This is a genomic window from Teichococcus wenyumeiae (genome assembly GCF_003696345.1).
Classification (GTDB): Bacteria; Pseudomonadota; Alphaproteobacteria; order Acetobacterales; family Acetobacteraceae; genus Pseudoroseomonas; species Pseudoroseomonas wenyumeiae.
Window position 1 is genome coordinate 386,440 of the sequence record NZ_RFLX01000002.1, and the last position, 110,052, is coordinate 496,491.

A 110,052-nucleotide genomic window follows, 5' to 3' on the forward strand; every position below is an offset into this window, starting at 1 on the left:
ACTTCCAGATGATGCGCATGTCGCTCATCTTCAGCATCCCCTTATCCACCATGGAGCGCAGGTTGCCGCGGCTATAGCCCTCGGCCTCGTCGCCCTGGCCGGAGGCCCAGGTGACGGCGCCGTCGTATTGCCCCTGCTGCACCGCCACCACCGCCTGCTCATGCCCGCCGGCGAAGCCGGTGCGGGAGAAGTAGTTGTTGATGTCGATGCCCGCGCCGCGCAGTTCGGAGCGCGGGATCAGGTAACCCGAGGTGGAATTCGGGTCGGCCCAGGCCAGGGACTTGCCGCGCATCTGATCCAGGCTGATGATGCCGCTGTCGCGGCGCACGATCAGCACGGAAACATAGGCGATGGAACCGTCCTGCTCCCGCGGCACCACCAGCGGCTCCACGCCGCCATCGGTGTCCAGCCAGGTGCCGGCATAGCCGGAGGCGCCCATGGAGGAAGCCTCGATCTGCTTCGCCGCGAAGGCCTGCATCACGCCGGCATAATCGGCGGCGGGGTAGAGGCGGGCCGGCACCTTGAAGGTGCTCTCGATCAGCTTGGCATAGTCGCCAAAGCGGCCGAGGCGGTCGGCCTCGTTCTCGCCGCCCAGCAGGCCGAGGCGGATCTGCGGCACATCCTTGACCCAGGGACGCTCGCCAGCGGCGGGCATGGCGACAGCGGCGGCATCCTGCGCGCGCAGGGAAGCAGGCAGCAGCAAGGAACCGGCCGCGAAGGCGGCCAGGGAACGGCGCGTGATCATCGGACACTCTCCAGGGTTTCGCGGCCCGCCGGCGGCGGGCGCGGCAATCAGGCCGGCAAGGCGGCTTCCCTCGCCGGGGTCAGGGCGGGCGCGGTCATCTCCGGCGCCGTGTCGAACTCGTCTTCCGAGACGCCGTAGATGTCCCGGATGCGGGCGGCGGTCAGCGCGGCAGGGGTGCCGTCGAACATCACGCGCCCCTTCTGCATCGCAACGATGCGGTCGCAGTAATGCCGCGCCGTCTCCAGGTGATGCAGGTTGCAGAGCACGGTGATGCCGTCGCGCCGGTTCACGTCGCGCAGCGCCTCCATCACCACCTGGGCGTTGCGCGGGTCCAGGCTGGCGATGGGCTCGTCGGCCAGGATCAGCTTGGGCTGCTGCATCAGCGCGCGGGCGATGGCCACCCGCTGCTGCTGCCCGCCCGAAAGGGTATCGGCGCGCTGCAAGGCCTGCTCCGCCAGATCGAAGCGCGCCAGGGCGGAGAGCGCCATGGCGCGCTCGGCGGCCGAGAAGCGCTTGAACAGCGTCCCCAGCGTGGCGCCGAAGCCACGCCGGTGGTTCAGCCGCCCCACCAGCACATTGGTCAGCACATCCAGCCGCTGCACCAGGTTGAACTGCTGGAAGATCATGGCGCAGTCGGTGCGCCAGTCCCGCAGCTCCTGGCCACGCAGCGCCGTAACCTCGGTGCCATCGTGGATGACGCGGCCGCTGCTGGGCTCGGTCAGGCGGTTGACCATGCGCAGCAGCGTCGACTTGCCGGCGCCGGAACGGCCGATGACGCCGACCATCTGCCCCGCCGGTACGGAAAGGCTGACCCCATCCACCGCGGTATTGGCGCCGAAGCGGCGCGTGAGACCCTCAAGCTGCAGCATCGAATGCCCTTTGCCTTGCCCGGCCGTATAGGCGCCGTGCGTGACATGCGGATGACCCGGCCGTGACATCCATGTGGAACCCGCTCCCGGCCGAAACCACCCCCGCCGCCCGCCGTTACCGCCGCCTCAGCGCCCCAGCAGCACCAGCACCACCCCCGCCACGATGCCAAGGGCGCCCAGCACCTCCTGCCGCTTCAGGCTTTCCTTCAGGTAGAAGCGGCTGAAGAGCAGCGTGAACAGGATCTCGGTCTGCCCCAGGGCGCGCACCATGGCCACGGGCGCCAGGGCGAAGCCGGTGAACCAGCAGGCCGAGCCGCAGGCCGAGAGCGCACCCACCGGGAAGCTGTCGCGCCAGGTGCGGAACACGGCGCGGAACTGCTCCGGCTCCTTCCAGGCCAGCCAGGCGCCCTGCATCACCGTCTGCATGGCATTGGCAACGCAGAGCGTGGTGATGGCGCGCAGCACCGCATCCGGATGGTCGAGCTGCAGGTTGGCGGCCTTGATGAAGATGGCCGTCACCGCGAAGCCCGTGCCGGCGCCGAAGCCGCAGAGCGCCGCCGGCTGCACCGTGGCCCGCAGCAGTTCCCGCCCTGTCATGTTCCGCCCCGCCAGCGAGAGGTAGAGCACCCCGCAGACCCCCACCACGATGCCGAAGGTAGACAGCAGCGAGATCCGCTCCCCCAGCAGCACCAGGGCCAGGATGGCGCCCTGCACCGCCTCGGTCTTGGAATAGGCGGTGCCCACCGCGAAGCCGCGTGGCCCGAAGGACATGATCAGCAGGTTGGTGCCGATGATCTGCGTCAGCCCGCCGATGGCGGCATAGAGCAGGAAGGTCCAGCCGAGGATGGCCGGCGGCGCCTCCCCCATCAGCAGGCAATAGGCGCCCAGCAGGATCAGCCCGAAGGGGATCCCATAAAGGTAGCGCACCACCCCCGCGCCATTGACCGAGAGCTGCCCCCGGAGCCGCTGCTGCAAGGCCGTCCGCCAGGTCTGGAACAGGGCGGCGGAGAGGGTGGCGGCGATCCAGAGCGGCATGGGGCAACAGTCCAGGCAAAGTCGGGTCGCGCAGGCTGGCCGGGATAGACCCCGCTGTCGAGAGCGGCAGCCATTCGCGGCAGGGGCTTTCCTTCCCGCCCGCCCGCGTGCAGCCTGGGGTTTCACCCACCGGGCCCATGCGCCCGGCCGTCACACAGGATCCGCCATGCTGCTGCTCATCCCCGGCCCCGTGCAAACCCGCCCCGAAGTCCGGGCGGCCATGGCCGTGGACATCGCCCCCTGGGACCGTGGCTTCATGCCGGAATATGCCGGCATCCGGGAGAAGGTGCGCGACCTCGCCGGTGGCATCGCCGGCCAGCACGCCTGCCTGCCGCTGCAGGGCGCCGGCCATTTCATCACGGAAGCCGCCATCCGCACCTTCGTGCCCGCCGGCGCCAAGCTGCTGCTGGTGATGAACGGCACCTATGCCGACCGCATGGCCCGCCTGGCGCGGGAAGCCGGCCGCGTGGTGGTGCCGCTGGCGGTGCCCGACCACCGCAGCGTCACCCCCGCCGAGGTGGCGGAAGTCCTGGCCGCCGACCCCGCCATCGGCCATGTCGGCATCGTCTATTCCGAGACCGGCAGCGGCATCGTCAACGACGTGCCCGGCGTCGGCGCCGCCGTGCGCACGGCGGGGCGGCGCATGATCGTCGATGCCGTCTCCGCCTTCGGCGCCCTGCCCTTCGACCTGAAGGCGCAGCCGGAAGTGGACGCGGTGGTCTTCACCTCCAACAAATGCATCGAGGGCCTGCCCGGCATCGGCTTCGCCGTCTGCCCGATCGACCGCGTCACCGCCTGCGCCGGCAATGCGGGCTCCTGGTCCTTCGACCTTGCCGACATCTATGCCACCGCCCTGCGCGCCGGCTGGGGCTCCTTCCGCTTCACGCCGCCGGTGCAGGCGCTGCATGCCTTCGGCAAGGCGCTGGAATTCTTCCAGGCCGAGGGCGGCCAGCCCGCCCGCCACGCCCGCTACCGCGAGAATGCCCGGCTGCTGCACGAAGGCGTCCGCGCCCTGGGCCTGAAGCCCTATCTCGATTGGGATCACCAGGGGCCGATCATCGTCACCGTCCACCAGCCCGCCGACCCGCGCTTCACGCTGATGGAATTCGTCGAGGCGCTGAAGACGCGCGGCGTGCTGATCAGCAACTTCTACAACACGCCGGTGCCGACCATGCGCATCGGCTGCATCGGCGACATCCACGCGGAGGATATCCGCTTCGCCCTGCGTGCGATCGCCGAGACGCTGGACGGGATGGGCATCCGGCAGCGGGACGCGGCGTAAGCGAAGAAAAGGCCGGGGAAGGAATTCCCCGGACCCCATCTTTTTTCTTCGGGTTTTCAGAAGGGCAGCGGCACGAGGTCGGGCTCCACCCAGCCGCGCCGTGCGGGCACGGAGAACAGCCGCTCCCGCGACCAATGCGCCAGCATCCAGCCCCGCCGGCCCAACGGGCTGTCCAGCAGCGCATTGCAGGCGGCATGCAGCGGCACCCCGTCCGGCAGGCCCGCGAGAAAGAAGGCGGCGGCGCGGAGCGAGGCCAGGGTGATGGTCTCGTGGTAGCCGCCGGTATCGGTGTTGGGCGTGCCGCTGGCTTCGTTATAGGCACGGATCAGGCCCGGCATGTCCCGCTCCGGCACTAGTTCCGGACAGCGGGCGATGATCCAGACAGCGGCGCCGACATGCGCGGCATGGGTCCATTCTGCCTTGGGCAAGCTGCGCGCCATCACGCCCTCGGCGATCCGGCGCAATTCCTCATCAAGGGTGAAGCTCACGATATCCTCCTGCGGTGGGAAAACACGGCGGGAGGCCGCTACCTGCCAGGAGCCCCGCCGGGAAAACGGCGGGTCTTGGCGCTCGGGGCGTGGGGCGGAAGGGCCTAGCCCTGCTCCGCCCCGGTCGCGCGCGCCATCGCCGCCGGAATGCGGCGGGTTTGCTGCGGCAGTGGATGCAAGGCAGCGCGGGACATGGGCGGCATCATGACCCTGCTGGCGGCGGGCTTGTCAATCTTCCCGCGCCTTGCCGCTGCCGGGCAGCCAGCGCTCCGCGATCCGCACCAGCGTCAGCACGCAAAGCCCCAGCCCCGTCGCGATGCAGGCCAGCGCCCATTGCCCCAGCCCGCCCGCGATGCCGATGGCCACCGCCAGGATGATGCTGCCGGCGCTGGTCAGGTTGTGCACGCCGCCCCGCCGCGTAAAGACCAGCCCGGCCCCGATGAAGCCCAGCGCCTGATACAGCCCCTGCACCGTCCGCAGCGGGTCGGCATCGCCGCCGGCAGCGCGCACCGCGTGGTGCAGCATCATGCCGGAGATCACCACCATGGCGGCGGCCAACGACAGCATGCCGTGGGTGCGGATGCCGGCGGAAAAGCCGCGCAGCTCCCGGTCCAGGCCCAATGCCATGCCCAGCAGCGTGGCGCCGCCGAGGCGGAGCAGCAGGTCCAGCGTCGAAAGCGTGTCGGGCAGCGCGGCCTGTTCCATCACAGGCGTAACGGCGCAGGCCGGTGGCGGGATGCGCCTCAGCCAGGGGCGCCGGGCCAGCGGCTTTCCGGCTCCCGCAGCAGGTCCATGAAGGCGCGCAGCGGCGCCGGCATGTGCCGCCGCCCGGCGTAATAGAGGCAGGGGCCAGGGAAGCTCTGCCACCATTCCGGCAGCAGCGGCACCAGCCGGCCATCGGCCAGCAGCGGCGCCAGCACTTCCTCGAAGCCATAGATCAGCCCCAGACCATCGGCGGCGGCGGCGATCTCCAGCTCGATGCTATTGGCCCGCAGCGCGCCTTCCGGGCTGACCCGCACCACCTGCCCCTCCCGCTCGAATTCCCAGGGCAGCATGGTGCCGCTGAGGAAGCGGTGGCGGATGCAGCGATGCGCCAGCACCTCCCGCGGGTGCCCCGGCGCGCCATGCGCCGCCAGATAGGCCGGCGCCGCCGCCAGCACGTAGCGCTGGCGGCGCGGCCCCAGCGGCACCGCGATCATGTCTTTCTCGATGCTCTCGTCGTAGCGGATGCCGGCATCGCAGCCGGCGGCGAGCACATCGACGAAGCTGTCCTCCACCGTCAGTTCCAGCACGATGCCGGGATAGCGGGCCAGGAAGCGCCCGGTGATGCGCGGCAGCACCACCCGCGCCACGATGCCCGGCACATTCAGCCGCAAGGTGCCGCTGGGGCTGCCGCGCAAGCCGTCCAGCGCCTCTAGCGCCGCCGAGACCTCCCCCAGCGCGGGGGCCAGGCGCTCCAGCAGCCGCTGCCCGGCCTCGGTGGGCGTCACGCTGCGGGTGGTGCGGTTCAGCAGCCGCAGGCCCAGCCGCGCCTCCAGCCGCCGCACCGCCTCGCTCAGCGAGGAGGGCGAGGCCCCCCGCCCCTGCGCCGCGCCACGGAAGGACCGCGCCCGCGCCACCGCCGCGAAGGCTTCGAGATCGGCCAGGGGTGGCTCACCCATTGTGCGGAATCCTGTACAGCCCGTGCGGCAATGGCCGGATTATCGGGCAAATTCCGGCGGCGCATAAGGGTGTTCCCATTCATCGGCAGCAGGAGCGACCCGATGCAACACCGCACCCTTGGCCAGTCCGGCCCCAGCGTTTCCGCCCTCGGCCTCGGCTGCATGGGCATGTCCGGCAACATGTACGGCCCCGCCGACCGGGCGGAGAGCATCGCCACCATCCACGCGGCGCGCGAGGCCGGCGTCACGCTGCTGGATACCGGCGACTTCTACACCATGGGCCATAACGAGATGCTGGTCGGCGAGGCGCTGCGCGGCATCCCGCGCGACAGCGTGCAGCTCAGCGTGAAGTTCGGCGCCCTGCGCGACCCCGCCGGCAACTGGATCGGCTACGACGCCCGCCCGGCGGCGGTGAAGAACTTCCTGGCCCATACGCTGCAACGGCTGGGCGTCGACTACATCGACATCTACCGCCCCGCCCGCCTCGACCCCGCCGTGCCGATCGAGGAAACGGTGGGCGCCATCGCCGAGATGGTGCGGGCCGGCTACGTCCGCCACATCGGCCTGTCCGAAGTCGGCGCCGAGACCATCCGCCGCGCCGCCGCCACGCATCCCATCTGCGACCTGCAGATCGAATATTCCCTGATCTCGCGCGGCATCGAGGAGAGCATCCTGCCCACCTGCCGCGAACTCGGCATCGGCGTCACCGCCTATGGCGTGCTGTCACGCGGGCTGATCAGCGGCCATTGGCAACCCGGCAGCGCCCAGGCCGATGATTTCCGCAGCCACAGCCCCCGCTTCCAGGCCGGCAATGTGGAACGCAACCTGCAACTGGTGGAAGCGCTGCGCCGCGTGGCGGAAGCCAAGGGCGCCAGCGTGGCGCAGATCGCCATCGCCTGGGTGGCGGCGCAGGGGCTGGATATCGTCCCCCTGGTCGGCGCCCGCCGCCGCGACCGGCTGGCCGAGGCGCTGGGCGCGCTGGATGTGACGCTGGAGCAAGCCGACCTCGCCGCCATCGAGGCCGCCGTGCCCAAGGGCGCCGCCGCCGGGGAGCGCTACGCGGCGGCCCAGATGGCGCATCTGGACAGCGAGCGGTAAGGCGGGTGCGGCGCCGGCTGCCCGGCGCCGCCTGCCTCAGCCCAGGCTCAGCCGCGGCTGCGTGCGGCGCATGTCGGTCCTGGCCGCCTTGCCCGGAACCTGCGCGCCGCGCAGCGACTGCCCGGCCGTCTCGGCCAGGAAGACCAGCGCCAGCATGCCAACCAGGCAGGCGCCCATCATGTAATAGGCCGGCATGATGGGGTCGCCCGTGCGGTCGATCAGCCAGGAATTCACCATCGGCGCCGTGCCGCCGAACAGCGAGGTGGAGACATTGTAGGCCACGGCGAAGCCGGCGAAGCGCACCGCCGTCGGGAACATCGCCGGGAAGGTGGCCGAGACGGTCGCCAGCTGCGGCACATAAAGCAGCCCCAGCGCCGCGAAGCCCAGGATGGCGCCGGCGAAGCTCGCCTCCATCAGGTGGTAGAGCGGGATCACCAGCACGAAGAGGCCCACCAGCGAGAACCACCACATTGGCTTGCGCCCCCAGCGGTCCGACAGCGCGCCCGCGAAGGGCAGCAGCACCATCATGAAGAGCATGCCGATGATCGGCACGAAGAGCGACTGCTGCGTCGTCAGCCCCAGACGGCCCTCCAGATAGGTCGGCATGTAGCTGAGCAGCGTGTAGTTCGCGACATTCATCGCGACGACCATCCCGCTCATCACCAGCAGCGGCTTCCAGTAATCGCGCAGCAGCGTGCCGAGCCCGGTGGGCGTGGCGCCTTCGGCACCCGCCGCCTCCATCTCCTGGAAGACCGGCGTGTCCTCCATCCTGGAGCGCAGATACATGCCGATCAGCCCCATCGGCCCCGCGACCAGGAACGGCAGGCGCCAGCCCCAGTCGTGCATCGCCTCGTCGCCCAGCACCAGGGAGAAGCCCAGCATCAACAGCGCGCCGAAGGATAAGCCGGCCAGCGTGCCGACTTCCAGAAAGCTGCCGTAGAATCCACGATGCTTGTCGGGCGCGTATTCCGCCATGAAGGTGGCGGCACCGCCATATTCGCCGCTCGTGGAAAAGCCCTGGATCATCCGCAGCAGGATCAGGATGCCGGGGGCCCAGAGCCCTATGCTGTCATAGGAGGGGATCAGCCCGACGCAGAAAGTCGCGCCCGCCATCATCAGGATGGTGATGGCCAGCACGGACTTGCGCCCGAGGCGGTCCCCCAGCGGCCCCCAGAAGAAGCCGCCCAGCGGCCGGAGCAGGAAGGAAATGGCGAAGGTGGACAGCGCGAAAAGCGTCGCCTCCGCCGCCTCTCCGGGGAAGAGCGCGCTGGAGATATAGACCACGCCATAGGCATAGATGCCGTAATCGAACCATTCCGTGGCATTGCCGACCGCCGAGGCGGCCATCGCCCGCCTCAGGACAGCCGGGCTGGGCTCCGCCGCCTGTCCATTCCTGGCGTGATCCTGCATCCGTTATCCTCCTGATCTGTTGAACATGCCCGGCAGGAACCGGGCCTCAAGGCTCACGTATTGTCTTCCGAGAGCGGGTCGAGCCCGGCCGACATCGGCGTGGTATGCGGCAGGGCCTGGTAGGACTGCTGCGCCTCGCTGGGCGGGGCCGGGCGCGCCGCCAGCCGCCACAGGCCGAAGGCCACCGTGGCCGCCGCGCAGCTGGCGATGAACAGGTAGAGGCCGGAGGTGCCGAAGGCCGCGATGCTGGCCGCGCCCGCCAGCGGCCCCACCGCCGCGCCCACGGAATAGACCAGCACCAGCCCCGCGCTGGCGCCGACGCGCTGCGCATTGGTCAGGCGGTCATTGGTATGCGCGACGCAGAGCGGATAGAGCGCGAAGCTCAGCCCGCCGAAGAGGCAGCCCAGCACCAGCAGCAGCACCCCCGGCTGCCCCAGCAGCATGATGGCCAGCGCCACCAGCGCGGCACCGGCGAAGGCGCCCAGGATCACCGTCCGCCGGTCGAAGCGGTCCGACAGCCAGCCCAGCGGCCATTGCAGCGTCACGCCGCCCAGGATCACCGCGCTCATGAAGGCGGCGGTGGCGGAGAGGTCGAGGCCGATGCGCTGCGCATGCACCGCGCCCAGGCCATAGAAGGCGCCCAGCATCAGCCCGGTGACCGCCGCCCCCACCATGCCCAGCGGCGAGGCCGCGTAGAGGCTGCGCATCGGCATGGCCTGGAAATCCCCCAGCACCGGGCTGGCGGATCGCGTCAGCGAGATCGGCAGCACCGCGATGGAGAGCAGGATGGAGGCCAGCAGGAAGGGCAGCAGCGGGTTGCTTTGCCCCAGGTTCAGCAGGAACTGCCCCAGCCCCTGCCCGGCATAAAGCGCGACCATGTAGGCGGCGAGCACCGAGCCGCGCTGCGATGGCTCCGCCCGATCGTTGAGCCAGCTTTCCAGGCAGACATAGACGCCGGCGATGCAGAAGCCGTCGATCAGCCGCAGCGCCGCCCAGAGCCCCACCGACTGATACAGCGCATAGGCCAGGGTACTGGCCGAGAGCAGCGACACGAAGCAGGCGAAGGCGCGGATATGCCCGACGCGGCGGATCACCCCCGCCGCCAGCAGCGAACCCAGCGTCAGCCCGAGGAAATAGGCGGAGCCCACCATGCCGATCAGCGGCGCGCCCGCCCCCGCGCCCTCCAGCCGCACGCTGACCAGCGTCGGCATGAAGCCCCCGCCGGCCATCAGGATGAAAATGGAAACAAGAAGGCTCTGAACCGGCCGCACCGCAGTGAACATGACGGGCCAACGGGTTGCAGCGCCTCAGGTTGCGCTTTTTTACATCACCGGCAGGAAACCAGGGCCATGCCCAACCGCGGCCATCTTTGCCGCGGGGCCCCGCCGGGCATCACCGCCGCACCGCGATGGCCGCCGCCCCCAGCATCAGCGCCGCGCCCAATGCCTGCCGGATGCCCAGGGGCTCGCCGAAGGCCAGCGCCCCCAGCAGCAGCGCCACCACGGGCGAGACAAAGGCGTAAAGCCCCGCCCGCGCCGAGCCCCAGTTCCGCATCAGCCGCAGATAGATCGTGTAGGCGACAAAGGTGCCGAAGATCACCATGAAGCCCAGGCAGGCCAGCACCCGCCCCTGTCCCAGCACCGCGAAACTGCCGAGCGAGACCGGCTCCAGCGCCAGGGTCAGCACCACCAGGCCGGCGCCGCCCGTCAGCGCCTGGGCGCCGGTGAGCTGGAAGGCACTGGCATGGTCCAGCAGCGGCCGCGACAGCACCGAGCCCAGGCAATAGCAGAGGCTGCCGAGAATGATGGCCAGCAGGCCCCAGAGCTCCAGCATGCCGCCCTGCAGGCCCATGCGGTCGAAGAACAGCGCGCCGAGCCCCGCCATGCCCAGCAGCAGCGCCAGGGCATGCCGCCAGGAGGGCTTCTCCTCCCCCCGCAGCATCGCCAGACCATAAAGCCCGACGGCGATCATGGTCAGGTTGACCAGCCCGGCGATGCCGGAAGCCACATGCTGCATGCCCCAGAGCAGCAGCGCATAGGTTCCGGTATTCACCAGCAGGCCGGTCAGCAGCACCCGCGCGCCCAGCGGCCCGCGCAGCAGCCCCAGCACCCCCGGCGTGACGGCCAGGAAGAGCGCCGCCACCAGCACGTAGCGCAGCGCCGCGAAGAAGATGGGCGGCATGGCGGTGATGCCGATCTTGGCCGCGACCCAGGTCATGCCCCAGACCAGCGACATCACCAGGAAGAGCGAGAGATCCAGCGCCATGCCATGGCCGCTGGCGGGGCTCGCGGCCAGGGCGGCCGGCGGGGCGGTGGTGTCTTTCACAACGGCATCCTTCAGCCTGCGGCATCCTTCCTAACGCCACCGCCGGCCCGGCGTAATTCCGAATAATATTGATGCCGCCTATCAGTTTTGCTGTTGCCCGCCTTCAGCGCGGCGCCGCCGCCCGCCGCAGCCGGTCGTTGATGGCCAGGCCCAGACCATGCTCCGGCACCGGCATGGCGGCGATGCCATTCAGGTTCAGCCGGTCGCCTTCCGCGTCCAGCCAGCGCAATCCGGCAAAAAGGCGGGAGGCCGCCTCCACCACATCGCCGCGCTCGCTGAGCTGCCAGACCGCGCCTGCCCCCGGCAGCGGCGGGCCGAAGGCCAGCAGCGCCTCATCCGCCGCCACCTCCCGCGCCTCCAGCCGCACCGGCAGGCCGGGCGCGTAGTGGGAGAGCAGCATGCCTGGCGAGGGCCGCGCCGCCTCGCCTTCCGTGGCGCCGGCCAGGGCCAGGGGGCCGATCTCGGCCTCCAGCGCCTCGCGCGGCACGCCGCCGGGGCGCAGCAGCGTGGCCACCGGCCCGCTGAGGTCCAGCACCGTGCTTTCCACCCCCACCGTGCAGGGTCCGCCATCCAGCACCGCCGCCAGCCGCCCTTCCAGCCCGGCCAGCACATGCGCCGCCGTGGTGGGCGAGACTTGGCCGGAACGGTTGGCCGAGGGCGCCGCCACCGGCACCCCGGCTTCCCGCAGCAGCGCCCGGGCCAGCGGATGCGCCGGTACCCGCACCGCCAGCGTCGAAAGCCCGGCGCCGGTCAGCGCATCGATGCGGCTGGAAGCGCGGCGCGGCAGCACCAGCGTCAGCGGCCCGGGCCAGAAGCGGGCGGCGAGGCGCCGCGCCCGCTCGTCATCCACCACTTCCGCGAAGGCGGCCTCGGCGCTGGGGAAATGCGAGATCAGCGGGTTGAAGCTGGGCCGGCCCTTGGCGGCGAAAACGGCCGCCACGGCGCGGGCGTTCCGCGCGTCGGCGCCCAGGCCATAGACCGTCTCGGTCGGGAAGGCGACCAGTTCCCCCGCCCGCAGCAGCGCCGCGGCGCGGGGCAGTTGCTCCGGGGTCAGAAGCTCGGTCATGGCCGGCCCTGGCACAGGAAGGGCGGGTTCTCCCAGCCCGGCTTGCCATAGGCCAGGGGCGTGACGCCATCCATGGCCGTGCAGCGGCCGCCGGCGGCCACCAGCACCGCCTCGGGCGCCACCGTGTCCCATTCCATGGTGCGGCCGAAGCGGGGATAGAGGTCGCCCAGCCCTTCCGCCAGCCGGCAGAACTTCACGGCCGAGCCGATTTCATAAACCTTCGCCACCCGGCGCCCCCGCAGGAACTCCGCCAGGCGCGGGTCGCCGGCATAGTGGCGGCTGGCGAAGACGGTGATGCCTTCCTCCGGCGCGCGGCGGGCGGCGATGGGGCGGTGGCCGGCGGCATCCTGCTTCCAGGCGCCCTGGCCGACGATGCCGGTGAAGACCTCGCCAAAGGCCGGCAGGGCCACGGCGCCGAGATGGGGGCGCCCATCCACCACCAGCCCGATATTGACGGTGAATTCCTCCCGCCCCGCCGCGAATTCCCGCGTGCCGTCCAGCGGGTCCACCGACCAGAAGCGCCCGCCCACCTGCGGGATCGCGCCGGCGGAGCATTCCTCCTCCGCCACCACGGGGATATCCGGCGTGGCGGCGCGCAGGCCTTCCAGGATGATGCCCTCGGCCAGCCGGTCGGCGGCGGTCACGGGGCTCATGTCGGTCTTCTGTTCCACCGCGAAGCCGGCCGCCCGCACCGAGAGGATGGCCTCGGCCGCGCTGCGCGCCAGCCGGGTGGCCAGGGCGAGAAGGTCTGCGTCTGTCATCCCGCAGCTTTAAAGCAATCCGGCCGCCGCCGGAACGGCATGGCATCAGGACGGGGCGTCAGGGATGGATGGCGATGCCCCGCCCGGCGAAGAAGCGGCCGAAGACTTCCGGCGGCAGCGCCACGTCCTGCCGCGCCGCCGCGTCATGGCCGGAGGGATTGTGGAAGACCACCGCCTCGGCCGAGGCCGCGTGCACCAGCACCAGATGCCCGCCCTGCCCCGGCGCCGGGCGCTCCGGCCAGCGGATGGCGGGGTGGACGGAGGCCATGAAGAACTCGGCCTGGCGCAGGATGCCGGGCAGGTCGCCGGCCTCGATGCCCACCACCACCTCGGCCTTCATGCCATAGCGCTCCGCCACGAAGCGGGTGAAGGGGGCATAGATCAGGCCCTTGATGCCGCCATCCGGCTGCGGGAGGTAGCCGCCGGCCTCGGTGCAGCCACGCGCCAGTTCCAGCGTGGGCGGGGCATGGCCGGTGCGGGCGGCCAGGATCATCTTGAGGCAGGCCATGCCGCAGACATGGTCGGCCCAGTGGACATATTCCGCGAGGTCGGCGGCGCCCGAGCCGCGCCAAAGCGGGTCCCGCGCCAGCGCCACCGCCGCGCCTTCCGCCACCACGGCGGCGGTCAGGTCAGGGGATTCCCACTGGCTGAAATAAGGGATCTTCCGTGTTGTCACGGACATGGCGCCGCCTCCGCTTCGCATGGCGGCAGGAAAGCGGGGCGGCGGGCGGCATGCAAGCCGCCCTGCCGCACGTCACCGGCGGGTGACGGGTTCCGCCTCCCCGGGCTTCGGGATGCTGCGGAAGGCCTTGCCGGTGGCATCCAGGAAGGCGGCATAGGAGACCTGCCGGGAGGAGCGGGAGAAGCTGCTGGCCAGGCGCCGGTAGACCTCGCTTTCCCGCGTGCGGAAGCGCGCCGTCTGGGCCAGCGCCTCCGACATGGCGGCACTGAGGAAGGCGGCGCTATGCGGCGGCGGATGGTTAAGATGGTCGTGCCCCGAGCCCCAGATCGCCTCCAGCGTGCAGGCCATGTGCCATGTCTGGCTCACCGCTCCCTTGCCGCAGGGCGCCATGGCGGCACGGGCGGCGGCAGCGGGATCACGCCCCTCATTGGGGTAAGCCAGGGCACGCCTGCTGTCCGGCTCCATCCGGGCCTGCGCCAGCGCGGGATTGGCGACGAGCAGAGCTATCAGCAACAGCCAACCGGCATGGCGGGGGCGGAAAACGACGCCTTGCTTCAAGTGAGCCTCCGGCACATTCGCATTGTGGCACTCCCCGGAAATCTCCCGGAATGACCGCAATCCCAATTTTTAAGCAATACACCACTACGACGTCGTTATGAACCAGGCTCTCCCGTTTTGCCAAGATAATGGTTAAAGGCTGAAGGCTTTTTCAACTCCGGCTTGCCATCCCGCGATCATCCGGCGGCCGCTCAGGCCAATTTTTCCTCGATCCGGTCCCGCAGCTTCTGGTCCGGCAGGCCCAGCACCAGCACCGTCGCCACCGTCATCACCACGCCGCTGAGCAGGAAGCAGCCTGTCAGCGCTGTCCGGTAGGCCCCGGCCACCGCCGCCTGCTGCACCGGGTCCAACTGCGCCAGGGCCTGGATGCCGTGCTCGGTGATGGCCCTCATATCCAGCCCCACCCCCGCCTCACGCGCGGCCGAGAGCAGCCGCTGCGCCATGATGGTGCCCGAGGTCGCCACCCCCACCGCGCCGCCGAGCGAGCGCGCGAAGGTCATGGCGCCGGTGGCCGCGCCCAGTTCCTTGTGCGCCACGGCATTCTGCACGGCGGTGGTCAGGTTGGGCATGCCCATGCCCATCCCCAGGCCCAGCAGGCCCATGGAGACCAGGAAGACCGCCGGCGGCGCCGCCACATAGGCAAACAGCGCCAGGCTGGCCAGGGCCACCGTCTCCAGCACCAGCGCCGCCACCAGGAAGGGCTTGTTGCGCCCGATGCGGGAGACGATGCGCCCCCCCACCACCGAGGTCAGCACCATGCCCACCACCTGCGGCAGCAGCATCATGCCCGCCCGCGCCGGCGACATGCCCAGCACCATCTGGAAATACAGCGGCAGGAAGACAGTGGAGCCCATCATGGCAAACACCATCATGCCGCCCACCGCCACGCCGCGCGCATAGGTGGAGTTGCGGAACAGGCTGAGGCGGATCAGCGGTTCCTCCGCCTTGGTCTCCCGCCACAGGAACAACACGAAGAGCAGCACGCAGAGCGCCGCCATGCCCGCCGTCTCGGCCGAGGCCCAGGGGAATTCCGTGCCGCCCCAGGCCAGCAGCAGCAGCAGGCTGGCGGTGGCACCGGCCAGCAGCACCGCGCCGGCATAGTCGATGCTGCGCACCGTGCGCTTGCCCTGCGGCTTCAGCCCCATGGCGATCAGCGCCAGCGCCACCGCGCCGATCGGCAGATTGACGTAGAAGACCCAGCGCCAGGAAAGCGCCTCGGTGATGAAGCCACCCAGCAGCGGCCCCGCCACGCTGGCGAGGGCGAAGGTGCCGGTGAAGAGCCCCTGGTAGCGCGGCCGCTGCCGGGGGGAGACGACATCGCCCACCGCTGCCTGCGCCAGCACCAGCAGCCCGCCCGCCCCCAGCCCCTGCAAGGCGCGGAAGGCAATGAGCTGCGCCATGCTCTGCGCCGCGCCGGAGGCGAAGGAGCCCGCCAGGAACAACAGGATCGCCACAAAGAACAGCCGCCGCCGGCCGTAGAGGTCCGACAGCTTGCCATAGAGCGGCGTGGTGACGGTGGAGCACAGCATGAAAGCCGTCACCACCCAGGAGATATGCGCCATGCCGCCCAGGTCGCCGACCATGCGCGGCAGGGCGGTGTTCACGATGTTCTGGTCCAGCGCCGCCAGGCACATGGTCAGCAGCGCGCCGGCCATAACGATGCGCAGCGGCCCGCGCGTCAGTCCGGGCGGAGGCTCGGCGGCGGCGCTGTTGATCGGGGTGGCGCCGGCCGCGGCCTGCCCCATCCCGCCCGGTACCGTGCGCAACCCCCGCTCGGTGGCCGAGGTGCCGGTCATCGGCGGCGGGGTGGCGGGGCGGGGTGCCGCCACGCCGCCTGTTTCCGCATCCGGCGTGGAGTCGCCTTCCGTCACCGGCATCAGGTCGTCATCGCTTGCCACGGGCGTGGCGGGGCCTTGGTGATCTCGCACCCGCCTTCCTCCCTCAATCTCAGGAACGTCTGCATTCAACGCTGCCGGCGGGTCCGGGTTCAGCGTTCCGGCCACCGCATGGGCGGCGCCAGGACCACTATCGCGCTATTTCCGGCGGCGCCAAGTCCATCTGGCCGGGTGCCATGGCGCATCTGCGGCACCATGGTATCCTCCGGGCGGACCCGATCCATCCTCCCCGTCCCGCCTCCCCCAAAGATGGAACCGCCAATGACCGACATCCTCTTCGTCAAGCCCGTCCTCCCCCGGGCCGGCGCCCTGGTGCTGCCGCTGGCCGAGGGATTCGTGCTCGATGGCTTGGCGAAGCAGGCGGACGAGGCCACCGGCGGCGCCATCGCGCGCGGGCTGGAAGCCGCCGGCTTCAAGGGCCGCAAGGGCCAGGCCGTCACGCTCTGGGCGCCCGGCGGGCATCTCTCCCGCGTCGTGGCGGTGGGCCTGGGCGCGGCCGGTGGCGGCACCCAGGCGGCGGAGGCCGCCGGCGGCGCCGCCCTGCCGCTGATCGCCTCCGAGGTCGAGGCCACGGTCGCCGCCGAGTCGCTGCCGGCCGAGCAGGCCGCCGCCCTGGCGCTCGCGCTGCGCCTGCGCGGCTACCGATTCGACCGCTACCGCACCAAGGAAAGCGCCGAGGACAAGCCGAAGCTGCTGCGCCTGACCATCGCGACGCCGGATGTCGCCGCCGCCCAGGCCGCCCATGCGCCGCTCTCTGCCATCGCCGACGGTGTCTTCCTGACCCGCGACCTGGTCAGCGAGCCGCCCAATATCCTCTACCCCGCCGCCATGGCCGACCGTTGCCGGGCGCTGGAGAAGTTGGGCGTCACGGTCGAGGTCCTGGGCCAGCAGGAGCTGGAGCAGCTCGGCTTCGGCGCCCTGCTCGGCGTTTCCCAGGGCTCGGCGCGGGAGCCCCGCATGGTGGTGATGCAATGGAAGGGCGGCGCCGAGGGCGAGGCCCCCGTCGCCTTCATCGGCAAGGGCGTCACCTTCGACACCGGCGGCATCTCCATCAAGCCCGCCGGCGGCATGGAGGATATGAAGTTCGACATGGCCGGCGCCGGCGCCGTGATCGGCGCCATGGCGGCCCTGGCCGGCCGCAAGGCGAAGGCGAACGTCGTCGGCCTCGTCGGGCTGGTGGAGAACATGCCCTCCCACAACGCCCAGCGCCCCGGCGACGTGGTGACCACCGCCTCCGGCCAGACGGTGGAGGTGATCAACACCGATGCCGAGGGCCGGCTCGTGCTGGCCGATGTCATCTGGTACGGCCAGCACCGCTTCAAGCCGCGCCTGATGGTGGATCTGGCCACGCTGACCGGCGCCATCATCGTGGCGCTGGGCCATGAGCAGGCCGGGCTCTACTGCAACGACGACACCCTCGCCGCGCAGCTCACCGCCGCCGGTGCCGCCACCGGCGAGAAGCTGTGGCGCATGCCGCTGGGCGAGGGCTACGACAAGATGCTGAAGTCCGAGATCGCGGACATGAAGAACGTGGGCGGCCGCCCCGGCGGTTCCTCCTCCGCCGCCTGCTTCATCCAGCGCTTCGTGGATGTGAAGGAAGGCCATGTCCCCTGGGCGCATCTGGATATCGCCGGCACCGCCTGGGCCACCAAGGACGGCCCCACCACGCCCAAGGGCGCCACCGCCTTCGGCGTGCGGCTGCTCGACCGCCTGGTGGCCGAGCATTACGAGACCCGCTAAGCCGCGGCCATGAGCGAGATCGGCTTCTACCACCTGACCCGCACGCCGATGGACCAGGCGCTGCCCAAGCTGCTGGGCCGCGTGCTGGCCCAGGGCGCCCGCGCCGTGGTGCGGGTGGGGGAGCCGGAGCGGCTGGCGGCGCTGGACAGCGCGCTCTGGCTCTGCGCCGACCCGGACTGGCTGCCGCATGGCACGCCGCAGACCGGCCAGGCCGAGCTGCAGCCCATCTGGTTGACCACGGAGGACGAGGCGCCCAACGGCGCCCGCTTCCTGTTTCTGGTGGATGGCGCCGAGAGCGCGCGGCTCGGTGAATTCGACCGCGTCTTCGACCTCTTCGACGGCCAGGACGACGCCGCCGTGGCCGCCGCCCGCCGCCGCTGGAGCGCCGCGAAGGCCGCCGGCCACACCCTCACCTACTGGCAGCAGGGCCCGCGCGGCTGGGAAAAGAAGGCCTGAACGGCGGGCGCGCGGCGCCAGCCGCTCAGTGCTGCCGCTCGATCCGGCAGGCTTTCTCGTCGTAATCCGCGGCCATGGACAGCAGGGCCTCCTGCTGGCCGGGCATGAGGTTCACGAAACAGCGGCACTTGGCGGCCCTCGCGCGCAGGCTCTGCGCCCGCCCCGGGCCGGAGACATCGAAAAGCAGGTTGATCGCGCCGAGGAGCTTTCCGTCCTGGCTCAGCAAAGGTGTCGGGTGGGGCTGGAACTCGACATAGGACCCGTCCGGCCGCTCCGCCACGACCCGGACGCCGCGGATCGCCCGCCTTTCGCGGATCGCGACCGCCATCGGACACTGGTCATGCGGCAGGTATTCGCCTTGCTCCGTGTAGAGCTTCCAGGCCACGCACCAGCTGTCCTGGCTCACCACCGGCCTGCGCCCGGCAAAGGAGATGCAGGCATCGTTGTAGTAAGTGACAAGGCCTTCCGCGTTGGTCATGTAGATGGCCGTCGGAAGCCGGTCCAGGACATGAAAGGAACCTTCGCCCCGGCTCACCGCCTCCAGGGCAAAACGCAGCACATCACCAGGCATGAGAGAGTCTACCCCGTTCTTTCCATAGTCAGTGCAATGTCATTACGACTTCAAACCGAAATTCGCAATGAGTTTCGGTTTGATTTCAGCCTGCTGGAGGCTGGCATCCTGTCATCCTGGCCTGGGCGTTTCTGGTAGCGTTCAGCCAGAGCCGATGGCATTGCCTCGGTTTGCGGAGCCGGGCAGCTCATATCCCGGAACGGGCCGGCGTTTCACCTGTCGCTATGCCCGTCCCCGGTCACAGGTGTGTGCGAGGGTGGGTCACTGGCCGGGAAGCTGTCCCGGCCTTCGGCATCGAGATAGGCCTCGCGTTCGGCATCCAGCCTGCAGGCCATCTTCCAATGCGCTTCCGCCCTGCCCTCCGGGCGGCCCTCCTGCAGCCACAGCTGATAGGCCTGCTCGCGAATGCGCTGTTCGACGTCCTTCCGGGTTTCCGGCATCACGGCCTCCTCGCGTTATGATGGTGCCGGAAGATGCGAGCTCCGGCCTGGGCATTTCCGATGGCGCCCCGCGCCGCCGAAGCGGTTGCGCCCGCCGTCAGGGCCCCGGAGTGGCGCGCCCGATCTGCAGATGGTCGCGTGCCAGTTCCAGGCTGCACCGCAGGGACATCAGGGTGCGCTTCGCTTCCTCGGCCGCCTTGTGGTGGCCGCGCCCGCCCAGCTCATCCAGCAGGGTGGCCAGACGGGCGACGCGGTCTTCGCCTTCCCGGATGTGACGCTCCGCCTGGTCGAGGTGAGTTTCGGCCATGGCCTGCCTCCTCCGCTCCCCGCCATCCTGCCACAACCGGGGCGCCATTGCTCGGGCTTCCGCAACCGGCCCGGCCTGTTCTCCGCCCGCGTCAGATGGCCAGGCCGCCGTTCACATGCAGCACCTGCCCCGTGACATATCCCGCCGCCGGGGAGGCCAGGAAGGCGATAGCCGCCGCCACATCCTCCGGCAGCCCGATCCGCCCCAGCGGGATGCGGGAGAGCATGGCCTGCCGCGCCGCCTCGTCCACCGCCGCATGCGCCTGGGCATCCTTGCGGATATAGCCTGGCGCCACGGCATTCACCGTCACCGCCGGCGCCCATTCCACCGCCAGCACTTTCACCAGTGCCTCCACCCCGGCCTTGGCGGCGGCGGTGGCGGGGAACAGGGTCGAATCCGTCCGGAAGCTATGCGCCACGAAGGAGGAGACGGCGACGAAGCGCGGCGCATGCCCCTTGGCCAGCAAAGGCCCCGCCGCCCGCGCCAGCCGCAGCATGGCCCAGAGTACGGTGTCCTGCGTCCGCGCGAAGCCTTCGTCGGTCAGCGCCGCCACCGGCGTACGGTCGGCGAAGCCGGCGTTGGAGACCACTACATCCAGCCCGCCCAGCGCTTCCGCCGCCCGCGCCACCAGCCCCTCGGCGGCGCCAGGCAGCGCGAGGTCCGCCAGCAGCACCACGGCCTCGGCGCCGCGCGCACGGGCGGCGGCGGCGGCGCGCTCGGCGCCCTCGCGGTTGTTGCGGGCATGGACGGCCAGCCGCACCCCCTGTTCCGCCAGCGCATGGCAGGTGGCGGCGCCGATGCCGCTCGATGCGCCCGTCACCAGGATTGCCCGCTCCGCCATCACCCACACCCTTGCTGTTGCCGCACCCAGGATAAGGCCGGGCGGCGAAGGCGCCAGGGGGCATTGCCGGAGGGAAATACAACCATGGCGGGTATCTTGCGTGCCTTCCCGGCCCCGCTCATGCTCCTCCGCCGGCCGGCGCGGGGCCTGACCCGGACGACTCGCGAGAGATGGAACAGGAGGACATGAACACGATGCTGACGGTGCTGGAACCGGAAGGTCTCTATCCCGACACAAGCGAGGAACAGCGCATCCTCGGCCCCAATGTCCGCCTGCTGCATGGCGGCGGCGAGGAATCCATCGCGCAGCTACCGGATGCCGTCTGCGCCGAGGTGGACGGGCTGTTCATCTTCCGCAACTGGCTCAGCGCCGCCGATATCGCCCGCTTCCCGAAGCTGAAGGTCGTGGTGCGCATGGGCGTCGGCTACGACCGGCTGGACCGCGCGGCCCTGGCGGCACGCGGCGTCACGGTCTGCAATGTGCCCGACTACGGCACCACGGAGGTCGCCGACCATGCCGTGGCGCTGATCCTGGCGCTGCGGCGCGGCATCACCCTGCACCATGACATGCAGCGCGCCGAGCCGCCCGCCCCCTGGGCCTATGTCACCAGCCCGTTGCTGCAACGCTTCAGCGAACAGACGGTGGGCCTGCTGGGCCTGGGGCGCATCGGTACCGCCGTGGCGCTGCGCATGAAGGCCTTCGGCTGCCGCGTGGTCTTCCACGACCCCTATCTGCCGAACGGGGTGGAGCGCGCCCTGGGCATCGCCCGCGCCCGCACCAGGGAGGAGCTGCTGGAGCAGGCGGACATCCTGTCCCTGCACGCGCCGCTGACCCGCACCACCGAAGGGCTGGTGGGGGAGCGGGAACTGCGCCGCCTGCCGGCCGGCGCCGTGGTGGTGAACACCGCCCGTGGCCCGATGCTGGATATCGACGCGCTTTACACCGTGCTGCGGGATGGCCATCTCGCCGGCGCCGGTCTGGATGTCATCCCGCAGGAGCCGCCGGTGGAGCCCATCCCCCGCCTGCTGGCCGCCTACCGGACGCGGGAGCCCTGGCTGGAAGGGCGGCTGATCATCACGCCGCACAGCGCCTTCTATACCCCGCACGCCTATGACGACATCCGCATCAAGAGCGCCGAGACCATGCGCGACGTGTTGCTGGATGGGCTGCGCAGCAATGTGGTGGACCCCGCCACGGATTGAGGCGGCTGCCTCAAAGGCTTCGCGCCGCTGCCGCAAACCTGCCTTAGAACAGGAGGACACTCTGTGAAGGGCGAACAGGCCAGCTTACCTGGCCTGTGAGCTCTTGTAACCGTGATGTAACAGGCCGTGTCTTCGAATGTAATTCGGGTCACAACCTCCGCGAGATGTGTTCGCAGTTGCAGCACAGTTTATGCGAGATGTTCAACCTCCGATGTCCATCGGATGGGTCTCCAAAAAGCTGAAAGGGCAGAAAGGGTGTCGATGCATGTGATCCTCGACGTGTCCCGGCTGCTGGTCTGCGGGCACCGGCCAACACCCTCGGGTATCGACCGTGTCGAACTTGCCTATGCCCGACGCTGGCTTCAGGTGACGCCCGGCTCCTGTTCCTTTGTAGCGCAGGACCTGCGCGGCGGCTTCGCAGTGCTTCCCCGGGAACTGGTGGCGGAACTGGTGGCGGCGCTGTCCACCGCCTGGGCGGGTGGCACGATGCATGAGGCCGCCAAGCAGCGGGCGCGCAGCCTCGGCACCCAGGCGCGCGGGCGGCTGCTGCTCGGCCTGGGGCGCCGGGACCTGGCGCGGCTGCTGAACAGCGGCCGCCGCATGGTCTTCCTGCTCGTCTCCCACCGCGCGCTGGAGCGCCGCAGGCCGATCGAGGCGATCCGCCGTGCCGGCGCCGCCTTTGTGCCGCTGATCCACGACATCATCCCCGTCACCCACCCGGAATATGCCCGCCCCGGCCAGGCCGAGACGCACCGGCGCCGCATGGCCAGCACCGGCGCCCTGGCGGATGGCATCATCGTGAACTCGGTCGCCACGGCCGAGGCGCTGCGCCCCTTCCTGGCGGAGCGGGCGGAGGAGCCGCCCACCATCGTGGCCCCGCTGGGCATCGAGGCGGCGCCTGCTCCCGGCGCGCTGCACGCGGCGGACGGGCGGCCTTATTTCGTCACCCTGGGCACCATCGAGCCGCGCAAGAACCATCTGCTGCTGCTGCATCTCTGGCGGGACATGGCGGCGCTGCTGGGCAGCGCGGCGCCGCGGCTGGTGATCGTCGGCAAGCGCGGCTGGGAGAACGAGAACGTCGTCGACATCCTGGAGCGCTGCACCGCGCTGGACGGGCTGGTCGAGGAAGCCGGGCAATTGCCCGACAGGGTGGTGGCGGACCTGGTGCGCGGCGCCCGCGCCCTGCTCTTCCCCTCCTTCGCCGAGGGCTATGGCCTGCCGCTGGCCGAGGCCCTGGCGCTGCGCGTGCCCACCATCTGCTCCGACCTGCCGGCCCTGCACGAGGTCGGTGGCGCCGTGCCCGACTATCTGGACCCGCTGGATGGCCGCGCCTGGCGCCACGCCGTGATGGATTACATGCGGGAGGACAGCCCCCTCCGCGCGGCGCAGATGGCTCGCATGAACGGCTGGCGGGCGCCGAGCTGGGAAGATCATTTTTCCCGCGTGGACCTGCTGCTGGAGCATCTGACCGACCCGCTGCGGCACCCCGTCGCGCTGCCCGGAATGGTCCGCCGCCGCGCTGCCCAGCGCGCCGGCGGGCTGCCCGGCCTTGTTGCAGTGCGGGATGCAGCTGTGTCATGACCTCTGACCTAAATCCTCTTCTTTCATGCGTGCCCGCCGGGGGCACTGAATAGTCGGAATGCAGGACGGAAAGCCCACTCGCGGTCGCCGCCCCAGGACCAGCCCCGCCCAATCACGGCCTGCCGCCGGCCCCGACCAGCCCCAGGCGCTGGCGCGGGAGCCCATCGCCATCGTCGGTGCCGCCTGCCGCCTGCCGGGCGCGCCGGATCTCGCGGGCCTGTGGCGGCTGGTTTCCTCCGGCACCGATGCCGTGGGCACCCTGCCGGCCGACCGCTTCAACCAGGCCGCCTTCTTCCACCCGCGCAAGACCGAGCCGGGCAAGTCCTATTCCTTCGCCGCCGGCCATCTGGGCGAGATCGCGGAATTCGACGCCCCCGCCTTCGGCCTGTCCCCGCGTGAGGCGATGGAGATGGACCCGCAGCAGCGCCTGCTGCTGGAAGTGGCGCATGAGGCGGTGGAGGATGCCGGCTGGCCGGCCTCCCGCCTCGCCGGGCGGCCCATCGCGGCCTTCGTGGGCGGTTCCTCGACCGATTACGCCGAGCTGCGGCTGAGCGACCATGCGGGCGCCGACCGCTACTTCATGACCGGCAACACGCTGTCGATCCTGTCCAACCGCCTGACCAATGTCTTTGACCTGCGCGGCGCCGGGCAGACGGTGGACACCGCCTGCTCCTCCTCGCTCGTCGCGCTGCATCTGGCGGTGCAGTCCCTGCGCGCCGGGCAGATCGAGGCGGCGCTGGTGGGCGGCGTGCAGCTGCTGCTCTCCCCCTATGCCTTCACCGGCTTCTCCCGCGCCGGCATGCTCTCCGTCCGTGGCCGCTGCCAGGCCTTCGACGCCGCTGCCGATGGCTATGTGCGCGGCGAGGGCGCGGGCGTGGTGGTGCTCAAGCCCCTGTCCGCCGCGCTGCGCGACGGGGACCGGGTGCGCGGCCTGATCCTCGGCACCGGCACCAATGCCGCCGGCCGCACCATCGGCCTTTCCCTGCCGAACCGTGAGGCCCAGGCGGCCCTGATCACCCAGGTGCTGGCCGAGACCGGCCGCAGCGCCGAGGACTTCGCCTATTTCGAGGCGCATGGCACCGGCACCCAGGCCGGCGACCCGGTGGAAACCTGGGCCATCGGCCAGGCCCTGGCACGCGGGCGCAGCAGGCCGCTGCCGATCGGCTCCATCAAGACCAATATCGGCCATCTGGAACCGGCTTCCGGCATCGCCGGCCTGCTGAAGGCCATGCTGGTGCTGGAGCACGGCGCCCTGCCGCCCAACCTGCATTTTTCCAGCCCCAACCCGAATATCGACTTCGCCGGGCTGAACCTTCGCGTCCCCACGGCGCTGGAACAGGTGGAAATCCCCCCCGGCGCCCTGGCCGGCATCAACAGCTTCGGCTTCGGCGGCACCAATGCCACGGCGCTGCTGGGCGCCGCCCCGCCCTTCGCGCCCATGCCGCGCGAAAAGGCCAAGACCCCGCTGCCGCCGCTGCTGCTGACCGCGCATTCCGCCGCCGCGCTGAAGGCCCTGGCCCGCCGCTGGCAGGACGTGCTGGCCTCCCCCGAAGCCACCCCCGCCCTGCTGCGCGGCGCCGCCTGCTTCCGCGACCTGCACCCCCACCGCCTGGCGCTGCGGGCCGCGAGCCTGCCCGCCCTCGCCACGCTGGCCGGCGAATGGGCCAATGGAGCCCAGCCCACCGGCGCCACCGCTGGCAGCGCCCGCGCCCTGGCCGAGGGGCCGGTGGCCTTCGTGTTTTCCGGCAATGGCGCCCAGTTCGCCGGCATGGCGCGGGAAGCCATGGCGCATAACGCCACCTTCCGCGCCGCCGTGGAGGAAGCCGATGCCGCCCTGGCGCCGCTCACCGGCTGGTCCGGCGCCGCGCTGCTGGCCGAAGGCGTTCCGGCCGAATTGCTGGATGGCACCGACTACGCCCAGCCGCTGCTCTTCCTGGTGCAGCTCGGCATCACCGCCGCCCTGGCGGAACAGGGGCTGCGGCCCGGCCTCTGCCTCGGCCATTCGGTGGGCGAGGTCGCGGCGGCCTGCGTCGCCGGCATCCTCACCGTGCAGCAGGCGGCGCGGCTGGTGGTCGCCCGCTCCCGCGCCCAGCACCTGACGCGCGGCCAGGGCCGCATGGCCGCCATCGGCGCCAGTGCCGAGGCCGCGGCGCCCCTGCTGGCCGAGGTCGGCCAGGACGCCGCCGGCTGGGCACCGGAAGTCGCCGCCTTCAACGCCCCCGATGCCATCACCGTCGCCGGCCCCGCCGCGCCGCTGGAAAAGCTGGTGGCCCTGGCCAAGAAGAAGCGCCTGCCCGCCGTGCTGCTGGGCCTGGACTACGCCTTCCATTCCGCCGCCATGGAGCCGGTGCGCGGCTCCCTGATGCGGGAGCTGGAAGGGCTGAAGCCCGCCCAGGGCCGCCTGCCCTTCCTCTCCTCGGTCAGCGGCATGCTGGTGCCGGGGCCGGACCTCGATGCCACCTACTGGTGGCGCAACCTGCGGGAGCCGGTGCGCTTCCAGGCCGCCGTGCAGGCGGCGGTGGATGCCGGGGCGCGGCTGTTCATCGAGATCGGCCCGCATCCGGTGCTGCAATCCTACCTGCGCGACAGCCTGCGCGCTGCCGAGGCCGAGGCCCCGGTGCTGGCCAGCCTCTCCAAGCGCGACGGCGCGGGCGACCCCTTCCCGGCCATGCTGGACCGCGCCTTCGTGCATGGCGCCGACCCGCGCGGCGCCGCCATCTGGGCCGGCCCCGCCACGCGCGACGGCCTGCCCGCCACGCCCTTCGACCGGCAGCGCCACTGGCATGCCGCGACCCCCGAATCCGCCCGGCTGCACGACCCGGCGCTGGACCACCCGCTGCTGGGCTTCCGCCATGGCGCCGAGCCCGCGCGCTGGAGCCGCGCGCTGGACAGCACGCTGGAACCCTGGCTGGCCGACCACGCCCTGGGCAGCGAGGCCGTGCTGCCCGCCGCCGGCATGGCCGAGATGGCCCTGGCCGCCGCCGCCCGCCTCTGGCCAGAGGCCCCGGCGCTGGAGCTGCGGGACCTGCAATTGCTGCGCACCCTGCCAGTGGCGCAGGACACGGCGCGCGAGGTCCGCTTCTCATTGGACCCGGAAAGCGGCCTCTTCCGCCTGGAAAGCCGCCCGCGCATGTCGGGCGAGGACTGGAGCCTGCATGCCCGCGGGCAGGTCGCCGCCGCCACCCTGGCCGCCCTGCCGGACACGCCCCTGGCGGCATCGCGCGGCGCCGAGGACCCCGCCGCCCTGGCGGTGAGCGGCGAGCAGCTTCAGGCCACCGCCCGCCGCTTCGGCCTGAATTACGGCCCCGCCTTCCGCCCGGTGCGGGAGGTGCGCCTGGCCCCCGGCGGCGAGACCGCCCTGGTGCGGCTGGCCCTGCCGGAGGAAGCCCCGGCGGACGAGCATTTCCTGCTGCACCCGGTGCGGCTGGACGGCGCGCTGCAAGGCCTGCTGGAACTGATGGCGCATGACCGGCCGGACGACGGCCGCGCCATGGTGCCGGTGCGCTTCGGCCGGCTGGTGCTGCGCCGTGGCGGCACGGTGGCGGTGCGGGCGGAACTGGCCGTGACGCATCGCGGCGAACGCTCCGGCCGCTGCGCCGTGGTGCTGCGCGATGGCGCCGGGCAGGTGGTGGCGCGGCTGGAGGATGCCTGGATGCAGGCCATCCGCCTTGGCCAGCGCGCCCCCGCCGCCGAAGCCGCCTTCCGCGTGGTGGAGCGCCCGGCGCTGGGCGCGCCCCCGGCCGAAGCCGCCCCCGTGCTGGCGGAAGCCCTGGAAGCGGCCCTGGCACGCGACGCCGCGCTGGAGCTGAACGAGGCCAGCCTGCTGCTGGAAGGCCATGTGATCGCCAGCGCCCATGCGGCGCTGCTGGCCAAGGCTGGCGCGGGCGCCGAACTGCCGGCGGCGGGGCTTTCCCCCTATGCCCGCGCCCTGCTGCATGCCCTGGCCGAGGATGGGCTGGCCGAGGCCACCCCCACCGGCTGGCGCCTGCTGCCCGGCGACGAGCTGCCTCCCGCCACCGAGATCTGGCGCGCCGTGCTGGCCGAATCCCCCGCCCTGGCGCATGAGCTGGCCTGGCTCGCCCTGGCCGCCGAGCGGCTGCCCGCCGCCCTGGACGGCCAGCCGCAGCCCGAATCCCGCCCGGCGCCCGAGGCCGCCGGCTTCGCCCGGCTGGCCGAGGTCATGGCCGCCGCCGTGGCGCGCCTCGCCGCCGCATGGCCGGAAGCGCAGCCGCTGCGCGTGCTGGAAGTCGGCGCCCAGGGCGGCCCGTTGACCCGCGCGCTGCTGGCGGCGCTGGAAGCCAGCGGCCGGCAGATCCGCTACACCGCCGTCTCCGCCGAAGCGCGCGCCGCCGCCGTGCCGCCGCATGGGGAACGGGTGGACTTCACCTTCACCACCTGGGACGGCGCCGCCGCCCTGCCCGGGCCGGTTGACCTCGTGGTGGGCATGGCCGCCGCCGCCCGGGCCCAGGCGGGCGAGGCGCTGTTGCCGGCGCTCGCCGCCGCCCTGGCCCCTGGCGGCACCCTGCTGCTGGCGGAGCCGCTGCCCGGCCGCGCCAGCCTCTTTGCCTTCGGCCAGGAAAGCGGCTTCTGGGACGGCCGTGGCCCAGGCGGCGCCGCGCTGCCGGATGCCGAAGGCTGGCAGGCCGCGCTGGCCGCCGCGCCCTGGAACGGCGCCGAAACCCGCGCGCTCTCCGCCGCCCCCTGGCCCGCGCTGCTGCTGGCCGCCCGGCGGGACACGCAGGCGCAGCCCGCCGCCGCCGAGGCCGCCAAGCCACTGGCCTTCCGCCTCTTCGCCGATGCCGCCACCGCGCCGCTGGCAGCCGCCCTGGCGGATGCGCTGAAGGCAGCCGGCCACACCACTTGGCAGGCGAACCTGTCGGAAGCCACCGCGCAGCCGCCGCGCGCCCTGTCCGGCGCCCGGCTGGTGGTGCTGGCCGCGCCCGATGCCGCTGGCCTGCCCGCCACCCTGGCCCAGGTCACCGCCCTGGCCGAGGCTGCGCGCGGCAGCGCCACCGGCTTCACCCTGGTGGCGCCAGGTGGCGAAACGGCGCCGGAAGCTGCGGCCATCCTCGGCCTCGGCCGCGTACTGGCCAATGAGATGCCGGAACTGAAGCCGTGCCGCATCGGCCTCGCCCCCGGCGTGGAAGCCGCGCGCCTTTTGCCGGAACTGCTGAACAGCGTCCCGGAACCCGAGCCCGAGCTGCACCTGACCCCCACCGCCCGGCTGGTGCCGCGCGTGGTGACGGGGCTGGCCCCCGCCACGGGTCCAGTGGGCCCGGCCCGGCTGGCCATCCGCCAGCCCGGCCAGCTCGGCAGCCTGGAATGGGAAGCCGCCCCGGCGCCCGAGCCTGGGCCGGAGGATGTGGTGGTGCGGGTGCGCGCCGCCGGCCTCAATTTCCGCGACCTGATGTGGGCCCAGGGCCTGCTGCCCGAGGAAGCGTTGATGGACGGCTTCGCCGGCCCGACACTGGGCATGGAAATGGCCGGCCTCGTGGAATCCGCGCCCGCCGGCAGCGGTTTTGCGCCGGGCGACCGGGTCTTCGGCTTCGCCCCGGCGGCCTTCGCCACCCAGGCGCGGACGCGGCCCGAGGCCATCGCGCCGATGCCGGCGGGGCTGGATTTCGCCGCCGCCGCCACGGTGCCGGTGGCCTTCCTGACCGCCGTCTACGCCCTCGAAACCTGCGCCAATATCCAGCCGGGCGAGACCGTGCTGGTGCATGGCGGTGCCGGTGCCCTGGGCCTCGCGGCCTTGCAGGTGGCGCTGGCGGCGGGGGCGCGCGTCGCCGCCACCGCCGGCAGCCCGGCCAAGCGCGCCTTCCTGCGCGCGGCGGGGGCCGAGCTGGTGCTGGATTCCCGCGACCCCGGCTTCGCCGACCAGCTTCGCGCCGTCTGGCCCGAGGGCGTGGACGTGGTGCTGAATTCGCTCGCCGGCGCGGCTATGGAACGCAGCCTTGAACTGACGAAGCCTTTCGGGCGCTTCGTGGAACTGGGCAAGCGCGACTTCTTCGAGAATACCCGCGTCGGCCTGCGCCCCTGGCGGCGCAACCTGACCTATTTCGGCGTGGACGTGGACCAGTTGCCCAAGGCGCGCCCGGACCTGGCGCGGCGGCTGCTGCAAGGCATCGCCCAGCGGCTGGCGGATGGCGCGCTGCACCCGCTGCCGCATGCCGTGCGCGGCCCGGCCGAGGTCGAGGCCGCCTTCCGCACGCTGCAGGCCAGTACGCAGATCGGCAAGCTGGTGCTGGTGCCGCCGCAGGGCGAGGCCGGCGCCACGCCCGCCGAATGGACGCCGCCCGAGGGCATCATCCTGGTGGTCGGCGGCACGCAGGGCTTCGGCTTCGAATGCGCCAAGTGGCTGGCGGCGCGGGGTGCCTCGCGGCTGGCGCTGCTGTCCCGCCGCGGCGGCACCGCGCCGGGGGCGGAGGCCGCCGTGCGGACCCTGGCCGCCCTGGGCGCCGCCGCCACCGTGCATGCCGCCGATGCCGCCGATGCCCGCGCCTTGCAGGCCGCGCTGGCGGAAATCCGCGCGGAAGGCCCGCCGCTGGTGGGCGTGGTGCAGGCCGCCGCCGTGTTCGACGACGGCGCCGCCAGCGCCATGGATGCCACCCGCTTCGCCCGCGTGCTGGCGCCGAAGCTGGATGCCGCGCTGAACTTGGACCGCCTGACGCGGCAGGACCCGGTGGCGCTGTTCCTGATGTTCTCCTCGGCCACCACGGCCATGGGCAATCCGGGGCAGGCCAATTACGTCGCCGCCAATGCGGCGCTGGAAGCCCTGGCGCGCCGCCGCCAGGCGGAAGGGCTGCCGGCGCTGGCGGTCGGCTGGGGTCCCATCGCCGATGCCGGCGTGCTGGCGGAGAATGCCTCCACCGCCGAGACCCTGGCCCGCCGCCTGGGCGTGGAGGCCATGACCGCCACCGAATCCCTGGACGCCCTGCCGGCCCTGCTGGCCAGCGGCGCCCCGGTGCTGTCGCTGGCGCGCATCGGCTGGCGGCAGGCCGGCATGGCCCTGCCGATCCTGGAGGAGCCGCTGTTCGACGCCGTGCGCGGCCAGCGGGAAGCCTCGACCGGCGGCGGCGACCTGCGCGCCCATCTGCTGACCCTGCCGCCCGAGGAAGCCCGCGCCCTGCTGCGCCAGGTGGTGCGGGAGGAAGCGGCGCGCATCCTGCGCCTGCCCGCCGAGGCCGTCCCCACCGATGCCCCCGTGGCCGGCATGGGGCTGGACAGCCTGGGCGGGCTGGAACTGCGCGGCGCGCTGGAACAACGCCTCGGCATGTCGGTGCCGCTGGCTTCCGTGACGGAGGACCTGACCGTGGACCTGCTCGCCCGCCGCCTGTCGGAAGGCCTTTCCGGCAACCGGGCGGAGGAGGATACCGTGGCCGATATCGTCGAGCAGTTCGAGCCCAGCCAGCGCATGACCCCGCCCGCCGAGGCCGCGGAATGAGCGGCGGCCTTTCCGCCACCGCCCGCCTCGCCCTGCTCGCCCGCCTCTCCAAGCGGCGCAGCGCCGAGGATGCGGCGCCGCGCCCGGATGCGGGCTCCGCGCGGGATTTCTCCACCCTGCCGGGCATGCGCGACTACGGCATGCTGCAAACGGCGCTGTCCTCGCTGGACCTGCCTTCGCCGCTGTTCCAGCGGCATGACGGGCTGGCGGGGGCGCATAGCCGCGTCGGCGGGCGGGATGTCGTCAACTTTGCTTCCTACAACTACCTCAACCTGAACGGCGACCCGCGCGTGCAGGCGGCGGCCAAGGCGGCGATCGACCGCTATGGCGTTTCCGTCTCCGGCGCCCGCATCACGGCGGGCGAGCGCGAATTGCACCAGGAGCTGGAAGCGGCCCTCGCCGAATGGCACGGCACGGAAGCGGCGCTGACCTTCGTCTCCGGCCATGCCACCAATGTCACCGTGATCGGCCACCTGATGGGCCCGCGCGACGTGGTGGTGCATGACGCCGCCATCCACAATTCCTGCACCGAGGGCGTGCGCCTCTCCGGCGCCCGCCGCCTCCCGTTCGCCCATAACGACATGGGTGCCGCCGAGAAGGAGATGGCCGCCTCCCGCCGGGGTGCCCAGCGCGCGCTGCTGCTGCTGGAAGGCCATTATTCCATGGATGGCGACAGCCCGGACCTCGCCCGCGCCGTCGCCATCGCCCGCCGCCACGATGCCTGGCTGATGGTGGACGAGGCGCATGGCCTGGGCGTGCTGGGCGCCACCGGGCGCGGCGTGGCGGAAGCCCAGGGCGTGGACCCCACCGGCGTGGACCTGTGGATGGGCACACTGTCAAAAACCCTGTCGGGCTCGGGCGGCTATATCGCGGCGCGGCGGGACGTGATCGACTGGCTGCGCCACACCGCGCCGGGCAGCGTCTATTCCGTGGGCCTCGCGCCGCCGCTGGCCGCCGCCGCGCTGGAATCGCTCCGCATCCTGCGCGCGGAGCCGGAGCGCGTGACGCGGCTGCAGGCCAATGGCCGCCGGCTGCGGGAACTGCTGCGGGCGCGCGGCTTCGACACCGGCTTCAGCCAGGGCTCGGCCATCGTGCCGGTCATCATCGGCTCCTCCATCCGCACGGCGCGGCTGGCCAATGCCATGCTGGCACGCGGCGTGGCGCTGCAGACCGTCACCTTCCCGGCGGTGCCGGAGCAATCGGCACGGCTGCGCTTCTTTGTCTGCGCCGACCATACGGAGGCCGACCTGCTGCGCGCCGCCGAAACCCTGGCCGAGGCTTCCGCCGGCCTCGGTGCCGTGGAGGCGCTGCCGGGCCTCGGCTGATGCGCATCGCGCTCTTCACGCTGGACAGCGCCTTGAGCAGCGAGGCGGTGCTGGCGCTGGCCCGCGCGCGGCTGGGGGAGATCGTGCTGATCGGCCGTTCCGACCCCTACCGCGCGGCGGCGGGCGGCATGACCGGGCAGTTGCGCCGGCACTGGCACCATTCCGGCTGGCGCATGCTGCCTTTCCTGCTGCTGGGCTATGCCATCCCGCAGGCCCTGGGGCGGCTGCGGCGCCTCCTGGGCGGTGGGGCGCTGACACGGCTGGCCCGCGCCCATGGCATCCCGCTGCTGGAGGTGCAGGACATCAATGCCGAACCCGCCCTGGCGGCGCTGCGGGCGGCGCGGCCGGACCTGATCCTCTCCTTCCATTTCGACCAGATCTTCGGCGAGGCCGCCCTGGCCACGGCACCGATGGGCGGGGTAAACCTGCACCCTTCCCTGCTGCCCCGCCACCGGGGGCCGCTGCCCACCTTCTGGGCGCTGCTGGACCAGCCGCAACACCCCCGCGCCACTCCCGCCACCGGCGTCACGCTGCACCGGCTGGCGGCGCGCATCGATGCCGGGGCCATCCTGGCGCAGCAGGCGGTGCCGCTGCCCCCCGGCACCAGCGCCGCCACCGCCGCGCGGCACCTGCACCGCCAGGGCGCCATCCTGGCCGGCATGGTGCTGGATGCCCTCGCCGCCGGCACGCCGCCGCCGGGGCAGCAGCCGGACATCCTGCCCTATTGCCCCTTCCCGCCCGCCGCGCTGTTGCGGGCAGCGGCACGGCGCGGGGTGCGGCTGGCGGGCTGGCGCGACCTCCTGGCCGCCTTCACCGTCCCGACCGGCTAAGGCGTCGCCGGGTTGACAGCGCCGGGCCAACCGGGTTTCCCAAACTTAACAATGCCCCCCGGACATCACCCGCCGCGCAAGCGCTTCCTGTTCCTGCAAGGGCCCATCAGTCCTTTCTTCAGCGAGGTCGGTGCTGGGCTGCGGGCGCTGGGCCATGATGTCCACCGAATCAACCTGCATCTGGGCGACCGCCTGTTCTGGCATGGCCCCGGCGCGGTGGATTTCCATGGAACGGCGCAGGAATGGCCCGATTTCGTCGGCCGCTTCCTGGATGAGAAGGGCATCACCCACCTGGTCCTGCTGGGCGAGCAACGGCCCTACCACAAGGCCGCCATCGCCGTCGCCGTCGCGCGGGATGTCGAGGTCGTCGTCACCGACCTCGGTTATATCCGTCCTGACTGGATTGTGATCGAGCGCGACGGGCTGAATGCCTGCTCCCGCTTCACGCGCGATCCGGAGGCCATCATCCGCCTCGGCGCCTCCCTGCCGCCGCCGGACCTGGTGACGCGCCACCGCGACGACTTCCGCATCCAGGCGCTGTGGGACGTGGTCTACAACCTCGCCGGGCAGGTGCGCTGGCCGGTCTTCCGGCACTACCGGGGGCACCAGATCTACCACCCCATCCCCTTCTATGCCGGCATCGTCATGCGGCTGATGCGGCGCGGCCGGGACAACCGCAAGGCCGACCGCATCCTGCGCGACCTTTCCGGCAAGGGCCCGCTCTACCTGATGGCGCTGCAGATGGAGAACGACTTCTCCATCCGCGCCTATTCCCGCTACACCGACATGGACACGCCGCTGCGCGAGGTGGCGCAGAGCTTCGCCGCCCATGCGCGGCCGGGCGCCCACCTGCTGGTCAAGGCGCATCCGCTGGACCCCGGGCTGAAGAACTGGGGGGGAAGGGTGCGGCAGATCGCGCAGGAGCACGGGCTGGAAGGCCGCCTGCATTACCTCGGCGGCGGCAACCTGGGCGCCATGGTGGAACAGGTGCAGGGCGTGGTCACGGTCAACAGCACCGTCGGCCTGCGCGCCATCCTGGGCCAGACCCCCACCTTCGCGCTGGGGGAGGCGCTCTACCGCATCCCCGGCCTGGTCTTCTCCGGCACCCTGGACCAGTTCTGGACTGAGGCCCCGCCGCCCGACCCGGCGCTGCGCGAGGGCTTCCTGCGCTCGGTGGCGCATTCGCTGCACATCCGCGGCGTCTACCACGCGCCGGAAGGGCGGCGCGTGGCGGTGGAAGGCGCCATCCGCCGGCTGCACGAGGGCATCCTGAACCGCCCGGTGCCCGAGGCCCTGGACCCCGAGACCGAGGGCGCCACCGCCGGCTTCTGGCCGCCGCGCCCGAAGCGGGCCGGCTGAACAGTCCGGCCACGCCCGCCCTCAGCGCCGCAACAGCTCCACCCGCCGCCGCCGCTCCCAGCCAGCCCGTTCCAGCTCCGGCCTCTCATGCTCCTCCCGCGGGTAGCCGAGGCAGAAATAGCCGATCAGCACCCAGCCCGCCGGCACCTCCAGCGCCGCCTTCACGGCCTCGGGCTCCAGAATCGAGACCCAGCCCAGCCCCAGCCCTTCCGCCCGCGCCACCAGCCAGAGGGTATGGGCGGCGAGCACCGCCGAATAGGCCGCCATCTCCGGCATGGTGGCGCGGCCCAGCCCATGCCCCTGGGCGGGCTCGGGCTCGGCGAAGATGGCCAGGTGGCAGGGCGCCTCGTCCAGCCCCGCCAGCTTCAGCCGGGCATAGAGCCCGGCGCGGCCGCCGTCCTGCCGCGCCAGGGCGGCGGCGTTGCAGGCGGCGAAGCTGGCGCGCACCGCCGCCCGCCGCGCCGGCGCCTCTACCAGCACGAAGCGCCAGGGCTGGCTGAGGCCCACCGAGGGGGCCAGCGCCGCCACCTCCAGCAGATCCTCCAGCAGCCCCTCCGGCAGCGGGTCCGGGCGGAAATGGCGCACGTCGCGCCGCCACCGGAAAAGGTCGCGCAACTGCTCGCGGAAGGCGGGGCTGAAATCCGGCATGCGCCATTCTAGCGCCGCCGGGGCGGCGGCACGAAGCGCCCTCAGCCCCGCCGCGCCGCCACGGTCATCCGCAGGGGGCTGGACGGGCGCAGGGTGATGTCCACGCGCGGCGCCGGCGCCACCGCCTCGGCGCTGGTGAAGCGGATCTCGCGCAGCAGCACGCCCAGGATCGCCACCGCCTCCAGCATCGCGAAGCCACCGCCGATGCACAGGCGTGGCCCGGCGCCGAAGGGCATGAAGGCATGGCGGTGCCGCGCCGCCACCTGCTCCGGGCCGAAGCGGTCGGGGTCGAAGACATGCGGCGCCTCCCACAGTGTCTCATGCCGGTGCACGGCATGGATCGGGATGAACAGCGCGGTGTCCCGCCACAGCATGGTGCCGCCCAGGGCGAAGGGCTCCGCCACCCGCCGCGCCAGGATGGGCACCGGCGGGTAAAGGCGCATCGCCTCCTGGAACACCTGCTTCACGTAATCCAGCCGCGCCACATGCTCCGGCAGCACCGGGCTGCCGCCGGTCACGGCATCCACCTCCGCCACGGCGCGGCGGGCGATGGCGGGGTGGCGGCCCAGCAGGTCCAGCGTCCAGGCCAGGCCCAGCGCCGTGGTCTCGTGCCCCGCCGTCAGGAAGGTGACGAGGTTGTCGGTGATCTGGGTGTCGTCCATGCGCTGCCCGGTCTCGGGGTCGCTGGCCTCCAGCAGCAGGTCGATCAGGTCGCCCCGTGCCGCGCCATCCGCCCGCCGGGCGGCCACCTGCGCCATCAGCCGGCCGCGCAGGTAACCCACCGCCCGCCGCCCCCGCCGCCGGCCCGGATAGGGCGCCCAGTCCGGCAGCCGCAGCAGGCTGGCGATATTGGCCCAGTGCGTCAGGCGCAGGTATTCGGTGATATCCGCCGCCGCGCGGTCCACGTCGATATGGGCGGGGCCGGAGAGCATGGTCTCGACAATGACGTCGAAGGTGGCGCGCATGGTCTCCTGCTCGATGGCCACCGCCTGCCCCGGCGGCACCGCCCGCAGCCGCGCGGCGCTGCGCCGGGCCGCCTCCAGCATGGCGGGCAGGAAGCTCTGCACCTGCGCCGGGCGGAAGATCGGCGCCAGCGCCCGGCGCTGCCAGCGCCAGTCGGCGCCCTCGGCGATCAGCAGCCCCTCCCCCAGCGCCGGGCCCAGGGGGCGGCGCACCGAATCGCCCTTGTCCAGCTTGTCGCCCTCTGTGACCAGCGCCTGGTGGATCAGCTCCGGCGCCATGACATGCACGATGTTCCGGTGCAGCACGCGGCGGGCCAGGATCGGCTCGCGATAGACCTCGGGCGGCAGGGCCTCCAGCGGATTGCGCAGCACGGCGCGCAGCACCCGCAGGCTCTGCCCCGCCAGGGCGCCGAATTGCGCCAGCCCTTCCAGGGGGTGTCTCGCGAAGGTGGAAGCTGTGGTCATGCCGGCCGCCTCGTTTTAAGGTGTATACCTTAATCCGATATAAGGTGCGTACCTTAGAATGAACAGGACCCCTGCCGCCAAGGCACCCCGGGGCAAGACGCGGGAACGTGTGCTGGACCTGGCCTGCGCGCTGTTCAACGACCAGGGGGTCGAGCGGGTGACGACCCGGCTGATTGCCGAGACGGCCGGCATCAACGAGGGCAATCTCTACTACCACTTCCGCACCAAGGAGGCGCTCTACCTCGCCCTCTTCGCGCGCTTCGAGGCGGCGGCGCTGGCCCTCTTCGCGCCCGGGACTGCCGCGGGCGCCGACCCGGCCGCCGTGCCGGTGGAGCGCCTGCGCCGCTGGTTCCTGCTGACCTGGTCCTTCCGCTTCCTGTTCCGCGATGCCGTGGCGCTCTCCGCCGCCGCGCCGCAGCTGCGCCGCCGCCTGCAGCGCCTCAGCCTGCGCCTGCAGGCCGAGACGCGCGCCACGATCGCCGCCATGGAAGCCGCCGGCCTGCTCGCCCTGCCGGAGGAGGAGGTGCGGGAAAAGCTGCTGGCCAATCTCTGGATCGTGTCCGCCTACTGGATCAGCTACCTGGTGCTGCACCTGGGCCTGCGCCGCGTCACGCCCGCGCATCTGCGCTGGGGCTACGAGCAGGTGCGCGCGCTGCTGGCGCCCTATCTGACCGAGGCGGCGCGGGCGCGGATCGAGGCGCTGCCGGAGATGACGCTGCCCCCCGGCCCCTAGCCAGCAGCGCAGGCATGTCATTCCGGCCGGCTGTTCATAATCTATCTGTGTGGCACTGCGTTATGGGCCATCATGGCCATTGCCGCACCATCGCCCGCCGAAGCCTGCCCTCACCACCGCGATGACGCGGAAGTACGGCCCCCGGACCATTCCTGGACCGAGGCCGAGCGGCTGCTGACGCTCGACCGCTACGCCATCCTGGACACGCCGCCGGAACGGGATTTCGACGACATCGTCCGCCTGGCGGCCGACCTGCTGGAAGCGCCCGTCGCCGCCGTGAACCTGATCGACGCCAGCCGGCAATGGGCGAAGGCCGAGGTCGGGCTGGGCCAGCGCGAATGGCCACTGAGCCACAGCATCTGCCTCCAGGCCATCCATCATCCCGGCGGGCTGGTGGTGCCCGACATCGCCGGCGATGCCCGCTTCGCCAGCCTGCCGATGGCCGAGGGCGCCCCCAGGCTGCGCTTCTATGCCGGTATACCGCTGCAAACCCCCGAGGGCCTGCCGCTCGGCACCCTCTGCGTGCTGGACACCAACCCGAGGCCGGAAGGGCTGACGCCGCGCCAGCGCATGGCGCTGGAAACCCTGGCCCGGCAGGTGATGGCGCAGCTGGAGCTGCGCCGCCTGCGCACCGAGCAGCAGAACACCGCCCTGCTCAACCAGCAGATCCTGGACAGCGCCACCGACTTCGCCATCATCGGCATGGACCTGGACGGGCGGGTGACCAGCTGGAACGCGGGGGCCGAGGCCGTGCTCGGCTGGCGCGCGGCGGAGATGCTGGGCCAGACCACGCACCCCATCTTCACCCCGGAGGACCATGCCGCCGGCCGGCCCAGGGCGGAACGGCGCGAGGCGCTGGAGAAGGGCTTCAGCACCGATGAGCGCTGGCACCTGCGCGCGGATGGCTCCACCTTCTGGGCCAGCGGCAGCCTGCGGGTGCTGCGGAACGAGGCCGGCGAGGCGGCCGGCTTCGTCAAGCTGCTGCGGGACCGCACGGAGCAGCACAAGGCCGGTGAGGCGCTGAATGCCTCCAACGAGCGCTACCGGCTGATCGCCCGCGCCACCGCCGATGCCGTCTGGAACTGGGACCTCGCCCGCAACAGGATGGAATGGACGGAGGCGCTGGAGGCCACCTATGGCCACCCGCCCGGGACGGTGGAGCCGAGCCAGGCCTGGTGGCTGGCGCAGATCCACCCCGATGACCGCGCCCGCGTGGAGCAGGGGCTGCGGGCCACCATCGCCGGCGGCGAGAGCCATTGGGCGCAGGAACACCGCTTCCGCCGCGCCGATGGCAGCCATGCCACGGTGCTGAGCCGCGGCTTCGTGCTGCGCGGCGCCGGCGGGCGCGCCGTCCGCATGATCGGCGCCATGCTGGACCTCAGCGGGCTGCGGCAGGCCGAGGCCGCCTTGCGCCGCAGCGAGGACCGGCTGCGCCTGGCCACCGCCGCCGCCCGCATCGGCACCTTCGACTACCATGTGCAGAGCAACCACCTGAGTTGGGACAACCGCTGCCACGAGCTCTTCGGCGTGCCGCCGGGCCAGCCTGTCAGCTACGAGAGCACCTTCCTGCCCGGCCTGCACCCCGAGGACCGCGAGGCGACCCATGCGGCCGTGCTGCGCGCGCTGGACCCGGCCGGCACCCGCAGCTTCAGCATCGAATACCGTGCCATCGGCCTGACGGACGGGGTGGAGCGCTGGGTGGCCGCCAATGGCCAGGCCCTCTTCGAGGCGGGCGTCGCCACCCGGCTGATCGGCACCGTGCTGGATATCGGCACCCGCAAGCTGGCCGAGGCGCGGCAGCGGGAGCTGAATGCCCGGCTGGAAGCGCTGGTGGAGGCCCGCACCCACGAGCTGCGCAAATCCGAGGAACAACTGCGCCAGAGCCAGAAGATGGAGGCGGTGGGCCAGCTCACCGGCGGGCTGGCGCATGACTTCAACAACCTTCTCGCCGGCATCAGCGGCAATCTGGAACTGCTCAGCGCCCGCATGGCCCAGGGGCGGCACAAGGAGGTGGAGCGCCACGCCACCGCCGCCCAGGGCGCGGCCAAGCGCGCGGCGGCGCTGACGCACCGGCTGCTGGCCTTCTCCCGGCGCCAGACGCTGGACCCGCGCCCGACGGACGCCAACCGGCTGGTGGTGGGGATGGAGGATCTGGTGCGCCGCACCGTCGGCCCCGCCATCACGCTGGAGGTGGTGCAGGCCGGCGGGCTCTGGCCGACGCTGGTGGACCCGCACCAGTTGGAGAACGCGCTGCTGAACCTGTGCATCAATGCGCGCGACGCCATGCCGAAAGGCGGCCGGCTGACCATCGAGACCGCCAACCGCTGGCTGGACAACCAGGCGGCGCGGGACCAGGACCTGCCGCCCGGCCAGTATATCTCGCTCTGCGTGTCCGACACCGGCACGGGCATGACGCCGGAGGTGGCGGCCAAGGCCTTCGATCCCTTCTTCACCACCAAGCCGCTGGGCCAGGGCACCGGGCTCGGCCTGTCCATGATCTATGGCTTCACGCGGCAATCGGGCGGGCAGGCGCGGATCTATTCCGAACCCGGCCGCGGCACGGTGGTCTGCCTCTACCTGCCCCGCCACCTGGGCGAGGCCGAGGCGCCGGAGCAGGCTTCCGGCGTGCCGGCGCCCTCCCCCGCCCGCATCGGCAAGACGGTGCTGGTGGTGGATGACGAACCCACCGTGCGGATGCTGGTGATGGAGGTGCTGGAGGAGCTGGGCTATGCCGCGCTGGAAGCCGCCGACGGCCCCACCGGGCTGCGGCTGCTGCAATCCGATGCGCGCATCGACCTGCTGGTGACGGATGTGGGCCTGCCCGGCGGCATGAACGGCCGCCAGATGGCCGATGCGGCGCGGGAAGCGCGGCCGGACCTCAAGGTGCTCTTCATCACCGGCTATGCCGAGAATGCGGTGGTCGGCAACGGCTACCTGGAACCCGGCATGCATGTGATGACCAAGCCCTTTGCGCTGGAGGCCCTGGCTGCCCGCATCAAGGAGCTGATCACGGCGGATTAGCCGTTCAGCAGGGCATCGATATCGGCCTGGGAGAGTTCCGCCGCCCGCGCCGGGCTGGCGGTGGCGGTGGCGCCGAAGTCCAGCAGCGCGTCGATATCCGCCTGGGAAAGGTCCGGTGTCGCCTGCGCGGCGGCGCTGGTGGTGCGCATCTGCGTCGGCACCTGCACCGGCCGCAGGGACGGGTCGGCGGTGACGCCCGGCACGATATGCTCCAGCATCGTCTCCACCTGCTGCAGGTGCTGGATGGCGCGGCGGATGCGCTGCCCCGTGACATCCTGGAAGGAGCAGGCTTCAAAGATCGAATTCACCCGCGCCGAGAGCGCCTCGATCGAGGCCTGGTCCTTCTGGCCGCTGCTGATCCAGGCCTGGATCGCCTCGGTGGCTTCCATGATGGTATTGGCGGCGGCCTCGGTGGCCTGCACCACCGCCTCCAGCTCCAGCCCGCTGTTGCGGGTGCTGGCGGCGGGGATGGCGACCAGTTGCGCGATCTGCTCATGCACCTGGCCGAGCTTGCGGGAGAGATTCTCCTCCGCCATGTCGGCGATCTCGGAGGTGGCGGCGAGTTCCGCGCTCAGCTCCGCGATGCGGCGGTCCACGAAGCTGCGCATCTCCCCGAACAAGGGCGCGACCTCGGCGCGCAGCGCGGCGCGCAGGTCCGGGAAAGCCTCGGCGCTCGCGGGGTTGGTCATGGCAGGGTCCTCGGTGGATGCGGCGGGTCGGAACCCCGTTGTAATCCCTCGGGATGAACGGTTCCTTGCCGCCGCCCGCGCCCGTCTCAGCCCGGCGCGTAGGCCTGCGCATGCGCCTCGGCCAGCGCCTCCTCCAGCAGCCGCCCGGCGCGGTAGCCCGCCAGGTTCCCCGGCCGCGCCACGCCCGGCAGCAGGCGCGGGCAGGGCTCCGGCGCGCCGATCACGGTCCGCACCGGCAGGCGCTCGGCATAGACCGGCAGTGCGTAATCCTCGTCGTCATCCGCCACGCCCTTGGCGCGGATCTTGGCCGAGGCGCGCTCGATCTCCATCACCACCACGGCGGTGGCCTTGATCTCCTGCGCCGTGCTCTGGCGCAGCTCCGCCGTGCGGTTGGGGAAGAAGCGGTCCACCATCATCACCAGGGCGCGGCGCTTCTCCTCCGCATCCTCCTCCAGCCGCGCCTGGCCGAAGCACATGACGGAGCGGTAGTCGGCCGAATGGTTGAAGCCGCAGCGCGCCAGCACGAGGCTGTCCAGATGCGTCACCGTCAGGCAGGCCGGCTGGCCGTCCGAAAGGTTGCGCAGCATCCGGCTGGCGCTGCTGCCGTGCCAGTAGAGGTGGTTGCCTTCCCGCCAGAACAACGTCGGCGTGCAATAGGGCTGCCCGTCGATGACATAGGACACATGGCAGAGGATGGCGGCATCCAGCAGCGCATGCACCGTGGCGTGGTCGTAGAAGCCCCGATCGTGGCGGCGCTTCACGCGGTTGCGCTGGTCCACCGGATAGGTGGCGGCATCGGCGGTGACGGACATGGCAGGCAGGCCCTCGGTTGACAGGAGCAGTCTGGCGCCATGGAACTGGTCGGCGAAAGGGCCAATCCGGGACGGGACATGACGACCAATTCAGCCAAAGCCGCGCCGCTGGAACTGCCCCTGCTGCTGGAAGGCGGCGGCAGCCAGTCCAGCCGCCTGCATGCCGGGCTGCGCGCCGCCATCCTGGGCGGCCGCCTGCCGGCCGGGCTGCGCCTGCCCGCCTCCCGCGCCCTGGCGGAACAACTCGGCCTGCGGCGCAACGCCGTGGTGGTGGCCTATGAGCAATTGCTCAGCGACGGTCTGGCCGAGGCCCGCACCGGCGCCGGCACCTTTGTGGCCCCCCACCTGCCGCCCGCCCCCGCGCCCGCCGCCCCTGCCCCGGCCTTGCCCGCCACCGCCGGCCAGGGCGCCTTCGCGCTGGGCCGCACGCATCCGGACCCGCTGCTGCTCAACCAGTTCTCCCGCGCCCTGCGCCGCCGCCTCGCCGCGCCCGACCCGGCGCATTTCGGCTATGGCGACCCGCGCGGCAGCCTGCCGCTGCGCGAGGCCGTGGCCGCTCATCTGGCTGCCACGCGCGGCATCGCCTGCGACCCCGGCCAGGTGCTGGTCACCAGCGGCACGCAGCAGGCGCTGCGGCTCTGCGCCGAGACCCTGCTGCAACCGGGCGACGCCCTCTGGATGGAAGACCCCGGCTACCCCGCCGCCCGCCGCACCTTCGAGGCTGCCGGTGCCCGCCCCGTGCCGGTGCCGGTGGATGCCGCCGGGCTGGACGTGGCGGCGGGCCGGCAGCGGGCACCGGCGGCGCGGCTGGCCTATGTCACGCCCTCCCACCAGTTCCCCACCGGCGTCACCATGAGCATGGCGCGCCGCCTGGCGCTGCTGGACTGGGCGCGCCAGGCCGGCGCCTGGGTGCTGGAGGACGATTACGACAGCGAGTTCCGCTACGCCGGCCCGCCGCTCACCGCCCTGGCCGGCATCGATGCGGAAGCGCGCGTCATCTATCTCGGCACCTTTTCCAAGACGCTCTTTCCCGGCCTGCGCATCGGCTACGCGGTGTTGCCGCCGGCGCTGCTGCCGCGTGTCGCGGCGGCGCGGGCGGTGGCGGACCGCTTCCCGCCCGGCCCCATGGCGGATGCGGTGGCGGACCTGCTGGCCGGCGGCGGCTTCGCCGCGCATATCCGCCGCATGCGCTCCCGCTACCGCGCGGCGCGCGACCTCGTGGCCGCCACCCTGGCGCAGGCGTCCGGCGGCCTGCTGCGCGTCGCGGTGCCGGACCAGGGCCTGCATCTCCTCGCCACCCTGCCCGAAGGCCTGCCGCCCGGCGCGGCGGCCGAGATCCGCGCGGCCGCCGGGGTGGAAGCCTGGCTGCTGTCCGAGACCCGCGTCACGCCGGGCGGGCCGGATGGCTTCGTGCTGGGCTATTCCGGCCATGCCCCGGCGGCCTTGAAGCGGGCGGCGGAGCGGCTGGGCGCGGCGGTCAGGGCATCCTGCGCCCCGCCTTGACGGCAGCCACGGCGGCATGGCGTCCAGGCTGGAAAGGTCATGGGGCCGGTGCCGCGCTGGCCTGGGCAAAGGGCACCCGCAGCCGGGAGCCAGGGCCTTCGCCGGGCACCATGGCGCGCTCGCTGAAATAGCGCCCGAGACTGGCCGCCTCCGCCTCGGGGTCCGCGAGGGCGACATAGGTATCCGGCCGCACCAGATAGGCCGCGTCGCGGGCGAAGCCCGCCCCGCCGTGGCGCGGATGCCAGCCGAAGACATGCAGGGGCAGCCCGTTCTCCCCGCACCAGGCCCGCAGCCCGTCGCCTGCCGCGCCATAGACATGCACCTGCCAGGTGATGGCCCGCAGCGGTTCGAAATTGTCCCCGCCCTCACAGGCCACCCAGGGCAGCCGGTCCCCGCCCCGCACCCGGCCGGCGATCCCCTGGCTCAAAGGGCTCCCGCGATACCGCAGCCCGGTCTGGGAGAGGGTGCGGAACATGGCCTCGCGCGCCGGGCCCGCCCGGAAGGCCGCCGCCGCCAGCACCGGCGCCAGCCTGGTCCGCACCAGATCGGCCAGGCCGCCCTCGGCGGTGACCAGCGAGAAGACGCGGTCGGTGGTGGCCACCAGCCGGCGGGCGAAGGGCAGGCGCTCGGCCTCGTAGCTGTCCAGCAGGCTGTCCGGCGCCTGCCCCTTCAGCACCGCCGCCAGCTTCCAGGCCAGGTTGATGGCGTCGCCGATGCCGGTGTTCATGCCCTGGCCACCCGCCGGGCTGTGGATATGGGCGGCATCGCCCAGCAGGAAGACCCGCCCGCGCCGGTAATGGTCGGTGACGCGGTGATGCACGCGGTAGGTGGAGAACCAGTTCACCCGGCCAATGCGCAGCCCCAGGCTCCCGATGGCCCGTTGCCCGACATCGGCGAAGCCCAGCGCCTCCGCCTCCTCCCGCCCGTCGCGCAGGGTGCCGATCAGGCGGCCCTGCCCCGGCCGGCCATAGGCCAGCAACGCCACGAAATCCGCCGTCTCCAGGGAGAGGTGCAACTCGCCATCGGCCGCCGGGCCGCTGGCCTCCACATCGGCCACGTAGAAGGTCTGGTCGTAGGTGCCGCCCTCGAAGCCCATCCCGAGCCGGTGGCGGGTGGTCGAGCGCGCGCCGTCGCAGCCGGCGAGGTAGCAGGCCTCGTGGATCTCCTCACCGCCCCCTGGGGCGCGGAGGCGCGCGGCGACATGCCCGTCCCGGTTCTCGAAATCGAGTAGCTCCGTCCGCCGCTCGACCGCCACGCCCATCGCCTCCAGCCGCGCCACCAGCAGCTGCTCGTGCTGGTCCTGCGGATAGATCAGCACGAAGGGATAGGGCGTCAGCCCGGCCCCGGCCGAGCCGAAGGACAGGCGCGCCTTCCGCCGGCCCCTTACCCAGAGATTCAGGGCCGGGTTCCGGCGCCCGGCCTCGGCCACGGCCTCCGCCAGGTCAAGCTGGCGGTACAGCTCCAGCGTGCGGGCCTGGACGGCCATGGCGCGGGAGGTGGTGCCGGGCCCGGCCGTCCTGTCGATGACGCGGACCCTCACGCCCATGGTCGTGAGCCAGAGCGCCAGGACCAGGCCGGTCGGCCCCGCGCCAACGATCAGAACATCGTCCCGTGCCATGGCGTTCCTCCCATCCCTCGCGGCGGCGCGCCGCACCGCCCGGCTTGCGGGCCCCCGGTGCCGGCCGCGCCCAGCCGCCGCCATCGCCATGGCCGCCACTTCCGCGCGGCCAGGAGGAGCCGGCCGGAGACCGGGCCCTCCTGCCCAGGATATCCTCAGGCGGCGGCGACCAGCGCCTTGCCCGCGGTCACCCGGAATGGCGGCGGAACCGCCGATCCACCCTTCTCGCGGACCAGGGACAGCACCTGTTCATTCGCCTGCCAGGCATGCTCGCGGTTGTCGAACAGCGTGAAGACCGCCGCCCTGGTTCTGCCGGCATCGCCCCAGCCGGAATAGAAGGCCAGGAAACCCGGCATGCCGCGGATCAGGGGCATCGAGGTCTCGCGGGCGAAGCGCTCCGCATCATCGGGCCTGGTCATGTCCCGGAACTCGCGGATCACCACGTAAAGCTCACCGCTGCGCCCGCCGAAGGCGCCGCCCTGCCCGGCGGCTTCCGCGCTGACATCGACATGCGCGGCGAAGATCTCCGGCGGGTCCGGCAGCAGGTCGCGCAGCTCGGCCTGTACCCAGGAGCGGGCCTGTGCATTGGCCTGGGCCGCCTGCTCCTCCCGCTCGAACAGCGACACCGAGGCGCCGTCGCCATCCTCCGCTCCCACCGCGCAATAGCCCTTGAAGCCGGCCGAACGGCTCAGGATGGGCACCAGCCCTGCCTGGACCTTGGCGGCGATCCTGTTCATCCGAGCCGCCGCCCCGGCATAGCGCCTGAGGGTGATGTACATGGCAGCCTCCCTTTGCCCCGGCTCGCGGCGGGGATGGAAGCATGCGACATTGCGTTATCGAATCAAAATGAAGCCTGGTTGTTCAAGGGCCTGCGTGGCCTGGATCGGGAAGCCCGTGCCGGGGCGCAGTGTCACGCTTCCGCTTCCAGCACCGCGCGCTGCTTCAGCAGCTCCGCCCGCCGCTGCGGCTCCGTCTCGGGGTAGCGGGGGTCGGCCTTGGCCAGGGCCGCGACCAGGGTTTCCGCCACGATCAGCCGCGCCAGCCACTTGCGGTCCGCCGGCACCACCAGCCAGGGCGCTTCCGGCGCCGCCGTGCCGGCGATGGCCTCCTGATAGGCTTCCTGATAGGCGTCCCAATGCACGCGCTCGGCCACGTCGCCGGCGTCGAACTTCCAGTTCTTCTCGGGCTCGTCGATGCGGGCCAGGAAGCGCTGGCGCTGTTCCTCCTTGCCCAGGTGCAGGAAGAACTTGAGGAGGATGACGCCCTGCCGTGCCAGGTAGCGCTCGAAGCCCGCGATATCCTCCAGCCGCTCCCGCCAGATATGCCCCGTCACCCGCGCCTCGGGCAGCTTGCGGCGGGCCAGCACCTCGGGATGCACCCGCGCCACCAGCACCTCCTCGTACCAGGAGCGGTTGTGCACGGCGATGCGCCCGCGCGCCGGCAGCGCCTGCATGTGGCGCCACAGGAAGTCATGCGCCAGTTCCTCCGGCCCCGGCGCCTTGAAGGACATCACCTGGCAGCCCTGCGGGTTGATGCCGGAGAAGACGGCGCGGATGGTGCTGTCCTTGCCGCCGCCATCCATGGCCTGGAAGATCACCAGCACCGATTGCCGGTCCTCGGCATAAAGGCGCTGCTGCAGCCCATCCAGCCGGTGCACCGCATCCCTCAGCGCCGCCTCGGCCTCCGCCTTGTCGATGCCGGGGTCGTCCAGGCGGGTCGGGTGGTCCGTCAGGCGGAAGCCCTTGCCCCGGGTAACCCGGCAGGATTCGATCAGGTGGCCGGGGTCGTATTGGGACATGGGCATTCTCTCCTGCTGCGGTGGCACCGGCCGGGCGGGGCCTCTTCCACCCCGGCCCCGGTCATGGTTCCGTAACGCGCCGAATCGCAGGAGGTCGCCATGGCAGATACCGGAACCGACGCCGTCCGCTGGGAGCGCCGCACCGCGCCGGAGTTGCGCGCCCTGGCGGCGCAGGATGCCCTGGTGGTGCTGCCGGTGGCCTCGCTGGAGCAGCACGGGCCGCATCTGCCGGTCTGGACCGACAGCATGATCGGCCATGCCTGCGCCCTGCGCGCGGCGGCGCAGGCGGCCGGGGCCGGCACGCCGGCCATCGTGCTGCCGCCGATGTGGCTGGGCATGTCCGAGCACCACCTGCCCTTCGGCGGCACCATCACGCTGGATTACGCCACCTTCCATGGCGTGCTGCGCGGCGTCTGCCGCTCCATCCGCGCCGATGGCTTCAGGCGGCTGCTGCTGATCAACAGCCATGGCGGCAACATCGACCCGCTGGCGGTCTCGGCGCGCGAGCTTTGCGTCGAGTTCAACATGCCGGTGGTGGCCACCACGGTCTTCCATGTGGCGGGGGACAAGATCGGCCAGCTGCTGGATACCCAGCCCGGCGTGCAGCATGCCTGCGAGGCCGAGACCAGCTTCTGGCTGCACCTGGATGCCGCCCAGGTGCGGCAGGAGGAGATCGCCAACACCATCTCCGCCGGCAGCGACGCGCCCGGCGCGCCCTTCAGCCGCTTCTGGTCCTTTGCCGAGCGCGCGCCGCTGACCGGCGTGATCGGCGACCCGCGCGCCGCCACCGCCGAGAAGGGCGAGAAGCTGCTGGCCGTGGTGGCCGCTGCCCTGACCGCCGCGATGCGCGACGCCCGGCTCTGGAGCGCCCCTGACGCGGTCTGGGAGCCCGGCCGCGCCTGGGGCCGGCATGACAGGGCGGTGCCGGGGCCGGCGGTGCCCGCGCCCGGCGCGGCCTGAGCCAGCCCGGCGGGCAAACCCTTCCGGAACTCGCCGCACCGCCCCATCTGCGCCACGCAGCATCGCAAAGGACCGCGCTTCATGAGCATGACCGACGCCGCCCCGCATAAAGTCGCCGTCATTGTCGGCAGCCTGCGCCAGGGTTCCATCAATGAGCAGCTCGCCCGTGCCCTGGCCAAGCTGGCCCTGCCGGCGATGGAGCTGACCATCGTCCCCATCGCCGACCTGCCGCTCTACAACCCCGACATCGACGGCAGCACCCCGGCGGCGGATGCCTTCCGCGCGGCGGTGGGCGCGGCGGATGCGGTGTTGTTCGTGACGCCGGAATACAACCGCTCCATCCCCGCGCCGATGAAGAACGCGCTGGACTGGGGCTCCCGCCCCTATGGCGAGGCCTGCCTGGCGGGGAAGCCGGCGGCCAGCATCGGCGCCTCCCCCGGCGCGGTGGGCACGGCGGCGGCGCAGCAGCAGATGCGGGCCGTGATGACGGTGCTGGACATGCAGGTGCTGGGGCAGCCGGAGGTCTATATCCAGTTCAAGGAAGGGCTGGTGGACCCGGAGTTCAACATCACCAACGAGGGCACCAAGGCCTTCCTGACCGGCTTCCTGGGCCGTTTCGCGGGCTGGATCCGGCAGCAGGGCCTGCGCTGAGGCGCGCCGCCGGGGCGCTTGCATGGCTGGGGGGCGGTGCTGCCGGTTGGCGCATGACGCCCCCTTTTGCTATACGCCCCCACGGACAGCCGGCCCCCGTTCCCGGCGTCGATAAGGATTCCCGCATCATGGCGCGTCGCCGGCAGCTCTATGAAGGTAAGGCCAAGGTTCTGTTTGAAGGCCCTGAGCCCGGCACGCTGGTGCAGTATTTCAAGGACGACGCCACCGCCGGCAACGGCACCAAGAAGGGCATCATCACCGGCAAGGGCGTGCTGAACAACCGCATCAGCGAGTACCTGATGCTGCGGCTCGGCGAGATCGGCGTGCCCACACATTTCATCCGCCGCCTGAACATGCGCGAGCAGCTGATCCGCGAGGTGGAGATCATCCCGCTGGAGGTGGTGGTGCGCAATGTCGCCGCCGGCAGCCTCTCCACGCGCCTGGGCATCCAGGAAGGCACCCGCCTGCCACGCTCCATTGTCGAGTATTACTACAAGAACGACGGCCTCCAGGACCCCATGGTGTCCGAGGAGCACATCACCTGCTTCGGCTGGGCCTCCACCCAGGACCTGGACGACATGGTGGCGCTGACGCTGCGCATCAACGACTTCCTCTGCGGCCTCTTCCTCGGCGTCGGCATCGTGCTGGTGGACTTCAAGCTGGAATTCGGCCGGCTCTACGAGAACGACGAGATGCGCATCGTCCTGGCCGACGAGATCAGCCCGGACAATTGCCGCCTCTGGGACGCCAAGACCGGCGAGAAGATGGACAAGGACCGCTTCCGCCGCGACATGGGCAAGGTCGAGGAAGCATATCAGGAAGTCGCCTCCCGCCTCGGCATCACGCCCGAGGCCGGCGTGCGCGACATGAAGGGCCCGGAGGCTATGCAGTGATGAAGGCTTATGTGACGGTCATGCCAAAGAACGGCGTGCTGGACCCGCAGGGCAAGGCCATCGGCCATGCGCTCGGCACGCTCGGCTTCCAGGGCGTTGGTGAAGTGCGCGCCGGCAAGGTGATCGAGCTGGAACTGGCCGAGACCGACCCGGCCAAGGCCAAGGCCGCCGCCGAGGACATGGCCCGCCGCCTGCTGGCCAATACCGTCATTGAGTCCTTCAAGGTCGAACTCGCCTGAACGGGCACGGCCGGGGAGGCATGAGCACATGGTGAAAGCCTCCCTGCTGCTCATGCTGCTGCTGACCGTGCTGATCGGCATGGGCCTGCGCTGGCGCGAGGACCGCCTGGGCAACCCCGCCCTGGCGGCCGAGCGCCGCGCCAAGCAGCAGCGCATGGGGCTGGTCGCCCGCGGCAAGGCCGGCATCGACCGCTGGGTCACCGCCGCCGCCATCGCCGCCGTGGCCACCATCGTGCTGATCGGCGGCCTGCACTGGATCCGCGTATGGTTCGGATAACCCGCAACCTGCTACCCATGCTGGGGCTGGCCGCCGCGGCCGTCGCCGTGATCGCCATGCTGCCCGGGCGTGAGCCCGGCCTGCCGCGCATCCATTCCGGCGCCAATTCCCCCGCCGCCACCCTGGCCGGCCCGCTGGCCAACCTCTGCCACGGCTGGGGCAACGCCCGGAAGGACTGCGCCGCCTTTGTCGGCCACTTCATCACCGGCCTGTCCCAGCGCAACCCGGCCCTCGGCCTCTGCCTGCCGCCCCCGGCGCCGCTGGCGGAATGGGCCGCCCTGGCGCTGAAGGACACCCCCGCCGACGCCCCCTGGGCCCCGGTGCTGGAAACCGCCCTGACCACCAGCCGCACGGCACCGCCCCTGCCCTGCGCGCCCACACCCTCCCCCGACGCCGCCCCTGCAACGGAGGCCCGCCCGACATGAACGCCGCCATCATCATCTTCCCCGGCACCAACCGGGAACGCGACATGGCCATCGCCCTGCAGAAGGCCAGCGGCCGCAAGCCCGCCATGGTCTTCCACACGGAAACCAGCCTGCCCGCCGGCACCGACCTCGTGGTGCTGCCCGGTGGCTTCTCCCACGGCGACTACCTGCGCTGCGGCGCCATGGCCGCACGCTCCCCCATCATGTCCGCCATCCATGACCACGCGGCGCGCGGCGGCCATATCCTCGGCGTCTGCAACGGCTTCCAGATCCTGGCCGAATCCGGCCTGCTGCCCGGCGCCCTGCTGCGCAACGCCTCCCTCCGCTTCCTCTCCATGGACTGCAACCTGCGGGTGGAGCGCACCGACACCCCCTTCACCAGCCAGTGGCAGCAGGGCGAGGTCTTCCGCGCCCCCATGGCCCATGGCGACGGCAACTACTTCGCCGACGACGCCACCCTGGACCGCCTTGAAGGCGAAGGCCGCGTGGTCTTCCGCTACGTGGACGCCGAAGGCCAGCCCACCGAGGCCGCCAACCGCAACGGCGCCCGCAACAACATCGCCGGCATCGTCTCCGACAACCGCCGCATCCTCGGCATGATGCCGCATCCCGAGGACCTGGTGGACCCGCTGATGGGCGGCGAGGACGGCCTGCCGCTCTTCCGCTCCATCACCGAAACCCTCGCCACCGCCTGACCGCCGCCGCGCCCCCGCCACCACCGGGGGCGCGCCCACCGCACACGTCTTGGTGCGAAGCGCGCGGCAGATGAAACAAGTGTCATCCCTAACGGTTATGCCCACGCCGCCTGATCATCGGGCGTGTTGAACAGAACCGTTGAAAGGACGACCCATGCCGCTGCTCCTCTGGTTCCTCGGCGTCCCGGGCATCATCGTCATCCTGCTCTGGGTCACCGGCATCATCGGCTTCTAAGGCCAGCCCGCCGCGCCGGCCCCACCGCCGGCGCGGCACCCCCTCAGCGCCCCGCATCCTCCCGCGCCATGCGCGCCCGCACGCCGCCCTCCACGCCCACCGGCACCCCCTGCTCGATCGGCTGGTAGATCGCGCCGACCCGGTCCGGCGCCACCGGCGCCGATGCCATGCTGCCGTGATAGGCATCCGCCCCCAGCCGCTCCACCAGCGCCGGCAACACCTGGTGCCCCAGCACCGCCGCCTCCGCCTTGAAGCCCACCGGAATCTCCCGCCGCGGCCACAGCGCGGCATGGATCACGGCATCCACCGTATCCTCCGGCCCATCCATCGGCCGGATGCGCGGGGAACGGCCGCTGTAATTCGCCGCCACCTCCCACCACGGCGTGTCGATGCCCCAGGGCAGCACCGTCGCCACCTGGATGCGCGGCTGCCCCGCCAGCCGCAGCTCCTGCCGCAACGCATTGCTCAGCCCCAGAATGGCATGCTTCGTCGCCGCGTAACTGGCCTGATACGGCATGGCCAGGTGGCTCTCGATCGAGCCCACATTCACCAGCACCCCATGCCCCTGCGCGCGGAACTGCCGCAACGCCGCATGGCTGCCATAGATCACGCCCTTCAGGTTCACATCCACCGTGCGGGCATGGTCCTCCACCGGCACGTCCTCGAACCGCCCCAGCACGCCAATGCCCGCATTGTTCACCCAGGCATCGATATGCCCGAAGCGCCCCACCGCAGCCTCCGCCAGCCGGCGCACCGCATCGGGGTCCGACACATCGGTCTGCACCACCAGCGCCTGCCCGCCCGCCGCCCGCACCTCGGCCGCCACCTCTTCGAGCACCGCCGCCCGCCGCGCCGCCAGCACCACGCTGGCGCCATAACCGCCCAGCTTCACCGCCACCCCGCGCCCCAAGCCGCTGGAAGCCCCGGTGACGACAAACACCCGCCCCGCCACCTTCCGCTGCCCCTCCTGCGCCGAAAGCGCACCCCCCGCCGCGCAGCCGGAGAGCACAAAAGCCCCCACCGCCAGCACGGCCAGCGGCGCCGCCAGGGGCGCCAGCGGCAGCAACGGCAACAAGGACAGCAACCCAGGGCCGGAACGGGAATGAGACGTCATGGGCGCGCGATCCTTCCTCGATCAGCCCCCGCGAGAGCAGGGGCACCGGATCACAGCTAGGCCCACCCGCCCGTTGCGCTAGGCGCGCCGCCGGTCACAGGGCGCGGCGCGGGCGGGGATGGAAGGTAGCGCGGGTGGCCTTGCAGGGGCTCTGCCCCTGCACCCCGGCAGGAACCTTAGGTTCCTGCACCTCCCTTCAGTTTAGATACTTTAATCGATTAGGCTGTGATAACGACCCACAGATATAGCAGCTTCAATAAAGCGCTTTGCTGTAGCACGATCCATGAGGATCGTTTTTTCATCGAACCTGATATAGACGCTATCTTCTCCGATCCCAGCAGGAACCGAACATCCTGCGTAAAATGAGGATCTTCCAATTTCAATTTCAGCAGTAACTTCTCCTCCTTGATCTTGAACGATTTCTTCAAAATACATTGTGGTTGCCATTAATCTATTCCTGATCAAATACCCAACGAACTAGTAACAATTGCAGTAAGAACTCCCGCTGCGACCTCCTTAGCGGGTCCGCTTATGGCCCCAAATATTCTCTGATAAATAGGTTTAGCTGATGCCATATCTCCGGAGCTTGCTTTGGACACCATATCAACCACTTGCGATTTCATTGCAGCATCCACCGAAACCCCTTCGCTCGACAGAAGCTCTACCAAGTAATTAACAGTATCATTTTGATCATTTACATCGAAATTTAATGTTTGAGACACTTTTTTACCAACACCAATGGGAGATTGGTAAAAATGCCCTCCTGTGATGGTTACATTTTGCCTCGGAGCCGGATCAGACTTTACTGATTTTTTCTTGTCTTCAGACACAATGTTATAGCCTTCTTCTTTTAAATATATATATTCTCTTAAACTAAAAAGAGACAATATAAATACAGAAGATCCAGGTTCATTGTCGTACATCTTCATTGGCCCCGTCCCAACAAGGCCCCGATCCTCAAGACTCTTTAACGCAAGGTCGTAATCAACCCGCGAGATTCGGCCATCACTTAGAAATTCATCCTGCAGTTCTTCCATGCTCACACCAACATAGCCATCCAACAACTCTGAAGTTGTTCTTTTTTTACTTATGAATTCATTCTTTAGGATGGCTAAAATTTCAAGCGAAAGCTCACTTAAAGGGCCGCTAGGTTTCGGTTTCTTCGCCACAGCCTTGTCTCTCCGGGATTCACTAATACGAAACCAGCTATCCGTGTCCACCAAACGAATCGGAATGCCTTCAACGATTAAGTTTGCCTTTTTTGACCCGATATTAAAGCGGCAACGCATCAAATTTTCGTAGGAAAACTTGCCTATGTTAGGAGCTTACGCTATGCATTGACTGCTAAGGAGGTGCGCGCATGGCAATCCATAATTCTAATATATCAAACCCCCAATGGTCTGCCCTCCTCCCGCACCTCCTCCCCGGCGCACCCCAAGGCCGCCGCCTGGAGGAACACCGCGAGCGGATGGAAGCCATCTTCTTCATCGCCACCTCCACCCTCCCGTGGCGCGCGCTCCCCGCGTGCTACGGCAAGGCAGATACCGTCTCCCGCTACTTCCGCCGCCTCACCCATGCCGGACTCTGGCAGAAGCTGCTGCACGCGCTGGCGGAAGCCGCGCCCAACCATCCGCTGCGGCAGCTTGAGGAAAAAATTCTCCGCGCCTGCCGCCGCGCGCACCGCATCCTTGGCCTGCCCTTTCTCGTGCTCATACGCCGCCTCAACCTGCGCCGCGCCCTGCCCGGCCCGCCCTGGCTGCTGCCCAATCCGCTTTTGTCCGAAACCTTGGCTGGCGTAAAAATCGCCCCGCCGCCATCGGGCGAATACGGGCACAAAACGCGCCATGCCCGCCTGCTGGCCGCCTTGCGGCGCCTGCACCGGGATGCCGCCGGGCGCCGCCGCATCCCCCGCTCCGTCCGTCTGGCCTGGGCATGAACCCCGCCATGCCAAAACCACCCCTGGACAACGGGCGCGCGGGTGTTGACAAGGCAGGCATGTCGACGCCCGTCCTCCTCGCCCCCGACCGCGCCAAGCAACTCGCCGCCGAATTCGGCCTGAAGCCGGATGAGTATGAGCGTGCCCTGGCCATCCTCGGCCGCACTCCGTCGCTGACGGAGCTTGGCATCTTCTCGGTCATGTGGTCCGAGCACTGCTCCTACAAGTCCAGCCGCTACTGGCTGAAGCAGTTGCCCACCAAGGCCCCCTGGGTCATCCACGGCCCGGGTGAGAATGCGGGCGTCATCGATATCGGTGAAGGCCTGGCCGCCATCTTCAAGATGGAAAGCCACAACCACCCCTCCTTTATCGAGCCCTACCAGGGCGCCGCCACCGGCGTCGGCGGCATCCTGCGCGATGTCTTCACCATGGGCGCCCGCCCCATCGCCAACCTCAACGCGCTCCGCTTCGGTGACCCCTCGCTGCCCAAGACGCAGCAGGTGCTGGATGGCGTGGTGCGCGGCATCGGCGGCTACGGCAACTGCGTCGGCGTCCCCACCGTGGGCGGCGAGGTCAATTTCCACCCGGCCTACAACGGCAACCCGCTGGTCAATGCCATGACCGTGGGCATCGCCCCCAAGGACCGCATTTTTCTCAGTGCCGCCGCCGGCATCGGCAATTCCGTGGTCTATGTGGGTTCCAAGACGGGCCGTGACGGCATCCACGGCGCCACCATGTCCTCCGCCGAGTTCAGCGCGGATTCCGAGGAAAAGCGCCCCACTGTCCAGGTCGGCGACCCCTATTCGGAAAAGCTGCTGATCGAGGCCTGCATGGAACTGATGGCGACCGACGTCATCGTCGCCATCCAGGACATGGGCGCCGCCGGCCTGACCTCCTCCTCCGTGGAGATGGCCGGCAAGGGCGGCGTCGGCATCGAGCTGAACATGGAGCTGGTGCCGCAGCGTGAGGAAGGCATGTCGGCCTACGAGATGATGCTCTCGGAAAGCCAGGAACGCATGCTGATGATCCTGAAGCCGGGCCAGGAGCACATCGCCGAGGCCATCTTCCGCAAGTGGGAGCTGGATTTCGCCGTCATCGGCCACCTGACCGACACCGGCCACATCGTCATCAAGCACAATGGCGAGCTGGAAGCCGACATCCCCCTCGCGCCCCTGGAATCCGAGGCCCCCCTCTACCAGCGCCCGACGGCCGAGACCCCCAAGCAGCCCATCCTGAACCACGCCGACATCCCCAGCCCCATGGGCATCGGGGAGGCACTGGTAAAACTGGTCGGCTCCCCCGACCTCTGCTCCCGCCGCTGGATCTGGGACCAGTATGACAGCACCGTCGGCGGCCAGACCGTGAAGCGCCCCGGCGCCGCCGATGCCGCCATCGTGCGGCTGGAGGACACCAACCGCGCCCTCGCCATGACCACCGACGTCACCCCCCGCTACTGCGCGGCGGACCCGGAGGAAGGCGGCAAGCAGGCGGTGGCCGAGGCCTGGCGCAACATCACCGCCACCGGCGCCAGGCCACTGGCGATCACGGACAACATGAACTTCGGCAACCCCGAGAAGCCGGAGATCATGGGCCAGTTCGCCGCCGCCGTGCGCGGCATGGGCGCGGCCTGCCTCGCGCTGGACTTCCCGGTCGTCTCCGGCAACGTCTCCCTTTACAACGAGACGGAAGGCAAGGGCATCCTGCCTACCCCCGCCATCGGCGGCGTGGGCGTGATCGAGGATGTCTCCAAGGCCATCGGCTACGCGCTGAAGGAAGGCCAGGAGCTGGTGCTGGTGGGCGAGACCGCCGGCTGGCTCGGCCAGTCCCTCTGGCTGCGCGAGATCGTGGGCCGGGAGGAGGGCGCCCCCCCGCCGGTGGACCTCGCCGCCGAGCGCCGCACCGGCGACTTCATCCGCGAGAACATCCTCTCCGGCCGCATCCAGGCCTGCCACGACCTGGCGGATGGCGGGCTGCTGGTGGCCCTGGCGGAAATGGCGATGGAGGGCGAGACCGGCATCACCCTGGCCGCCGCCCCGCAGACCACCCCCGCCCATGCCTTCTGGTTCGGTGAGGACCAGGGCCGCTACGTGGTCGCCACCGCCGATGCCACTGCCTTCATCCAGGCGGCCAAGGCGGCGGGCCTCCCCGCCACGCGCATCGGCCGCAGTGGCGGCAAGGCCTTGGTTCTGCCGGGTGGCGAGTCCATATCGCTGGATGACCTCCACGCCGCGCATGAAGCCTTCCTGCCGGCGCTGATGGCCCGCTAACATGGAACCCGGTGGGCAGTCCCCGCACTGCCCGCCCCCCTGCTCTGGAGTGGAAGCGCACGATGGCGATGCAGCCGGCGGAAATCGAGGCCTATATCAAGGCGGCCCTGCCCGATGCCCAGGTGGTCATCCAGGACCTGGCCGGGGATGGCGACCATTATGCCGCCTCCGTGGTCTCGGAGGCTTTCCGCGGCAAGTCGCGTGTGCAGCAGCACCAGCTGGTCTATGCCGCCCTGCAGGGCCGCATGGGCGGTGAGCTGCATGCCCTCGCCCTTCAGACCTCAGCCCCGTAAGGACGCTTGCGATGAGCAACCCCACCTTCGACCGCATCCAGGCCGAGATCACCGAGAACCCCGTGGTGCTCTACATGAAGGGCACCCCGGTCTTCCCGCAGTGCGGCTTCTCGGCCCGCTCGGTGCAGGTCCTGTCCCACATGGGCGTGCCCTTCAAGGGCGTGAACGTGTTGGAGGACCCCGAGATCCGTGAGGGCATCAAGTCCTTCACCAACTGGCCGACCATCCCGCAGCTCTACGTGAAGGGCGAGTTCGTCGGCGGCTGCGACATCATCATGGAGATGTTCCAGTCCGGCGAGCTGGCGACGCTGCTGGACGAGAAGGGCATCCCCCACCAGGCCGCCGCCTGATGCTTCCCGGGGGGTGGTCCGCTGCCCCCCGACGGCCGCCGCCAACCCTGGCGGCCCTGATGCGTTGCCGAGGCAATTGGCCCGAGGCGCGCATCCCATGACCAGCAACAATCTCCGCACCATCCTCAACCTCGTGCTGCCGATCCTGCAGCCGGTGATCGGGGCCCTGGCGCCGGTCTTCGGCATCGGCATGACGATGCAGGAGATGTCGGCCGGGTCCGAGACTCCCATCACTCCCTCTGGCTATGCCTTCTCCATCTGGGGCGTGATCTTCACGCTCGCCATCGCCTGGGGCATCTGGCAGGCATTGCCGGCGGGGCGGGACAGCGTGGCGGCGCGGCGGTTGGGCTGGCCGCTGGCGGGGGCCTTCGCCTGCTCCAACCTCTGGATGCTGCTCTCGCAGCTCACGGGCAATGGCTGGCACCTGGTGGTGGTCATCCTGGCGCTGCTGGCCTGCGTGCTGGCCGCCTTCTTCATCGCCCGCGCCGAGCCCGGCCAGGGCTGGGTGGATACCTGGATCATCTACCCCCTCACCGGCCTTTTCGCCGGCTGGGTCTCGGCGGCCACCTTCGTCAATATCGCCAGCGCGGCGGTGCTCTCCGGCGTCATCCGCAATGAGGGGATGACCGGCAGCCTCGCCGCCATCCTGATCCTGCTGGCCGCCGCCGGGGTGGCGCTAGGCGTGCTCTGGACCGCACATGGCGCGCCCTGGTACGCGGCCGCCTTCGCCTGGGCGCTGCTGGGCATCATCGCCGCCAATACGGTGGACCGTGACCTGAATCTGCTGGTGGCGGCGGTCGCGGCGGTGCTGCTGGTGCTGGTGGCGGCCCTCTCCTGGCAGCGCTCGCGCATGCGGCGCCACCGCCTGCCGGTCTGATGCGGGCGTCACAGGCCCCTCAAGGCCGTGGCGTAAAAAACCCTCGGCCCAGCCCGATCATTTGGGCGTTCCGCGCGTTACTTCAGCCATCACCATGCGCAAGGCTTGAGCCTCCATGCCGGACACGCCGTCCCGCCAGCCACCAGCCAACACCGCCACGGCCTCCGCTTCCGGCATCTCTCCCATCGCGCCCCTTGGGCGGGGCACGGCCAAGGTGATACCGCCCGCCATGCCCGACACCCGCAGCCTGACGACGCTGGCGGGCGCCGTGGTTATCGTCGCCGGCCTCTACCTGGGCCGGGACGTGCTGATCCCAGTGACGCTCGCCTTCCTGCTCTCCCTGGTGCTGTCGCCGCTGATCCGCCTGCTGCGGCGGACGCGACTGGGGCGGGTGCCCTCGGTGATCCTGGCGGTCTTCATCGCCCTGGGAGTGCTGCTTTCCATCGGCGGCATCATCGGCAACCAACTGGCCGAGCTGGCCGACGACCTGCCGCGCTACCAGTCCACCATCAGTCGCAAGCTCGACACGCTGCAAAACATGACCATCGGCCGCCTCAATTCCGTGGTGGACCGCGCCGGTCAGGACTTCCGGCAGAAGCCGCCGCCGACCACCCAGCCGGCCGTGCCCAGCGTCCGGCCAGAGCCGAGCCAGCCCGTGGCACCCCTGCCGGTGGAGGTGCACCAGCCGCAGCCCACGCCGCTGGAGATGGTGAAGACCTATCTCTCCCCGGTGCTGAGCCCGCTGGCGCATATCGGCATCATCCTGATCGTCACGATCTTCGTGCTGCTGCAGCGGGAGGATCTGCGCGACCGGCTGATCCGCCTCTTCGGCTCCAGCGACCTGCATCGCACCACGGTGGCGATGGACGACGCCGCCTACCGCCTCAGCCGCTATTTTCTGACCCAGGTGGCCATCAACGCCGCCTTTGGCTGCATCATCGCCCTGGGCCTGATGATCATTGGCCTACCCAGCCCCATCCTCTGGGGCATCCTGGCCGGCCTGCTGCGCTTCGTGCCCTATGTCGGCGCCATCCTGGGTGCCGTGCTGCCGGTGGCCCTGGCCGCCGCGGTGGACCCGGGCTGGTCCATGATGATCTGGACCGCCGCCCTCTTCCTCGCGATCGAGCCGGTGATCGGCCATATCATTGAGCCGCTGGCCTATGGCCATTCCACCGGCATGTCGCCGGTCTCGGTGGTGCTGGCGGCGATCTTTTGGAGCTGGATCTGGGGCCCGATCGGCCTACTGCTCTCCACCCCGCTGACGCTGTGCCTCGTGGTGCTGGGGCGCCATATCGACCGGCTGGAGTTCCTCGACGTCATCCTGGGCGACCGCCCGGCCCTGACACCGGTGGAGAATTTCTACCAGCGCACCCTCGCCGGCGACCCGGACGAGGCGCAGGAACAGGCGGAGCTGCTGCTCAAGGACCGCTCCCTCTGCTCCTATTACGACGAGGTGGCGGTGAAGGGCCTGCACCTGGCCGCCGCCGATGTGCGCCGCGGCGTGGTGACGCCGCAGCAGCTGGAGCGCATCCGCGAAGCGGTGGCCGACCTGCTGGAGGGCCTGCAGGACTATACCGATGTGGAGCCCCCGGCCCCCACCCCGCCGCAGGGCGCCAGCCGCATGCTGCGCCTTTCCAATGCCGAGCAGAAGCTGCCGCGCGAGCCCGGCGCCAAGCTGCCCGAGCCGGAGGAAATCCCCGAAGCCTGGCGGCGAGAGGGCGCCATCCTCTGCATCGCCGGGCGCGGGCCGCTGGACGAGATCTCGGCCATGCTGCTGGCGCAGATCCTGCGCAAGCATGGCCTGGGTGCGCGGGTGGTGCCGCACCAGGCGGCCTCCCGCCGGGAGATCGGCACGCTGGATATGACCGGGGTGCGCATGGTCTGCGTCTGCTCGGTGGAGTTGCAGGGCACCCCCTCCAGGCTGCGTTACCTGCTGCAGCGGCTGCACCGCCGCGCGCCAGAGTTGCCGATGCTGGCTGGTATCTGGCAGGATGATGACCCCGCGTTGCGGGACGAGGAACTGCGCCGCACCCTGGGGGCGCGCTTCCTGGTTTCCTCGCTGCGCGATGCCGTGCTTGCCTGTGCCAGCGTGGCTCGGGAAGAATTTCCGTCGAATGAGCCTACGCCGCCCGCTTCGGGCGACAGCCCCGCAATGCCTGCAGGAGCTGTGGCGCGCCGTGCCTGAGCCATCTCACGACAATCTGACGAGAAGGACACAGCAATGGCCGATCTGATCGTGGTGGGCTTCGATAAGCCCGATGAAGCGGACAAGGTGCTGCTGCGGCTGGCGCAACTGCGACGTGAATACCTGATCGACCTTGAGGATGCCGTGGTCGTGGTCCGCGACGAAAGCGGCAAACTGCACATGAAGCAAAGCTTCAACCTGACGGCCATCGGTGCCACCTCTGGTCTGACATCCGGCGGCCTCTGGGGCGCGTTGGTGGGGCTGCTGTTCCTGAACCCGCTGGCAGGCTTCGTGATCGGTGGCGCCATTGGGGCCGGCACGGGCGCGATCTCCGGCTCGCTGATGGATTACGGCATAGACGACAACTTCATCAAATCGCTGGGCGAGACCATCCCGGCCAATTCCTCGGCGCTCTTCGTGCTGGTGCGCAAGGCGCAGCCGGAGAAGGTGCTGGCGGAATTCTCCGGCCTCAAGGGCAAGGTGCTGCGGACCTCGCTTTCGCCCGAGCAGGAGAAGCGGCTGCAGGAAGCGCTCTCTGCCGGCGGGGCTGTGACCGCCAGCTCCAGCTAAAGCAGCAGGGGCGGCAACGCCGGCGCTGCCTCATCCCGCCACATCTCCAGCGGCCGCGCACCGCAGGCGAGGAGATGGGCGGCAATGGCATCGAATTCGGTGGCAGGGCGGGTGCGGTCGGCATCCTCCCCCGGCGGCACCCAGAGCACGGTCTCATAGCGCCCCCGTGTCATCAGAACGCGATAGGTGTTGCGGATGAAGAGCTTCTCTTCCTCCTTCTGCACCAGGTTCCAGCGCGTGCCGGCAAAGGCCCGGGCCTGCCAGCCGGCGCCGCTCCGGATGAAATCGCCGCCCCAGGCCAGGCCCACGAGATCAAGTTCCAGGCCTTGGCAGGCATATTCGGTGGCGCAGACTTCCAGGGCATCCGAAGCCCTGACATCGGGCCAGCGGTCCAGAAACCACCGTACCGCTTCGTCCGGCCCATGCAGCACATGGCCAAGCCCATCCGCGCGCAGCCGCCGGGCGCCGGAGGAACATACCAGGCCCGCCCGCCGCAGCCCCCGCGCCATGCGGCGTAACGCTGCCCTTGCCGCGGCCAGATCGCGCGTCACGTAGAAAGGCAGATCCGCCGAGGCCGCGATCTCCACAGCCGCTGCGGGACGGTCGGACAGGACCGCATCCACCCAGGCGGCCCCGGCGGTGTCACGCACAGAGCGGATCGGCACTGTCAGGTCCAAGGCTGGTTCCAGCTTGAGCCAAGGTGGTGCCGGAGAGCGGGCGAGCTGTTGCGCTGGCTCAGTAGCATCCAGCACGCGCGGGGCTGCCACAGCCTGCCATGCCCCTCCCGAGGCTGCGATGACACGGCCCCATTCCGCCAGGCCGGCCTCACCCGTGTTGATCTCCTGCCCATTGCCGACCAGGGCGACGATCACCGCCCAACCCGGCAGGCGCGACATGATCTCCAGCATATGCGCGGGCTCGGAAACACTGAGCACGGATTGCCGGCGCTGCGTGTCTCGCGTCGCCTGCGCGGCATCCCAAGCGCGCTGCGCTTCATCAAAGACAACCAGATGCTCTGGTGGCGGGGCGGCGTTTCCCGCATGGGCTTCCAGAAAGCGGTGCACATTCTGCAGGAAGCCCCGCCCCTGCCGCGCCGGCTGACGGCGGCCCTGACTTGCCCGCGCATCTCTCGCCAAGGCTTCCCGCAACACCGCGACCAGGGGTGCATTGCCGGTCAGGAAGGCGGCGTTGGTCTCGTCCTCTCCAAAAACCACGTTGAGGCCGCACAAGGTCTTGCCGGCGCCGGGAATGCCGGTGACGAAGACCACGTACCGCCGCCCTGCCTCCCGTGCCTCGGCCACGGCATGACGGATGGCGGCGGTGGTGCGGGTGAGATTGGCGGTATCGGCGCGGGCCGCCGCGATGTCCTCGACACCATGACGGGCAAACATCAGCCTGGCGGCATCAATGATGCCAGGTACAGGCCGGTAAGCCGCATCAGCCCAGGCTTCGCCATCGAGCGGTGGGGTCGTGATCATGAAATGCTGCTGCGCCTGCGCCACCAAGTCCGGCAGGGTTGTGGCGCTGGCCCGCAGCACCGGGGTCACGCCCGGCAGCGGCAGCGGCCAGTCATTTCGTGGTGGTGGCGCGTGGGTAGCGACCAGCACCGGAACAATGGGATGCGCCCGGCTGCCCGCATGGAAGTCGCGCAGGTCGAGGGCATAGTCCTCCGTCTGGCGCAGATCCTCAGCATGGAAGGATCTGGCGCCGTGCTTGAACTCCAGCACCAGAATGGCGCGGTCGGTCAGCAGCACCGCATCGATGCGGCGCTCCAGCCGAAGCAGGTCGTATTCCAGCAGGACGTGCCAGTGCTCGCCGCCCGGATGCATGACGGCCTGCCGCAGGCTGCGCAAACTGGCGGTCCAGGAATCGATCTGTTCTGGCTCCACACCGCGAAAGCGACGGGATTGAGTGACGGCCAGTTTCGCCGCCAGATCCTCGGGCGCGACCGCGCGAAGCTCCTGCCCGGTGCATGCCAGCCAGGCTCTCATCCGCGACGCTTCTCCGGCCAGGTTGCGAGTCCGATGCTGGCCAGCATCAGTGCCAGCCCGAGCAGATGAAAGCGGGAAAAATGCTCGCCCAACACCAGCACCGCCAGCACGGCGGAGGTCGCCGGCAGGAAGGTAGTGAAGATCCCGGCGACACCGGCGGGAGCGCGCAGCAGCCCGGCATACCAGAGCAGCAGGCAGAGCACGCTGGCGGTGACGCTGTGGAAGACCAGCAGGCCGGCGATGGTGGGGTCCGCCAGCGCCGCCGCCGCGCCCAGCACGGGCAGGCAGAAGGGCAGCAGCATGGCGGCCGAGAAGAACTGCATCCAGAAGGAGGCCGTCACCACCGGCAGATGGCCGGAGAGGCGCTTGGCCAGCAGCACATAGGCGCCTTCACCGCACACGGCGACAAAGATCAGGGCATTGCCCAGCAGACTGCCGCCGGAGGAGGTTTCGGTGCGGGCCAGGGTGATGGCGGCCATGCCGCCCACCGCCAGCGCCGCCGCGCCCCATTGGCGGGGCGCCAGCCGCTCCCGCAGCCAGAGCGCGGAGCCGAGGGCGATGACCGCCGGCAGGGTGGCCAGCACCAGGCCCGCTTCCAGCGCCGTGGTGAAGCGCAGGCCGGTCAGCAGCGCCGCGTTGTAGAGCAGCGTGCCCAGCGCCGCCTGCAAGGCCAGGTTGCGCAAGGCGGCCGGGGATGGCCGCACCCGGCCTTCCCGCAGCCGCGCCAGGGGCCAGAGGATGGCGCAGGCCAGCAGGCAGCGCAGGCCGACGATCAGGGCGATGGGCAGCGCATTGGCCAGCAGCTTGGCCACCGCCACATTGGCCCCCACCAGCGCCATGGAACTGGCGAGCTGGGCATAGGCTGTCAGCATCTGGCGGTCCCTGGCAGTTCCGCCCGATCCGGCCTGGGGCGCTTCACTTTCGGCACGGCGTCAGCAGCCCCGCATTCCTGGACTCGAAGAAAAAAGAAGGGGGTCTGGGGGAATTCATTCCCCCGGCCTTCAATCTCCTTCCTGCCGGAAAGGCGAGAGGCTGGCCAGTTCCGCCATATGCTCCAGCATGGCGGGCCGTTCCTGTTCCAGGAATTCCGCCACCGCGCGCCGCAGCCCGCCATGGGGAATGAAATGCGCGGAATAGGTGGGCGAAGGCAGGTAGCCGCGCTGGATCTTGTGCTCGCCCTGGGCGCCGGCCTCGACGCGGGACAGGCCATGGGCGATGGCGAAGTCAATGGCCTGGTAATAGCACAGCTCGAAATGCAGGAAGGGCGCCTCCACCAGCGCGCCCCAGTTGCGGCCGTAGAGGGCATCCTTGCCCATCAGGTTCAGGGCGCCGGCCACGGGCTCGCCGTCACGTTCCGCCACCATCAGCACCACGCGGTCGCCCAGGCGCTCGGCCAGCAGGGGCCAGAAGCGGGCGGTCAGGTAGGCGCTGCCCCATTTCCGGTCCACGGTGTCCATGTAGCACTTGTGGAAGGTCTTCCAGTGCCGCGGCGTGATCTCGGCGCCGCGCAGGGCGCGGAAGGTCAGGCCGGCGGATTGGGCGTCCCGCCGCTCCCGCCGGATCTGCTTGCGCTTGCGGGAGGACAGGGCGGCGAGGAAGCCCTCGAAATCGGCATAGCCGTTGTTGTGCCAATGGAACTGGGTGCCGAGGCGGCGCAGCCAGCCGGCCTCGCCCAGGGTGTTCCACTCGGCCTCGGTGCAGAAGGTGACATGGCAGGAGGAAAGGTCGAGCGCCTCGGTCGCCTGCGCCAGCGCGCCGGCCAGGGCGGATTGGGGGATGCCGTCGCGCACCAGCAGCCGGGGGCCAGGCACCGGGCTGAAGGGCGAGGCCACCTGGAGCTTGGGGTAGTAGCGGCCCCCCGCGCGCTCGAAGGCATTGGCCCAGGCGTGGTCGAAGACATACTCGCCGTAGGAATGCCCCTTGGCATAGGCGGGGGCGACGGCCACCAGCCTGCCCGCCGGGTCCCGCAGCGCGGCGTGCTGCGGCAACCACCCGGTGCGGGCGCTGGCGGAGCCGGATTCCTCCAGGGCCAGCAGGAAGGCATGGCTGACGAAGGGGTTGCCGTCGCCGGCACAGGCATCCCACTCCGGGGCCGCGATCTCGGCGATCGCCGGATGCAGCCGCAGGGTCAGCTCGGTCTGATTGTCTGCCATGGCAACAGAGATATGGCAGCTTACCGGCGGCTGTCATCACCAGGACGGCAGGCCGCGGCGGTGGCGCCCGCCAGGCGGAGCATGCGCCGCGCCGCGATGGTGGCGCCGGCCGCGCCGCCCACCACCTTGGAGGCCAGGCCATGGACCACCTGCTCGGCCCCGGCCTCGGCCACCAGGTCGGCGCCGGCGGTCAGGCCGGCGGAGACCGTCAGGCGCCGCAGCAGCCGCCAGAGCATGGCGGTGCCGGGGCGCAGCCCGTGCAGCACCGCCACCTGCCGCATCAGCCGCAGGCCCAGCAGGGACATGGCCGCCGCATCCATGGCCGGCGAGGGCAGAATGGCCGTGACCACGAAGACCTGCCGCGCCGATTGCCAGCCCAGTGCCTTCACCCGCGCATCCAGCACCGGCAGCAGGGCGGTGTTCATCAGGCCCAGGGCTTCCTCCAGCGTGGTGGCGCGCAGCATCTGGGCGGCGGCGGGCACGGCTTCCGGCACGCGCTTGCCGACATCCTGCGCCCATTGCAGCAGGGCGGCGGGCGGGGCGACGGTGCCGGGGGTGGTGCGCAGGTCCCGCGCCAGCTGGTCCAGCGCCTTCAGGCGGCGCAGGGCGCGCCATTCACGCCCCAGCGCCAGCAGCACCGCGCCGCCGGCGCCCGCGCCCAGCGCCGCGCCCAGCCAGCCCAGCACGGGGGAGGCCGCGAAAAGGTCCCGCAGCATCAGCGCGAGGCCGAGCCCGAAGGTGCCCAGCACCAGCGCCGCCCCGGCCCCCGCCAGCAGCCCCAGCGCCCCGAACCAGGAGGGTGGCTTTTCCAGCGGCAGGTCGATCACCGCCGGCACGCCATGCTCGATGGGGCCGCCGAAGTCGGCATCCAGCAATGCGGGGCCAAGGTCTGGCGGCGGGGTGGCGGTGGCGGTGCGGGGGGCGGCGGGCGCCGCGGGCTCATCGGCCCAGCCGGGGGTTTGCGGGGTCACAGGGCATCCTCCAGCAGCCAGGCCAGCAGCGTATCCATGCCGAGATGCGGCAGGCCGTCGCGGCCATCGGGGTCGATCAGCGGCGGGCGCAGGGCAGGCAATTCAAAGAAGGGCCGGGACCAGAAGGGGTCGCCCGGCGGCGGTGGGGCGGAGGGGATATGGCCGGGGCGGAAGGGGCGGCGCCGTTCCTCCCCCAGCGGCACGCCCAGCACCACGGGCAGGCCGTCATGCACCGCGTCCTCTGTGCAGCGCAGGGCGGCGATGGCGCGGTGGGTGGTGGTGCGGCGGTCCTCGCCGGGCATGGCCATCATGGCGGAGAAGAGGCTTTCCAGCGCCGGGCGCTGGGCGGCGGGCACATGGTCGGCCTTGGAGGCCACGAAGCCCACCCGCTTCAGCGTGGACAGGCCCAGCCAGCGGGAGCGGGAGCGCGCATCATAGGCCGCCGCGATCTGCGCCACGGCATGGCGGGTATCCTCGAAGGCCCCCTGCCCGGCCCAGAGCGCGCCCAGCACATCCACCAGCACCACCTGCCGGTCGAAGCGGGCGAACCAGGGGTCGAAGAAATTCTGCCGCATGTCGTCGCGATAGGCGACGAAGCGCCGCGCCAGCAGGTCTCGCAGGCTGCCGGAGGGCGCCGGGCCATCCCCGGGCAGGGGAAAGAACCACATCATCGGGCTCTCGCCGCGCGGGCCGGGGCGCAGGAAGCGGCCGGGCTGCAGCCAGCGCAGGCCGAAGCGGTCCCGCGCCTGCTCCAGCAGCGTCAGGTACAGACGGTAGCCGCGCCGGGCCACGGCCTCATCCGCCACGGCCGTGGGGTCCAGGGCGGCGACGAAATCCAGGAACTCCCCCGCCACCGCCGCGCGCGGTTCCGCCCGCAGCAGGGCCAGAGTAGCGGCGGACCACTGGGAAAAATCCTGGTCCAGCAGCGGCAGGTCCAGCAGCCATTCGCCGGGGTAATCCAGCAGGTCCAGCCGCACGCGGCGGGAGCCCAGCAGGCGCATCGGGCCGCTGCGGCTGAGTTCCAGCGTCAGGCTGGCACTGGCGAGGTCGCTGGTGCGCGGCGGCCAATGCGGCTGGGCACCGGCGAGGTCGCGGATCTTGTCGGCGGCATCGAACCAGTCCAGCGCCTGGGTGCCGGCAGGCTCCAGCCGCACGCCGCGCAGCACCGTGCCCTGGCGTTCCAGCAGCGCGGAGAGCGCCGGCAGGGTCTGCCGCCCCCGCCCCATGGCCAGCAGATTGGCGATGAGCGAGGTGATGAAGACCGTCTTGCCGGAGCGGCTGAGACCGGTGATGGCGATGCGCAGCGTGGTTTCGTTGAGCAGCCGCTCGGCCTCGTCGGCCATGTCGGTGACGAGGCGGACGGCACCGCTGCTCAGTTCCTCGCCGATCCTCAGCAGTCCGGACACGCATTCACCCCCGCTTGCAGGCCGCCGCAGATGTGCGGATGCGAGGGGCGCGCGGCAAGGCTCAGGCGGCGGCGAAGCGCTTCATGTAGAAATACTTGGCCTGGCCGGGGCGCGGATAGTCCGGCAGCGTGCCGACGCGGTGGTAGCCCTGCTTCTCGTAGAAGCCGGCGGCCTGGAAGCTCAGCGTATCCAGGTAGCTGCCGACACAGCCGCGCGCCCGTGCCTCATCCTCCGCCGCGCCCAGGATGCGGGCGCCCTGGCCGCCGCCGCGCAGGTCCTCGGGCAGGTAGAAGGTATCGACATAGAGCCAGCCGTAGCGGGTGCGGCCGGTCAGGCCGCCCCGCACCGCGCCGGAGGCCGGGTCCCGCACCACGACGGAGAGCGGACGGCTGTCCGGCGCCCCGGCGAAGCGGGCGTTATGCCCCAGCAACCCATCCAGCAGCGCCTGCGCGATGCTTGGGTCGGCGCTGTCGGTGACCTCCAGTTCGGCGAGCATCATCAGGCGATCTCGAACATGCCTTCCACCTCGACCGCCGCATCCCCGGGCAGGGAGGGCACGCCGATGGTGGAGCGGGCATGCCGCCCGGCCTCACCGAACACTTCCACCGCGAGGTCGGAGGCGCCGTTCATCACCAGCGCGTGCTGGGTGAATTCCGGCCCGGCGGCGATGAAGCCGCCCAGGCGCACCACGCGCTTCACGCGGTCCAGGTCGCCCACCGCCGCCTTCACCTGCGCCACCACATTGATCAGGCAGATGCGGGCGGCCGCCGTGGCCTGCTCCACCGAGACCCCCGCGCCGACCTTGCCGGTGCAGGCGATCTTGCCCTCCACCAGCGGGATCTGGCCGGAGACCACCAGCAGGTTGGGGCCGGCGAAGTTGAAGCCGACGTAGTTGGCGATGGGCGCGGCCGGCGTGGGCAGCGTGATGCCGAGCGCGGCGAGGCGCCCTTCAACGGTTCCGGTCATCAAGGCACTCCTGGGGAGAAAAAGAGGGTCAGCCCACCAGCCGCAACCGGCTCCGCCGGGCGGCGGGGCTGGGCTTGGCGGGCAGCGCCAGGGGCAGCTGCGGCGCATCGGCCCGCACGGGGGCGGTGCCGGTGGCGCAGTCTTCCTCGGACGGGTCGGGCCAGAGGTGGCGGGCCTCGGCGCCATCGAGGTAAGCGCAGGCGAGGCGGCGGAAGGCCCAGTCCAGCACCGAGGTGGCGCGGCGGATCTCCGGGTCACCCTCCACGGTGCCGCAGGGGCCGCCCTGGCCATAGGCCACGGCCTGCACATAGTCCGACAGCGGCATGCCGCGCGCGAGGCCGAGGTTCACCACATGAACAAAGCTGTCCATCAGCCCGCGGAAGGCGGCGCCATCACGCGCCATGGCCAGGCCGATGCTGGCCAAGCCGCCATCGGGTGCCTCGGTGGTGGTCAGGGTCACGCGGTGGCCGGCCAGGGTCACGCGCCAGACCTGCCCACGGGCGGTGGCCGGGCGCGGCGGCGGCAGCGGCCGGGCCGGCTGCGGCTGCGCGGCCGGCGCCGGGGCGGCGGCATGGAGGTAGGGGCGCACGGCGGCTTCCATGGCCGCGCGGGCGGCGGCGGGCACCGGGGCCAGCAGCGACTCGGCGGGGAAGCCCAGCGCGGCGGCGCGGCGGGCGGCACGGGTGGGCTGCTCGGCGGCGCGGCCATCCGGGCCATGCACGAAGCGGGTGGGCCCCTGGGCCGGGGCGAGGCCGCCGGTCTCGGCGCCCAGCAGCCCCTCGGCGGCATCGACGGGGGTTAGGGCCAGCAGGGCGGCATGGCGCAGCCCGCCGGAGCGGCCGGCCCGCTCCAGCGCTTCCCGCGCGGCGGCGGCGAGGCCGGGCACGGCGCAGGCGGCCGGCGGGGTCGGCCAGAAGAGGCAGGCGGATTCGCGCGGGCCCTGGCGCTGCGCCAGCTCGGCGCTGGCGGCCTCGGCGGCACCACGGGTCAGGGCGGTCAGGCAGGCGGCGGCATCGCGCGCGGCGGCGGAATCATAGGGCAGGCCCAGCGCCGCCAGCAGCCCAGCGAGGTCGGCGAAGCCGAGTCGCAGCGCCATGGCCTTGCCGGCGGTGAGGATATCCAGCGCCTGGACGGCGGTGGCCACGGCACCGGCATAGGCCGGGATGTCGAAGCCGCCGGCATCATCCAGGAAGGCCGGCAGGTTCAGCACGAAGCGCGGCTCGGCCTTGGGCTCGTTGCGCCAGGTGGCGGCGCCGGGGGCGCCCCGGCGCTCCAGCACCAGGGCGTGCAGCGCCCCGGAGAGCGCGGCGCCGCCGGCTTCATCCAGCAGGGAAAGCTTGCGGCCCTGGGCCACCAGCCGGCCGATCCAGCCCTGGGCCAGCGCCGGCAGGGAGACGGAGCCCTGCCCTGGGGCCAGGGCGGCCAGAGCCGCCGCGGCCTCGTCCTCCCAGGCCGCGGGCAGCGCCACGGGGCGCGCGGCGGCATCCGGGTCGGCCTGCGCCCGCATGCGCCGCAGCGCGATTCCCGCCCAGACCGTGCCTGCCATTCGTTCCATGTCCATATGCTAGGATGAGGCCGCGCGGGGCGGAAGTCACATCGGGTGGTGAATCCGACTCAGGCGCCCCAGATATGGTGCGACGCAACCCCGACCTTTCGCGCGGCGCCTGCATGTGCGAAGGAAGCGCCGGGACGCGCCCCCGCGCCGCCACACTGTTTCCCCCCTTTGCCTGATGGAACCGACCGCGTCATGTCCTTCCTGCATCGGCTGACCACTGGCTTCGCCGTCAGCGAGATCGGCACCGACCGCTTCGGCAATACCTACTACGAGAGCAAGCGCGACTGGCTGAACTACGGCCGCAAGCGCCGCTACGTGGTTTATTCCGGGACGCCCGAAGCCACCAAGGTGCCGCCCGAGTGGCATGCCTGGCTGCACCACACCACCGATGCCCCGCTGTCGGAGAAGAAAAAGTATCCGTGGCAGCAGGAGCACCGCCCCAATCCGACCGGCACGGCCCAGGCCTACCGTCCCGTCGGCCATGACCACGCCACGGGGCACCGCCAGGTGACCACGGGCGATTATGAAGCCTGGACTCCAGGTAGCTGAACGGTTCCATGCAACGTAGAAGCCTCGCCGAGATCCTGACCGGCGCCGTCGTGCTGTTGGTTGCCCTTGGCTTCCTGATCTATGCCGTCAGCAGCTCTGGCCGCAGCTTCGCCAGCAGCGACGGGATCGAGCTGTCCGCGCGCTTCGACCGGATCGACGGGCTGCAGCCCGGCGCCGATGTCCGCATCGGCGGCGTCAAGGTCGGCAGCGTGGTGGACCAGCGGATCGACCCCCTCACCTTCCTGGCCGTGCTGCGGCTGCGGGTGAACGGCGACCTGAAGCTGCCCACCGACACCTCCGCCGAGATCACCTCGGAAAGCCTGCTGGGCGGCAAGTATGTCGCGCTGGTGCCGGGCGGGGAGGAGAAGGTGCTGGCCAACGGTGACCAGATCACCATCACCCAGTCCGCCGTCAGCCTGGAGTCGCTGCTGGGCCGCTTCATCTTCTCGGTGACCGAGCTGGCTTCCAGCCGCAGCGAGGAAGAGCGGAACAACAACGAGGACGCCAAGCCCGCTCCGGCCCCGGCCGCCCCGCGCGGCGGCGCCCCGGCCCGATGAGCGCCACCCCGGAAGGATCGGCGCCGCCGGCCGTCTGGCCGGGCGCCGACGGCCAGCCCGTCTCCTGCCGGGAGAAGCTGAAGATGCTGGCGGAAAACCACGCGGAGGCGGCCCAGGTGCTGCGCGATGTCTTCGAGGATGCCGTGCTGATGGGCGTGGACGAGGCCGCCATGCGCCGCATCCTGGCCGGGCTGGTCGAAGCGCTGCCCAGCCCGCGCCAGAAGAACGCCGGGGGCGGCGCGGCATGAGGGCGGTGCTCGGCCTGCTGGCGGCGCTGTGCTGCGCGGCCCCGCTGCTGCCCTTCACCGCCTCTCCGGCCCTGGCCCAGATGGATGCGGGCTGGGAGCCGAAGCAGGAAGCGGAGCTGCAGGCGCTGGACAAGGTGACGGCGCGCATCACCATCCTGAAGGCGCGGCTGAACCAGCCCATCACCTTCGGCACGCTGCGGGTGACCGTGAAGGCCTGCAATGCCCGCCCGCCGGAGGAAGTGCCCGATGCCGCCGCCTGGCTGCAGGTGGATGAGACCCGCGAGGGCAGCGGCGGCCGCCCGGTCTTCCAGGGCTGGATGTTCGCCAATGCCCCCGGCATCGCGATGCTGGAGCATCCGGTCTACGACCTGCGCGTGTTGCAGTGCCGCTGAGGCTGCCGCCACGGCACCTCACGCCTAAGTGACATTGGCAATCAACGCGGCGGAATAGGGCGAAATCGCGGCAGGGCCCTGAAGGCGCCCTTGCCTGGGGTTTGCGGATGGCTCCACCACGGCCATATCGGAAGCCATGCCGCAGACCGCCTCCTCCGACCTGCCGCCGCTGCCCGGTGCCCGCGCAGCCCTGTTCCTGGATTTCGACGGCACGCTGATCGACATCGCGCCGCGCCCTGATGCCGTGGTGGTGCCGCCGGACCTGCCGCCGCTGCTGGCGCGGCTCTCCGCGCAGCTGGGCGGCGCCGTGGCCATCGTCACCGGTCGTGGGCTGGATGTGGCGCGTGGGCTGACCGGCAACCCGCCCGTCGGCTTCGCCTGCGAGCATGGCACCGTGATCGACGCTTCCGGCATCGGCGCCGCCATCCCGCCCCTGCCCGAGCCCAGCGGCCCGCCCGAAGGCTGGCGCGAGGCCGCCGCCGAATTCGTCGCCGACCGCCCCGGCATGCTGCTGGAGCACAAGAACTACGGTTTTGTTCTGCATTTCCGCGCCGTGCCGGAACGCGGCGAGGAAGCCACCGCCTTCCTGAAGCGGATGGTGGAAGGCACCCACTTCCAGGTCATCCCCGCCCATGCGGCGGCCGAGCTGCGCCCCAAGGGCAGCGACAAGGGCGTGGCCACCGACTGGCTGATGCGCCACCCGCCCTTTGCCGGCCGCATCCCCGTCTTCATCGGCGACGACGTGACGGATGAGGACGGCATGCGCGCCGCCCGCGCCCATGGCGGCGAAGGCTACCGTGTGCCGGAGCGCTTCCCGGCCGGCCCGGCCGATGTGCGCGCCTGGCTGCGCCGCCTGGCGGAAAGCCTGCCCGCGGCCTCCCAACCCGCCGAGGGAGCGGCATGAGGCGGACGGCGTGAGCCAGCCCCTCGACCTCGCCCCCGTCGGCAATGGCATCATTGCCGCGCTGTTCGACCGCATCGGCCGCTGCTCCTGGCTCTGCTGGCCGCGCCTCGACGGCGACCCCGTCTTTTGCGCCCTGCTGGGTGGCGAGGCGCCAGAGGACGGCTTCATGGAAGTGGAGCTGGTCGGGCTGAAGCACAGCCGCCAGAGCTACCGCCGCAACACCGCCGTGCTGGAAACGGAGCTGGAGGACGAGAACGGCGCCCGGCTGCGCATCATCGATGCCGCGCCGCGCTTCAGCCGCTTCGGCCGCAGCTTCCGCCCGCCCATGCTGGTGCGGCGGATCGAGCCGCTCTCCGGCACGCCGCTGATCCGCCTGCGGGCGCGGCCGCGTGGCGACTGGGGCAAGGACGCGCCGATCAAGCGCGCCGGCAGCAACCACCTGCGCTTCTTCACCGAGACCCAGGCGCTGCGCGTCACCACCGATGCGCCGCTGGTCTGCCTGGCGGAGGAAGCGCCCTTCCTGCTGGACCGCCCGGTCTCGATCATCCTCGGCCCCGACGAGACGGTGCCGGAGAATACCGAGAGCCTGGTGGAGGACTTCATCCGCCACACCACCAGCTACTGGCTGGACTGGTCGCGCGGGCTGCACCTGCCCTTCGAATGGCAGGATGCGGTGATCCGCGCCGCCATCACGCTGAAGATGTGCGCCTTCGAGGAAACCGGGGCCGTCGTCGCCGCCCTGACCACCTCCATCCCCGAGGCGCCGGATACCGAGCGCAACTGGGACTACCGCTACTGCTGGCTGCGGGATGCTTTCTTCACAGTGCAGGCGCTGAACCGCCTCGGCACCACCCGCACCATGGAGGACTACATCCGCTACGTGACCAACGTGGTGGCCATCTCCCCCGGCGGCGTGCTGCGGCCCTGCTACCCGCTGGTGCCCTCCCTGCCCATGCCGGAGCGGATCGAGGAAGCGCTGCCCGGCTTCCTGGGCATGGGCCCGGTGCGCGTCGGCAATGCGGCGGCGGAGCAGATCCAGAACGACGTCTATGGCTCCGTCATCATGGCGGCGGCGCAGATGTTCTTTGACCGCCGCCTGCCCCGCCCGGCGGGCGAGCCGCTGTTCCGGCTGCTGGAGCGGCTGGGCGAGCAGGCGGAGAAGCTGGCGCTGCAGCCCGATGCCGGCATCTGGGAATACCGGGGGCGGGAGCGGACCCATACCTTCTCCGCCGCCATGTGCTGGGCGGGGCTGGCGCGGCTGTCCGGCATCGCCCGCCACCTGGGGCTGGAGCAGGAAGCGGAGCGCTGGGCAGCCTCCGCCCGCAACCTGCATGGCGTTATCTGCGAGCGCGCCTTCCGCCCGCACCTCAACAGCTTCGTGGAAAGCTTCGAGTCGGACGGCATGGACGCGGCGCTGCTGCTGCTGGCGGAGATCGGCTTCCTGCCCGCCACCGACCCGCGCTTCCTCGGCACCCTGGACCGGGTGACGCAGCGGCTGCTGCATGAGGGTTTCATCTATCGCTACGATATGGCTGACGATTTCGGGCGGCCTGAAACCGCCTTCCTGGTTTGTTCATTCTGGTATGTGGACGCGCTCGCCGCGGCGGGCCGGCAGGATGAAGCGCGAGCAATGTTCGGGAGGATTTTGTCGTGCCGGAATCATCTGGGACTGCTGGCCGAGGACCTGGACCCGAAGCGGAACCATCTGTGGGGGAACTTTCCACAGACCTATTCGCACGTTGGCCTGATCCTCTCGGCGATGCGTTTGAGCCGTTCATGGGAGCACGGTCTGTGGGGCGGTTGATTGTTGTCTCGAACCGCGTCGCCCTGCCACGCCGTGGGGAACCCACGGCGGGCGGGCTGGCGGTGGCACTGAAGGATGTGCTGAAGTCCAATGGCGGCCTCTGGTTCGGCTGGAGCGGGGAAACCACCAAGGGCCCTACCACCGGCGAGCTGAAGACCGTCCGCTACCAGGGCATCGACTACGCCACCATCGACCTCAACGAGAACGATTACAAAGGCTTCTACGCCGGCTATTCCAACAACATCCTGTGGCCGCTGTTCCATTTCCGCATCGGGCTGCTGGAATACGACCGCAAGCAGGCCGACGCCTACCGGCGCGTCAACCGCGACTTCGCCAAGGCGCTGATGCCGCTGCTGGGGCCGGATGACACCATCTGGATCCATGACTACCAGATGATTCCACTGGGCGCCGAGTTGCGGGCGCTGGGCGCCAAGCAGCGTATCGGCTTCTTTCTGCACATCCCCTTCCCGCCCTGGGCGGTCTTTTCCGCCCTGCCGGACGCCGACAGGCTGCTGCGCGATCTACTGGCCTACGACCTGGTAGGCGTGCAGACGCAGCGCGACCTCAGCGGCATGATCGACTCCCTGCGCCACGGCCTGGACCTGCGGACGGATGCCGATTGCGGCGTGGTCAGCAGCGCCTGGGGGCCGAAGCGCCGCACGCAGCTGTCCCATCACGCCATCGGCATCGATACCCGCGCCTTTGCGACCGTCGCGCGCAAGTCGGCCTTCGGTCCCGACGCGCAACGGATGAGGGCCAGCATGGGCGACCGCAAGCTGATCGTGGGCGCCGAGCGGCTGGACTACACCAAGGGCCTGCCGCACCGCCTGCGCGGCTTCGGCGCCTTGCTGGACAACTTCCCGGAGCACCTGAACAAGGTCACCTACTTCCAGGTCGCCGCGCGCAGCCGCAACGAGGTCGCCAGCTACCGCGACCTGAAGCGGGAACTGGACACCCTGGCCGGCCGCATCAACGGCGACCACGCGGAATTCGACTGGACGCCCGTGCGCTACGTGGCCCGCGCGGTGGCGCGGGATACGCTGGCCGGCTTCTACCGCCTGGCGGATGTCGGGCTGGTGACGCCGCTGCGGGACGGCATGAACCTGGTGGCCAAGGAATACGTTGCCGCCCAGGACCCGGAAAACCCTGGCGTGCTGGTGCTCTCCTCCTTCGCCGGCGCGGCCGAGACCATGGACGGCGCCCTGCTGGTGAACCCGCTGGATGCCGAGGCCATGGCCGAGCAGCTCCACCGCGCGCTGAAAATGCCGCTGGGCGAGCGCAAGGAACGCTGGGCCGGCATGATGGCGGGACTGGAGGAACAGACGGCCGCGCGCTGGGCGGAGAACTTCCTCAACGAGCTGGAGGAACAGGTGCTGCCGGTGGAGCCGCCGGCGGGGCTGGCCTCGGCTGGGGCCGGCATACGGAACTGAAGCAAGGCCGGGGGAAGGAATTCCCCCGGACCCCCATCTTCTTTTCTTCGAGTTTTTCGGCCGGTCAGCGAGGCGGGCGGCGCTTCCGGAAGACATCCCACACCAGATAGCAGCCGGGGGCGATGACGCTTCCCAGAAACAGCCCGATGCAGACCACGGCTTCGGCGGGCTGGACGTAGATGGTCATCATCCTGCCCCCTCGGCCGGCGGGAAAGTGCAGGGCCTCCGTATGGCCTGTCTCCACCGATGGCCTGAGCGGGGAATGCAGGCTCAGCATGAACCAGCAGCAGATGCTGAGCAGCAGGAAAACCAGGAACAATGCGCCGAGGATGAGAAGCTGGCGGCGTTCGGCCGGGTCCGCCGGCGGCTGGTAGGGCGTTGGAGTGAAGCCGCTGTAGCGCGAGGGCGGCTCATCAGGCACCCCGGTCCAGGCTGAGGAAGAGATCGGGCGGCGCGGTCCGGCATCATCCTGCATGCCTGAACATTACCATGTGGCATGCGATCGCCGCTGCCGCGGGCGCATCAGACTCGAAGAAAAGAAGATGGGGGTCCGGGGGAATTCCTTCCCCGGCCTGTTTCACCCCCGCCGGAAGCGCAGCACCCGGCTGCGATGGCTGACCAGCGCCACCTCGTCCCCCTTAAAGCTCAGGCTGAACTGCTTGTTCCAGGGGCCATCCGGCAGGGTCGCCAGCAGGCGCCCCTCACCCAGCGGGCGCAGCCGGGCCGTCATGCGGGCGGGGCCGATGCCGGTGGCGAGCGTCTCGCCCTCGATGTCGAAACCGGCATGATAGGCGGGGCAGCGCCAGGGGCCTTGCGCCGCCGCCGGCACAGCCTCGGCCGCCACGGGGCGGAAGTGGCGGGCGACATGACCGATTTCGCCCTCGATGCCGCTGCCCTCGGCGCGCAGGCGCATGGGGTTGTGGGCGGAAAGGGAAACGGCCCAGCCGGCATCGCCCTGGTAGAGCACCTCGCTGGCGCCGAGGAAGCTGGCGGTATTGCCGGTAACCTCCAGCCAATGGCCGGTGCCGGGCTCGGCATACAGACCTTCGGGCAGGCTGGCCGGGGGCGGCATCTCCTGGCCCAGCAGGGCGGCCATGGTGCGCAGCGCGAGGCCATAGGCGCCGGTATCCTCGCGGTTGGAGACCACGACGATGCCGAGGCCGGGCTCCGGCGCCAGCAGCAGGTAGGTCTTGTAGCCGGCGTGCGACCCGCCATGGCCCACCAGCGCCACAGGCCCCAGCCGTCCGTGGGCCAGGCCCAGGCCATAGGCGGTGGCGCGGCCATCCAGCAGGTGGCGCGGCGCGGCCTGCTCGGCCAGCAGCCCAGCGGCGGGGCCACGGTTGGCCAGCACCGCCTGGCCCCAGATGGCCAGCGCCCGTCCGCTGCCGGTCAGGCTGCCGGAAGCCGAGAGATGCAGGCCGGCATTGCCAAGCTGCCAGCCCATGGCGCCTTTCCAGTAGCCGGGGACAAGGCCGGGGATAGGGTCGAACCAGGTCTCCGGTGCCCGCCATGCGATGCCGAGGGGGGCGCCGATCTCGGCTTGCACCCAGTCGTCGAAGACGATGCCCTGGCGCGCCAGCGCGGTTTCCACCAGCCGGTAGCCGGTATTGGAATAGGAAATCTCCCGCCCCGCCGGGAAGTTCAGCGCGCCCAGGCTGGCGATGAAGTCCAGCAGCGGCGCCGCATCCGTGGCGGTGTGGACGGAAAGGCCCAGCAGGCTCAGCGTCTCCCGTACATCCGGCAACCCGCCGGTCATGTCCAGGGCGCGGCCGACGGAAACCTCGGCCATGGGGCCGCGCAATTCCGGCAGGTGGCGGCCCAGCGGATGGCCCAGCGCCACGCGGTCGCGGTGGCGGCGCTGCATGGCGGCCAGCACATGCTTGGTGACGGAGGCGTAGCGCACCACGCTGTCGGCGCTGAAGGCGGCGCCGGTGGAAAGGCTCTCCAGCCCCGCCGCCACCGCCACGGGGATGCTGTGGGTATCGAAGGCGAGGATGGCGCCGCCCGGCGCCCCCTCCTCCGCCGCCCAGGGCGCGACCAGTTCGGCGGCCCGGGCTTCGGCAGCGGCCCAATCAGGCTTGCCGGTGGGTGCCACCGCCTCAGCCCTTGCGGACGAAGTCGTAGGAATTGGCATCGGCCAGCGTGCCGAGCCGCACCCCCGTCACGTCCTCGCGGCAAGCGGCGGTGTTCACAGCCTGCAGCATGAAGACGAAGGGCGCGCGCTCCATGCTGTCCCGCTGCATCGCCTCGTACATCGCCAGGCGCTTGGCGGTATCGGCCTCCTGCAAGGCGGCCTGGGCGCGGGCGGTCAGGTCCGCGTCCTGCCAGGAATTGCGCCAGGCCAGGGTGCGGTTGCGGGCATCGGGGCTGTTGTCGGTGTTGACGCAGAAGGCCTCGGCATTGCTGTTGGGGTCGAAGTAGTCGACGCCCCAGGAGGTCAGCGCAGCCTCGTGCTGGCGGGCACGGGTCTTGGTCAGCACCTGCCGGTTCTCGCCCGGCATCAGCCGCAGCCTGATGCCGATGGCGGCGAAATCCGCCTGCAAGGCCTGGGCAATATCCGGGTAGGGCTGCGCCGAGTAGTGGTCCATCACCAGCTCGAAGCCATCCGGCAGGCCGGCCTCGGCCAGCAATGCCTTGGCCTTGGCCACATCCTTCTGGAAGGGCTTGTCCGCCACCGCCGCGGGCAGGCCGACCGGCAGGAAGCTCTGCTGCACCGTATGCGTCAGCGAGGCGATGTTCTGCTGGATCGCCTGATAGTCGATCGCCCATTTGATCGCCTGCCGCACCTGCGGCTTGGCCAGGGCGGGATGCACGGTATTGAGCTGGATCAGCATCTGCGTCGTCGCCGCCTTGCGGATCAGCGTGAAGCCGGCATCGTTCTGCAGGTTGCGAAGCTGCTCGGTTGTCAGATTGCGCGCGATATCCACATCGCCATTGCGCAGCAGCAGCAACTGGGCGGAAGGATCGGTGATGTGGCGCAGCATGACGCGGCGGATCGGGCCGCGCTTGGCCTGAGCGGGGCTGGCTTCCAGGATGGCGCTCTCGCTGGCCTTCCAGGACCGCAGCAGCCAGGAGCCGGAGCCGGCGGAATTCTGCTTCAGCCAGGTGTTGCCAAGGTCGTCTCCGCTGGCGTGCTCCAGCACCGCCTTCTTGTCGACGATGCTGCCGACATTGGCGGAGAGGCAATAGAGCACGAAGCCCGGCGAGGCCTTGCCGTCCAGCGCCACCGTCAGCGTATGGGCATCCGCCGCGCGGATGCGCTCTTCCACATTGTCCCTGGTGAAGCCGAATTGGTTGATGATGAAGGCCGGTGCCTTGTTCAGCTTCACCGCGCGTTGCAGCGAGAAGGCGGCATCCTCCGCCGTCACGGGATTGCCACTGGCGAAGACGGCATCGCGCTTCAGCCTGAAGGTGATCAGCTTGCCGTCGTCCGAAACGGTCCAGGATTCCGCCAGGTCGCCTTCCAGCACATCGGGCTTGTCCGGGTTCGGGCGCAGCAGCTTCTGGTACATGTTGGCGGCGATCTCGGCCGCCACCGTCTCGAAGCTTTCCTGCGGGTCCAGGCTGGTCACGTTGTCCAGCTGCTGCGCGACGACGAGGATGGTCTTCGGCGTCTCGGCGAAGGCGCGGCTCAGCGCGTCATAGCTGAAGACGGAGGCGGCGGAAGCCGCGGCCAGGAAAGCGCGCCGGTTCATGTGGACAATCCCATATCCGTGTTGCCGCCCGCCGAAGGGCTGCCAGCCGCGATAGAACGCCCCCTGGAAGGGCGCAAGCCGACGCAGGCTTCCATGTCAGGCGCCGGAGATGGCACGCTCCACGGCAGCCTCGGCATGCAGGGCGGTGGTGTCGAAGAGCGGCACGGCGCTGTCCTCGGGCCGCACCAGCAGCATGATCTCGGTGCAGCCCAGGATCACCGCCTCCGCCCCGCGTTCCACCAGCCGCGCGATCACGGCGCGATAGGCCTCGCGGGAGGCCGGCTCGGCCCGTCCCTGCACCAGTTCCTCATAGATGACGCGGTGGACCAGGGCGCGGTCCTCCGGCTCCGGCACCAGCACCTCCAGCCCGTGCCGCTCCACCAGGCGGCCCTTGTAGAAATCCTGCTCCATGGTGAAGGCGGTGCCCAGCAGGCCGACGCGGCGCAGGCCGGCGGCACGGATACGCTCGGCCGTGGGGTCAGCGATATGCAGCAGCGGGATGCCGATGGCCGCCTGCACCTCCGCCGCCATGCGGTGCATGGTGTTGGTGCAGATCACCACGAAATCCGCCCCGCCGCGTTCCAGGCGCTGTGCCGCGGCGATCATCTCCGCCGTGGCCTCGGCCCAGCGGCCGGCATGTTGCAGCGCCTCGATCCCGGCGAAGTCGAAGGACCACATCAGGCAGCGGGCGGAATGCAGCCCGCCCAGCCGGTCACGCACCTGCTCATTGATGATGCGGTAGTACTCGGCCGAGCTTTCCCAACTCATGCCGCCCAGCAAGCCAATGACCTTCTGCGCCACCGCCATTCCTCCGCCAGCGGCGGAAACTCAGGCACAGGCGCGGCGGCCTGGCAAGCGCGGGACTTAAAGCTGCGCTTCCACCGGCAGCCATTCCACCGCACGGGCCAGCATGCGGCGGGCCAGCGGTGCCTCGGGCTCATGCGGGCTGGTGGATTCGTCGTCGGTCCAGAGCATCTTCCGGCCCTGGACCCAGACGCGGTAGGAGCGGTCAGGTTCGGTCAGGCGGCGGTGCTCGTCATGCACCTGCCGCGCCAGTTCGGAGTGGTGGACGAAGGCGCCCATCTCGGTGTTCAGTCGGGCCGAGCGCGGGTCGAGGTTGAAGGAGCCGACGAAGACCATCTCGCCGTCGATCGCCAGTGCCTTGGTATGCAGGCTGGCGCCCTTGGAGCCGAAGACGCCGCCATTGCGCTTGGTGGTGCGCTTCAGCTCAAACAGCGTGACACCCAGTTCCAGCAGCCGCGGGCGGTAGCGGGCATAGCCGGCATGCACCGCCACAACATCGGTGGCGGCGAGCGAATTGGTGACCACCGTCACCTTCACGCCGCGCTTCACCAGCGCCTCGAACATCGCCATGCCGCCTTCGCCGGGCACGAAGTAAGGGGAAACGACCAGCGCTTCCCGCTGTGCCGACATCAGCGCCTCGCCCACCGCCGGGGCCATGCAGCCGGTGACGCCGCGTCCCTTGGCCTTGGCCGGCGGGTCCGCCAGCACGCGCACCGCATCATCCGCCGCCAGCAACTCGACATGCGAGAAGGAGGCACGGGACTTGGCCAGTTCCTGCAGGTAGGGGCGGGCCTGATCCTCGCGCGGGGTATCCTCCAGCCGGGCGCGCACGGTTTCCAACGCCTCCGGGCTGAGGTCGCGGCCGGCGCGGAAATGCTCCACCGGCAAGGCCAGGGAGGAGGACCAATAGCTGTCGAAAACCGCCTGGGCCTGGGCGGCGGCCTCGCCGGCGATGATCACGTCCAGGTCGCGGAAATTGAAGTCGCCGGCGGCATCGAAATAGTTGTCGGAGATGTTGCGGCCGCCGACCACGGCCACCTTGCCATCCGCCACCCAGCACTTGTTGTGCATGCGGTGGTTCAGGTGCCAGCCGCCGAGGGCGAATTCCAGTGCCAGCCCGACCTGCCCCAGGAAGCGGAAGCGGCGGGTGTTGAACAGCCGCACCTCGACGCGTGGATGCGCGGCCAGCGTCGCCAGCAGCGCCTCGCCGGAGAGGGCATAGCTGTCATCCAGCAGCAGGCGCACCCGCACGCCGCGGTCGGCGGCATGCAGGGCTTCCCGCGCCATCAGGCGGCCGGTGGTGTCCTCCATCCAGGTGTAATACTGCAGGTCCAGCGTGCGGCCAGCGGCGCGGGCCAGGCTGGCGCGGACCATGAAGGCCTCCAGCCCCAGCGGCACCAGAGCAATGCCGGTGCGCGCACCCTGCCCGTTCCCGGCGGCGGCAAGCGCCTTGGCCACCAGCCGGTCCAGCGCCGAATCCCCTGGCGCGGCGCCGGCCTGCACAGGCGCGACAGCGATCGGGGGGTCCAGCGCGATGCTCATGCGGCGACGGCTTCGGGCGGCGCGTCGGGCTGCGCGGCGGCGGCGACCGAGAGGTCCAGCCGCGCCCGCAGCGGCAGGTGGTCGGAGGCGAGGCGCGCCAGCGGCGTGTCATGCGCCTGCACGTCCCGCACCACGCCGCGCGGCCAGCCCAGGATACGGTCCAGCGCCAGCACCGGCAGGCGGGACGGAAAGGAGGCCGGGCCGAAGGCCAGCGAGCCGAAGAGCGGTTCCAGCAGCCGCAGGGAGGAGCGGCGGCCGGGGCGCCATTCGTTCAGGTCGCCCATCATGATCGTGGGCATCTCGTCGCGGCGGGAAATGGCTTCCAGGATGGCGGCGCCCTGGCGCATGCGGCAGCGGCGCAGCAGGCCGAAATGGGCCGCCACCACGCGCAGGCGGCCGCCCGGCAGGTCCAGTTCCGCCAGCACGGCGCCACGCGGCTCGGCGCCCGGCAGCGCCATGCATTGCACATGCGCCAGCGAGCCCTGCCGCACCAGCAGCGCATTGCCGTGCCAGCCATGGCCATCCGGCAGGCGGGAGATCGGCAGCAGCTGCAGGCCGTGCTCGCGCAGCGTGCCGGTGTCCAGCAGCCCGACGCGGCGGCCGAAGCGCTTGTCCGCTTCCTGCACCGCGATGATGTCGGGGTTCATCTCGGCGATCACATGCGCCACGCGGTGCGGATCGAAGCGCCGGTCCACGCCGACGCATTTGTGCACGTTGTAAGATGCCAGGGTCAGCATGCCGCCGCCGGGGCTGCTGCCCTTCGGCGCCTGCGGCTTGCGGACCCTGTCTATGCTCTCGTCGGGCTCAGCGGCCATGGCCTGCTCCGATACCTCCTCTGCGGCTGTGGTGCCGCGCGAGATGCCGGCCCCTGCCTCAGATTTAGGCACAGGTGGCAGGCGATCCAAGCGCGGCAGGGCGCCAGCGGCGCGGGGGCTGGGTTGCGGGTGCCTCAGGTGTGTCACAGCGGAAAGAACCCGCGACAGGCCGGAAGGCTGCACCGCGCCAAGCCGAATCAGCCAAGCCTCAGCAGCCTTGAGGGCGCGCCGGGCTTAGCTCAGCCCCAGCAGCGACCGCGAGAAGTCCCGCGCCGAGAAGGGGCGCAGATCCGCCGCCTTCTCGCCCACGCCCACGGCATGCACCGGCAGGCCGAATTCCTGCGCCAGCGCCACCACCACGCCGCCCTTGGCCGAGCCGTCGAGCTTGGTGACCACGAGGCCGGTGACATTCACCATCTCGGAGAAGACCTTGCATTGCTGCGTGGCGTTCTGGCCGGTGGTGGCGTCCAGCACCAGCAGCACGGAATGCGGCGCGGTGGGGTCCACGCGCTGCATCACGCGCACCACCTTGCGCAGCTCCTCCATCAGCGCGGTCTTGTTGTGCAGGCGGCCGGCGGTATCGACCAGCAGCACCTCCGTGCCCTTCCGCCGCGCCTCCGTCAGCGCGTCGAAGGCCAGGCCCGCCGCGTCGGCGCCCTGCTTGGCCGGCGCCACCACGTCGCAGCCGGTGCGGCTGCCCCAGATCTGCAACTGCTCCACCGCCGCGGCGCGGAAGGTGTCGCCAGCGACAAAGGTGACGCTCTTGCCCGCTTCCCGCCACTGCTGGCCCAGCTTAGCGATGGTGGTGGTCTTGCCGGTGCCATTGACGCCCACCACCAGCACCACATGCGGGCGCAGGCCGGCATCCAGTTCCAGCGGCTTGGCCACCGGGGCCAGGATGGCGGCGACCTCCTCGGCCAGCGCCTCCTTCACCTCCTCGTCGGTCACTTCCTTGCCGAAGCGGGTGCTGCGGAAGCGCTCCACGATGCGCTGGGAGGCCGATACGCCGAGATCGGCGGTGATCAGCGCCTCCTCCAGCTCCTCCAGCGCTTCCTCATCCAGCCGGCGCTTCACGAAGAGGCCGGTCAGGCCCCCGGTCAGCCGGGCGGTGGAGCGGGACAGGCCGGTGCGCAGCCGGCCGAACCAGCCGGTGCGGGCTTCCTCGGCCGCCGGCGTGGGGGCCGGGACGGGTGCCTCGGGCTCGGCAAAGTCGTCCATGAAGCCGGGCGGCAGCGGTTCCACCAGCTCCGGCTCGAAAGCGGCAGGCGCCAGGGAGGCGGCGGGGGGCGCGGCCGGCGGCTCCGGCGTTGGTTCCGGCCGGGGCTCGGGCGGCAGGCCGGGTTGCGGCGTCGGCGCGGGCGGCGGCGAAATCTCCGGCGGCAGCTCGGGATGCGGCGCGACGGGCTGCGGCGCGACGGGCTGCGGCGGCACCTCGGCCGGCGGGGCGGCGGGGGTCGGCGCGGGCGCGGGCGGCACCTCGGCCGGGCTGGGCTGCCAGCCCGGCGGCACGGTGGAGGGCGGGCCCTCCGGCGCCGGCTGCTCGGCTGGCGCGGGGGTCTGAACCGGCGTGGGGGTTGGCGGCGCGATCTCGGCCGGGGCGGCGGGCGGCGTCAGCGGCGCACGCGGCGGCATCTCCGGCGGCACCACCGGCAGGTCGCCCGGCGCGGCGGAACGCGTCTCGGGCGGGGCCGCCGGCGCGGGGGCCTGGTCCGGGCGCGGCGGCGGCGGCGGGGCCTCGGGCTCCGGCGGCGGGCTGCGGGTGTCCTCCGGCGCCGGGGCAGTGGCGGCGGGGTGGGATTCGGCGGGGGGAGCCTTGGGCTCCTCTTCCACCGGGCGGCCAGTCAGCTTGGCCCAGAGATCACGCAATGCCATGGCGTCAGGCCGCCTCGGCCAGCAGGCCGCGCGCGTCGGCGCCGGTCACGCGGGCACGCAGCACGCGGCCACGCTGGCCGCTGCCATGGGTAAGACGGATCGAGCAGAAATGCTCGGTATGGCCGGCATCGGGACGTTCCAGCAGCACGGCTTCCTCCTGGCCCATCCGGGCGGCAAAGAATCTCTGGGTGGCGGCGGCGCCGGCGGCGCGCAGCCGGGCGGCACGGTCCCGCCGCAGGGCGACGGGCAGTTGCGGCATGCGGGCGGCAGGCGTGCCCGGCCGTTCGGAATAAGGGAAGACGTGCAGGAAATGCAGCCCGGCCTCCTCCACCAGCGCCAGCATCTCCGCGAACTGCTCCTCGGTCTCGGTCGGAAAGCCGGCGATCAGGTCCGCGCCCAGCGCGAGCCCGGGGCGCAACGCGCGGGCACGCGCCGCGACGGCCAGTGCATCGGCCCGGCTGTGGCGGCGCTTCATGCGCTTCAGCATCAGGTCCGCGCCATGCTGCAGGGAGAGGTGCAGATGCGGCATCAGCCGCGGCTCCTCCCCGATCAGGCGCCAGAGGTCGTCATCGATGGCGGCGGGGTCGATGGAGGACAGGCGCAGCCGGGGCAGTTCCGGCACCAGGGCCAGCAGCCGGCGGATCATCTGCCCCAGGGTTGGGGCGCCGGGCAGGTCAGGGCCGTAGGAGGCGATATCGACGCCGGTCAGCACCACTTCCTGGTAGCCCGCCGCCACCGCCGCCCGCACCTGCTGCACCACCGCGCCCATGGGCGCCGAGCGGGAGGGACCGCGCCCGAAGGGGATGACGCAGAAGGTGCAGCGGTGGTCGCAGCCCTGCTGCACTTCGATCAGTGCCCGCGCCCGGCCGGTGAATTCCGTCACGGGATGCGCCGCCACGTCGCGCGCCGCCATGATGTCGGAGACCGGGGCTGCGGGGGCATCCGGCGCCCAGGCCTCGGGCTTCAGCTTGTCGGCATTGCCGATGACGCGCGCCACGCCCGGCAGCGCGCCCCAGCGGGCGGGGGCGATCTGCGCCGCGCAGCCCGTGACCACGATGGGCACGCCGGGCCGCTCCCGCGCGATGCGGCGGATGGCCTGGGCGGCCTGCTTCTCGGCCTCAGCGGTGACGGCGCAGGTATTCACCAGCACGGTGCCGGCATGGCCGGCGCGGGTGGCGAGGCCGCGCATCGCCTCGCTCTCATAGGTATTGAGGCGGCAGCCGAAGCTCAGGACCTCGACGCTCATGCGGCGAAGGAATCCCAATCGAATTCGCCGGTGAAGGCGGTGGCCACCGGGCCCGCCATCAGCACATGCCCGTCCAGCCGCCATTCCAGCGTCAGCGTGCCGCCGGGCAGGTCGATGCGCGCGCGCCGCCCGGTCAGGCCGCGCCGGTGGGCATTGACCAGCGTGGCGCAGGCGCCGGAGCCGCAGGCCAGCGTCGGCCCCGCGCCGCGTTCCCAGATGGCCAGGCGGATATGGTCGGTGTCGATCACCTGGGCGAAGCCGACATTGGCGCGGGCCGGCAGCAGCGGGTGGTGCTCGGCCTCGGGGCCCAGGGCCTGCCAGTCCAGCCGGTCCAGGTCGCCCACGAAGAAGGTGACATGCGGGTTGCCCATGGAGCAGGCGGCGGGGTCCGTCACCGCCCCCACTGTCATGGGCAGGTGGGTGGTGTCCATGGCGCTGGCCAGCGGCACGTCCTGCCATTCCAGGCTGGGCGGGCCCATGTCGGCGCTGATGGTGCCATCCGGCAGGCGCTGGCAGGGCAGGTCGCCGCGCACGGTGCGGACCACCACGCTCTCCCGCCCCGTCTCCCCCATCAGCAGATGCGCGATGCAGCGGGTGGCATTGCCACAGGCCTCGGCCTCCGAGCCATCGGGGTTGTAGATGCGCATGAAGACATCCGCGCCCTCCCCCGGAGGTTCCAGCACGATGAACTGGTCGCAGCCGATGCCGCGGTGGCGGTCGGCCGCGGCGGCGGCGCGGGCGGGGGTGACGCCCAGCGTCTTCTGGCGGTCGTCCACCACCACGAAGTCATTGCCGAGGCCGTGCATCTTCCGGAACGGGATCATGCCCGCCCATATGCGGCGCATTCAGATACAAATGAAGAGGCGGGACATGTTGCCATGCAGGTTGCCGCGCCAGCGGGTGACCATCACGATGGCGCGGCACATTAGGCAAAGGATAAGCCGTGACACAGGCGATCCATCTTATCTGCAAGCGTGAAGCCTCTGGCGATGCCAAAGGTGTCGTCGTCGATCGTGCAAACCATCTGTTCCGATCTGGTTTCTGGGACCTCACGCCAGCAGAGGCAGATTCGCTACGTGGAGGTTGGCTTTACTTGCATGAGACAAAAGGGACCCCTTCGTACATTGGTGGCCAAATTTTGGATTTTGAGCAGGAGTTGAAGCCGGAACTGGCACGGCAGCAAAGGATCATCTTCCTGTTTAAACCAAAGCAGGAAGGCCGCGAGCAGCGATGGCGTGGGCGGAAGCATGCCATGGCATGGACCGGAGGTCCTGTCCCAGCCGACTTGCCACATGAGGTCTGACCTCCCCTTCTCCCTTGCCCTTGTGCAGCCCTTGCGGCTATAGGCCCGCCTCTTCCCCGCGCGTCCGGGCCTGTAGGGCATGCCCGGCCGTGGTTCCGCGTCCGCTTCACGGCGGATGCTTCCGAACTCAGGAGACCGAAATGCCCAAGATGAAGACGAAGTCGAGCGTGAAGAAGCGCTTCCGGCTGACGGCCACTGGCCTGGTGAAGGCTGGCGCCGGCAACAAGCGCCACATGCTGACCGCCAAGACCAACAAGATGAAGCGGCAGAACCGCGGCGCCTTCGTGCTGGACAAGCAGGATGGCGACACGGTGAAGCAGTGGATGCCGTACGGTTCGGCCCGGTAAGGAAGGATCTGACCTATGGCACGTGTTAAGCGCGGCGTAACTGCCCACGCCCGTCACAAGAAGGTCCTCAAGCTCGCCAAGGGCTATGTTGGCCGTTCCTCCACCGCCTACCGCCCCGCGCTCGAGCGCGTCGAGAAGGCGCTGCAGTACGCCTACCGCGACCGCCGCAACAAGAAGCGCGAGTTCCGCGGTCTGTGGATCCAGCGCATCAACGCGGCTTGCCGCGAGCAGGGCCTGACCTATTCGAAGTTCATCGCCGGCATCAAGGCGGCGAACATCGAGATCGACCGCAAGGTCCTGGCCACCATCGCCTTCGATGACGCCGCTGGTTTTGCGGCCTTGGTCGAGAAGGCCAAGGCGGCGCTGCCGGCTTCGGCCGAGGCGTAATCTCCCCCACTCCCTTCCGGGGGAGTGTCGAGAAACGGAGCCGCCGCCGCCTGGGTCACCCAGGCGTCCGGCGGCTTCTTTCGTTTTCAGGGCTCAGGCGGGATGCAGATGTCCGACGACCTCGCGAAACTCCAGACCGATACCGAGGCGGCCCTTGCCGCCGCCACCGACCCCCGCGCGCTGGACGCGGTGCGGGTGGCGACGCTGGGCAAGAGCGGCGCGCTGACCGCGCTGCTGAAGGCGCTCGGCACCTTCCCGCCCGAGGAACGCAAGGCGCGCGGCGCCGCCGTGAACCAGTTGAAGGCGGTGTTGGAAGCGGCCATCGAGGCCCGGCGCATCGAGCTGGACGCCGCCGCCCTGGAAGCGCGTCTCCTCGCCGAGCGGATGGACGTGACGCTGCCCGCCCGCCCCTTCCCGCCGGCCGGGCCGGAAGCCGGCGCCATCCACCCCATCGCCCGCACCATCGAGGAACTGACCGCCATCTTCGGCGCCATGGGCTTCGGCGTGGCGGAAGGCCCGGATATCGAGGCCGACTGGTACAATTTCGGCGCGCTGAACATTCCCGACCATCACCCGGCGCGGCAGGACCACGACACCTTCTATGTCCCCGCCGGCGCGGATGGCCGCCGCCCGGTGCTGCGGACCCATACCTCCCCGGTGCAGATCCGCACCATGATCAACCAGGCGCCGCCGATCCGCGTCATCGTGCCCGGCCGCACTTATCGCGCCGACCATGACGCGACGCACTCGCCCATGTTCCATCAGGTCGAGGGGCTGGTGATCGACAAGGGCATCACCCTTGGCCACCTGAAGGGCTGCCTGATCGACTTCCTGCGGGCCTTCTTCGATATTCGCGACCTGCCGGTGCGCTTCCGCTCCTCCTACTTCCCCTTCACCGAACCCTCCATGGAAGTGGATATCGGCTGGAACCGGAAGACCGGCGAGCTGGGCAAGGGCGGCGACTGGCTGGAGATCCTGGGCAGCGGCATGGTGCACCCCAAGGTGCTGGCCAATTGCGGCATCGACCCGCGCGAATGGCAGGGTTTTGCCTTTGGCATGGGCATCGAGCGGATCACCATGCTGAAGCACGGCATCCCCGACCTGCGGCCTTTCTACGAAAGTGACGTGCGCTGGCTGAAGCATTACGGCACCAGCCCGCTCTCGCCTGCCACCCTGGCGGAAGGGGTCTGACGCCATGAAGTTTCCCCTGTCCTGGCTGAAGCGGCACCTGGAGACGGATGCCACCCTGCAGCAGATCACCGACACCCTGAACACCATCGGGCTCGAAGTGGAAGGCGTGGAGGACCGCGCGGCGGCGCTGGCGCCCTTCCGCATCGCCCATGTCATCGAGGCGGTGCAGCACCCCAATGCCGACCGCCTGCGCGCCTGCAAGGTGGATGTGGGCGATGGCGTGATCCGCTCCGTCGTCTGCGGCGCGCCGAATGCGCGCACCGGCATGAAGGCCGTGCTGGGCCTGCCCGGCGCCTTCGTGCCCGGCACCGGCATCACGCTGAAAGTGGGAGAAATCCGCGGCGTGAAGAGCGAGGGCATGATGTGCTCCTCGCGCGAGCTGGGCCTCGGCGAGGACCATGACGGTATCATCGACCTGCCGGCGGATGCGCCGGTGGGCCAGCCCTATGCCGTCTGGGCCGGGCTGGACGACCCGATCGTCGAGATCAGCGTCACCCCCAACCGGGGCGATGCACTCTCCATCCGTGGCGTGGCGCGGGACCTGGCGGCGGCGGGCCTCGGCACGCTGAAGCCCTTCGCGCCGCAGCCGGCGGTGCCCGCCTATCCCTCACCCCTGAACTGGGCGGTGGAAGACCTGGAGGGTTGCCCCTGGGTGCTCGGCCGCGCGGTGCGGGGCGTGAAGAACGGCCCCTCCCCCCAGTGGCTGCAGGACAAGCTGACCGCCATCGGCCTGCGCCCGATCAATGCCCTGGTCGATGTGACCAACTGGTTCACCTATGACCTCGGCCGCCCGCTGCATGTCTTCGACGCCAAGAAGGTGAAGGGCGACACCCTCACCATCCGCCGGGGCCGCGAGGGCGAGAGCTTCCTGGCCCTGAACGGCAAGGACGTGCGCGTCACGCCGGAGGATCTGGTGATCGCCGATGCGGAGGCGGTGGAATCGCTGGCCGGCATCATGGGCGGCGAGTATTCCGGCTCCGACGAAGGCACCACCGAGGTCTTCATCGAGGCCGCGCTTTTCGACCCCGTGCGCATTGCCCTCTCCGGCCGCCGGCATGACCTGCGCTCCGACGCCCGCTCCCGCTTCGAGCGCGGCGTGGACCAGGCGCTGCCGCCCGCCGCGCTGGAAGCAGCGACGGCCATGATCATCGAGCTCTGCGGCGGCGAGGCTTCCGAGATCGTCTCGGCCGGCGCCGAGCCGGCCTGGCAGCGCACCGCCCATCTGCGCTTCGAGCGCATCGCGGGCCTCGGCGGCTCCCCCATCACGCCAGAAGAGGCGGTGGAAGGGCTGGAGCGGCTGGGCTTCACGGTGGCCAGCCGCGACGCGCAGGGCGTGACGGTGAACGTCCCCTCCTGGCGCAACGACATCGCCGCCCGCGACGGTGGCCTGGCGCAGAACCCGGAACTGCCGGCTGAGCGCGCCCAGGCGGCCGCCGAGGGCTGCGCGGCCATCGAGCCGGAATGCGACCTGCTGGAGGAAGTGTTGCGCCTGCGCGGGCTGGATGCGGTGCCGCCGGTCTCGCTGCCCGTCTCCTCGCCCGTGCCGCTGCCCAGCCTGACGCCGCGCCAGACGCGCAGCGTGCTGGCCCGCCGGGTGCTGGCGGCGCGCGGCATGCTGGATTGTGTGAGCTTCGGCTTCATCGACGGCAAGGTGGCCGCGCTCTTTGGGGAAACCCCGGCCGCGCTGCGCCTGGAAAACCCCATCGCCGCCGACCTGGACCAGATGCGCCCGACGCCCCTGGCCAGCCTGCTGACGGCCGCCAGCCGCAATGCCGCGCGCGGCTACCCGGATGTGGCGCTGGCGGAAATCGGCGCGGCCTACCGGGACATCACTCCCGCCGGGCAGGCGGCGGTGGCCGCCGGTGTCCGCACCGGCGAGACGCCGCGCCACTGGGCCGCGCCCGCCCGCGCCGTGGATGCCATGGATGCCAAGGGCGACGCCCTGGCCGTGCTGGCGGCGCTGGGCGTGCCGATGGCGGCGGTGACCGTCACCGCCGACGCGCCAGGCTTCTACCACCCCGGCCGTTCCGGCGTGGTGCGCCAGGGCCCGAAGATCGTGCTGGCGACGTTCGGAGAAATCCACCCAAGCCTGCGCGCCAAGCTGGACCTGCCCGGGCCTGCGGTAGGCTTCGAGGTCTTCCTCGACGCCATCCCGGACCCCAAGCGCAAGAAAAAGGGCCTGCCCGACCTGCCGGCCTTCCAGCCGTTGCGGCGCGACTTCGCCTTCCTGGTGGATGCCGGCGTGCCGGCGGAGAACTTGGTGCGGGCCGCCCGGGGCGCCGAGCGCAACCTGATCACCGAAGTGTCGCTCTTCGACCGCTATGCGGGCGAGAAGCTGCCGGAGGGCAAGGTCTCGCTGGCGCTGGAAGTCACGCTGCAGCCGCGTGAGGCCAGCATGACGGATGCGGAGATCGAAGCTGTCGCCGCCAAGATCGTCGCCGCCGTCGCCAAGGCCACCGGCGCGACGCTGCGGGGCTGATGCCCCGGCCGGGGGGAGCGGCGCTTCCCCTGGCCAAGGCGCCGCGCCTAGCGCGTGCGCACCGGCCCGCTGCCACCGCCCCCGCCGCTGCCGGCGAGGCCCGAGCCCAGCAGGGCACCGGCCGCCGCCGGCAACAGCGCACCCAGCAGCGGCGCCCCCATCAGACCGGTGCCGGATGGCAGCACCACCGGCGCCGCAGCCTCCAGCGGGATGCTGCTGGCCGGCGGGGCCGCCAGGCGCGGTGCCGCCTGCCCGCGCGGCGCCACCACCATGGAAGCATCGGCCGGCACGGTAATGCTGCGGAGCTGGGCCATGGCCGGCAGCGGCAGGGCCATCAGGGCCAGCAGGAAGGCCGCGGGCAGGCGCCAGCGAAGGTCGCGGCTGTTCATGACGATTTGCTCCAAAGCTCAGGCGGGCAGGTGGAATGGAAAGCCGGAAGCGTCATGCAGGCAGCCTCGGCGGCCAGCAGGCGCGGAAAGGTCAGGTTCATGCCGTATTGCCGGGCCAGGGCGAGCTGCGGCACCAGGCAGACATCGGCCAGGCCCGGGATGCTGCCGAAGCAGAAGGGCCCTTCGGCGCCGGTGAGCAGCGTCTCGCAGGCATCGAGCCCTTCGGCCAGGGCGCAGCGCGTCCAGGCGCGCAGGGAAGCATCGGTCATCTCCAGCCGCCGCAGCCGCCCCAGGGCGCGGTCGGTCACCAGCGGATGCAGGTCGGTGGCGATGGCATGGGAGAAAGCCCTGACCCGGGCCCGCAGCACCGGGCCGGGCGGCAGCAGTGGCGGGGTCGGCCACATCTCATCCAGCCATTCGATGATGGCGAGGGACTGGGTAAGCCGCTGGCCGCTGTCGGTTTCCAGCACGGGCACCTGCCCCTGCGGATTGATCTGCAGAAGGCTGGCCGGCGTCACATCCCTGGCCGCTGTGTCATGCTCGACCATCTCAACTAAAAGGTTCTTCAACGCCAGGGCGATCCGTACGCGCCAGGTCGCCAAAGATCGGGGATGGCCATGCAGCCGCATCGCGATACCTTCGTCCTCTCGCTGGTGTGATTGATCGTGACGGCTGCGTCAAGAAAATCCATGCCTCCGACAGCGCCTCACCAGGGGCACGGCATGTTCATCCGCATCATGGCAAAAATTCTGTTTCCTCTGCCGCAATCCAGGCCAAATCGCGCAGGTTCTTCCGCCATAGGGTAGGCCCGATTCATGGATTCCACCGATTATCGCATCCTGCGCGCGCTGGCGCGCAATGGCCGGCTGACCAATGCCGAACTGGCCGAGGAAGTGGGCCTCTCCCCTTCCCCCTGCTGGACGCGGGTGCGGCGGCTGGAGCAATCAGGCGTCATCAAGGGCTATGCGGCGCTGCTGGACCAGGCGGAGCTGGGCCTGCCCGACACGGTCTTCGTCGAGGTCATGATGGAAAAGCATGACGAGGCTGCCCTGGCCCACTTCGAGCAGGCGGTGAACAGCACGCCCGAAATCCTGGAATGCCACCTGACCACCGGCGACTACGACTACCTGATCAAGGCGGCTGTCAGCGGCACGGCCGGCTACGAAGCTCTGCTGCGGGAGAAGCTCTACCGGCTGCCAGGGGTGCGCCATACCCGCAGCGCCTTCGCACTGCGCTGCCTGAAGCGGAGCCTTTCACCGATCGCGTCCTGAACGGCCGGGGCCAAAGAGGGCTCCGCCCTCTCTGGACACTCCCGCCGGGGTGGAAAGTCCACCCCCGGACCCCGCTGCCGGTTTTGAGATTTGGCCGAAAAGGCGCGGTGTCATCCTTTAAGGATTCCGCAAGGGCAAGGAGGCCGAGGCCTTAGCCGCCGGTTATGAAGCTGATGACGGGGTCTGGGGTGACCCTGTCACCCCAGGCGGGGGTGTCCAGAGGGGACAGCGCCCCCTTTGGCCCCGGCCAGAGCATCAGGCGTTCAAGTAACGACCGCGTAGGTGATTAGTGAAATCCGAGGGGTCCAGCGGCTTGCCGGTGGCGGCGCGGAGCAGATCCTGGAAGCCCAGGCGCGAGCCCTGCCCATGCACCGCCTGCCGCAGCCAGTCGCGCAGCGGCGTGAAGTCGCCCTGCGCCAGGGCGGCGTCCAGCCCTGGCTCCGCCTCGCGCGCCGCGCGCATGAGCTGGGCGGCGGCCATGGCGCCCAGGGTATAGGACGGGAAATAGCCGAAGGCGCCGTCGTACCAGTGGATGTCCTGCAGGCAGCCGCGCGCGTCGTCCGGCGGCGTCAGACCCAGCAGGCGGGCGAAGCCCTCGTTCCAGGCGGCGGGGATGCCCTCCACCTCCAGCTCGCCGCCGATCAGCGCGCGCTCCAGCCGGAAGCGCAGGATGACATGGGCTGGGTAGGTGAGCTCATCGGCATCGACGCGGATGAAGCCGCGCTCTACCCGGCGCCAGAGGGCCGCGAGATTGGCGGGGTCATAGGCTTCCGCCGCGCCGCCGAAGCTGGCCTGAAGCTGCGGGCCGATGAAGCGCAGGAAGGCGTCCGACCGGCAGGCCTGCATCTCGATGATCAGGCTCTGGGATTCATGCGCGGCCATGCCGGCGGCCTCGCCCACCGGCTGGCGCGCGAAAGCGGCGGGCAGGCCACGCTCATAAAGGGCATGGCCGGTTTCATGCAGGACGCCGAACAGCGCCTGGGCTACGGAATCAGCACTGTAGCGAGTGGTGATGCGCACATCGGCCGGCGTGCCGCCGCAGAAGGGATGCGTGCTTTCATCCAGCCGGGCATGGTCGAAATCCAGCCCGACACGCTCGGCCATGGCACGGCAGAGCGCCTGCTGCTGCGGCACCGGGAAGGGCCCGGCCAGCGGGCGCGGCGTCGGGCGGCTGGCCTGGAGGGCCTCGGCCTGGAGGGCCTCGGCCTGGGGCAGGGCTTCCCGCAGGAACTGCTCGTAGGCGGCGAAGATGGGCTCGACATCGCTGGCGCCGATGCCGCGCTGGTAGCCTTCCATCAGCGCGTCGTAGGGTGAGAGGCGGGTGGCCTCGGCCAGGGCGGCGGCGGTCTCGCGCTGGAGGCGCACCACCTCCTTCAGTGCCGGGGCAACCAGGGCGAAGTCGGATTGCGCGCGGGCATGACGCCAGCGGGCCTCGCAGGCGGCATTGGCGCGGGTGGTGGCCTCCACCAGCGCGGTGGGCAGCGCCGTGGCGCGACGGTGCGTCTGCCGCATCAGGTCGAGGTTGGCGCTGTCCCACTCGCCCTCGGCCTGGGCTTCCGCCAGATCCTCGGCCACCTGCGGCGCCGTCAACAGCTCATGCGACAGGCCGGAGAGGGCCGCGAGCTGCTCGCCACGCGCCTCGGCGCCGCCGGGCGGCATCACGGCGGCGGCGTCCCAGTGCAGCATGGCCTGGGCTTCGCCCAGCAGCGTGATGCGGGCGAAGCGGGCCTTCAGGCGGTGGTAGGCGGCGTTCATGCGGAATCCTTCAGGCGGGCGCGGGCGAAGGCGATGAAGACGCCCAGCGCCGAGAGCGCCAGCCCGTACCAGGTGATGGCATAGCCGAGATGGCTGTTGGTGGGGCGCGGCAGGGTCTGCGCTGGCTGCGGCAGGGTAGTGCCAGCCGGTCCCATGGCCACCAGCGCGAAGGGCGCGAGGCCAGGCTGGCCGATGGCGGCACCGATGGCGGCGGGGTCCAGCGTGTAGAAGCGGCGGGTGGCGGGATCGTCGGTGGCGCTGACCATGCTGGCGGCCTCGCCGGGGCGGACATAGCCCTCGACCCGCACGGTGCCCTCCGGCTGGGAAAGCGGGCCGTGCTCCAGCGGCACCCAGCCACGGTCCACCAGCAGCGGTGGCGCGCCCGCGCGCTCCAGCGGCACCAGCAGATGCGTGCCGAGCGTCGGGCCACGCACCTCCACGCCCAGGGTCACGGCCTGGTCATGGCGGAAGCGGCCTTCGGTGAAGACCTTGGTGTAGTCCTGGGGATGCTCGGTGAGCGGAAGGGGGGGACCGGCCTCAGCGGCGGCGATGGTCGCCAGCAGCTCGGTCTTCCAGCGCAGGCGCTGGACCTGCCAGGTGCCGAGGCCGGCCAGAATGGCCAGGACCGGCAGCAAGGCCAGGGTGGGAAGCAGGAGACGGCGCCAGCGGGACTGCATGCCGGCGCTTCTAGCCCCGGCCCTCCCCTGGCGGGAAGGGCCGGGCCGTCAGGTCAGTGCTGCGCGATCTCGCCCACGCCCATGACGTAGACGGCGACGAAGAGGAACAGCCAGACCACGTCCACGAAATGCCAGTACCAGGCGGCGGCCTCGAAGCCGAAGTGGCGCTCCGGCGTGAAGTCGCCGCGGCGGGCGCGGAGCCAGCAGACCGCCAGGAAGATGGTGCCGACGATCACGTGGAAGCCGTGGAAGCCCGTCGCCATGAAGAAGACGGAGGGATAGATGCCGCCGCCATGGAAGGAGAAGGGCGCCTCGGCATATTCGTAGAACTGGAAGAAGGAGAAGGAGAGGCCCAGCAGCACCGTCAGGCCCAGGCCCTGCAGCATGCCCTTGCGGTCACCCTCGATCAGCGCGTGGTGCGCCCAGGTCACCGTGCAGCCCGAGAGCAGCAGGATCATGGTGTTGAGCAGCGGCAGGCCCAGCGGGTCGAAGGTATGGATGCCGGCGGGCGGCCAAATGGCCTTGGCGGCGCCGGAGACATGCTCCGGATACAGGTAGAAGTGGAAATAGGCCCAGAAGAAGGCCACGAAGAACATCACCTCGGAGGCGATGAACAGCACCATGCCATAGCGCAGGCCGATGCGCACGATGGGGTTGTGGACGCCCGGCTGCTTCGATTCGCGGATGATGTCGCGGAACCAGAAGAACATCGAGGCCAGCACGCCCAGCAGGCCGACGCCGAACACCCAGTGCACATTATGCTGCGCGAAGAGGATGATGCCGAAGACCAGCAGGCCGGCCGAGAGCGAGGCCACCAGGGGCCACGGGCTGGGATCGACCAGATGGTAGGGATGCTTGTTGTGAGCGGGGGCAACCGCGCTGTCGGTGCTGGCCATTGGTCTTCCTGGACTCAAGACGTCACGCGAAGGGTCGGACAGGGCAGGCTGCCCCGGCCATCCGGAACGATATGCTGCATCAATCCCGAAATCAGGGTCGCGATCAACCCCGTCACGGTGACCTGCAGCATGGTCATGGTGTAGCCGTCTGCGGGCCGGCGGGCGAGACCAGCTCGGTCCGCTTGCCCACATGCTCCCCGGCCTTTGCCAGCGCGCCGGCGCGCTCGGCATCGGCCAGGGTGCGGAAATAGGTGTAGTTGATGGTGATGGTGCGGATGCCCCGGGTGCCCGGGTCCTCCGCCATCTTCGGGTCCACCCAGAAGGCGATCGGCATCTCCACCTGCTGGCCGGGTTCCAGCGTCTGCTCGTCGAAGCAGAAGCAGGCGACCTTGTGGAAATAGGGGCCGGCGACCTCGGGCGTCACGTTGTAGGTGGCGATGCCGGTGACCGGCGTCTGCGCCAGGTTCTTCGCCGTGTAGAAGGCCATGCCTTCCTGGCCGAGGGCCAGCGTCTCCGGCCCCTGCCCCGGGGCGAATTTCCACGGCAGGCTGGGATGCACATTGGCGTTGAAGCGCACCGTCACGCGCTGGTCCGTGGCGCCAGGCGCCACGCCGCCGATCTGCGGCGTGCCGTTGTAGCCGGTGACGGCGCAGAAGATGGCGTAGAGCGGCACCGAGGCGAAGGCGAGCCCGACCATGGAGGCCGCCACGCCGCCGGCGATGAAGCCGAGGCGGCGGTTGCGGCGGGCGAGATCGGGATCTGTCGCGGCCATGGATGGGGCTCCTCTCGTCGAACTCGGGCGTCAGCCGCGGGTCAGGCGGGCCATGGCGATCAGGTAGACCAAGGCCACCAGACCCAGAAGCGCCAGCAGCACCGCCCAGTTGCGGCCGCGGCGGCGGCGGATGAAGGCGGCCTTCTCCTCGGGCGTCATCATGCCGGGAAGACCAGGATATCGGCCGCCAAAGCCGTCAGCAGCGCGAAGAGATAGATGATGGAGAAGCGGAAGGCGGCCCGCGCCGGGGCGTCGTTGCTCAGGCTGCGCCCGGCCTCGTCCTGCACGTCGCGCTTCACGCGCCACATGTAGTGCAGGAAGAAGGCGCCCAGCACGGCGGCGGCGGCGCCATAGGCGAGGCCGGACATGCCAATGGCGACCGGCACCAGCGTGACCGGCACCAGCAGCAGGGAATAGAGCCAGATCTGGCGGCGCGTCTCCTTGGCGCCGGCCACCACCGGCAGCATCGGCACGCCGGCGCGCTGGTAGTCGCCCGAGGCGTAGAGGGAGAGCGCCCAGAAATGCGGCGGTGTCCAGAAGAAGACGATGGCGAACATCGCCATGGCCTCGATCGAGACATGGCCGGTGACGGCCGCCCAGCCGATCATCGGCGGGAAGGCGCCGGCGGCGCCGCCGATGACGATGTTCTGCGGCGTCCGGCGCTTCAGCCACATGGTGTAGATGAAGACATAGAAGCCGATGGAGCCGGCCAGCACGGCCGCGGCCACCAGGTTGGTCGCCAGCCCCATGATGACCACCGAGGCCACGGCCAGGAAGACGCCGAAGCTCAGCGCCGCCTCCGGCTTGATGCGGCCGGCGGGGATGGGACGGTTGCTGGTGCGGCGCATGACCGCGTCGATGTCGCGGTCGTACCACATGTTGATGGCGCCCGAGGCGCCCGCCGCCACCGCGATGCAGAGGATGGCGGTGGCCGCCAGCACCGGGTGGATCGGCCCCGGCGCCACCAGCAGGCCGACGAGGCCGGAGAAGACCACGAGCGTCATCACCCGCGGCTTCAGCAGCGCGAACCAGTCGCGCACCTCGCTGAGATCGAGATCCTCGGACGTGCCGAGGGGGGCAGAAGCCCCCCCCCGCTGCATCGCGCTGTCGCTCATGGCGCTAGCTCCATGCCCCTTTAGCGAATGCGGGGCAGTTCATCGAAGGTGTGGAAGGGCGGCGGGGAAGAGACCTGCCATTCCAGGGTGGTCGCGCCCTCGCCCCAGGGGTTCGCCGGCACCGGCTCCTTGTTCGTGAAGGTGCGGTAGCAGACGTAGAAGAAGAACACGAAGGACGCGATCGCGATGTAGGACCCGAAGCTGGCGACCATGTTCCAGCCGGAGAAGGCATCCGGGTAGTCCGGATAACGGCGCGGCATGCCCTGGGCGCCCAGGAAGTGCATCGGGAAGAAGGTCAGGTTCACGCCGATGAAGGTCAGCCAGAAATGGATCTGGCCCAGGCGCTCGGGGTACTGCTTCCCGCTCATCTTGCCGATCCAGTAGTAGAAGCCGGCATAGATGCCGAAGACGGCGCCCAGCGACAGCACGTAGTGGAAGTGCGCGATGACGTAGTAGGTGTTGTGCAGGATCACGTCGACGGAAGCGTTGGACAGCTTCACGCCGGTGACGCCACCCACCGTGAACAGGAAGATGAAGCCGATGGCGAACAGCATCGGCGTCTTGAAGGTGAGCGAGCCGCCCCACATCGTGGCGATCCAGGAGAAGATCTTGATGCCCGTGGGCACCGCGATGATCATCGTGGCGGCCATGAAGTAGGCCCGCGTGTCCACCGAGATGCCGGAGGTGAACATGTGGTGCGCCCAGACCACGAAGCCCACCACGCCGATGGCCACCATGGCATAGGCCATGCCGAGGTAGCCGAAGATCGGCTTGCGCGAGAAGGTGGACAGGATGTGGCTGATGATGCCGAAGGCCGGCAGGATCATGATGTAGACTTCGGGGTGGCCGAAGAACCAGAACAGGTGCTGGAACAGCACCGGGTCGCCACCGCCGGCCGGGTCGAAGAAGGAGGTGCCGAAGTTACGGTCGGTGATCAGCATGGTGATCGCGCCGCCGAGCACGGGCACGGAGAGCAGCAGCAGGAAGGCGGTGACCAGCATGCCCCACACGAAGAGCGGCATCTTGTGCAGCGTCATGCCCGGGGCGCGCATGTTGAAGATGGTGGTGATGAAGTTCACCGCGCCCAGGATGGAGGAGGCGCCCGCCAGGTGGAGCGAGAACAGCGCCATGTCCACGCCCATGCCGGACTGGTACTGGCTGTTCGACAGCGGCGGATACAGCGTCCAGCCCGTGCCGGCACCACCCACGAAGAGGCTGCCGCCGGCCAGCAGCAGCGCCGGCACCAGCAGCCAGAAGGAGATGTTGTTCAGGCGCGGGAAGGCCATGTCCGGCGCGCCGATCATGATCGGCACGAAGTAGTTGCCGAAGCCGCCGATCAGCGCCGGCATGATCACGTAGAAGACCATGATCACGCCGTGCGCGGTCACGGCCACGTTCCACATCTGGCCGTCGGCGAAGATCTGCATGCCCGGGTTCTGCAGCTCGATGCGCATCAGCAGGCTGAGCCCGATGCCCAGGATGGCAGCGACCACAGCGAAGATCAGGTAGAGAATCCCGATGTCCTTGTGGCTGGTGCTGAAGAACCAGCGCTTCCAGAAACCCGGCGCGTGGTCGTGGTCGTCATGCGTATGTGTGGCGGTCGCCATCTGTCCGTCCGTCCCGCTTCCCGAACCCAAAAACCGTTCTCAATCCGCCAAGATCAGCGGTGCAGTTCCGCGACCTGGGCGGTGCCCGGCGCGGTCGCGGTTGCCTCAGACGCCACCTTGGCCGGAGCCGGGGCCACGCCGTTCTCGGCCATGAAGCGCGTCTTCGCATCCGCCAGCCAGGTCTCGTATTCGGCCTGGGGCACTGCCTTCACAACAATCGGCATGAACCAATGGTTCTGGCCGCAGATCTGATTGCACTGGCCATAGAAGGTGCCCGGCCGGTCGGCGCGGAACCACGTCTCCAGCGTACGGCCGGGGATGGTGTACTTCTGCACGCCGAGGCTCGGCACGAAGAAGGAATGGATCACGTCCTGGCCGGTGGTCAGCACCCGGATGTTCTTGCCCACCGGGATCACCAGGGGGTTGTCCACGTCCAGGTTGCGCAGCTGGCCCGGCTTCAGGTCGGCATCCGCGATCGGGTAGCTGTCGAAGGCCAGGTTGCCGGCGTCAGGGTAAGCGTAGTGCCAGTACCACTGGCGGCCCGTGACATTGATCGTCATCTCCGGGTCCACAGCCCGGTCCTCATAGTAGATGAGGCGGAAGGAGGGGATGGCGATCACGATCAGGATCAGCACCGGCACCACGGTCCAGGCCACTTCCAGCACCGTGTTGTGGCTGGTGCGCGAGGGCACGGCGTTGGCCGCGGCCCGGAAGCGCCACATCACATAGGCCAGCAGCACGCCGACAAAGGCGGTGATGGCCACGATGATCCAGAGCACGAGCTGGTTGAAGTCGTGGATGGCTTCCTTCACCGGCCCGGCCGCCGGCTGCAAATTGACGCCCCAGTTCTGCGGCGCAATCACTTCCGCCGCCGTCTGGGCGCCCTGTGCCAATGCCGGCGCCGAGGTCATGCCCAGCGCCAGCGCCAAGGCCAGCCCGGCCAACGCGGAACCCCCCGCGAGCCGCGAAACGATCGTCCGCCGCATTCCCAATCCCGTCCGTCCGTTCTTCATGCGTCCGCCGTCCCACGCACCCCAGGCCGGGGTAAGCGTGACTGCGCCACGCGCCGCCCCGAATCGTATGCCAGGCGCACCGCGCAACCCAGCCCCCGGTACTCCTCCCCTGCGAGAGGGGGAGCCCAGGCTTCCGCCGGACCATAGTCGCGCGCCCCACCACCGCACAAGTCAGCGGGGCGCCGGGCATCCGTTGAACCTTCGTTCCGGGGGCTTTTTTGCGCCGAATCCGGGGCGCCGGGCGGGCTAGGGCGAGGCTGGCGGCGCCGACTCGCCTTCCGCCTCGCCTTCCGCGACATGATCCACCATGTCGGAGAGCATCGAGCGGATGTGGCCGTCGGTGACGGCGTAGAGCACCTGGCGGCCGCGCCGCTCCGCCTGCAGCAGCCGCGCCGCGCGCAGCAGGCGCAGGTGGTGGGAGGCGAGAGAGGCGGAAATGCCGATGCGCTCGGCCATCTCGCCCACCGGCGATGGCTCGGCCAGGCAGGCCAGGATGATGCGCAGCCGCGTCGGGTCGCTCATCAGCCAGAACATGCCGGCCAGCTCGACGACCTCGTCGTCGCCGACACGGGAGGTGGAGGCGCGGCCGGGCGAGGGCCGCGCCACGTCAGGCGGCGGCGGCCGGCGTGGCGGCGGCCCCGCCCGCCGGGGCGTTGCGCACCTGCACCAGCGTGAAGAGCCCGCCGGGCTGGCAGGGCTCGACGGCGTCGAGCTGCACGGCGGCGGGGTCCAGCAGGTCGGTCAGCGCGAAATCCGGGTGCCAGCCCAGGATGCGGGAGAGCGGCGCCATGGCGCGCTCCACCCACCAGCGGGGCCCGGCCTCGGCGGCGAAATGGTTCACGAAGAGCAGGTGGCCGCCCGGGCGCACCACGCGGCGCATCTCGGCGAAGAGGGCCTTGGCGTCCGGCACAACAGAGGCGGTGAACATGGCCACCGCGATGTCGAAGGAGCCGTCGCGGAAGGCCATCTTCTCCGCGTCCATCTCCAGCAGCCCTTCCACATGGGAAAGACGCTCGGCGCGGACGCGCTCATCGGCCTTCATCAACATCTCGCGCGACAGGTCGATGCCCACCACGCGCTTGTCCCGGTTGTAGCGCGGCAGCGCCAGGCCGGTGCCGACGCCGACCTCCAGCACCCGCGTGCCGGGCAGGCGGTTGACCGCCGCGACGGCCCGGCGGCGCCCAAAGGCGGAAACGCCGCCGAAGACCGCGTCGTAGACGCCGGCCCAGCGACGATAGGCATCCCGTACGGATGCGGCATCCAGCGCCGCGCGGGGGTGATCCCGCAGTGTCGCCTCGGCCGTCTGGTTTCGGGGTGCCTCTATGATGCTGGCCATACCTTGTCCTCGCGCCGGCCATCCGCTAGCGCCTGCGGCCCCCGGTGGCAAGTGCTCGCGCGAGCGGCCCTGAGGCGTTTCCGCCTCCGCGCCCGGCCCTGCCGCAGGCCTTCCGGGACGGCCGTCGGTCATGCTGTTCGTCCTCCCTTCCTCCGGACAGGCCATGCCACCAGCAGCCCGCCGCCGGCAATGATCGCCGCGCCGGAGAGCGTGATGCCATCCGGCTTCTGCCCGAATACAACCGCCGAAGCGATCAGGGCCCAGAGAAGTTGCGAATACATGACGGGGGCGAGAAGGCTGGCCGGCAGGCGGGTGAAGGCCAGCACCAGCAGCCCGTGCCCCGCCGCCCCCAGCGCACCCAGGGAGATCAGCCCCAGCCAGACCCAGCCGGCGGGAATCGGCCCCGCCGTGCCGGGCCATTGCCAGATGAAGGGCTGCGCCAGCGCCAGCAGCAGGGCCCCGGCCACGCCCGTATGCAGGATGGTGGTGCGCGGGTCGTCGATCACCGCCAGCCGCCGCGTCAGGATCTGGTAGACGCTGAAGAGCGCGGCGTTGCAGAGCGGCAGCATGATGGCCCAGTGCGGCGCCGCGCCGCCGGTCAGGAAGGGCGGCCGCAGCGTCACCAGCACCCCCAGCAGCCCGATGCCCACGCCCAGCCAGCGGCGCCAGTCCACGCTTTCCCGCAGCCAGACGGCGGCGAGGATGACGGTGAGCAGCGGCGAGGCGAAGCCCACCGCCGTGGCATCGGCCAGCGGGATATAGGCCAGGGCGCCCACGAAGAAGAGGCTGCCGGCCAGCAGGCAGAGGCTGCGCAGCATCTGCAGCCAGGGGGCGCGGGAGCGCCAGGGCAGGCTGCCGGTCAGCACCCGGATGGCCAGCGCCACGAAGAGGACGTGGAAGACGAAGCGGACAAAGACCACCTGCCCCACCGGGTAATGCGCCACCAGCAGCTTGCCGGTGGTGTCCATCGTCACGAAGAAGACCAGGGCGACGAGGGTGAGGGCGATACCGGTGAAGGTGGCGGGCATGTCGGCGCCGATCATGGCACCGCCACCGCCCGGCGCCAGTGCGCCGGGCCGGTTTTTCGCGGCGCTTCCGCTTTATTCCGGCAGGGGTCTCAGGAGCGGGGGCGCAGCAGCACCTCGGCCTGGGCCGTGGCAGTGACCGTCACCTCCTCAGGCGCGCTGGCGGGCGGCGGGGCGGCGGCGGCGGACTGGGCGCGCATCGCCATGGCCATGCGCGGCATCGGCGCCTCCGGCGTATCAACGGAAAGGCTGCGGATGCCAGCCACCTCCATGCCCAGTTGCTCCGCCACAGCCGCGGCGCGGGCGCGCAGCGCCTCGATGGCCAGGCGCCCGGCCTCCTGCCGCGCCGCGCGGGCAGCCTCGGGCGAGAGGCTCCAGGCCATGCCATCCATCAGCAGCCCGTCACCCTGCAGCGTGCCGGCCAGTTCCAGCGCGGGGGTGGCCTGGGTGGCGCGCAGCGACAGGCCCTGGCTGGCGGTCCATTCGCGCGATTCGCCGTCGCGGTTGGTCCAGTAGCCGCCGGTGGTGGCGCGCACCTCGGCCACGCCGCCTGCCTTGGCCAGGGCGGCCTGCACCATGCGGTTCACCTGCGCCTGCACCGTGGCTGCGTCCCGCCCGCGCGCCTCGGCCCGCAGGTTCAGGCGCAGCTCGTCCGGGGCACGGGTCACCTCTCCGGTCTCGCTCAGGCGCAGCAGCGTGGTCTCGGCACGGGCGGAGGCAGGGGCCGCGGGCTGCGCCGGCACGGGCTGGGCGGCCAGGGGGCCGGCCGCCGACAGGGCCAGCAGGGCAACAAGGGTGAGGCGGCGCGGCATGGGCATACTCCCGGTAGCGGTGAATGCGTTTCCATGTTTGTCTGCAGAGCCGAAGGTTGAAGGGGGCACCCGTTGAAGCCCCCTGCCGCCCAGCCTAGCTAGGCCGTATCCATGACCCAGACAGACCGTCTCCCTGATCTGAACCTCCTCCGCCTCTTCGTTGCGCTGATGGAAGAACGCCATGTGACGCGGGCGGGCGAGCGGCTGTTCCTGTCCCAGCCCGCCGCCTCGGGCGGGTTGCGGCGGCTGCGGGAACACCTTCACGATGAATTGCTGGTGCGTGAGGGCCAGGTGCTGCGCCCCACGCCCCGCGCCGAGGAACTCTACGCCGCCATCGCGCCGCTGCTGGAGCAGATGGCGGATGCCATCGCCTCCGCCACACCCTTCGACCCCGCCACCGACCACCGCACCTTCGTGCTGGGCTGCAGCGACGCCATCGCCTTTGCCGTGCTGCCGCCGCTGCTGGCGCGCATCCGCAGCGTGGCGCCGGGCTGTTCCCTGGCCATCCGGCTGGGCGACCACCACAGCCTGCCGGCGCTGCTGACCAGCGGCGAGATCGATGTCGCCCTGGGCTATCTGGGGGACGACCTGCCGGCCAATGCGCGGATGCGCGTGCTCGGCTATTCCTCCTGGGTCGTGCTGCGCGATGCCAGCACCGGCTCGGTCGCCAGCCTCGACGACTATTGCGCCCGGCCGCATGCGCTGATCTCGGCGCGCGGCCACCTGGAAGGCAATGTGGACGCGCTGCTGCGCAGCGAGGGGCGGCAGCGCCGGGTGGTGCTGGGGCTCAGCTCCTTTTCCCTGCTGGCGGCCGCCCTGCCGGGGACGGAGCTGGTGGCGACGGTGCCGGAATATGTCGGCCGCCGCCTGGCGCAGCGCGGCGGGCTGCTGCTGGAAGCGCCGCCCATCGCCCCCTCCCCCACCGCCACCGCCCTGGCCTGGAACGGCTCCCGCGACCGCGACCCGGGCGAGCGCTGGTTCCGGGGCGAGGTGGTGAGCGCCATCCTGGAGCTGATCGCGCGCGGCAAGGGCAAGGAAGCGGCTTAGGCCCGGATGTAACGCCCGGCCTTGTGTCCGCGGGGGATATTCCTCCACCTCACCGCATCAGCTAAGCATGCGCCATGCAGCGCGTGATCCGTATTCTGGTGCTTGTTCTGATCCTGGGCCTCGGCGGCCTGTGGGGCAGTGCGTGGTTCGGCCGCGAGGCCGGGGAGCCGTTGGGCCATTCCTTCATGCGCCAGATCGCGGCGCTGACCGGGCGGGAGACCGCCCCGCCGGCGCCCGCCACCGGCATCCAGCTGCCGGCCGGCATGAACATGGGCGGCGCCTTCACCATGCTGGACCAGGATGGCCGCACCGTCACCCAGGGTGACTTCGGCGGCAAGCTGCTGGTGGGCTATTTCGGCTATACCTTCTGCCCCGATGTCTGCCCCACCGAGCTGGGCGCCATCGCCGCCGCCATGGACCTGCTGACCCCCGCCGAGGCGGAGCGCGCCACGCCGCTCTTTGTCACGGTGGACCCGGAGCGGGACACGCCGGAGCAGATGAAGAGCTACGTCTCCAACTTCCACCCGCGCATGGTGGGCCTGACCGGCAGCCAGGAGCAGGTGGCGGCCATGGCCAAGTCCTTCCGCGTTTTCTACGCCAAGGTGAAGCGGCCGGAGATGAGCGAGTATCTTATGGACCATTCCTCCTTCATCTACCTGATCGGCGCCGATGGCCGCGTGCGGGCCCTGCTGCGCCCGCAGTCGCCGCCGGAGGAGATCGCCGCCGCGATCCGCGCGCAGTTGCCGCGCGCCTGACGGTTTCGCGCCACCTTACCTTTCGTTCGGCGCGACACGCGCCGCCCCAAGACGACCAGACCAGCCCCTGAGGAGCAAGACGCGACATGGCCGAGGACGAGTTCGAGGATCTGGTCGGACGCCCGCCGCCGCGCTCCGCGGTCACGGCGCCAGCCCCGCGCTACACGCGCCGCCTGTCCGACAAGATCCTGATTGCCTTCCACCAGGCCTGCGACCAAGCGGATTTCGAGGTGGCGGAGGAGCTGCTGCATATCCTGGAGCGGATGCTGACCCGCCGCCCCGTCGCCACCGACACCAACCGCCGCAAGAACCTGGAAAGCCTGGTGGCGGCGCATGAGCGGCTCTGGCTGCTGCGCCACCCGGACAACGAGGTCTAACCCCGCGTCGGAGCGTGGGCCGGGCGAATTTCACGGATAAAGCGGCAAGCCCCCTTCTCCGGGGCGCCTTGACGCACGATCTTGCAGCGTAGTTCCCTTCAGGGAAGCATATGAGGACGCCGCAATGACCATCCAGCTCGGCCAGACCGCTCCGGATTTCGAGGCACAGACTTCGCAAGGGCCCATCCGCTTCCACGAATGGGCCGGGGATTCCTGGGTGGTGCTCTTCAGCCACCCCAAGGACTTCACCCCCGTCTGCACCACCGAACTGGGCGAAACGGCGCGGCTGAAGCCGGAATTCGACCGCCGCAACGTCAAGGTCATCGGCCTTTCGGTTGATACGCTGGAGCGGCATGAAGGCTGGAACGCCGACATCGCCGAGACCCAGGGCACGCCGGTCAATTTCCCCATGATCTCGGACGATGACCGCAAGGTCTCCGGGCTCTATGGCATGATCCATCCGGAGGCCGATCCCTCCGTCACGGTGCGCACCGTCTTCGTCATCGACCCGGCGAAGAAGGTGCGGCTGATGCTGACCTACCCGCCCTCCACCGGCCGCAACTTCCAGGAAGTGCTGCGGGTGATCGACAGCCTGCAACTGACCGACAAGCACAAGGTGGCGACGCCGGTGAACTGGCAGCCGGGCGAGCGCGCCATCATCGTGCCCTCCGTTTCCGACGAGCAGGCCAAGGACCGCTTCCCGCAGGGCTGGGAAGCACAGAAGCCTTATCTCCGCTGGGTGGAAGTGAAAAACTGATGGCCATCGCCGATGGGTTCTGGGGCGCGGTGCTGGACACCCCCCTCATCCGCCTGCACCGCGCCTCGGAAGCCACGGGCTGCGAGATCCTGGGCAAGGCCGAGTTCATGAACCCCGGCGGCTCGGTCAAGGACCGCGCCGCGCTGGGCATCCTGCAGGATGCGGTGGCGCGCGGCGTGCTGACGCCGGGCAAGCCGGGCACGGTGGTGGAAGGCACCGCCGGCAATACCGGCATCGGCCTGGCGCTGGCCGCCAATGCACGCGGCTGGAAGAGCGTGATCGTGGTGCCGGAGACGCAGAGCCGCGAGAAGCTGGACTTCCTGCGCATGATCGGCGCCGACCTGCGGCTGGTGCCGCCTAAGCCCTATGCCGACCCCGGCAACTACGTCCATGTCTCCCGCCGCCTGGCGGAGGAGATGGGCGGTGAGGCCGCCGGCGTGCTCTACGCCAACCAGTTCGACAACCCCGCCAATGGCCGCGCCCATGAGCAGACCACCGGCCCCGAGATCTGGAACCAGACCGGCGGCAAGGTGGATGCCTTCACCTGCGCCTGCGGCACCGGCGGCACCCTGGCCGGCGTGGCGCGGGCGCTGAAGGCGAAGAACGACAAGGTCCGCATCGTGCTGGCCGACCCGGAAGGCAGCGGGCTCGACGCCTGGGTCAAGACCGGCACGGTGAAGGCCAGCCCGGGCAGCTCTGTCACCGAGGGCATCGGGCAGGCGGCGCGGGCGCCGGGCAACCTGCAGGGCGCGCCGATCGACGACTCGGTCACCATCCCGGATGCCGAGGCGCTGGAACAGGTCTTCTCCCTGCTGATCGACGAGGGCATCTCGGTGGGCGGCAGCGCCGGGCTGAACGTGGCGGCGGCCATCCGCGTGGCCAAGGCCATGGGGCCGGGGCATACCGTGGTGACGGTGCTCTGCGATGGCGGCGCGCGCTACCAGTCCAAGCTCTTCAACCCCGCCTTCCTGCGCGAGAAGGGCCTGCCGGTTCCGTCCTGGCTGGCATGACGGATGGCCGGGGCCAGAGGGGGCGCCGCCCCCTCTGGACACCCCTGCTGGGGTGACAGGGTCACCCCAGACCCCGCCGGTTGTTGTGGCGCGACGTTCAGTTCCCCAGCCGCGCGCCTAATAAAAATTTTCCTGCCTGTGGGGCCGATGCCCAGACCTGTCGCCTCCGGCTTCCCGCTGAGGAACAAGACTCAAATGGATGGCGGGGTCTGGGGAGACCCAGTCTCCCCAGCGGGGGTCCAGGGGGCAGCGCCCCCTGGCCTGTCCTACCCCCCTTTCCTGAATCCGGCTTTGGCTTCACCTTCTCCGCCTCACGAACCGACCTAGAGGGGAAACGACCGGTGAACGGAGCTGAAAGCCTTGTCCACACGCTGCTGGCCAGTGGGGTGGACACCTGCTTCGCCAATCCCGGCACCAGCGAGATGCATTTCGTCGCCGCGCTGGACCGGATTCCTGGCATGCGCTGCGTGCTGGGGCTGCAGGAGAATGTCGTCACCGGAATGGCCGACGGTTACTACCGCTTGTCCGGCAAGCCGGCGGCCACGCTGCTGCATTGCGGCCCGGGCCTCGCCAATGGCCTGGGCAACTTGCACAACGCCCGGCGCGCGCGCAGCGGCATCGTGAACGTGGTGGGCGACCAGGCTACCTATCACCGCCCGCTGGATGCGCAGCTGACCGCCGATACCGAGGGCTGGGCCCGCCCGGTTTCCGGCTGGGTGCGGACCGCGACGGATGCGGCCCGCGTCGGCGCCGATGCCGCCGTGGCGGTGCAGGCGGCGCGCACCGCGCCGGGGCAGATCGCCACGCTGATCCTGCCTGCCGACACCGCCTGGAACGAGGGCGGCGTGGTAGCCGAGGCGCTGCCGGTGCCCGCTCCCGTGGCGCCGGACCCGCATGCCGTGCGCAACGCCGCGAAGGTGCTGCGCGAGAAGAAGAACGTGCTGATCCTGCTGGGCGGCGCCGGCTTGCGGGCCGATGCCCAGGCCCTGGCCTGGCGTGCGGCGCAGGCCACCGGCGCCAAGGTGCTGGCCGAGATGTCCAATGCCCGCGTCGAGCGCGGCAGCGGCCGCCTGATGCTGGAGCGCGTGCCCTATGCCGCCGATGTCGCCATCGCGGCCCTGGCCAAGTACGAGCACATCATCCTGGTGAATGCCAAGGCGCCGGTGGGCTTCTTCGCCTATCCGGGCAAGCCCAGCCTGCATTACCCGGAAACCGCCAGCATCCATGTCCTGACCCGCTACGAGCAGGATGCCGAGGCCGGCCTCCGCGCCCTGGTTGATGAGCTGGGCGCGCCCGAGGTGGCGCTGCCGGATGCCGGCCCCCGCCCCGGCATCGGCCGTGGCGCGCCGACGCCGGAAGGGCTGGCGCAGACCGTGGCCGCCCTGCTGCCGGAAGGCGGCATCGTGGCGGATGAAAGCGTCTCCTTCGGCCGTGGCTTCTTCCAGCACAGCCACGCGGCGGCGCCGCATGACTGGCTGCAGATCACCGGCGGCGCCATCGGCTGCGGCATGCCGCTGGCCACGGGCGCGGCGGTGGGTGCCGGCGGGCAGCGGCGGGTGGTGAACCTGCAGGCCGATGGCTCCGCCATGTACACGCTGCAGTCGCTCTGGACCCAGGCGCGGGAGAAGCTGCCGGTCACCACAATCATCCTGGCCAACCGCAAGTATCAGATCCTGATCGGCGAGTACCAGAATGTCGGCGCCAACCCCGGCCCGACGGCGATGAGCATGCTGGACCTCGGCAACCCCGACCTGAACTGGCTGCAGCTGGCCAATGGCATGGGCGTGGAAGCCGCCCGCGCCACCTCGCTGGAGCAATGCGCGGACCTGATGCAGCAGTCCTTCGCGCAGAACGGCCCCTTCGTTATTGAGCTGATGATCTAGCGCAAGGCGCCCACGCCGCCGGTGGCCCAGGATGGCTGCCGGCGGCGCCAGTTGCGACCCACTCGCATTTATGTGTGCCAATGGTGCTTGACGACAGCCAAGGAATGCGATGTATTGCGAATAACTCGCAGTTGCAGATGAACAACGGAGGGGCGACCACCGTCCCATCGCCTTCCGGGGGTCCCGCACTTCTCACCCCGGCCTCCGTTGTTCATCCGCCAACGAGAACCGGTTCCTGCCTGCAGGGGAGGCATGGACCGGGAGCGGGCCGGAGGGGTCGGGTGTGACTGCGAACCACCTGACCCTAAGTCCAAGGGTGCCTGAAGGGGGTGCCGGCGGACGACTAGGTTTGCACGCGGGCAGGGCGTGCAACTCCGGCCCGCGCCCCCTTCTACCTCGGCCAAGGCGGCGCTAGCCTCCTGCTGGAGGAGAACCCCATCATGCCCTTTCTGATCGAGACCTGGGACAAGCCGGACAGCCAGGCGCTGCGCCAGCAGCACCGCGCCACGCATCTGGACTTCCTGGCGGCCAATGCCGCCAAGCTGCTGGCGGTGGGCGCCAAGCTGGCCGATGACGGCAGCGACGGCGGCGGCAGCTTCTATATCGTCGATGTGGAGACGCGCGAGGAGGCCGAGGCCTTCCTGGCCGCCGATCCCTTCTCCCAGGCCGGGTTGCCGGCGCGGCATGTCACCACGCGCTGGCGCAAGGCCTACCTGGACGGCAAGTCCTACCTTCCGCCCAAGGCCTGAGCCGCGGCGCCGGCC

At 70.6% G+C, this 110,052-nt stretch carries 108 protein-coding genes (2 of these 108 cut by a window edge); 47 read left to right on the forward strand and 61 right to left on the reverse strand.

Annotation, left to right across the window (positions count from 1 at the left end; genetic code table 11):
* From phnD to EBE87_RS04865, 3 genes are all read right to left on the reverse strand, one after another.
* On the reverse strand, window positions 1-745 hold the 5' portion of the coding sequence (gene phnD / locus EBE87_RS04855) for a phosphate/phosphite/phosphonate ABC transporter substrate-binding protein (protein ID WP_120639053.1). It extends 227 nt beyond the left edge of the window; the window shows 745 of its 972 coding nt (coding positions 1-745); it begins with the start codon at window positions 743-745; the stop codon falls past the left edge of the window.
* Between the two features lie 47 nt (window positions 746-792).
* The gene (phnC, locus tag EBE87_RS04860; protein ID WP_120639052.1) at window positions 793-1,614 is read right to left on the reverse strand and encodes a phosphonate ABC transporter ATP-binding protein; all 822 of its coding nucleotides are present in this window, start codon (window positions 1,612-1,614) and stop codon (window positions 793-795) included.
* Window positions 1,615-1,740: 126 nt separating this feature from the next.
* Window positions 1,741-2,649, reverse strand: a complete 909-nt coding sequence (locus tag EBE87_RS04865) for a DMT family transporter (protein ID WP_120639051.1) — start codon at window positions 2,647-2,649, stop codon at window positions 1,741-1,743.
* A gap of 166 nt (window positions 2,650-2,815) precedes the next feature.
* Here EBE87_RS04865 and EBE87_RS04870 point away from each other — a divergent pair, with 166 nt between their 5' ends.
* Entirely contained in the window at window positions 2,816-3,931 is a 1,116-nt protein-coding gene (locus tag EBE87_RS04870) for a 2-aminoethylphosphonate--pyruvate transaminase (RefSeq protein ID WP_120639050.1), read from the forward strand.
* A gap of 56 nt (window positions 3,932-3,987) precedes the next feature.
* On the opposite strand, the gene EBE87_RS04875 is transcribed toward EBE87_RS04870, so the two are convergent.
* The 3 genes from EBE87_RS04875 to EBE87_RS04885 all read right to left on the reverse strand — a co-directional run bounded on the left by EBE87_RS04875 (window position 3,988) and on the right by EBE87_RS04885 (window position 6,080).
* Window positions 3,988-4,419, reverse strand: coding sequence for a hypothetical protein (locus EBE87_RS04875; protein ID WP_199707497.1), 432 nt, complete (start codon window positions 4,417-4,419; stop codon window positions 3,988-3,990).
* Window positions 4,420-4,647: 228 nt separating this feature from the next.
* The gene (locus EBE87_RS04880; RefSeq protein ID WP_120639049.1) at window positions 4,648-5,124 is read right to left on the reverse strand and encodes an MgtC/SapB family protein; all 477 of its coding nucleotides are present in this window, start codon (window positions 5,122-5,124) and stop codon (window positions 4,648-4,650) included.
* A gap of 38 nt (window positions 5,125-5,162) precedes the next feature.
* A complete protein-coding gene (locus EBE87_RS04885; protein ID WP_120639048.1) occupies window positions 5,163-6,080 on the reverse strand; it encodes a LysR substrate-binding domain-containing protein in 918 nt (305 codons plus the stop codon).
* Between the two features lie 102 nt (window positions 6,081-6,182).
* Between EBE87_RS04885 and EBE87_RS04890 the strand changes: the two genes are divergently transcribed.
* Entirely contained in the window at window positions 6,183-7,178 is a 996-nt protein-coding gene (locus EBE87_RS04890; RefSeq protein WP_120639047.1) for an aldo/keto reductase, read from the forward strand.
* Between the two features lie 36 nt (window positions 7,179-7,214).
* Here EBE87_RS04890 and EBE87_RS04895 read toward each other — a convergent pair whose 3' ends face one another.
* The 8 genes from EBE87_RS04895 to EBE87_RS04930 all read right to left on the reverse strand — a co-directional run bounded on the left by EBE87_RS04895 (window position 7,215) and on the right by EBE87_RS04930 (window position 15,908).
* Window positions 7,215-8,525, reverse strand: coding sequence for an MFS transporter (locus EBE87_RS04895; protein ID WP_199707495.1), 1,311 nt, complete (start codon window positions 8,523-8,525; stop codon window positions 7,215-7,217).
* A gap of 116 nt (window positions 8,526-8,641) precedes the next feature.
* Window positions 8,642-9,871: an MFS transporter gene (locus EBE87_RS04900; RefSeq protein ID WP_120639045.1), complete on the reverse strand. Its 1,230-nt coding sequence runs from the start codon at window positions 9,869-9,871 to the stop codon at window positions 8,642-8,644.
* 109 nt (window positions 9,872-9,980) lie between these two features.
* Window positions 9,981-10,913 (reverse strand): DMT family transporter, encoded by a 933-nt coding sequence (locus EBE87_RS04905; RefSeq protein WP_120639044.1) that lies wholly within the window; start codon window positions 10,911-10,913, stop codon window positions 9,981-9,983.
* A gap of 103 nt (window positions 10,914-11,016) precedes the next feature.
* On the reverse strand, window positions 11,017-11,979 hold the full coding sequence (locus EBE87_RS04910) for an L-threonylcarbamoyladenylate synthase (RefSeq protein ID WP_120639057.1): 963 nt from the start codon (window positions 11,977-11,979) through the stop codon (window positions 11,017-11,019).
* Window positions 11,976-12,740 (reverse strand): 3'(2'),5'-bisphosphate nucleotidase CysQ, encoded by a 765-nt coding sequence (gene cysQ, locus EBE87_RS04915; protein WP_120639043.1) that lies wholly within the window; start codon window positions 12,738-12,740, stop codon window positions 11,976-11,978. Before cysQ ends, EBE87_RS04910 begins: the two co-directional genes overlap by 4 nt.
* A 58-nt stretch (window positions 12,741-12,798) precedes the next feature.
* Window positions 12,799-13,422, reverse strand: coding sequence for a hypothetical protein (locus EBE87_RS04920; protein ID WP_120639042.1), 624 nt, complete (start codon window positions 13,420-13,422; stop codon window positions 12,799-12,801).
* A gap of 72 nt (window positions 13,423-13,494) precedes the next feature.
* On the reverse strand, window positions 13,495-13,935 hold the full coding sequence (locus EBE87_RS04925; protein WP_147426100.1) for a hypothetical protein: 441 nt from the start codon (window positions 13,933-13,935) through the stop codon (window positions 13,495-13,497).
* A 236-nt stretch (window positions 13,936-14,171) separates the two neighbouring features.
* Window positions 14,172-15,908 (reverse strand): MDR family MFS transporter, encoded by a 1,737-nt coding sequence (locus EBE87_RS04930; RefSeq protein WP_233553280.1) that lies wholly within the window; start codon window positions 15,906-15,908, stop codon window positions 14,172-14,174.
* Between the two features lie 228 nt (window positions 15,909-16,136).
* On the opposite strand from EBE87_RS04930, the gene EBE87_RS04935 reads away from it, so the two are divergent.
* Both EBE87_RS04935 and EBE87_RS04940 read left to right on the forward strand, forming a co-directional pair.
* Window positions 16,137-17,615, forward strand: coding sequence for a leucyl aminopeptidase (locus tag EBE87_RS04935; RefSeq protein WP_122139906.1), 1,479 nt, complete (start codon window positions 16,137-16,139; stop codon window positions 17,613-17,615).
* Between the two features lie 9 nt (window positions 17,616-17,624).
* Window positions 17,625-18,071, forward strand: coding sequence for a DNA polymerase III subunit chi (locus tag EBE87_RS04940; protein WP_120641079.1), 447 nt, complete (start codon window positions 17,625-17,627; stop codon window positions 18,069-18,071).
* A gap of 25 nt (window positions 18,072-18,096) precedes the next feature.
* Here EBE87_RS04940 and EBE87_RS04945 read toward each other — a convergent pair whose 3' ends face one another.
* From EBE87_RS04945 to EBE87_RS04960, 4 genes are all read right to left on the reverse strand, one after another.
* A complete protein-coding gene (locus tag EBE87_RS04945) occupies window positions 18,097-18,630 on the reverse strand; it encodes a hypothetical protein (RefSeq protein ID WP_147426262.1) in 534 nt (177 codons plus the stop codon).
* Window positions 18,631-18,854: 224 nt separating this feature from the next.
* Window positions 18,855-19,082 carry a DUF2934 domain-containing protein gene (locus tag EBE87_RS04950; RefSeq protein WP_120641081.1) on the reverse strand — a complete coding sequence of 76 codons (228 nt, stop codon included), beginning with the start codon at window positions 19,080-19,082 and terminating at the stop codon, window positions 18,855-18,857.
* 97 nt (window positions 19,083-19,179) lie between these two features.
* Window positions 19,180-19,389, reverse strand: a complete 210-nt coding sequence (locus EBE87_RS04955) for a hypothetical protein (protein ID WP_120641082.1) — start codon at window positions 19,387-19,389, stop codon at window positions 19,180-19,182.
* A 91-nt stretch (window positions 19,390-19,480) separates the two neighbouring features.
* The gene (locus tag EBE87_RS04960) at window positions 19,481-20,230 is read right to left on the reverse strand and encodes an SDR family NAD(P)-dependent oxidoreductase (RefSeq protein ID WP_122139907.1); all 750 of its coding nucleotides are present in this window, start codon (window positions 20,228-20,230) and stop codon (window positions 19,481-19,483) included.
* A gap of 185 nt (window positions 20,231-20,415) precedes the next feature.
* Between EBE87_RS04960 and EBE87_RS04965 the strand changes: the two genes are divergently transcribed.
* The 6 genes from EBE87_RS04965 (at window position 20,416) to EBE87_RS04990 (ending at window position 33,968) form a co-directional block, all read left to right on the forward strand.
* Window positions 20,416-21,432: a C-terminal binding protein gene (locus tag EBE87_RS04965; RefSeq protein WP_233553470.1), complete on the forward strand. Its 1,017-nt coding sequence runs from the start codon at window positions 20,416-20,418 to the stop codon at window positions 21,430-21,432.
* Between the two features lie 261 nt (window positions 21,433-21,693).
* Window positions 21,694-23,013: a glycosyltransferase family 4 protein gene (locus tag EBE87_RS04970; protein ID WP_120640923.1), complete on the forward strand. Its 1,320-nt coding sequence runs from the start codon at window positions 21,694-21,696 to the stop codon at window positions 23,011-23,013.
* A gap of 58 nt (window positions 23,014-23,071) precedes the next feature.
* Window positions 23,072-30,454 (forward strand): type I polyketide synthase, encoded by a 7,383-nt coding sequence (locus EBE87_RS04975; RefSeq protein WP_122139908.1) that lies wholly within the window; start codon window positions 23,072-23,074, stop codon window positions 30,452-30,454.
* Window positions 30,451-31,779 carry an aminotransferase class I/II-fold pyridoxal phosphate-dependent enzyme gene (locus EBE87_RS04980; RefSeq protein ID WP_120641147.1) on the forward strand — a complete coding sequence of 443 codons (1,329 nt, stop codon included), beginning with the start codon at window positions 30,451-30,453 and terminating at the stop codon, window positions 31,777-31,779. Before EBE87_RS04975 ends, EBE87_RS04980 begins: the two co-directional genes overlap by 4 nt.
* The gene (locus tag EBE87_RS04985; RefSeq protein WP_122139909.1) at window positions 31,779-32,609 is read left to right on the forward strand and encodes a formyltransferase family protein; all 831 of its coding nucleotides are present in this window, start codon (window positions 31,779-31,781) and stop codon (window positions 32,607-32,609) included. Before EBE87_RS04980 ends, EBE87_RS04985 begins: the two co-directional genes overlap by 1 nt.
* A 51-nt stretch (window positions 32,610-32,660) precedes the next feature.
* The gene (locus EBE87_RS04990; RefSeq protein WP_120641229.1) at window positions 32,661-33,968 is read left to right on the forward strand and encodes a capsule biosynthesis protein; all 1,308 of its coding nucleotides are present in this window, start codon (window positions 32,661-32,663) and stop codon (window positions 33,966-33,968) included.
* 21 nt (window positions 33,969-33,989) lie between these two features.
* Here EBE87_RS04990 and bluB read toward each other — a convergent pair whose 3' ends face one another.
* Both bluB and EBE87_RS05000 read right to left on the reverse strand, forming a co-directional pair.
* Window positions 33,990-34,616 carry a 5,6-dimethylbenzimidazole synthase gene (gene bluB / locus EBE87_RS04995; protein WP_122139910.1) on the reverse strand — a complete coding sequence of 209 codons (627 nt, stop codon included), beginning with the start codon at window positions 34,614-34,616 and terminating at the stop codon, window positions 33,990-33,992.
* A 41-nt stretch (window positions 34,617-34,657) separates the two neighbouring features.
* Window positions 34,658-36,043: a cytochrome P450 gene (locus tag EBE87_RS05000; protein ID WP_120640698.1), complete on the reverse strand. Its 1,386-nt coding sequence runs from the start codon at window positions 36,041-36,043 to the stop codon at window positions 34,658-34,660.
* 58 nt (window positions 36,044-36,101) lie between these two features.
* Between EBE87_RS05000 and EBE87_RS05005 the strand changes: the two genes are divergently transcribed.
* Complete coding sequence (locus EBE87_RS05005) at window positions 36,102-36,776, forward strand: TetR/AcrR family transcriptional regulator (protein WP_120640699.1); 675 nt, start codon at window positions 36,102-36,104, stop codon at window positions 36,774-36,776.
* A gap of 72 nt (window positions 36,777-36,848) precedes the next feature.
* On the forward strand, window positions 36,849-39,797 hold the full coding sequence (locus EBE87_RS05010) for a PAS domain-containing protein (protein ID WP_120640700.1): 2,949 nt from the start codon (window positions 36,849-36,851) through the stop codon (window positions 39,795-39,797).
* On the opposite strand, the gene EBE87_RS05015 is transcribed toward EBE87_RS05010, so the two are convergent.
* On the reverse strand, window positions 39,794-40,486 hold the full coding sequence (locus EBE87_RS05015) for a hypothetical protein (protein WP_120640701.1): 693 nt from the start codon (window positions 40,484-40,486) through the stop codon (window positions 39,794-39,796). The genes EBE87_RS05010 and EBE87_RS05015 overlap by 4 nt on opposite strands.
* An 86-nt stretch (window positions 40,487-40,572) precedes the next feature.
* Complete coding sequence (locus EBE87_RS05020; protein WP_120640702.1) at window positions 40,573-41,298, reverse strand: pyridoxamine 5'-phosphate oxidase family protein; 726 nt, start codon at window positions 41,296-41,298, stop codon at window positions 40,573-40,575.
* A 78-nt stretch (window positions 41,299-41,376) separates the two neighbouring features.
* Here EBE87_RS05020 and pdxR point away from each other — a divergent pair, with 78 nt between their 5' ends.
* Window positions 41,377-42,801, forward strand: a complete 1,425-nt coding sequence (gene pdxR, locus EBE87_RS05025) for a MocR-like pyridoxine biosynthesis transcription factor PdxR (RefSeq protein WP_199726490.1) — start codon at window positions 41,377-41,379, stop codon at window positions 42,799-42,801.
* 37 nt (window positions 42,802-42,838) lie between these two features.
* On the opposite strand, the gene EBE87_RS05030 is transcribed toward pdxR, so the two are convergent.
* The 3 genes from EBE87_RS05030 to EBE87_RS05040 form a co-directional block, all read right to left on the reverse strand.
* Entirely contained in the window at window positions 42,839-44,419 is a 1,581-nt protein-coding gene (locus tag EBE87_RS05030; protein ID WP_120640992.1) for an FAD-dependent oxidoreductase, read from the reverse strand.
* A gap of 155 nt (window positions 44,420-44,574) precedes the next feature.
* Window positions 44,575-45,198, reverse strand: coding sequence for a hypothetical protein (locus tag EBE87_RS05035; protein WP_158601064.1), 624 nt, complete (start codon window positions 45,196-45,198; stop codon window positions 44,575-44,577).
* A 131-nt stretch (window positions 45,199-45,329) separates the two neighbouring features.
* Window positions 45,330-46,217 (reverse strand): polyphosphate kinase 2 family protein, encoded by an 888-nt coding sequence (locus EBE87_RS05040; RefSeq protein ID WP_120640994.1) that lies wholly within the window; start codon window positions 46,215-46,217, stop codon window positions 45,330-45,332.
* Between the two features lie 99 nt (window positions 46,218-46,316).
* Here EBE87_RS05040 and EBE87_RS05045 point away from each other — a divergent pair, with 99 nt between their 5' ends.
* From EBE87_RS05045 to purQ, 7 genes are all read left to right on the forward strand, one after another.
* The gene (locus tag EBE87_RS05045; RefSeq protein ID WP_122139912.1) at window positions 46,317-47,177 is read left to right on the forward strand and encodes a creatininase family protein; all 861 of its coding nucleotides are present in this window, start codon (window positions 46,317-46,319) and stop codon (window positions 47,175-47,177) included.
* A gap of 81 nt (window positions 47,178-47,258) precedes the next feature.
* Window positions 47,259-47,828, forward strand: a complete 570-nt coding sequence (locus EBE87_RS05050; protein ID WP_233553296.1) for an NADPH-dependent FMN reductase — start codon at window positions 47,259-47,261, stop codon at window positions 47,826-47,828.
* A 128-nt stretch (window positions 47,829-47,956) separates the two neighbouring features.
* The gene (gene purC, locus EBE87_RS05055) at window positions 47,957-48,721 is read left to right on the forward strand and encodes a phosphoribosylaminoimidazolesuccinocarboxamide synthase (protein WP_120639209.1); all 765 of its coding nucleotides are present in this window, start codon (window positions 47,957-47,959) and stop codon (window positions 48,719-48,721) included.
* Window positions 48,721-48,960 carry a phosphoribosylformylglycinamidine synthase subunit PurS gene (purS, locus tag EBE87_RS05060; RefSeq protein ID WP_120639210.1) on the forward strand — a complete coding sequence of 80 codons (240 nt, stop codon included), beginning with the start codon at window positions 48,721-48,723 and terminating at the stop codon, window positions 48,958-48,960. Before purC ends, purS begins: the two co-directional genes overlap by 1 nt.
* A gap of 28 nt (window positions 48,961-48,988) precedes the next feature.
* Window positions 48,989-49,237 (forward strand): hypothetical protein, encoded by a 249-nt coding sequence (locus EBE87_RS05065; protein ID WP_120639211.1) that lies wholly within the window; start codon window positions 48,989-48,991, stop codon window positions 49,235-49,237.
* Window positions 49,225-49,662, forward strand: a complete 438-nt coding sequence (locus tag EBE87_RS05070; RefSeq protein WP_147426115.1) for a hypothetical protein — start codon at window positions 49,225-49,227, stop codon at window positions 49,660-49,662. Before EBE87_RS05065 ends, EBE87_RS05070 begins: the two co-directional genes overlap by 13 nt.
* Entirely contained in the window at window positions 49,659-50,357 is a 699-nt protein-coding gene (gene purQ / locus EBE87_RS05075; protein ID WP_120639213.1) for a phosphoribosylformylglycinamidine synthase subunit PurQ, read from the forward strand. Before EBE87_RS05070 ends, purQ begins: the two co-directional genes overlap by 4 nt.
* A gap of 278 nt (window positions 50,358-50,635) precedes the next feature.
* Here the strand turns inward: purQ and EBE87_RS05080 are convergent, their stop codons facing one another.
* The 3 genes from EBE87_RS05080 to EBE87_RS28595 all read right to left on the reverse strand — a co-directional run bounded on the left by EBE87_RS05080 (window position 50,636) and on the right by EBE87_RS28595 (window position 52,995).
* Entirely contained in the window at window positions 50,636-51,706 is a 1,071-nt protein-coding gene (locus tag EBE87_RS05080) for an SDR family NAD(P)-dependent oxidoreductase (RefSeq protein ID WP_120639214.1), read from the reverse strand.
* A 210-nt stretch (window positions 51,707-51,916) separates the two neighbouring features.
* Entirely contained in the window at window positions 51,917-52,153 is a 237-nt protein-coding gene (locus tag EBE87_RS05085; protein WP_120639215.1) for a hypothetical protein, read from the reverse strand.
* 14 nt (window positions 52,154-52,167) lie between these two features.
* The gene (locus EBE87_RS28595; protein ID WP_147426116.1) at window positions 52,168-52,995 is read right to left on the reverse strand and encodes a hypothetical protein; all 828 of its coding nucleotides are present in this window, start codon (window positions 52,993-52,995) and stop codon (window positions 52,168-52,170) included.
* 71 nt (window positions 52,996-53,066) lie between these two features.
* Here EBE87_RS28595 and EBE87_RS05090 point away from each other — a divergent pair, with 71 nt between their 5' ends.
* From EBE87_RS05090 to EBE87_RS05120, 7 genes are all read left to right on the forward strand, one after another.
* Window positions 53,067-53,642 carry a transposase gene (locus tag EBE87_RS05090; RefSeq protein ID WP_120639216.1) on the forward strand — a complete coding sequence of 192 codons (576 nt, stop codon included), beginning with the start codon at window positions 53,067-53,069 and terminating at the stop codon, window positions 53,640-53,642.
* 59 nt (window positions 53,643-53,701) lie between these two features.
* Entirely contained in the window at window positions 53,702-55,909 is a 2,208-nt protein-coding gene (gene purL / locus EBE87_RS05095; protein WP_120639217.1) for a phosphoribosylformylglycinamidine synthase subunit PurL, read from the forward strand.
* A gap of 62 nt (window positions 55,910-55,971) precedes the next feature.
* Window positions 55,972-56,202: a BolA family protein gene (locus tag EBE87_RS05100; RefSeq protein WP_120639218.1), complete on the forward strand. Its 231-nt coding sequence runs from the start codon at window positions 55,972-55,974 to the stop codon at window positions 56,200-56,202.
* Window positions 56,203-56,213: 11 nt separating this feature from the next.
* Window positions 56,214-56,552, forward strand: coding sequence for a Grx4 family monothiol glutaredoxin (gene grxD, locus EBE87_RS05105; RefSeq protein ID WP_120639219.1), 339 nt, complete (start codon window positions 56,214-56,216; stop codon window positions 56,550-56,552).
* 97 nt (window positions 56,553-56,649) lie between these two features.
* Complete coding sequence (locus EBE87_RS05110; protein WP_120639220.1) at window positions 56,650-57,429, forward strand: hypothetical protein; 780 nt, start codon at window positions 56,650-56,652, stop codon at window positions 57,427-57,429.
* 115 nt (window positions 57,430-57,544) lie between these two features.
* On the forward strand, window positions 57,545-59,614 hold the full coding sequence (locus tag EBE87_RS05115) for an AI-2E family transporter (protein WP_120639221.1): 2,070 nt from the start codon (window positions 57,545-57,547) through the stop codon (window positions 59,612-59,614).
* A 36-nt stretch (window positions 59,615-59,650) separates the two neighbouring features.
* Window positions 59,651-60,184, forward strand: coding sequence for a DUF1269 domain-containing protein (locus EBE87_RS05120; RefSeq protein ID WP_120639222.1), 534 nt, complete (start codon window positions 59,651-59,653; stop codon window positions 60,182-60,184).
* Here the strand turns inward: EBE87_RS05120 and EBE87_RS05125 are convergent.
* From EBE87_RS05125 to EBE87_RS30280, 8 genes are all read right to left on the reverse strand, one after another.
* Window positions 60,181-62,175 carry a DUF2075 domain-containing protein gene (locus tag EBE87_RS05125; protein ID WP_120639223.1) on the reverse strand — a complete coding sequence of 665 codons (1,995 nt, stop codon included), beginning with the start codon at window positions 62,173-62,175 and terminating at the stop codon, window positions 60,181-60,183. The two genes, EBE87_RS05120 and EBE87_RS05125, sit on opposite strands and share 4 nt — an antisense overlap.
* Complete coding sequence (locus EBE87_RS05130) at window positions 62,172-63,047, reverse strand: DMT family transporter (protein WP_120639224.1); 876 nt, start codon at window positions 63,045-63,047, stop codon at window positions 62,172-62,174. Before EBE87_RS05130 ends, EBE87_RS05125 begins: the two co-directional genes overlap by 4 nt.
* Window positions 63,048-63,176: 129 nt before the next feature.
* Entirely contained in the window at window positions 63,177-64,328 is a 1,152-nt protein-coding gene (locus EBE87_RS05135; protein ID WP_120639225.1) for a GNAT family N-acetyltransferase, read from the reverse strand.
* Between the two features lie 20 nt (window positions 64,329-64,348).
* On the reverse strand, window positions 64,349-65,299 hold the full coding sequence (locus EBE87_RS05140; RefSeq protein WP_122139913.1) for a DUF697 domain-containing protein: 951 nt from the start codon (window positions 65,297-65,299) through the stop codon (window positions 64,349-64,351).
* Window positions 65,296-66,705, reverse strand: a complete 1,410-nt coding sequence (locus EBE87_RS05145; RefSeq protein WP_233553529.1) for a YcjX family protein — start codon at window positions 66,703-66,705, stop codon at window positions 65,296-65,298. Before EBE87_RS05145 ends, EBE87_RS05140 begins: the two co-directional genes overlap by 4 nt.
* Before the next feature lie 61 nt (window positions 66,706-66,766).
* Complete coding sequence (locus EBE87_RS05150) at window positions 66,767-67,204, reverse strand: GNAT family N-acetyltransferase (RefSeq protein WP_233553530.1); 438 nt, start codon at window positions 67,202-67,204, stop codon at window positions 66,767-66,769.
* A complete protein-coding gene (locus EBE87_RS05155) occupies window positions 67,204-67,671 on the reverse strand; it encodes a RidA family protein (protein ID WP_120641133.1) in 468 nt (155 codons plus the stop codon). The genes EBE87_RS05150 and EBE87_RS05155 overlap by 1 nt, the downstream gene beginning before the upstream one ends.
* 28 nt (window positions 67,672-67,699) lie before the next feature.
* Window positions 67,700-69,226, reverse strand: coding sequence for a hypothetical protein (locus tag EBE87_RS30280; protein ID WP_147465022.1), 1,527 nt, complete (start codon window positions 69,224-69,226; stop codon window positions 67,700-67,702).
* 192 nt (window positions 69,227-69,418) lie between these two features.
* Here EBE87_RS30280 and EBE87_RS05165 point away from each other — a divergent pair, with 192 nt between their 5' ends.
* From EBE87_RS05165 to EBE87_RS05195, 7 genes are all read left to right on the forward strand, one after another.
* On the forward strand, window positions 69,419-69,775 hold the full coding sequence (locus EBE87_RS05165) for an NADH:ubiquinone oxidoreductase subunit NDUFA12 (RefSeq protein ID WP_120639719.1): 357 nt from the start codon (window positions 69,419-69,421) through the stop codon (window positions 69,773-69,775).
* 8 nt (window positions 69,776-69,783) lie between these two features.
* Complete coding sequence (mlaD, locus tag EBE87_RS05170) at window positions 69,784-70,332, forward strand: outer membrane lipid asymmetry maintenance protein MlaD (protein WP_120639720.1); 549 nt, start codon at window positions 69,784-69,786, stop codon at window positions 70,330-70,332.
* The gene (locus tag EBE87_RS05175) at window positions 70,329-70,580 is read left to right on the forward strand and encodes a hypothetical protein (RefSeq protein WP_120639721.1); all 252 of its coding nucleotides are present in this window, start codon (window positions 70,329-70,331) and stop codon (window positions 70,578-70,580) included. Before mlaD ends, EBE87_RS05175 begins: the two co-directional genes overlap by 4 nt.
* Complete coding sequence (locus tag EBE87_RS05180; RefSeq protein WP_120639722.1) at window positions 70,577-70,972, forward strand: DUF2155 domain-containing protein; 396 nt, start codon at window positions 70,577-70,579, stop codon at window positions 70,970-70,972. Before EBE87_RS05175 ends, EBE87_RS05180 begins: the two co-directional genes overlap by 4 nt.
* Window positions 70,973-71,108: 136 nt before the next feature.
* The gene (gene otsB / locus EBE87_RS05185) at window positions 71,109-71,876 is read left to right on the forward strand and encodes a trehalose-phosphatase (protein ID WP_120639723.1); all 768 of its coding nucleotides are present in this window, start codon (window positions 71,109-71,111) and stop codon (window positions 71,874-71,876) included.
* Between the two features lie 10 nt (window positions 71,877-71,886).
* Window positions 71,887-73,680, forward strand: a complete 1,794-nt coding sequence (locus tag EBE87_RS05190) for a glycoside hydrolase family 15 protein (protein WP_120639724.1) — start codon at window positions 71,887-71,889, stop codon at window positions 73,678-73,680.
* Complete coding sequence (locus EBE87_RS05195) at window positions 73,668-75,110, forward strand: alpha,alpha-trehalose-phosphate synthase (UDP-forming) (RefSeq protein ID WP_120639725.1); 1,443 nt, start codon at window positions 73,668-73,670, stop codon at window positions 75,108-75,110. The genes EBE87_RS05190 and EBE87_RS05195 overlap by 13 nt, the downstream gene beginning before the upstream one ends.
* A 64-nt stretch (window positions 75,111-75,174) precedes the next feature.
* Here EBE87_RS05195 and EBE87_RS05200 read toward each other — a convergent pair whose 3' ends face one another.
* The 9 genes from EBE87_RS05200 to dapF form a co-directional block, all read right to left on the reverse strand.
* Window positions 75,175-75,585, reverse strand: coding sequence for a hypothetical protein (locus EBE87_RS05200; protein ID WP_120639726.1), 411 nt, complete (start codon window positions 75,583-75,585; stop codon window positions 75,175-75,177).
* 102 nt (window positions 75,586-75,687) lie between these two features.
* Complete coding sequence (locus EBE87_RS05205) at window positions 75,688-77,205, reverse strand: serine hydrolase domain-containing protein (protein WP_233553340.1); 1,518 nt, start codon at window positions 77,203-77,205, stop codon at window positions 75,688-75,690.
* 4 nt (window positions 77,206-77,209) lie between these two features.
* A complete protein-coding gene (locus EBE87_RS05210; RefSeq protein WP_120639728.1) occupies window positions 77,210-78,805 on the reverse strand; it encodes an ABC transporter substrate-binding protein in 1,596 nt (531 codons plus the stop codon).
* Between the two features lie 96 nt (window positions 78,806-78,901).
* Complete coding sequence (locus tag EBE87_RS05215; RefSeq protein ID WP_367604521.1) at window positions 78,902-79,606, reverse strand: aspartate/glutamate racemase family protein; 705 nt, start codon at window positions 79,604-79,606, stop codon at window positions 78,902-78,904.
* A 63-nt stretch (window positions 79,607-79,669) separates the two neighbouring features.
* On the reverse strand, window positions 79,670-81,151 hold the full coding sequence (locus EBE87_RS05220) for a phospholipase D family protein (protein ID WP_120639730.1): 1,482 nt from the start codon (window positions 81,149-81,151) through the stop codon (window positions 79,670-79,672).
* Window positions 81,148-81,966: an endonuclease/exonuclease/phosphatase family protein gene (locus EBE87_RS05225; protein ID WP_120639731.1), complete on the reverse strand. Its 819-nt coding sequence runs from the start codon at window positions 81,964-81,966 to the stop codon at window positions 81,148-81,150. The genes EBE87_RS05220 and EBE87_RS05225 overlap by 4 nt, the downstream gene beginning before the upstream one ends.
* 234 nt (window positions 81,967-82,200) lie before the next feature.
* Complete coding sequence (gene ftsY, locus EBE87_RS30740; RefSeq protein ID WP_120639732.1) at window positions 82,201-83,184, reverse strand: signal recognition particle-docking protein FtsY; 984 nt, start codon at window positions 83,182-83,184, stop codon at window positions 82,201-82,203.
* Between the two features lie 658 nt (window positions 83,185-83,842).
* Window positions 83,843-85,084 (reverse strand): tRNA (N(6)-L-threonylcarbamoyladenosine(37)-C(2))-methylthiotransferase MtaB, encoded by a 1,242-nt coding sequence (gene mtaB / locus EBE87_RS05240; protein ID WP_120640715.1) that lies wholly within the window; start codon window positions 85,082-85,084, stop codon window positions 83,843-83,845.
* The gene (dapF, locus tag EBE87_RS05245; RefSeq protein WP_120640720.1) at window positions 85,081-85,908 is read right to left on the reverse strand and encodes a diaminopimelate epimerase; all 828 of its coding nucleotides are present in this window, start codon (window positions 85,906-85,908) and stop codon (window positions 85,081-85,083) included. The genes mtaB and dapF overlap by 4 nt, the downstream gene beginning before the upstream one ends.
* A gap of 119 nt (window positions 85,909-86,027) precedes the next feature.
* On the opposite strand from dapF, the gene EBE87_RS28600 reads away from it, so the two are divergent.
* From EBE87_RS28600 to pheT, 5 genes are all read left to right on the forward strand, one after another.
* Window positions 86,028-86,387, forward strand: a complete 360-nt coding sequence (locus EBE87_RS28600) for a hypothetical protein (protein ID WP_147426211.1) — start codon at window positions 86,028-86,030, stop codon at window positions 86,385-86,387.
* A 140-nt stretch (window positions 86,388-86,527) separates the two neighbouring features.
* A complete protein-coding gene (gene rpmI / locus EBE87_RS05250) occupies window positions 86,528-86,734 on the forward strand; it encodes a 50S ribosomal protein L35 (RefSeq protein WP_120640716.1) in 207 nt (68 codons plus the stop codon).
* Window positions 86,735-86,749: 15 nt separating this feature from the next.
* Complete coding sequence (rplT, locus tag EBE87_RS05255) at window positions 86,750-87,121, forward strand: 50S ribosomal protein L20 (protein WP_120640717.1); 372 nt, start codon at window positions 86,750-86,752, stop codon at window positions 87,119-87,121.
* A 108-nt stretch (window positions 87,122-87,229) separates the two neighbouring features.
* Window positions 87,230-88,312 carry a phenylalanine--tRNA ligase subunit alpha gene (gene pheS, locus EBE87_RS05260; RefSeq protein ID WP_120640718.1) on the forward strand — a complete coding sequence of 361 codons (1,083 nt, stop codon included), beginning with the start codon at window positions 87,230-87,232 and terminating at the stop codon, window positions 88,310-88,312.
* A 4-nt stretch (window positions 88,313-88,316) separates the two neighbouring features.
* The gene (gene pheT, locus EBE87_RS05265; protein WP_120640719.1) at window positions 88,317-90,791 is read left to right on the forward strand and encodes a phenylalanine--tRNA ligase subunit beta; all 2,475 of its coding nucleotides are present in this window, start codon (window positions 88,317-88,319) and stop codon (window positions 90,789-90,791) included.
* A 47-nt stretch (window positions 90,792-90,838) separates the two neighbouring features.
* Here the strand turns inward: pheT and EBE87_RS05270 are convergent, their stop codons facing one another.
* The gene (locus EBE87_RS05270; RefSeq protein ID WP_122139915.1) at window positions 90,839-91,180 is read right to left on the reverse strand and encodes a hypothetical protein; all 342 of its coding nucleotides are present in this window, start codon (window positions 91,178-91,180) and stop codon (window positions 90,839-90,841) included.
* A complete protein-coding gene (gene maiA / locus EBE87_RS05275; protein WP_120640284.1) occupies window positions 91,177-91,809 on the reverse strand; it encodes a maleylacetoacetate isomerase in 633 nt (210 codons plus the stop codon). The genes EBE87_RS05270 and maiA overlap by 4 nt, the downstream gene beginning before the upstream one ends.
* 186 nt (window positions 91,810-91,995) lie before the next feature.
* Between maiA and EBE87_RS05280 the strand changes: the two genes are divergently transcribed.
* Entirely contained in the window at window positions 91,996-92,451 is a 456-nt protein-coding gene (locus EBE87_RS05280) for an Lrp/AsnC family transcriptional regulator (RefSeq protein ID WP_120640285.1), read from the forward strand.
* 255 nt (window positions 92,452-92,706) lie between these two features.
* Here the strand turns inward: EBE87_RS05280 and EBE87_RS05285 are convergent, their stop codons facing one another.
* The 13 genes from EBE87_RS05285 to EBE87_RS05335 form a co-directional block, all read right to left on the reverse strand.
* A complete protein-coding gene (locus EBE87_RS05285) occupies window positions 92,707-94,206 on the reverse strand; it encodes a carboxypeptidase M32 (RefSeq protein ID WP_120640286.1) in 1,500 nt (499 codons plus the stop codon).
* Window positions 94,203-94,883 carry an SURF1 family protein gene (locus tag EBE87_RS05290; protein ID WP_120640287.1) on the reverse strand — a complete coding sequence of 227 codons (681 nt, stop codon included), beginning with the start codon at window positions 94,881-94,883 and terminating at the stop codon, window positions 94,203-94,205. Before EBE87_RS05290 ends, EBE87_RS05285 begins: the two co-directional genes overlap by 4 nt.
* Before the next feature lie 53 nt (window positions 94,884-94,936).
* Window positions 94,937-95,779 (reverse strand): cytochrome c oxidase subunit 3, encoded by an 843-nt coding sequence (locus EBE87_RS05295; protein ID WP_120640288.1) that lies wholly within the window; start codon window positions 95,777-95,779, stop codon window positions 94,937-94,939.
* Window positions 95,780-95,793: 14 nt separating this feature from the next.
* Window positions 95,794-95,916 carry a hypothetical protein gene (locus tag EBE87_RS30285; RefSeq protein ID WP_267898232.1) on the reverse strand — a complete coding sequence of 41 codons (123 nt, stop codon included), beginning with the start codon at window positions 95,914-95,916 and terminating at the stop codon, window positions 95,794-95,796.
* Window positions 95,913-96,551 carry a cytochrome c oxidase assembly protein gene (locus EBE87_RS05300; protein WP_120640289.1) on the reverse strand — a complete coding sequence of 213 codons (639 nt, stop codon included), beginning with the start codon at window positions 96,549-96,551 and terminating at the stop codon, window positions 95,913-95,915. The genes EBE87_RS30285 and EBE87_RS05300 overlap by 4 nt, the downstream gene beginning before the upstream one ends.
* Window positions 96,552-96,581: 30 nt before the next feature.
* Window positions 96,582-96,713: a hypothetical protein gene (locus EBE87_RS30290; protein WP_267898233.1), complete on the reverse strand. Its 132-nt coding sequence runs from the start codon at window positions 96,711-96,713 to the stop codon at window positions 96,582-96,584.
* Window positions 96,710-97,666, reverse strand: a complete 957-nt coding sequence (locus EBE87_RS05305; RefSeq protein ID WP_120640290.1) for a heme o synthase — start codon at window positions 97,664-97,666, stop codon at window positions 96,710-96,712. Before EBE87_RS05305 ends, EBE87_RS30290 begins: the two co-directional genes overlap by 4 nt.
* Before the next feature lie 20 nt (window positions 97,667-97,686).
* Window positions 97,687-99,273 carry a cytochrome c oxidase subunit I gene (gene ctaD, locus EBE87_RS05310; protein ID WP_120640291.1) on the reverse strand — a complete coding sequence of 529 codons (1,587 nt, stop codon included), beginning with the start codon at window positions 99,271-99,273 and terminating at the stop codon, window positions 97,687-97,689.
* A gap of 53 nt (window positions 99,274-99,326) precedes the next feature.
* Complete coding sequence (gene coxB, locus EBE87_RS05315; RefSeq protein WP_120640292.1) at window positions 99,327-100,259, reverse strand: cytochrome c oxidase subunit II; 933 nt, start codon at window positions 100,257-100,259, stop codon at window positions 99,327-99,329.
* Between the two features lie 273 nt (window positions 100,260-100,532).
* Window positions 100,533-100,892 (reverse strand): ArsR/SmtB family transcription factor, encoded by a 360-nt coding sequence (locus EBE87_RS05320; RefSeq protein ID WP_367608530.1) that lies wholly within the window; start codon window positions 100,890-100,892, stop codon window positions 100,533-100,535.
* Between the two features lies 1 nt (window position 100,893).
* On the reverse strand, window positions 100,894-101,622 hold the full coding sequence (locus tag EBE87_RS05325; RefSeq protein WP_120640115.1) for a class I SAM-dependent methyltransferase: 729 nt from the start codon (window positions 101,620-101,622) through the stop codon (window positions 100,894-100,896).
* A 128-nt stretch (window positions 101,623-101,750) separates the two neighbouring features.
* Window positions 101,751-102,665: a DMT family transporter gene (locus EBE87_RS05330; RefSeq protein ID WP_233553376.1), complete on the reverse strand. Its 915-nt coding sequence runs from the start codon at window positions 102,663-102,665 to the stop codon at window positions 101,751-101,753.
* A 74-nt stretch (window positions 102,666-102,739) separates the two neighbouring features.
* Window positions 102,740-103,459, reverse strand: a complete 720-nt coding sequence (locus EBE87_RS05335) for an SIMPL domain-containing protein (protein WP_158601000.1) — start codon at window positions 103,457-103,459, stop codon at window positions 102,740-102,742.
* A 111-nt stretch (window positions 103,460-103,570) separates the two neighbouring features.
* Here EBE87_RS05335 and EBE87_RS05340 point away from each other — a divergent pair, with 111 nt between their 5' ends.
* From EBE87_RS05340 to EBE87_RS05370, 7 genes are all read left to right on the forward strand, one after another.
* Window positions 103,571-104,506 carry a LysR family transcriptional regulator gene (locus tag EBE87_RS05340; RefSeq protein ID WP_120640117.1) on the forward strand — a complete coding sequence of 312 codons (936 nt, stop codon included), beginning with the start codon at window positions 103,571-103,573 and terminating at the stop codon, window positions 104,504-104,506.
* 74 nt (window positions 104,507-104,580) lie between these two features.
* A complete protein-coding gene (locus tag EBE87_RS05345; RefSeq protein WP_120640118.1) occupies window positions 104,581-105,261 on the forward strand; it encodes an SCO family protein in 681 nt (226 codons plus the stop codon).
* An 86-nt stretch (window positions 105,262-105,347) separates the two neighbouring features.
* Window positions 105,348-105,638 (forward strand): hypothetical protein, encoded by a 291-nt coding sequence (locus EBE87_RS05350; RefSeq protein WP_120640119.1) that lies wholly within the window; start codon window positions 105,348-105,350, stop codon window positions 105,636-105,638.
* Between the two features lie 124 nt (window positions 105,639-105,762).
* Window positions 105,763-106,395, forward strand: a complete 633-nt coding sequence (locus EBE87_RS05355; RefSeq protein ID WP_120640120.1) for a peroxiredoxin — start codon at window positions 105,763-105,765, stop codon at window positions 106,393-106,395.
* Complete coding sequence (locus EBE87_RS05360) at window positions 106,395-107,405, forward strand: cysteine synthase A (protein WP_120640121.1); 1,011 nt, start codon at window positions 106,395-106,397, stop codon at window positions 107,403-107,405. Before EBE87_RS05355 ends, EBE87_RS05360 begins: the two co-directional genes overlap by 1 nt.
* Window positions 107,406-107,746: 341 nt before the next feature.
* Window positions 107,747-109,288: an acetolactate synthase large subunit gene (locus EBE87_RS05365; RefSeq protein WP_120640122.1), complete on the forward strand. Its 1,542-nt coding sequence runs from the start codon at window positions 107,747-107,749 to the stop codon at window positions 109,286-109,288.
* Between the two features lie 440 nt (window positions 109,289-109,728).
* A complete protein-coding gene (locus EBE87_RS05370) occupies window positions 109,729-110,037 on the forward strand; it encodes a YciI family protein (RefSeq protein WP_120640123.1) in 309 nt (102 codons plus the stop codon).
* On the opposite strand, the gene EBE87_RS05375 is transcribed toward EBE87_RS05370, so the two are convergent.
* Window positions 110,016-110,052, reverse strand: the 3' end of a protein-coding gene (locus EBE87_RS05375; protein WP_120640124.1) for a 3'-5' exonuclease. Its footprint extends 533 nt past the window's final position; only the last 37 of its 570 coding nucleotides appear in the window; its start codon lies off the right edge, out of view — the gene reads right to left on this strand; it ends in the stop codon at window positions 110,016-110,018. The two genes, EBE87_RS05370 and EBE87_RS05375, sit on opposite strands and share 22 nt — an antisense overlap.

What these genes read in the sequence shown, in the direction of transcription:
- phnC (WP_120639052.1), bottom strand. Translation starts at nt 1,614, where the DNA reads ATGCTGCAGCTTGAGGGTCTCACGCGCCGCTTCGGCGCCAATACCGCG.
- EBE87_RS04865 (WP_120639051.1), bottom strand. Translation starts at nt 2,649, where the DNA reads ATGCCGCTCTGGATCGCCGCCACCCTCTCCGCCGCCCTGTTCCAGACC.
- EBE87_RS04870 (WP_120639050.1), top strand. Translation starts at nt 2,816, where the DNA reads ATGCTGCTGCTCATCCCCGGCCCCGTGCAAACCCGCCCCGAAGTCCGG.
- EBE87_RS04880 (WP_120639049.1), bottom strand. Translation starts at nt 5,124, where the DNA reads ATGGAACAGGCCGCGCTGCCCGACACGCTTTCGACGCTGGACCTGCTG.
- EBE87_RS04885 (WP_120639048.1), bottom strand. Translation starts at nt 6,080, where the DNA reads ATGGGTGAGCCACCCCTGGCCGATCTCGAAGCCTTCGCGGCGGTGGCG.
- EBE87_RS04890 (WP_120639047.1), top strand. Translation starts at nt 6,183, where the DNA reads ATGCAACACCGCACCCTTGGCCAGTCCGGCCCCAGCGTTTCCGCCCTC.
- EBE87_RS04895 (WP_199707495.1), bottom strand. Translation starts at nt 8,525, where the DNA reads ATGGCCGCCTCGGCGGTCGGCAATGCCACGGAATGGTTCGATTACGGC.
- EBE87_RS04900 (WP_120639045.1), bottom strand. Translation starts at nt 9,871, where the DNA reads ATGTTCACTGCGGTGCGGCCGGTTCAGAGCCTTCTTGTTTCCATTTTC.
- EBE87_RS04910 (WP_120639057.1), bottom strand. Translation starts at nt 11,979, where the DNA reads ATGACCGAGCTTCTGACCCCGGAGCAACTGCCCCGCGCCGCGGCGCTG.
- cysQ (WP_120639043.1), bottom strand. Translation starts at nt 12,740, where the DNA reads ATGACAGACGCAGACCTTCTCGCCCTGGCCACCCGGCTGGCGCGCAGC.
- EBE87_RS04920 (WP_120639042.1), bottom strand. Translation starts at nt 13,422, where the DNA reads ATGTCCGTGACAACACGGAAGATCCCTTATTTCAGCCAGTGGGAATCC.
- EBE87_RS04935 (WP_122139906.1), top strand. Translation starts at nt 16,137, where the DNA reads ATGACCGACATCCTCTTCGTCAAGCCCGTCCTCCCCCGGGCCGGCGCC.
- EBE87_RS04940 (WP_120641079.1), top strand. Translation starts at nt 17,625, where the DNA reads ATGAGCGAGATCGGCTTCTACCACCTGACCCGCACGCCGATGGACCAG.
- EBE87_RS04950 (WP_120641081.1), bottom strand. Translation starts at nt 19,082, where the DNA reads ATGCCGGAAACCCGGAAGGACGTCGAACAGCGCATTCGCGAGCAGGCC.
- EBE87_RS04955 (WP_120641082.1), bottom strand. Translation starts at nt 19,389, where the DNA reads ATGGCCGAAACTCACCTCGACCAGGCGGAGCGTCACATCCGGGAAGGC.
- EBE87_RS04960 (WP_122139907.1), bottom strand. Translation starts at nt 20,230, where the DNA reads ATGGCGGAGCGGGCAATCCTGGTGACGGGCGCATCGAGCGGCATCGGC.
- EBE87_RS04965 (WP_233553470.1), top strand. Translation starts at nt 20,416, where the DNA reads ATGAACACGATGCTGACGGTGCTGGAACCGGAAGGTCTCTATCCCGAC.
- EBE87_RS04970 (WP_120640923.1), top strand. Translation starts at nt 21,694, where the DNA reads ATGCATGTGATCCTCGACGTGTCCCGGCTGCTGGTCTGCGGGCACCGG.
- EBE87_RS04975 (WP_122139908.1), top strand. Translation starts at nt 23,072, where the DNA reads ATGCAGGACGGAAAGCCCACTCGCGGTCGCCGCCCCAGGACCAGCCCC.
- EBE87_RS04980 (WP_120641147.1), top strand. Translation starts at nt 30,451, where the DNA reads ATGAGCGGCGGCCTTTCCGCCACCGCCCGCCTCGCCCTGCTCGCCCGC.
- EBE87_RS04985 (WP_122139909.1), top strand. Translation starts at nt 31,779, where the DNA reads ATGCGCATCGCGCTCTTCACGCTGGACAGCGCCTTGAGCAGCGAGGCG.
- EBE87_RS04990 (WP_120641229.1), top strand. Translation starts at nt 32,661, where the DNA reads ATGCCCCCCGGACATCACCCGCCGCGCAAGCGCTTCCTGTTCCTGCAA.
- bluB (WP_122139910.1), bottom strand. Translation starts at nt 34,616, where the DNA reads ATGCCGGATTTCAGCCCCGCCTTCCGCGAGCAGTTGCGCGACCTTTTC.
- EBE87_RS05000 (WP_120640698.1), bottom strand. Translation starts at nt 36,043, where the DNA reads ATGACCACAGCTTCCACCTTCGCGAGACACCCCCTGGAAGGGCTGGCG.
- EBE87_RS05005 (WP_120640699.1), top strand. Translation starts at nt 36,102, where the DNA reads ATGAACAGGACCCCTGCCGCCAAGGCACCCCGGGGCAAGACGCGGGAA.
- EBE87_RS05010 (WP_120640700.1), top strand. Translation starts at nt 36,849, where the DNA reads ATGGCCATTGCCGCACCATCGCCCGCCGAAGCCTGCCCTCACCACCGC.
- EBE87_RS05015 (WP_120640701.1), bottom strand. Translation starts at nt 40,486, where the DNA reads ATGACCAACCCCGCGAGCGCCGAGGCTTTCCCGGACCTGCGCGCCGCG.
- EBE87_RS05020 (WP_120640702.1), bottom strand. Translation starts at nt 41,298, where the DNA reads ATGTCCGTCACCGCCGATGCCGCCACCTATCCGGTGGACCAGCGCAAC.
- pdxR (WP_199726490.1), top strand. Translation starts at nt 41,377, where the DNA reads ATGACGACCAATTCAGCCAAAGCCGCGCCGCTGGAACTGCCCCTGCTG.
- EBE87_RS05030 (WP_120640992.1), bottom strand. Translation starts at nt 44,419, where the DNA reads ATGGCACGGGACGATGTTCTGATCGTTGGCGCGGGGCCGACCGGCCTG.
- EBE87_RS05035 (WP_158601064.1), bottom strand. Translation starts at nt 45,198, where the DNA reads ATGTACATCACCCTCAGGCGCTATGCCGGGGCGGCGGCTCGGATGAAC.
- EBE87_RS05040 (WP_120640994.1), bottom strand. Translation starts at nt 46,217, where the DNA reads ATGTCCCAATACGACCCCGGCCACCTGATCGAATCCTGCCGGGTTACC.
- EBE87_RS05045 (WP_122139912.1), top strand. Translation starts at nt 46,317, where the DNA reads ATGGCAGATACCGGAACCGACGCCGTCCGCTGGGAGCGCCGCACCGCG.
- EBE87_RS05050 (WP_233553296.1), top strand. Translation starts at nt 47,259, where the DNA reads ATGAGCATGACCGACGCCGCCCCGCATAAAGTCGCCGTCATTGTCGGC.
- purC (WP_120639209.1), top strand. Translation starts at nt 47,957, where the DNA reads ATGGCGCGTCGCCGGCAGCTCTATGAAGGTAAGGCCAAGGTTCTGTTT.
- purS (WP_120639210.1), top strand. Translation starts at nt 48,721, where the DNA reads ATGAAGGCTTATGTGACGGTCATGCCAAAGAACGGCGTGCTGGACCCG.
- EBE87_RS05065 (WP_120639211.1), top strand. Translation starts at nt 48,989, where the DNA reads ATGGTGAAAGCCTCCCTGCTGCTCATGCTGCTGCTGACCGTGCTGATC.
- EBE87_RS05070 (WP_147426115.1), top strand. Translation starts at nt 49,225, where the DNA reads ATGGTTCGGATAACCCGCAACCTGCTACCCATGCTGGGGCTGGCCGCC.
- purQ (WP_120639213.1), top strand. Translation starts at nt 49,659, where the DNA reads ATGAACGCCGCCATCATCATCTTCCCCGGCACCAACCGGGAACGCGAC.
- EBE87_RS05080 (WP_120639214.1), bottom strand. Translation starts at nt 51,706, where the DNA reads ATGACGTCTCATTCCCGTTCCGGCCCTGGGTTGCTGTCCTTGTTGCCG.
- EBE87_RS05085 (WP_120639215.1), bottom strand. Translation starts at nt 52,153, where the DNA reads ATGGCAACCACAATGTATTTTGAAGAAATCGTTCAAGATCAAGGAGGA.
- EBE87_RS28595 (WP_147426116.1), bottom strand. Translation starts at nt 52,995, where the DNA reads ATGCGTTGCCGCTTTAATATCGGGTCAAAAAAGGCAAACTTAATCGTT.
- EBE87_RS05090 (WP_120639216.1), top strand. Translation starts at nt 53,067, where the DNA reads ATGGCAATCCATAATTCTAATATATCAAACCCCCAATGGTCTGCCCTC.
- purL (WP_120639217.1), top strand. Translation starts at nt 53,702, where the DNA reads ATGTCGACGCCCGTCCTCCTCGCCCCCGACCGCGCCAAGCAACTCGCC.
- EBE87_RS05100 (WP_120639218.1), top strand. Translation starts at nt 55,972, where the DNA reads ATGGCGATGCAGCCGGCGGAAATCGAGGCCTATATCAAGGCGGCCCTG.
- grxD (WP_120639219.1), top strand. Translation starts at nt 56,214, where the DNA reads ATGAGCAACCCCACCTTCGACCGCATCCAGGCCGAGATCACCGAGAAC.
- EBE87_RS05110 (WP_120639220.1), top strand. Translation starts at nt 56,650, where the DNA reads ATGACCAGCAACAATCTCCGCACCATCCTCAACCTCGTGCTGCCGATC.
- EBE87_RS05115 (WP_120639221.1), top strand. Translation starts at nt 57,545, where the DNA reads ATGCCGGACACGCCGTCCCGCCAGCCACCAGCCAACACCGCCACGGCC.
- EBE87_RS05120 (WP_120639222.1), top strand. Translation starts at nt 59,651, where the DNA reads ATGGCCGATCTGATCGTGGTGGGCTTCGATAAGCCCGATGAAGCGGAC.
- EBE87_RS05125 (WP_120639223.1), bottom strand. Translation starts at nt 62,175, where the DNA reads ATGAGAGCCTGGCTGGCATGCACCGGGCAGGAGCTTCGCGCGGTCGCG.
- EBE87_RS05130 (WP_120639224.1), bottom strand. Translation starts at nt 63,047, where the DNA reads ATGCTGACAGCCTATGCCCAGCTCGCCAGTTCCATGGCGCTGGTGGGG.
- EBE87_RS05135 (WP_120639225.1), bottom strand. Translation starts at nt 64,328, where the DNA reads ATGGCAGACAATCAGACCGAGCTGACCCTGCGGCTGCATCCGGCGATC.
- EBE87_RS05150 (WP_233553530.1), bottom strand. Translation starts at nt 67,204, where the DNA reads ATGATGCTCGCCGAACTGGAGGTCACCGACAGCGCCGACCCAAGCATC.
- EBE87_RS05155 (WP_120641133.1), bottom strand. Translation starts at nt 67,671, where the DNA reads ATGACCGGAACCGTTGAAGGGCGCCTCGCCGCGCTCGGCATCACGCTG.
- EBE87_RS30280 (WP_147465022.1), bottom strand. Translation starts at nt 69,226, where the DNA reads ATGGAACGAATGGCAGGCACGGTCTGGGCGGGAATCGCGCTGCGGCGC.
- EBE87_RS05165 (WP_120639719.1), top strand. Translation starts at nt 69,419, where the DNA reads ATGTCCTTCCTGCATCGGCTGACCACTGGCTTCGCCGTCAGCGAGATC.
- mlaD (WP_120639720.1), top strand. Translation starts at nt 69,784, where the DNA reads ATGCAACGTAGAAGCCTCGCCGAGATCCTGACCGGCGCCGTCGTGCTG.
- EBE87_RS05175 (WP_120639721.1), top strand. Translation starts at nt 70,329, where the DNA reads ATGAGCGCCACCCCGGAAGGATCGGCGCCGCCGGCCGTCTGGCCGGGC.
- EBE87_RS05180 (WP_120639722.1), top strand. Translation starts at nt 70,577, where the DNA reads ATGAGGGCGGTGCTCGGCCTGCTGGCGGCGCTGTGCTGCGCGGCCCCG.
- otsB (WP_120639723.1), top strand. Translation starts at nt 71,109, where the DNA reads ATGCCGCAGACCGCCTCCTCCGACCTGCCGCCGCTGCCCGGTGCCCGC.
- EBE87_RS05200 (WP_120639726.1), bottom strand. Translation starts at nt 75,585, where the DNA reads ATGCAGGATGATGCCGGACCGCGCCGCCCGATCTCTTCCTCAGCCTGG.
- EBE87_RS05210 (WP_120639728.1), bottom strand. Translation starts at nt 78,805, where the DNA reads ATGAACCGGCGCGCTTTCCTGGCCGCGGCTTCCGCCGCCTCCGTCTTC.
- EBE87_RS05220 (WP_120639730.1), bottom strand. Translation starts at nt 81,151, where the DNA reads ATGAGCATCGCGCTGGACCCCCCGATCGCTGTCGCGCCTGTGCAGGCC.
- EBE87_RS05225 (WP_120639731.1), bottom strand. Translation starts at nt 81,966, where the DNA reads ATGGCCGCTGAGCCCGACGAGAGCATAGACAGGGTCCGCAAGCCGCAG.
- ftsY (WP_120639732.1), bottom strand. Translation starts at nt 83,184, where the DNA reads ATGGACGACTTTGCCGAGCCCGAGGCACCCGTCCCGGCCCCCACGCCG.
- mtaB (WP_120640715.1), bottom strand. Translation starts at nt 85,084, where the DNA reads ATGAGCGTCGAGGTCCTGAGCTTCGGCTGCCGCCTCAATACCTATGAG.
- dapF (WP_120640720.1), bottom strand. Translation starts at nt 85,908, where the DNA reads ATGATCCCGTTCCGGAAGATGCACGGCCTCGGCAATGACTTCGTGGTG.
- rpmI (WP_120640716.1), top strand. Translation starts at nt 86,528, where the DNA reads ATGCCCAAGATGAAGACGAAGTCGAGCGTGAAGAAGCGCTTCCGGCTG.
- rplT (WP_120640717.1), top strand. Translation starts at nt 86,750, where the DNA reads ATGGCACGTGTTAAGCGCGGCGTAACTGCCCACGCCCGTCACAAGAAG.
- pheS (WP_120640718.1), top strand. Translation starts at nt 87,230, where the DNA reads ATGTCCGACGACCTCGCGAAACTCCAGACCGATACCGAGGCGGCCCTT.
- pheT (WP_120640719.1), top strand. Translation starts at nt 88,317, where the DNA reads ATGAAGTTTCCCCTGTCCTGGCTGAAGCGGCACCTGGAGACGGATGCC.
- EBE87_RS05270 (WP_122139915.1), bottom strand. Translation starts at nt 91,180, where the DNA reads ATGAACAGCCGCGACCTTCGCTGGCGCCTGCCCGCGGCCTTCCTGCTG.
- maiA (WP_120640284.1), bottom strand. Translation starts at nt 91,809, where the DNA reads ATGCGGCTGCATGGCCATCCCCGATCTTTGGCGACCTGGCGCGTACGG.
- EBE87_RS05280 (WP_120640285.1), top strand. Translation starts at nt 91,996, where the DNA reads ATGGATTCCACCGATTATCGCATCCTGCGCGCGCTGGCGCGCAATGGC.
- EBE87_RS05285 (WP_120640286.1), bottom strand. Translation starts at nt 94,206, where the DNA reads ATGAACGCCGCCTACCACCGCCTGAAGGCCCGCTTCGCCCGCATCACG.
- EBE87_RS05290 (WP_120640287.1), bottom strand. Translation starts at nt 94,883, where the DNA reads ATGCAGTCCCGCTGGCGCCGTCTCCTGCTTCCCACCCTGGCCTTGCTG.
- EBE87_RS05295 (WP_120640288.1), bottom strand. Translation starts at nt 95,779, where the DNA reads ATGGCCAGCACCGACAGCGCGGTTGCCCCCGCTCACAACAAGCATCCC.
- EBE87_RS30285 (WP_267898232.1), bottom strand. Translation starts at nt 95,916, where the DNA reads ATGACCATGCTGCAGGTCACCGTGACGGGGTTGATCGCGACCCTGATT.
- EBE87_RS05300 (WP_120640289.1), bottom strand. Translation starts at nt 96,551, where the DNA reads ATGGCCGCGACAGATCCCGATCTCGCCCGCCGCAACCGCCGCCTCGGC.
- EBE87_RS30290 (WP_267898233.1), bottom strand. Translation starts at nt 96,713, where the DNA reads ATGATGACGCCCGAGGAGAAGGCCGCCTTCATCCGCCGCCGCCGCGGC.
- EBE87_RS05305 (WP_120640290.1), bottom strand. Translation starts at nt 97,666, where the DNA reads ATGAGCGACAGCGCGATGCAGCGGGGGGGGGCTTCTGCCCCCCTCGGC.
- ctaD (WP_120640291.1), bottom strand. Translation starts at nt 99,273, where the DNA reads ATGGCGACCGCCACACATACGCATGACGACCACGACCACGCGCCGGGT.
- coxB (WP_120640292.1), bottom strand. Translation starts at nt 100,259, where the DNA reads ATGCGGCGGACGATCGTTTCGCGGCTCGCGGGGGGTTCCGCGTTGGCC.
- EBE87_RS05325 (WP_120640115.1), bottom strand. Translation starts at nt 101,622, where the DNA reads ATGGCCAGCATCATAGAGGCACCCCGAAACCAGACGGCCGAGGCGACA.
- EBE87_RS05330 (WP_233553376.1), bottom strand. Translation starts at nt 102,665, where the DNA reads ATGATCGGCGCCGACATGCCCGCCACCTTCACCGGTATCGCCCTCACC.
- EBE87_RS05335 (WP_158601000.1), bottom strand. Translation starts at nt 103,459, where the DNA reads ATGCCGCGCCGCCTCACCCTTGTTGCCCTGCTGGCCCTGTCGGCGGCC.
- EBE87_RS05340 (WP_120640117.1), top strand. Translation starts at nt 103,571, where the DNA reads ATGACCCAGACAGACCGTCTCCCTGATCTGAACCTCCTCCGCCTCTTC.
- EBE87_RS05345 (WP_120640118.1), top strand. Translation starts at nt 104,581, where the DNA reads ATGCAGCGCGTGATCCGTATTCTGGTGCTTGTTCTGATCCTGGGCCTC.
- EBE87_RS05350 (WP_120640119.1), top strand. Translation starts at nt 105,348, where the DNA reads ATGGCCGAGGACGAGTTCGAGGATCTGGTCGGACGCCCGCCGCCGCGC.
- EBE87_RS05355 (WP_120640120.1), top strand. Translation starts at nt 105,763, where the DNA reads ATGACCATCCAGCTCGGCCAGACCGCTCCGGATTTCGAGGCACAGACT.
- EBE87_RS05360 (WP_120640121.1), top strand. Translation starts at nt 106,395, where the DNA reads ATGGCCATCGCCGATGGGTTCTGGGGCGCGGTGCTGGACACCCCCCTC.
- EBE87_RS05370 (WP_120640123.1), top strand. Translation starts at nt 109,729, where the DNA reads ATGCCCTTTCTGATCGAGACCTGGGACAAGCCGGACAGCCAGGCGCTG.